The 115,343-nt window shown below is 39.7% G+C and carries 102 protein-coding genes and 1 other RNA gene (1 of these 103 running past the window's edge); 55 read left to right on the top strand and 48 right to left on the bottom strand.

Annotated features, from left to right (window positions below):
- Positions 1–72: the 5' end (the start) of a sigma-54-dependent transcriptional regulator gene (locus FRX97_RS07770; RefSeq protein WP_147014631.1), read on the bottom strand. 1,281 nt of this gene lie to the left of the window's left edge; only the first 72 of its 1,353 coding nucleotides appear in the window; its start codon is at positions 70–72; the stop codon falls past the left edge of the window.
- Entirely contained in the window at positions 56–2,665 is a 2,610-nt protein-coding gene (locus FRX97_RS07765; protein ID WP_147014630.1) for an ATP-binding protein, read from the bottom strand. The genes FRX97_RS07770 and FRX97_RS07765 overlap by 17 nt, the downstream gene beginning before the upstream one ends.
- A gap of 145 nt (positions 2,666–2,810) precedes the next feature.
- Here FRX97_RS07765 and FRX97_RS07760 point away from each other — a divergent pair, with 145 nt between their 5' ends.
- On the top strand, positions 2,811–3,401 hold the full coding sequence (locus tag FRX97_RS07760) for a YhgN family NAAT transporter (RefSeq protein WP_147014629.1): 591 nt from the start codon (positions 2,811–2,813) through the stop codon (positions 3,399–3,401).
- Positions 3,402–3,492: 91 nt separating this feature from the next.
- Here the strand turns inward: FRX97_RS07760 and dnaK are convergent, their stop codons facing one another.
- A complete protein-coding gene (dnaK, locus tag FRX97_RS07755; RefSeq protein ID WP_147014628.1) occupies positions 3,493–5,415 on the bottom strand; it encodes a molecular chaperone DnaK in 1,923 nt (640 codons plus the stop codon).
- A gap of 145 nt (positions 5,416–5,560) precedes the next feature.
- Positions 5,561–6,616 (bottom strand): DUF4249 family protein, encoded by a 1,056-nt coding sequence (locus FRX97_RS07750; RefSeq protein WP_147014627.1) that lies wholly within the window; start codon positions 6,614–6,616, stop codon positions 5,561–5,563.
- A 172-nt stretch (positions 6,617–6,788) separates the two neighbouring features.
- On the opposite strand from FRX97_RS07750, the gene panB reads away from it, so the two are divergent.
- From panB to FRX97_RS07735, 3 genes are read left to right on the top strand one after another with little or no spacing between them, the layout of a single operon-like run.
- Positions 6,789–7,604 (top strand): 3-methyl-2-oxobutanoate hydroxymethyltransferase, encoded by an 816-nt coding sequence (gene panB / locus FRX97_RS07745; RefSeq protein WP_147014626.1) that lies wholly within the window; start codon positions 6,789–6,791, stop codon positions 7,602–7,604.
- Between the two features lie 6 nt (positions 7,605–7,610).
- On the top strand, positions 7,611–8,288 hold the full coding sequence (locus FRX97_RS07740; RefSeq protein ID WP_147014625.1) for an RluA family pseudouridine synthase: 678 nt from the start codon (positions 7,611–7,613) through the stop codon (positions 8,286–8,288).
- Between the two features lie 20 nt (positions 8,289–8,308).
- Entirely contained in the window at positions 8,309–8,788 is a 480-nt protein-coding gene (locus FRX97_RS07735; RefSeq protein WP_147014624.1) for an Mpo1 family 2-hydroxy fatty acid dioxygenase, read from the top strand.
- On the opposite strand, the gene priA is transcribed toward FRX97_RS07735, so the two are convergent.
- A complete protein-coding gene (gene priA / locus FRX97_RS07730; RefSeq protein WP_170227075.1) occupies positions 8,785–11,241 on the bottom strand; it encodes a replication restart helicase PriA in 2,457 nt (818 codons plus the stop codon). The genes FRX97_RS07735 and priA overlap by 4 nt on opposite strands.
- A 105-nt stretch (positions 11,242–11,346) precedes the next feature.
- Here priA and FRX97_RS07725 point away from each other — a divergent pair, with 105 nt between their 5' ends.
- From FRX97_RS07725 to FRX97_RS07715, 3 genes are all read left to right on the top strand, one after another.
- Positions 11,347–12,084: a class I SAM-dependent methyltransferase gene (locus FRX97_RS07725; protein WP_147014622.1), complete on the top strand. Its 738-nt coding sequence runs from the start codon at positions 11,347–11,349 to the stop codon at positions 12,082–12,084.
- A gap of 2 nt (positions 12,085–12,086) precedes the next feature.
- Positions 12,087–12,797, top strand: coding sequence for a ZIP family metal transporter (locus tag FRX97_RS07720; RefSeq protein ID WP_170227074.1), 711 nt, complete (start codon positions 12,087–12,089; stop codon positions 12,795–12,797).
- A gap of 107 nt (positions 12,798–12,904) precedes the next feature.
- Positions 12,905–13,537, top strand: a complete 633-nt coding sequence (locus FRX97_RS07715; protein WP_147014620.1) for a peroxiredoxin — start codon at positions 12,905–12,907, stop codon at positions 13,535–13,537.
- Positions 13,538–13,610: 73 nt separating this feature from the next.
- Here the strand turns inward: FRX97_RS07715 and FRX97_RS07710 are convergent, their stop codons facing one another.
- From FRX97_RS07710 to mazG, 4 genes are all read right to left on the bottom strand, one after another.
- Positions 13,611–14,531, bottom strand: a complete 921-nt coding sequence (locus FRX97_RS07710; protein WP_147014619.1) for a hypothetical protein — start codon at positions 14,529–14,531, stop codon at positions 13,611–13,613.
- Between the two features lie 159 nt (positions 14,532–14,690).
- A complete protein-coding gene (locus tag FRX97_RS07705; protein WP_147014618.1) occupies positions 14,691–14,930 on the bottom strand; it encodes a DUF6952 family protein in 240 nt (79 codons plus the stop codon).
- A gap of 1 nt (position 14,931) precedes the next feature.
- On the bottom strand, positions 14,932–15,246 hold the full coding sequence (locus FRX97_RS07700; protein ID WP_147014617.1) for a thioredoxin family protein: 315 nt from the start codon (positions 15,244–15,246) through the stop codon (positions 14,932–14,934).
- 81 nt (positions 15,247–15,327) lie between these two features.
- Positions 15,328–16,095 carry a nucleoside triphosphate pyrophosphohydrolase gene (gene mazG, locus FRX97_RS07695; protein ID WP_147014731.1) on the bottom strand — a complete coding sequence of 256 codons (768 nt, stop codon included), beginning with the start codon at positions 16,093–16,095 and terminating at the stop codon, positions 15,328–15,330.
- A 104-nt stretch (positions 16,096–16,199) separates the two neighbouring features.
- Between mazG and FRX97_RS07690 the strand changes: the two genes are divergently transcribed.
- From FRX97_RS07690 to FRX97_RS07680, 3 genes are read left to right on the top strand one after another with little or no spacing between them, the layout of a single operon-like run.
- Positions 16,200–17,285 (top strand): acyloxyacyl hydrolase, encoded by a 1,086-nt coding sequence (locus FRX97_RS07690; protein ID WP_170227073.1) that lies wholly within the window; start codon positions 16,200–16,202, stop codon positions 17,283–17,285.
- Entirely contained in the window at positions 17,282–18,016 is a 735-nt protein-coding gene (locus FRX97_RS07685; protein ID WP_147014615.1) for a GIN domain-containing protein, read from the top strand. Before FRX97_RS07690 ends, FRX97_RS07685 begins: the two co-directional genes overlap by 4 nt.
- Positions 18,017–18,044: 28 nt before the next feature.
- A complete protein-coding gene (locus FRX97_RS07680) occupies positions 18,045–18,236 on the top strand; it encodes a membrane or secreted protein (RefSeq protein ID WP_147014614.1) in 192 nt (63 codons plus the stop codon).
- A gap of 345 nt (positions 18,237–18,581) precedes the next feature.
- On the opposite strand, the gene FRX97_RS07675 is transcribed toward FRX97_RS07680, so the two are convergent.
- From FRX97_RS07675 to FRX97_RS07635, 9 genes are all read right to left on the bottom strand, one after another.
- The gene (locus FRX97_RS07675) at positions 18,582–20,192 is read right to left on the bottom strand and encodes a T9SS type A sorting domain-containing protein (RefSeq protein ID WP_147014613.1); all 1,611 of its coding nucleotides are present in this window, start codon (positions 20,190–20,192) and stop codon (positions 18,582–18,584) included.
- Between the two features lies 1 nt (position 20,193).
- The gene (locus FRX97_RS07670; protein ID WP_147014612.1) at positions 20,194–23,892 is read right to left on the bottom strand and encodes a T9SS type A sorting domain-containing protein; all 3,699 of its coding nucleotides are present in this window, start codon (positions 23,890–23,892) and stop codon (positions 20,194–20,196) included.
- A 304-nt stretch (positions 23,893–24,196) separates the two neighbouring features.
- Positions 24,197–25,180: an FAD:protein FMN transferase gene (locus FRX97_RS07665; RefSeq protein WP_170227072.1), complete on the bottom strand. Its 984-nt coding sequence runs from the start codon at positions 25,178–25,180 to the stop codon at positions 24,197–24,199.
- Positions 25,164–26,456 (bottom strand): NADH:ubiquinone reductase (Na(+)-transporting) subunit F, encoded by a 1,293-nt coding sequence (nqrF, locus tag FRX97_RS07660; RefSeq protein WP_147014610.1) that lies wholly within the window; start codon positions 26,454–26,456, stop codon positions 25,164–25,166. The genes FRX97_RS07665 and nqrF overlap by 17 nt, the downstream gene beginning before the upstream one ends.
- An 18-nt stretch (positions 26,457–26,474) precedes the next feature.
- A complete protein-coding gene (nqrE, locus tag FRX97_RS07655) occupies positions 26,475–27,092 on the bottom strand; it encodes an NADH:ubiquinone reductase (Na(+)-transporting) subunit E (protein ID WP_147014609.1) in 618 nt (205 codons plus the stop codon).
- Between the two features lie 13 nt (positions 27,093–27,105).
- Complete coding sequence (locus FRX97_RS07650) at positions 27,106–27,789, bottom strand: NADH:ubiquinone reductase (Na(+)-transporting) subunit D (protein ID WP_147014608.1); 684 nt, start codon at positions 27,787–27,789, stop codon at positions 27,106–27,108.
- An 8-nt stretch (positions 27,790–27,797) separates the two neighbouring features.
- Positions 27,798–28,541, bottom strand: a complete 744-nt coding sequence (gene nqrC, locus FRX97_RS07645) for an NADH:ubiquinone reductase (Na(+)-transporting) subunit C (RefSeq protein WP_223266587.1) — start codon at positions 28,539–28,541, stop codon at positions 27,798–27,800.
- A gap of 6 nt (positions 28,542–28,547) precedes the next feature.
- Positions 28,548–29,726: an NADH:ubiquinone reductase (Na(+)-transporting) subunit B gene (locus tag FRX97_RS07640; protein ID WP_147014607.1), complete on the bottom strand. Its 1,179-nt coding sequence runs from the start codon at positions 29,724–29,726 to the stop codon at positions 28,548–28,550.
- 31 nt (positions 29,727–29,757) lie between these two features.
- A complete protein-coding gene (locus tag FRX97_RS07635; protein WP_147014606.1) occupies positions 29,758–31,131 on the bottom strand; it encodes a Na(+)-translocating NADH-quinone reductase subunit A in 1,374 nt (457 codons plus the stop codon).
- Positions 31,132–31,248: 117 nt separating this feature from the next.
- On the opposite strand from FRX97_RS07635, the gene FRX97_RS07630 reads away from it, so the two are divergent.
- The 5 genes from FRX97_RS07630 to FRX97_RS07610 all read left to right on the top strand — a co-directional run bounded on the left by FRX97_RS07630 (position 31,249) and on the right by FRX97_RS07610 (position 36,721).
- The gene (locus tag FRX97_RS07630; RefSeq protein ID WP_147014605.1) at positions 31,249–32,526 is read left to right on the top strand and encodes a type IX secretion system plug protein; all 1,278 of its coding nucleotides are present in this window, start codon (positions 31,249–31,251) and stop codon (positions 32,524–32,526) included.
- 7 nt (positions 32,527–32,533) lie between these two features.
- A complete protein-coding gene (apaG, locus tag FRX97_RS07625) occupies positions 32,534–32,920 on the top strand; it encodes a Co2+/Mg2+ efflux protein ApaG (RefSeq protein WP_147014604.1) in 387 nt (128 codons plus the stop codon).
- A 30-nt stretch (positions 32,921–32,950) separates the two neighbouring features.
- Complete coding sequence (pruA, locus tag FRX97_RS07620) at positions 32,951–34,576, top strand: L-glutamate gamma-semialdehyde dehydrogenase (RefSeq protein ID WP_147014603.1); 1,626 nt, start codon at positions 32,951–32,953, stop codon at positions 34,574–34,576.
- Positions 34,577–34,785: 209 nt separating this feature from the next.
- A complete protein-coding gene (locus FRX97_RS07615; RefSeq protein WP_147014602.1) occupies positions 34,786–35,298 on the top strand; it encodes a hypothetical protein in 513 nt (170 codons plus the stop codon).
- A gap of 682 nt (positions 35,299–35,980) precedes the next feature.
- Positions 35,981–36,721 (top strand): zinc-dependent peptidase, encoded by a 741-nt coding sequence (locus FRX97_RS07610; RefSeq protein WP_147014601.1) that lies wholly within the window; start codon positions 35,981–35,983, stop codon positions 36,719–36,721.
- A 107-nt stretch (positions 36,722–36,828) separates the two neighbouring features.
- Here FRX97_RS07610 and FRX97_RS07605 read toward each other — a convergent pair whose 3' ends face one another.
- Entirely contained in the window at positions 36,829–38,334 is a 1,506-nt protein-coding gene (locus FRX97_RS07605; RefSeq protein ID WP_147014600.1) for a T9SS type A sorting domain-containing protein, read from the bottom strand.
- A 3-nt stretch (positions 38,335–38,337) separates the two neighbouring features.
- A complete protein-coding gene (locus FRX97_RS07600) occupies positions 38,338–42,093 on the bottom strand; it encodes a T9SS type A sorting domain-containing protein (RefSeq protein ID WP_147014599.1) in 3,756 nt (1,251 codons plus the stop codon).
- A 415-nt stretch (positions 42,094–42,508) separates the two neighbouring features.
- Here FRX97_RS07600 and FRX97_RS07595 point away from each other — a divergent pair, with 415 nt between their 5' ends.
- Positions 42,509–42,829: an FtsB family cell division protein gene (locus FRX97_RS07595; protein ID WP_147014598.1), complete on the top strand. Its 321-nt coding sequence runs from the start codon at positions 42,509–42,511 to the stop codon at positions 42,827–42,829.
- On the opposite strand, the gene FRX97_RS07590 is transcribed toward FRX97_RS07595, so the two are convergent.
- Positions 42,826–44,127: an SGNH/GDSL hydrolase family protein gene (locus tag FRX97_RS07590; RefSeq protein WP_170227071.1), complete on the bottom strand. Its 1,302-nt coding sequence runs from the start codon at positions 44,125–44,127 to the stop codon at positions 42,826–42,828. The two genes, FRX97_RS07595 and FRX97_RS07590, sit on opposite strands and share 4 nt — an antisense overlap.
- Positions 44,117–45,349 (bottom strand): OmpP1/FadL family transporter, encoded by a 1,233-nt coding sequence (locus FRX97_RS07585; RefSeq protein ID WP_147014596.1) that lies wholly within the window; start codon positions 45,347–45,349, stop codon positions 44,117–44,119. The genes FRX97_RS07590 and FRX97_RS07585 overlap by 11 nt, the downstream gene beginning before the upstream one ends.
- A gap of 141 nt (positions 45,350–45,490) precedes the next feature.
- On the opposite strand from FRX97_RS07585, the gene FRX97_RS07580 reads away from it, so the two are divergent.
- The 3 genes from FRX97_RS07580 to FRX97_RS07570 all read left to right on the top strand — a co-directional run bounded on the left by FRX97_RS07580 (position 45,491) and on the right by FRX97_RS07570 (position 50,527).
- A complete protein-coding gene (locus FRX97_RS07580) occupies positions 45,491–46,795 on the top strand; it encodes a methylmalonyl-CoA mutase family protein (RefSeq protein ID WP_147014595.1) in 1,305 nt (434 codons plus the stop codon).
- Between the two features lie 44 nt (positions 46,796–46,839).
- The gene (scpA, locus tag FRX97_RS07575; protein WP_394348729.1) at positions 46,840–48,924 is read left to right on the top strand and encodes a methylmalonyl-CoA mutase; all 2,085 of its coding nucleotides are present in this window, start codon (positions 46,840–46,842) and stop codon (positions 48,922–48,924) included.
- A gap of 241 nt (positions 48,925–49,165) precedes the next feature.
- Positions 49,166–50,527, top strand: a complete 1,362-nt coding sequence (locus tag FRX97_RS07570; RefSeq protein ID WP_223266586.1) for a S8 family peptidase — start codon at positions 49,166–49,168, stop codon at positions 50,525–50,527.
- Between the two features lie 507 nt (positions 50,528–51,034).
- On the opposite strand, the gene FRX97_RS07565 is transcribed toward FRX97_RS07570, so the two are convergent.
- From FRX97_RS07565 to FRX97_RS07515, 11 genes are all read right to left on the bottom strand, one after another.
- The gene (locus FRX97_RS07565) at positions 51,035–52,762 is read right to left on the bottom strand and encodes an LVIVD repeat-containing protein (RefSeq protein ID WP_147014593.1); all 1,728 of its coding nucleotides are present in this window, start codon (positions 52,760–52,762) and stop codon (positions 51,035–51,037) included.
- Positions 52,763–53,065: 303 nt separating this feature from the next.
- Positions 53,066–55,177, bottom strand: coding sequence for a hypothetical protein (locus FRX97_RS07560; RefSeq protein ID WP_147014592.1), 2,112 nt, complete (start codon positions 55,175–55,177; stop codon positions 53,066–53,068).
- 189 nt (positions 55,178–55,366) lie between these two features.
- Positions 55,367–56,113: a tryptophan synthase subunit alpha gene (trpA, locus tag FRX97_RS07555; protein ID WP_147014591.1), complete on the bottom strand. Its 747-nt coding sequence runs from the start codon at positions 56,111–56,113 to the stop codon at positions 55,367–55,369.
- Complete coding sequence (gene trpB, locus FRX97_RS07550; RefSeq protein ID WP_223266585.1) at positions 56,103–57,332, bottom strand: tryptophan synthase subunit beta; 1,230 nt, start codon at positions 57,330–57,332, stop codon at positions 56,103–56,105. Before trpB ends, trpA begins: the two co-directional genes overlap by 11 nt.
- Positions 57,319–57,942 carry a phosphoribosylanthranilate isomerase gene (locus tag FRX97_RS07545; RefSeq protein ID WP_147014590.1) on the bottom strand — a complete coding sequence of 208 codons (624 nt, stop codon included), beginning with the start codon at positions 57,940–57,942 and terminating at the stop codon, positions 57,319–57,321. The genes trpB and FRX97_RS07545 overlap by 14 nt, the downstream gene beginning before the upstream one ends.
- Positions 57,939–58,673 carry an indole-3-glycerol phosphate synthase TrpC gene (locus FRX97_RS07540; protein ID WP_147014589.1) on the bottom strand — a complete coding sequence of 245 codons (735 nt, stop codon included), beginning with the start codon at positions 58,671–58,673 and terminating at the stop codon, positions 57,939–57,941. Before FRX97_RS07540 ends, FRX97_RS07545 begins: the two co-directional genes overlap by 4 nt.
- On the bottom strand, positions 58,673–59,668 hold the full coding sequence (trpD, locus tag FRX97_RS07535) for an anthranilate phosphoribosyltransferase (protein WP_147014588.1): 996 nt from the start codon (positions 59,666–59,668) through the stop codon (positions 58,673–58,675). The genes FRX97_RS07540 and trpD overlap by 1 nt, the downstream gene beginning before the upstream one ends.
- Before the next feature lie 10 nt (positions 59,669–59,678).
- Entirely contained in the window at positions 59,679–60,254 is a 576-nt protein-coding gene (locus FRX97_RS07530) for an anthranilate synthase component II (RefSeq protein WP_147014587.1), read from the bottom strand.
- Complete coding sequence (locus FRX97_RS07525) at positions 60,254–61,654, bottom strand: anthranilate synthase component I family protein (protein ID WP_147014586.1); 1,401 nt, start codon at positions 61,652–61,654, stop codon at positions 60,254–60,256. Before FRX97_RS07525 ends, FRX97_RS07530 begins: the two co-directional genes overlap by 1 nt.
- A gap of 309 nt (positions 61,655–61,963) precedes the next feature.
- Positions 61,964–63,118 carry an ABC transporter permease gene (locus tag FRX97_RS07520; protein ID WP_147014585.1) on the bottom strand — a complete coding sequence of 385 codons (1,155 nt, stop codon included), beginning with the start codon at positions 63,116–63,118 and terminating at the stop codon, positions 61,964–61,966.
- Position 63,119: 1 nt separating this feature from the next.
- Complete coding sequence (locus tag FRX97_RS07515) at positions 63,120–63,734, bottom strand: ATP-binding cassette domain-containing protein (protein WP_147014584.1); 615 nt, start codon at positions 63,732–63,734, stop codon at positions 63,120–63,122.
- A gap of 90 nt (positions 63,735–63,824) precedes the next feature.
- On the opposite strand from FRX97_RS07515, the gene FRX97_RS07510 reads away from it, so the two are divergent.
- The 4 genes from FRX97_RS07510 to meaB are packed head-to-tail and all read left to right on the top strand — an operon-like array spanning position 63,825 to position 67,620.
- Entirely contained in the window at positions 63,825–65,105 is a 1,281-nt protein-coding gene (locus tag FRX97_RS07510) for a DUF819 family protein (RefSeq protein WP_147014583.1), read from the top strand.
- Positions 65,106–65,108: 3 nt separating this feature from the next.
- Entirely contained in the window at positions 65,109–66,011 is a 903-nt protein-coding gene (locus FRX97_RS07505; RefSeq protein ID WP_147014582.1) for a histone deacetylase family protein, read from the top strand.
- Between the two features lies 1 nt (position 66,012).
- A complete protein-coding gene (locus FRX97_RS07500) occupies positions 66,013–66,576 on the top strand; it encodes a 5-formyltetrahydrofolate cyclo-ligase (protein WP_147014581.1) in 564 nt (187 codons plus the stop codon).
- On the top strand, positions 66,577–67,620 hold the full coding sequence (meaB, locus tag FRX97_RS07495) for a methylmalonyl Co-A mutase-associated GTPase MeaB (RefSeq protein ID WP_147014580.1): 1,044 nt from the start codon (positions 66,577–66,579) through the stop codon (positions 67,618–67,620).
- On the opposite strand, the gene FRX97_RS07490 is transcribed toward meaB, so the two are convergent.
- Positions 67,617–68,138, bottom strand: coding sequence for a DUF7935 family protein (locus FRX97_RS07490; RefSeq protein WP_147014579.1), 522 nt, complete (start codon positions 68,136–68,138; stop codon positions 67,617–67,619). The genes meaB and FRX97_RS07490 overlap by 4 nt on opposite strands.
- 85 nt (positions 68,139–68,223) lie before the next feature.
- On the opposite strand from FRX97_RS07490, the gene FRX97_RS07485 reads away from it, so the two are divergent.
- The 6 genes from FRX97_RS07485 to FRX97_RS07460 all read left to right on the top strand — a co-directional run bounded on the left by FRX97_RS07485 (position 68,224) and on the right by FRX97_RS07460 (position 75,572).
- Positions 68,224–69,420 (top strand): pyridoxal phosphate-dependent aminotransferase, encoded by a 1,197-nt coding sequence (locus FRX97_RS07485; protein ID WP_147014578.1) that lies wholly within the window; start codon positions 68,224–68,226, stop codon positions 69,418–69,420.
- 293 nt (positions 69,421–69,713) lie between these two features.
- Positions 69,714–70,715: a bifunctional heptose 7-phosphate kinase/heptose 1-phosphate adenyltransferase gene (locus tag FRX97_RS07480; RefSeq protein WP_223266584.1), complete on the top strand. Its 1,002-nt coding sequence runs from the start codon at positions 69,714–69,716 to the stop codon at positions 70,713–70,715.
- A complete protein-coding gene (locus tag FRX97_RS07475; protein ID WP_147014577.1) occupies positions 70,708–72,546 on the top strand; it encodes a TrkH family potassium uptake protein in 1,839 nt (612 codons plus the stop codon). The genes FRX97_RS07480 and FRX97_RS07475 overlap by 8 nt, the downstream gene beginning before the upstream one ends.
- A 2-nt stretch (positions 72,547–72,548) precedes the next feature.
- Positions 72,549–73,265, top strand: a complete 717-nt coding sequence (ubiE, locus tag FRX97_RS07470) for a bifunctional demethylmenaquinone methyltransferase/2-methoxy-6-polyprenyl-1,4-benzoquinol methylase UbiE (RefSeq protein ID WP_147014576.1) — start codon at positions 72,549–72,551, stop codon at positions 73,263–73,265.
- 28 nt (positions 73,266–73,293) lie between these two features.
- On the top strand, positions 73,294–74,031 hold the full coding sequence (gene porT / locus FRX97_RS07465; RefSeq protein WP_147014575.1) for a type IX secretion/gliding motility protein PorT/SprT: 738 nt from the start codon (positions 73,294–73,296) through the stop codon (positions 74,029–74,031).
- A 2-nt stretch (positions 74,032–74,033) separates the two neighbouring features.
- Positions 74,034–75,572 carry an NAD(P)/FAD-dependent oxidoreductase gene (locus tag FRX97_RS07460; protein ID WP_147014574.1) on the top strand — a complete coding sequence of 513 codons (1,539 nt, stop codon included), beginning with the start codon at positions 74,034–74,036 and terminating at the stop codon, positions 75,570–75,572.
- Here the strand turns inward: FRX97_RS07460 and FRX97_RS07455 are convergent.
- The gene (locus FRX97_RS07455; protein WP_170227070.1) at positions 75,555–76,295 is read right to left on the bottom strand and encodes an RNA methyltransferase; all 741 of its coding nucleotides are present in this window, start codon (positions 76,293–76,295) and stop codon (positions 75,555–75,557) included. The two genes, FRX97_RS07460 and FRX97_RS07455, sit on opposite strands and share 18 nt — an antisense overlap.
- 9 nt (positions 76,296–76,304) lie before the next feature.
- Between FRX97_RS07455 and tamL the strand changes: the two genes are divergently transcribed.
- The 7 genes from tamL (at position 76,305) to rpe (ending at position 85,070) form a co-directional block, all read left to right on the top strand.
- Positions 76,305–78,800, top strand: coding sequence for a translocation and assembly module lipoprotein TamL (gene tamL / locus FRX97_RS07450; protein ID WP_147014572.1), 2,496 nt, complete (start codon positions 76,305–76,307; stop codon positions 78,798–78,800).
- 60 nt (positions 78,801–78,860) lie between these two features.
- On the top strand, positions 78,861–79,919 hold the full coding sequence (locus tag FRX97_RS07445) for a class I fructose-bisphosphate aldolase (protein WP_147014571.1): 1,059 nt from the start codon (positions 78,861–78,863) through the stop codon (positions 79,917–79,919).
- 11 nt (positions 79,920–79,930) lie between these two features.
- Positions 79,931–80,776: an acetyl-CoA carboxylase, carboxyltransferase subunit beta gene (accD, locus tag FRX97_RS07440; protein WP_147014570.1), complete on the top strand. Its 846-nt coding sequence runs from the start codon at positions 79,931–79,933 to the stop codon at positions 80,774–80,776.
- Between the two features lie 59 nt (positions 80,777–80,835).
- Positions 80,836–81,105 carry a 30S ribosomal protein S15 gene (gene rpsO / locus FRX97_RS07435; RefSeq protein WP_147014569.1) on the top strand — a complete coding sequence of 90 codons (270 nt, stop codon included), beginning with the start codon at positions 80,836–80,838 and terminating at the stop codon, positions 81,103–81,105.
- A 107-nt stretch (positions 81,106–81,212) separates the two neighbouring features.
- Complete coding sequence (locus FRX97_RS07430; RefSeq protein ID WP_147014568.1) at positions 81,213–83,360, top strand: polyribonucleotide nucleotidyltransferase; 2,148 nt, start codon at positions 81,213–81,215, stop codon at positions 83,358–83,360.
- 113 nt (positions 83,361–83,473) lie between these two features.
- Complete coding sequence (locus FRX97_RS07425) at positions 83,474–84,343, top strand: sigma-70 family RNA polymerase sigma factor (protein ID WP_147014567.1); 870 nt, start codon at positions 83,474–83,476, stop codon at positions 84,341–84,343.
- A gap of 79 nt (positions 84,344–84,422) precedes the next feature.
- A complete protein-coding gene (gene rpe / locus FRX97_RS07420; protein WP_147014566.1) occupies positions 84,423–85,070 on the top strand; it encodes a ribulose-phosphate 3-epimerase in 648 nt (215 codons plus the stop codon).
- On the opposite strand, the gene FRX97_RS07415 is transcribed toward rpe, so the two are convergent.
- Positions 85,071–86,276: an NAD(P)-dependent oxidoreductase gene (locus FRX97_RS07415; protein WP_147014565.1), complete on the bottom strand. Its 1,206-nt coding sequence runs from the start codon at positions 86,274–86,276 to the stop codon at positions 85,071–85,073. It abuts the gene before it with no gap.
- 24 nt (positions 86,277–86,300) lie between these two features.
- The gene (locus FRX97_RS07410; protein ID WP_147014564.1) at positions 86,301–87,137 is read right to left on the bottom strand and encodes a fructosamine kinase family protein; all 837 of its coding nucleotides are present in this window, start codon (positions 87,135–87,137) and stop codon (positions 86,301–86,303) included.
- A gap of 54 nt (positions 87,138–87,191) precedes the next feature.
- Here FRX97_RS07410 and ssrA point away from each other — a divergent pair.
- Positions 87,192–87,593: a transfer-messenger RNA gene (ssrA, locus tag FRX97_RS07405) on the top strand.
- Between the two features lie 50 nt (positions 87,594–87,643).
- Here the strand turns inward: ssrA and FRX97_RS07400 are convergent.
- Both FRX97_RS07400 and FRX97_RS07395 read right to left on the bottom strand, forming a co-directional pair.
- On the bottom strand, positions 87,644–90,964 hold the full coding sequence (locus FRX97_RS07400; RefSeq protein WP_147014563.1) for a chemotaxis protein CheB: 3,321 nt from the start codon (positions 90,962–90,964) through the stop codon (positions 87,644–87,646).
- A 54-nt stretch (positions 90,965–91,018) separates the two neighbouring features.
- Entirely contained in the window at positions 91,019–91,294 is a 276-nt protein-coding gene (locus FRX97_RS07395) for a hypothetical protein (protein WP_147014562.1), read from the bottom strand.
- A 70-nt stretch (positions 91,295–91,364) separates the two neighbouring features.
- Here FRX97_RS07395 and murQ point away from each other — a divergent pair, with 70 nt between their 5' ends.
- Genes murQ through FRX97_RS07380 form a run of 3 tightly spaced genes read left to right on the top strand, consistent with a single transcriptional unit; the run spans position 91,365 to position 93,562 of the window.
- On the top strand, positions 91,365–92,171 hold the full coding sequence (gene murQ, locus FRX97_RS07390) for an N-acetylmuramic acid 6-phosphate etherase (protein WP_147014561.1): 807 nt from the start codon (positions 91,365–91,367) through the stop codon (positions 92,169–92,171).
- Positions 92,171–92,743 carry a hypothetical protein gene (locus FRX97_RS07385; protein ID WP_147014560.1) on the top strand — a complete coding sequence of 191 codons (573 nt, stop codon included), beginning with the start codon at positions 92,171–92,173 and terminating at the stop codon, positions 92,741–92,743. Before murQ ends, FRX97_RS07385 begins: the two co-directional genes overlap by 1 nt.
- Positions 92,744–93,562, top strand: coding sequence for a type 2 periplasmic-binding domain-containing protein (locus FRX97_RS07380; RefSeq protein WP_147014559.1), 819 nt, complete (start codon positions 92,744–92,746; stop codon positions 93,560–93,562).
- 4 nt (positions 93,563–93,566) lie between these two features.
- Here the strand turns inward: FRX97_RS07380 and FRX97_RS07375 are convergent, their stop codons facing one another.
- Positions 93,567–94,007: a PaaI family thioesterase gene (locus FRX97_RS07375; protein WP_147014558.1), complete on the bottom strand. Its 441-nt coding sequence runs from the start codon at positions 94,005–94,007 to the stop codon at positions 93,567–93,569.
- Positions 94,008–94,105: 98 nt separating this feature from the next.
- Here FRX97_RS07375 and FRX97_RS07370 point away from each other — a divergent pair, with 98 nt between their 5' ends.
- From FRX97_RS07370 to FRX97_RS07360, 3 genes are read left to right on the top strand one after another with little or no spacing between them, the layout of a single operon-like run.
- Entirely contained in the window at positions 94,106–95,767 is a 1,662-nt protein-coding gene (locus FRX97_RS07370; protein ID WP_147014557.1) for a hypothetical protein, read from the top strand.
- Between the two features lie 16 nt (positions 95,768–95,783).
- Positions 95,784–97,199 carry a PEGA domain-containing protein gene (locus tag FRX97_RS07365; RefSeq protein ID WP_147014556.1) on the top strand — a complete coding sequence of 472 codons (1,416 nt, stop codon included), beginning with the start codon at positions 95,784–95,786 and terminating at the stop codon, positions 97,197–97,199.
- 60 nt (positions 97,200–97,259) lie between these two features.
- The gene (locus tag FRX97_RS07360; RefSeq protein WP_147014555.1) at positions 97,260–98,003 is read left to right on the top strand and encodes a lysophospholipid acyltransferase family protein; all 744 of its coding nucleotides are present in this window, start codon (positions 97,260–97,262) and stop codon (positions 98,001–98,003) included.
- On the opposite strand, the gene FRX97_RS07355 is transcribed toward FRX97_RS07360, so the two are convergent.
- A complete protein-coding gene (locus tag FRX97_RS07355) occupies positions 97,993–98,586 on the bottom strand; it encodes a hypothetical protein (RefSeq protein WP_147014554.1) in 594 nt (197 codons plus the stop codon). The genes FRX97_RS07360 and FRX97_RS07355 overlap by 11 nt on opposite strands.
- Before the next feature lie 20 nt (positions 98,587–98,606).
- On the opposite strand from FRX97_RS07355, the gene FRX97_RS07350 reads away from it, so the two are divergent.
- The 3 genes from FRX97_RS07350 to FRX97_RS07340 are packed head-to-tail and all read left to right on the top strand — an operon-like array spanning position 98,607 to position 100,856.
- Positions 98,607–99,512 (top strand): Cbp1 family collagen-binding glycoprotein adhesin, encoded by a 906-nt coding sequence (locus FRX97_RS07350; RefSeq protein WP_170227069.1) that lies wholly within the window; start codon positions 98,607–98,609, stop codon positions 99,510–99,512.
- Between the two features lie 39 nt (positions 99,513–99,551).
- Positions 99,552–99,965, top strand: a complete 414-nt coding sequence (locus FRX97_RS07345) for a hypothetical protein (protein WP_147014552.1) — start codon at positions 99,552–99,554, stop codon at positions 99,963–99,965.
- Positions 99,966–100,856: an alpha/beta hydrolase gene (locus FRX97_RS07340; RefSeq protein ID WP_147014551.1), complete on the top strand. Its 891-nt coding sequence runs from the start codon at positions 99,966–99,968 to the stop codon at positions 100,854–100,856. It abuts the gene before it with no gap.
- Here the strand turns inward: FRX97_RS07340 and FRX97_RS07335 are convergent.
- From FRX97_RS07335 to FRX97_RS07325, 3 genes are read right to left on the bottom strand one after another with little or no spacing between them, the layout of a single operon-like run.
- Entirely contained in the window at positions 100,849–100,998 is a 150-nt protein-coding gene (locus FRX97_RS07335) for an Arc family DNA-binding protein (RefSeq protein ID WP_147014550.1), read from the bottom strand. The two genes, FRX97_RS07340 and FRX97_RS07335, sit on opposite strands and share 8 nt — an antisense overlap.
- A 9-nt stretch (positions 100,999–101,007) precedes the next feature.
- Complete coding sequence (locus FRX97_RS07330) at positions 101,008–101,874, bottom strand: SPFH domain-containing protein (RefSeq protein ID WP_147014549.1); 867 nt, start codon at positions 101,872–101,874, stop codon at positions 101,008–101,010.
- A 37-nt stretch (positions 101,875–101,911) separates the two neighbouring features.
- On the bottom strand, positions 101,912–102,814 hold the full coding sequence (locus tag FRX97_RS07325; RefSeq protein WP_147014548.1) for a hypothetical protein: 903 nt from the start codon (positions 102,812–102,814) through the stop codon (positions 101,912–101,914).
- A gap of 39 nt (positions 102,815–102,853) precedes the next feature.
- On the opposite strand from FRX97_RS07325, the gene FRX97_RS07320 reads away from it, so the two are divergent.
- The 6 genes from FRX97_RS07320 to FRX97_RS07295 all read left to right on the top strand — a co-directional run bounded on the left by FRX97_RS07320 (position 102,854) and on the right by FRX97_RS07295 (position 108,784).
- A complete protein-coding gene (locus FRX97_RS07320) occupies positions 102,854–104,116 on the top strand; it encodes a mechanosensitive ion channel family protein (protein ID WP_147014547.1) in 1,263 nt (420 codons plus the stop codon).
- 1 nt (position 104,117) lies between these two features.
- The gene (locus FRX97_RS07315; RefSeq protein ID WP_147014546.1) at positions 104,118–104,429 is read left to right on the top strand and encodes a hypothetical protein; all 312 of its coding nucleotides are present in this window, start codon (positions 104,118–104,120) and stop codon (positions 104,427–104,429) included.
- Positions 104,430–104,438: 9 nt separating this feature from the next.
- Positions 104,439–105,239 (top strand): TIGR00266 family protein, encoded by an 801-nt coding sequence (locus tag FRX97_RS07310; RefSeq protein ID WP_147014545.1) that lies wholly within the window; start codon positions 104,439–104,441, stop codon positions 105,237–105,239.
- Between the two features lie 54 nt (positions 105,240–105,293).
- Positions 105,294–106,643, top strand: coding sequence for a T9SS type A sorting domain-containing protein (locus tag FRX97_RS07305; protein WP_147014544.1), 1,350 nt, complete (start codon positions 105,294–105,296; stop codon positions 106,641–106,643).
- Between the two features lie 102 nt (positions 106,644–106,745).
- The gene (locus FRX97_RS07300) at positions 106,746–108,098 is read left to right on the top strand and encodes a T9SS type A sorting domain-containing protein (RefSeq protein WP_147014543.1); all 1,353 of its coding nucleotides are present in this window, start codon (positions 106,746–106,748) and stop codon (positions 108,096–108,098) included.
- A 98-nt stretch (positions 108,099–108,196) separates the two neighbouring features.
- On the top strand, positions 108,197–108,784 hold the full coding sequence (locus FRX97_RS07295; protein ID WP_223266583.1) for a 2OG-Fe(II) oxygenase: 588 nt from the start codon (positions 108,197–108,199) through the stop codon (positions 108,782–108,784).
- A 1-nt stretch (position 108,785) separates the two neighbouring features.
- On the opposite strand, the gene purT is transcribed toward FRX97_RS07295, so the two are convergent.
- Complete coding sequence (gene purT / locus FRX97_RS07290; RefSeq protein ID WP_147014542.1) at positions 108,786–109,952, bottom strand: formate-dependent phosphoribosylglycinamide formyltransferase; 1,167 nt, start codon at positions 109,950–109,952, stop codon at positions 108,786–108,788.
- A 67-nt stretch (positions 109,953–110,019) separates the two neighbouring features.
- On the opposite strand from purT, the gene FRX97_RS07285 reads away from it, so the two are divergent.
- Both FRX97_RS07285 and FRX97_RS07280 read left to right on the top strand, forming a co-directional pair.
- Complete coding sequence (locus FRX97_RS07285) at positions 110,020–110,904, top strand: RluA family pseudouridine synthase (protein ID WP_147014541.1); 885 nt, start codon at positions 110,020–110,022, stop codon at positions 110,902–110,904.
- On the top strand, positions 110,891–111,283 hold the full coding sequence (locus tag FRX97_RS07280; protein WP_147014540.1) for a response regulator: 393 nt from the start codon (positions 110,891–110,893) through the stop codon (positions 111,281–111,283). Before FRX97_RS07285 ends, FRX97_RS07280 begins: the two co-directional genes overlap by 14 nt.
- On the opposite strand, the gene FRX97_RS07275 is transcribed toward FRX97_RS07280, so the two are convergent.
- From FRX97_RS07275 to FRX97_RS07265, 3 genes are read right to left on the bottom strand one after another with little or no spacing between them, the layout of a single operon-like run.
- On the bottom strand, positions 111,280–111,711 hold the full coding sequence (locus FRX97_RS07275; protein WP_147014539.1) for a hypothetical protein: 432 nt from the start codon (positions 111,709–111,711) through the stop codon (positions 111,280–111,282). The two genes, FRX97_RS07280 and FRX97_RS07275, sit on opposite strands and share 4 nt — an antisense overlap.
- A 2-nt stretch (positions 111,712–111,713) precedes the next feature.
- The gene (locus FRX97_RS07270; protein WP_147014538.1) at positions 111,714–112,004 is read right to left on the bottom strand and encodes a hypothetical protein; all 291 of its coding nucleotides are present in this window, start codon (positions 112,002–112,004) and stop codon (positions 111,714–111,716) included.
- Positions 112,005–112,045: 41 nt separating this feature from the next.
- Positions 112,046–112,489, bottom strand: coding sequence for an Hsp20/alpha crystallin family protein (locus FRX97_RS07265; RefSeq protein WP_147014537.1), 444 nt, complete (start codon positions 112,487–112,489; stop codon positions 112,046–112,048).
- 285 nt (positions 112,490–112,774) lie between these two features.
- On the opposite strand from FRX97_RS07265, the gene FRX97_RS07260 reads away from it, so the two are divergent.
- Positions 112,775–115,021: an NADP-dependent isocitrate dehydrogenase gene (locus FRX97_RS07260; RefSeq protein ID WP_147014536.1), complete on the top strand. Its 2,247-nt coding sequence runs from the start codon at positions 112,775–112,777 to the stop codon at positions 115,019–115,021.
- The last annotated feature ends 322 nt before the right edge of the window (positions 115,022–115,343 follow it).

Raw genomic sequence — 115,343 nt, 5'->3', positions numbered from 1 at the left:
AATGCTGTGATTAATCAGCCTTCCAAACCAATCATCATCCTCAACTACAAACACTTTAATCTTCCTGCTCATTCTTTTCAGTTTCTTTATCTAATTCAATATCAATAAGATCTATCCCCCTCGCAATGGCAATTTTTGCTGCGGCCAATTTAGCTGAGATTACTTTTTTCTCACATCCAGCCGTAAACCCTTCGGTTTCCAAACCATCTAGAATTTCATACAAAGCATCCAAACCAAGGTGCTTACAACTAGGTTTAAATCTATGAGCCACCTCTGCCACTCTATTATAATCCTCGCTTTCAAACCCTTGCAGCATTTGTTGGAGCGAATTTTCGGCATTTTTTTTAAACTCTTCCAACATATTTATAACAAAGGTATGGTCTCCTCCAGAAGCACGGTATAACCCCTCTATATTTATACCTTCCTGCTCGGTTGTGGTAACCTCCGACTTAATGGCTGAGAATCCCAAAAATCCAAGTAATTCTGTTTCCTTAAATGGTTTTTTAACCACAAAAACATTAGGGTCTCCATCCACAAATCCTGTGTCATCATCAATTTCAGCCGCAGACAATAACACTGCTGGAACATGCCGGTAATGGTCGTAATCTGCCTTCAGTTCTTTTAAAACTTCCAGTCCAGTTTTGCCAGGCATCCGCTGATCTATAACCAGTGCATCGAACTTACTCTGTGCCGCCAATGCTATGGTTTCACTACCATTTGTTGCCGACTCATGAACGATGTTGTGCTTATCCAGAATGGCGCTTAATAATTTAATGTTGTACTCCTCATCATCGGCTATGAGCACCCTTAAATTTTTACCTTCTACAAAAACTTTCTTGGGAGGGGCTGAAATATTTTGATCTTCGGGTTTTAAAGCCTTTAATGTCATGGTAATGGTGGTACCCCACCCCACCTGACTTTCCAGCTTAATTTTACCCTCCATCAACTCCACCAATCTTTTGGTAATAGCCAAGCCTAAACCGGTTCCCTTAACCGACTTCCCGGTGGTGGTAACTTGCTCAAATTCGTTAAATATTTTCCCCTGCTCCTCTTTAGAGATTCCTATTCCCGTATCTATTACCGCAAAAGACAGTACGTAGTGCTGATCGATTTCTTCCTTCAGTCCAACCTTTAGGGTTACCGAGCCTTCATCTGTGAATTTTATTGCATTTCCCAATAAGTTTAAAAGACACTGTCTAATTCTAAACAAATCAGCCTTTACCAGGTCTGGTGTGTTTGGTTGGATAATTAAGGTCGACTCTAGTCCGGCCTCATTTGCCAGCGAAGAAACCATTAAGTGAATGCGCTCCAATTCTTGATGCAACGAAAAGGTACTGTGCTTAATTCTTATGGTATTAGAACTTAACTTGGTATAATCCAAAACTTCATTCACCACATCCAACAGGTGACCAGCGGCATTTTTAACAATGCCGAGTTGCTCAGTATCCTTACTCCCCGCACTACTACGCTCCATAATTTGGTCGGTAAAACCTAAAATGGCATTTAAGGGTGTACGCAATTCATGACTCATGTTGGCCAAGAAGCGAGATTTGGTTTTCGCTAATTCTTCGGCTTCTGCTTTGGCACTTCTAAGAGCTAGCAAATAAGCTTTATTTCGCTCTATATTTTTAATTACTACGTAGGCAGTTAAGCTGATTAGGAGAATTAGAAACAGAAGAATAACACCGATCCACTTGTTGGTGCTTTCAATCTCCGCCTCAGCAAAGGCAGTTTCGTTCGAAATGGCTGTTTTTTCTATTTCCTCAATCTTATTTCTTATCCGTAGGATATTCGCTTTTAGCCTTTTTTCCTGTTCATGAAGAAATAAAAACTGCTCTTTTACTTTGCTAAATCTCAACTCCTCTGCCCTGCCAATGGAAGCAATTTGAGACTTAATAGAATCTAACATTTCCTGTGAGCGAGTATTAGCCTGAGGCTTAGGCTCCGAAGTATTCTCCTTTGAGCTTAATTGTTCCTGCTTGCTTTCCTTTTTCTCTGGTTTTACCTCGGTATCAACTTCTGCTGTGGATTCATCTTCTTTCCCTAATAGCCAGTTAATAAATCCTCGCCTTTCTCTTTTTTCCTCAACCGCTTTTTCCTTTGGCGTCATAGCCGTATCCACAGAAGTTTCCAAATCTGGGGTGGCATCGCTATTTCCTTGTTCTTGCTCTACAGTAACTTTAGCTTTTATGGTTTCTAAATTGCTTGCTTGCTGTTCCAACTTAGATTTTAAGCTATTAAGAGCCGTTTCCACCCTGTCATCTTCTGGCGACAGATACCTTTTTTCGTAGATATCCATTAGTTTTCTTACGTCTTCATCCAGCCGATACAAATAGAAATTAAGAAGTGAATCTGAAGAAGGTTTATTGAGGATCTCGTTTAAATCGTAACGCAGATTATTTTGCTCCCGGTAGTAGCTTTCAACAAATTCTTCTTCCCCCGACAGGTAGAAATTTTGAAGCATCGATTCCACCTCAATAAGACCTGTGTTTATCTCTTCAAGCTTAAGTAAGTAGAAATTAGGTTGGATTTTGTCTTTTACCCGGTCAAGTACATTGGTGTATCTGCGATAAACATAGGATCCTGTAAAAATGAGCGAAGCCAGCATTACGAATAATGCTGCAAGGAGCCATATTTTTAAATTAGATCGGTCTGAAGGATACATAGGGGTTGTAAGATAATAAAATGAACTTGGAAGTTTTCCCAAAGAAATAAAACATGAAAACGACTTTTTCCACTAATAATTACGTGGTTGAGAAATAACGAAGAAGCCATTTGGAATAGCTACTTTTGCCGCCTAATTCAACAATATGGAAGCAACTATCTGGTCGTCAGCCGTTTTACTTTTCTTTTTGATGGATCCTTTAGGAAATATCCCCGTATTAATTTCAGTTTTAAAGGGAATAGACCCTAAGCGGCAGCGAAAAATTATCATTCGCGAGCTACTTATGGCCTTTGTTATCCTTAATATCTTCCTATTTGCTGGTAAACCGCTACTAGATTTCTTACAGCTAGATCAGGAATCGGTTAAAATATCGGGAGGAATTATTCTTTTGATTATTGGATTGAGAATGATATTCCCAAAACAGGATGGAGTTATGGGCTACACACCAGATGGTGAACCCTTTTTGGTTCCAATTGCCATTCCGCTTATTGCAGGACCATCGGTTTTGGCCATGTTAATTATTATGACGCAAAACGCCCCGGGGAAAATGTTTGATTGGTTCCTATCACTAAGTATTTCATGGATAGGGACCTCCATCATATTACTAACGGCTCCGGTCTTCTTAAAAATTTTGAAGAAGCGCGGATTGATTGCCTTAGAGCGATTAATGGGAATGATATTAGTAATGATGGCAGTACAAATGCTTAAAGAGGGAATTAAATTTTTAATGGGCTAGCGAAGTTGGAGACCAGCTCCAAGCCGTTTAAGTAAAATAAAAAGCCCGATTTGGAAGGACCAAATCGGGCTTTTTTATGAGTTATTGAAGATTACTTCTTCTCGTCGTTTACTTCTTCGAAATCTACATCAGAAACCTCTTCGTCTGCATTTTCGTTTGCTCCAGCTCCAGCGTCTGCTCCAGGCTGTGCGCCACCTTGAGCTTGTTGCTGCGCCTGATACATTTCTTGAGAAGCCGCTTGGAATACTTCATTCAGCTTGTTAGTAGCCGCTTCAATTCCAGCAATATCTTCTTTGTTTTCGTATGCTTTCTTAAGATCTGCTAAAGCATCCTCGATAGGCTTTTTCTTATCTTCTGGAAGTTTATCTCCAAACTCTTTAAGCTGTTTCTCCGTTTGGAAAATTAAGCTATCTGCTTGGTTTAACTTCTCGATATTTTCTTTAGCCTTCTTATCGGTTTCAGCGTTCGCCTCAGCTTCGCGCTTCATTTTCTCGATTTCATCTTGAGACAATCCTGAAGAAGCCTCAATTCTGATGCTTTGCTCTTTACCAGTGGCTTTATCCTTGGCTCCTACGTGAAGAATACCGTTCGCGTCGATATCAAAAGTTACTTCGATTTGAGGTACACCTCTTGGCGCTGGTGGAATTCCATCTAAGTGGAAACGACCGATAGTTCTGTTATCTTTCGCCATTGGACGCTCACCTTGCAACACATGAATTTCAACCGAAGGTTGATTATCAGATGCTGTAGAGAAAGTTTCCGACTTTTTAGTAGGGATGGTTGTGTTTGCCTCGATAAGCTTGGTCATTACACCTCCCATGGTTTCGATACCAAGTGAAAGTGGAGTAACATCTAGAAGAAGTACATCCTTAACCTCACCAGTTAATACTCCACCCTGTATAGCAGCTCCTAAAGCAACAACCTCATCTGGGTTAACCCCTTTAGATGGCTCTTTTCCGAAGAAAGATTTTACAGCTTCTTGGATCGCTGGAATACGAGTAGATCCTCCTACTAAAATTACCTCATCGATATCTGAAACGTTAAGATCTGCATTCTTAAGTGCAGTTCTACAAGGCTCGATAGTTCTTTTGATTAGCTCATCAGCTAATTGCTCGAACTTAGCTCTTGAAAGCGATTTTACTAAGTGTTTTGGGATACCATCAACCGGCATAATGTATGGCAGGTTGATTTCGGTAGAAGTGGTGCTAGAAAGCTCAATTTTAGCTTTTTCAGCAGCCTCTTTCAAACGCTGAAGTGCCATTGGGTCTTTTGAAAGATCCAATCCTCCATTTTCGTTTTTAAATTCTTCTACTAACCAGTCGATTATTACTTGGTCGAAATCGTCTCCACCAAGGTGTACATCACCATCGGTAGATTTTACTTCGAATACTCCGTCTCCTAATTCAAGGATAGAAACGTCGTGCGTACCACCACCACAGTCGAATACTACAATTTTAGCATCTTCTGTCTTTTTATCTAAACCATAAGCTAGTGATGCAGCTGTAGGTTCGTTAATGATACGTCTTACTTTTAATCCAGCAATTTCACCTGCCTCCTTAGTAGCCTGACGCTCACTATCGTTAAAGTAAGCTGGTACTGTAATAACAGCCTCAGTTACTTCTTGCCCAAGATAATCCTCAGCAGTCTTCTTCATTTTTTGAAGAATCATTGCAGAGATTTCTTGAGGCGTGTACATTCTGTCGTCGATTTTTACTCTTGGAGTATTGTTATCTCCTTTTTCAACAGAATAGGGCACTCTTGCTACCTCTTTACTACACTCATCAAAGGATTTACCCATAAATCTTTTGATAGAGTAGATGGTTTTATTTGGATTGGTAATTGCCTGACGCTTTGCCGGATCTCCAATTTTTCTTTCACCACCGTCTACAAAAGCAACGATAGATGGAGTGGTTCTTTTCCCTTCACTGTTGCTAATTACAACAGGCTCGTTCCCTTCCATTACCGCTACACAGGAGTTGGTGGTACCTAAGTCTATACCTATTACTTTGCTCATAACGATTGAATAATTTCTTTTTCGCGATTACTAATGCTGCGAAATCTTAGTCAATCATTATGCCATAAAGGTGTAAAATGAAGAATTGTCAAAATATCCCGACCTGAAATTAGTCGGTCTGACAGATTGTCAAAAATGCTTACGATTAGTCACAAGCGGCACTTGGATTGTCAGACAGTATGCTCTGTCTGTCAGTACAGAACTTCAATCCTGCTGTTTGCTCGCTAAAAATAATGGCCTTAACACTAAAATTGGAGAAATCTCGTGTTGCCTCTATGGTAGAAGCTCCTTCGAATATACCCAATCCAGTTTCTCCGTTATCTATATATACGTTGGTGTAGTTCAGGTTACTCTGACTTACTCCTCCCGTTCCACTGGTGGCTTGTTGGTATATAAACAACTCCTCTGCAACAGAGGTTAAAATTACAGTTCCGTTTCCAACCAAACGACTCTTTACGTTTGGATCTGGTTTTATCAATGCTGCCAATCGGCTTAAAAAACTAAGACCGTTTAAACGATATCTAATTTTATCGCCTCCGGATATATTTTGGGAAGGAAATTCACTCAAGTCCATTACCAATTCTTTTTCCTCGCTGGAACCATCCTGATAAAATTCGGTATACCTAAATACAAAACTCAACAGGTATAGTTTCCCCTTTGATGCTGTATTATAATCGAAAATAAGGTTGCCATAAAAGGGTTGATTTCCAGTGGTTATGTCATTATTAACCACCGAAAAAGTTGCAACGTTAACAAAACTTGGTTTAGATGGAATGGTTGCTTGGGCCATAACCTCGTTTCCAGCATGATCGAAAGACAGCCTGTATTCTGAATATTTATCTAACTCAGGGATTTGAAACTCGTAAGCAAAATTAGGCTCAGTAAAAAAATCACCTTCCTTTTTTGGAGCCAACTCCACCATATTCCCAGTGTAAGTAGCTCTCACCGAGCTCCCCGAAAGAGCTTCGAGTTTTACATTGGTTATTTGCGTATAACTACTATCAGGAATTTTGGCGTACTCTAGGTTATTTCCTTCTCCTCTGAAAGTACGAGTTATTCTAACGTAGTGCACACTATCCTTGCTGTTTAAAACCCCATAAACCACAGGTAAGTTGGGGTCGTCTGAGAATACATCGATTTCATCATCGCAGGCAAGAAAAATGAATGAAAGACAGAAAAATAAAAGTGCTCTTGTTTTCATAGGAGCTGCAAAGAAACAGCAATTATTGGAATTGGCTTGCAAGAAAATCTTAAAGCCTCACCCTACAAAATACTTGTGATTTTACTTATTTGAGCCCCTTTTATTGGGCAATTCAAAGTTTTTTGCCCGATTTAAAAAGTACTTTTACATTGCACACCCAAGCAAATAAGCTATGTCGGTACATAAAAACGTAAAAAGAATAACCACCCACGTATTACAGGAAATGAAGTTAAAAGGCGAAAAAATCGCCATGTTAACTGCTTACGATTACTCCATGGCGAAGATTATTGATGGTGCCGGAGTGGATGTAATTCTAGTTGGAGACTCTGCCAGTAATGTTATGGCAGGACACGAAACAACGCTTCCTATTACACTAGACCAAATGATATACCATGCCGCCTCTGTAGTTCGAGGTGTGAGTAAAGCACTGGTAGTAGTCGATCTTCCATTTGGGTCCTACCAAGGAAACTCAAAAGAAGCCCTTAATTCTTCTATCCGAATAATGAAGGAATCGGGCGCTCATACCGTTAAGCTAGAGGGTGGTAAAGAAATTTTAGAGTCCATTCACAGAATACTGTCTGCCGGAATTCCAGTAATGGGACACTTGGGACTAACTCCACAGTCTATATACAAATTTGGTACCTACACAGTAAGGGCTAAAGAAGAGGAGGAAGCAGAACGACTTATTGAGGATGCAAAAGCCTTGGAAGAAGTTGGATGCTACGCTATTGTACTTGAAAAAATTCCTGCCAAACTAGCCAAAAAGGTGGCGGAGACCGTAAAAATTCCTGTGATTGGAATTGGAGCCGGATCTGGAGTTGATGGACAAGTTTTAGTCTCTCATGATTTACTTGGAATTACCCAAGAGTTTAATCCCCGTTTTTTAAGACGCTACCATAACCTGGCCGATGAAATGCATGGCGCTATTTCTACTTATGTGGAAGATGTGCGATCTAAAGATTTTCCAAACGACAGGGAACAGTATTAAGACTAAATGGAGGTTTTATACGAAGACAACCACATCATTGCCATTAACAAAAAGGCAGGAGATTTGGTGCAGGGAGATAAAACGGGCGACACCCCACTTCCAGAGCGGGTAAAACAATACCTAAAGGATAAATACAACAAACCTGGCGAAGTTTTCTTGGGAGTAACCCACCGATTAGACCGCCCTACAACAGGTGTGGTTTTATTTGCACGCACCAGTAAAGCCTTAAGCAGGCTTAACGAAATGTTTAAAAAGCACGCTTACGAGAAAGTTTATTGGGCCGTGGTTGAGGGAAAGCTGCACCCCGAAGAGAACAAGCTCCAAGACTATTTAGTGAAGGACGAAAAAAGAAATAAATCGAGGGTTTGCGCAGCCGGAACTAAAGGGGCTAAAGAAGCAAAATTGAGTTATAAGCTCATCCAACATTTAGACAATTACAGTTGTGCAGAAGTGCTTTTAGAAACAGGCAGACATCATCAAATCCGATGTCAATTAAGTGCAAAAGGGTTTAGCATAAAAGGGGATGTTAAATACGGTGCGAGGCGAGCCAATAAGGATGGCTCCATTCATTTACATGCGAGATCTATAAAATTTATCCACCCTGTAAAAAAGGAAGAAATTACTATAATAGCCCCTCCACCAAGAGATGCAATTTGGGATAAGGTTATTCAGAAAACTAATTAATTTTAGAAAAACATCTAATCATGAAATCTGCTAACCAATGGTTTTCGGAATATGGAGAAAGCCACCAAAATGCCACCAACAAACTGATTCATTGGATTTGCGTTCCCAGCATATTCTTTAGTATAGTAGGATTACTGGCAGCAATTCCGCATAGCTTTTTAGACCAACTGGTATCTTCTCCTCTACAACCTTACATGCATTGGGGTACTGTGTTGATAATTATTGGGTCTATTTTTTATCTATTAATGTCCATCCCTTTGTTTATTGGAATGTTAGGCTTTTCAGCCTTGGTATTATGGTTGTGTGCCATTTTGGAAAGCAGCGGATTACCAATAGGTCTTACCAGTTTTATAATATTTGTTGTAGCATGGATTGGTCAATTTATTGGACATAAAATTGAGGGAAAAAAACCGTCCTTTTTTAAGGATGTTCAATTCTTACTAATTGGACCAGCGTGGTTGATGCACTTTATCTACAAGAAAATTGGCATACCCTATTAATAGGGATCTACATCTAGTATAACTCGAACAGACTTAAAAGCCTTAATCAGTTTCAATTCCTCGGATTTAGATTGAATTAAGGCTTTTGCTTTTACCAAATCTACCTTTCCATCAAGCTTAACCAAAATTTCCATACGGTATTTGTTCCTTACCCTTGCAATAGGTGGATATTCCGGTCCTAGAACTCGAGCACCTAAGAATACCCGCAATTGTTTCGCTAATTCTTTAGCCGCACCCTCCACCGTATGTTTATCTATGTGGCTAGCCGTTATATTTACAATTCTGCAATACGGAGGATACAAAAACTCCCTTCTATCCTGGGTTTCCTTTTGATAAACCAAATCTTGGTTACCGTTAACTATTGCTTGCAATAACCAATGTTCGGTATTGTAAGTTTGGATCAATACTTTTCCCGGCTTTTCTCTCCTACCCGCACGTCCTGCAACCTGCATCATAAGCTGGTAAGACCTCTCATTAGATCTAAAATCTGGAAAGCTCAACATCTGATCAGCACTCAAAATTCCGACTAATCCCACTCGATCAAAATCAAGCCCTTTGGTTACCATTTGGGTACCCACCAGAACATTGATCTTATTGGTTTCGAAATCGTGAATGATTTGTTGGTAAGCGTTTTTCCCTCGAGTGCTATCATAGTCCATCCTTCCAACCCTAGCATCCTTTAGTAGCATAGATAAATCTTCCTCAATTTTTTCGGTACCAAATCCTATCATTTTTAGACTTGGAGAACCGCAGGCTAAACATTTGGGTGGAGGATTTAGAAGGTAACCACAATAGTGGCAGCGTAAATTATGCTTGTATTTATGGTAGGTTAGCGTAATATCGCAGTTTTTACATTCCGGACACCAACCGCAGGTTGTGCAGAGCCACCTTGGAGAAAAACCTCGTCGATTCTGAAAAAGAATTACCTGTTCGCCGCCATTAATTGTATCTGAAATGGCATCGAGCAGGCGATCGCTAAACTCTCCTTGAATTTGCTGATCTCTTGTTGCCTTTTTCAAATCTACTAATTCTATGTTGGGCAGCACGGCTTTGCCAAAGCGCTCCAAAAGTGGAACGTAATGGAACTTACTTTTTTTGGCATTAAAATAAGATTCAATGGCAGGTGTGGCAGAACCCAATAACACCTTTGCATTATGCATTTTAGCCAGCATAATTGCCGAATCTCTAGCTTGATATCGCGGTGCTGGGTTTTGCTGCTTATAGCTTCCATCGTGCTCCTCATCAACAATAACTAAGCCCAGATTAGAAAAGGGCATAAGCATAGCTGAGCGGGCTCCAACTACTAACTTTACCTCTGTTCCATCTAAAAGTTTATACCAAATTTCAGCCCTTTCATTATTGGAAAACTTAGAGTGATACACCCTAAGTTGTTTTCCAAAATAGGCCTCTAAACGACCAGTTAACTGCCCCGTTAAGGCTATCTCTGGCACAAGGTAAAGTACCTGCTTCCCTTTTTTTAGGGTTTCTTCAATAAGTCGAATGTAAATTTCGGTTTTCCCAGAACCCGTTACCCCGTGTAATAAGGTTACTTTGTCCTGCTCGAAACCTTCTTTAATAGATTCCAACGCCCCATTTTGGGCGACGCTTAGGTTTAAAACTTTGCCATCGGCCTCATTTCCCTTAACCCGATCTACAGGGATGTATTCAATGTTCAATATCCCGCGTTTTTGCAGACTACTAATAGCAGCATTAAGAGAGTCGTCGGCGGAAATAATGGTCGACTTGGGGATTTTAGCCTGATGATTTCCACCCAGCAATTGGAGCACTTTCATTAAGGCATCTTGCTGTTTGGGAGCCCTTTTTAATAAATCAAAGGCCTCATTTAGCTGGGCATCACTTTTAAAATTTTCAGCAAGCGAAACAAAAGGTTTGGTTAACACTTTGTAGCGATCATGTACCTCCTCCTCTATCCCCACTACTTGTTTCTCCAACATTGATTTAACTAGTGGGTAAACAGATTTGCGTTGCAGCAAATCGGCAATATCGGCCAATGCCATTCTGTTATTTTCAATTAAGGCATCGAAAACCACACGTTCAGCATCGGTTAGTTTATCGTACACCCCTATACCTGCATCTATTGGTACCACAATGGTTTCGCTTGCCAAACGCAGGCTAGCTGGTAAAGATGCCAATAACAACTCCCCCGCATAACACAGATAATAATCGCAAATCCAATCCCAGAATTTCAATTGTAAATCTGTAACCACAGGATATTCATCAATTACAGCTTCAATGTATTTAGCTTGGTAGGCTTCGGGGGGATTTCCGTGGATTTTTCCAATGAGACCAGAGTAAATTTTAGATGCCCCAAAATTCACCAGCACCCGTTTACCTATCGCAACTTCATCATTACATTCGAATGGTACGCGGTAGGTATATAGTTTGGGGAGCGCAAGCGGAAGAATTACATCTACAAACCTGGTTTCTCGCATAGGGCTGGAAAGCTCATATTTTTTTGGCACAAAAACACATTTTAAGACGCTATTTTTTACACAGCCAAAACATAATTTTACTTTTGTCGGCGAATGGAAGTGGCAATGGAAGTATCGAAAAATTGGTTTGTTGAATGGTTCAACAGTCCATTTTATCATATCCTTTATAAGGATAGGAATAAAGATGAAGCGGGAAAGTTCATAGAAAACCTGATGGATTTCCTAAAGCTGGGGGAAGATGCAGAAATTGTTGATCTGGCTTGTGGTAAGGGCCGACACTCCGTAAAAATGAACCAACTCGGTTACCGAGTTTTGGGACTTGACCTTTCAGAGGAGAACATTGCGGAAGCCAAGAAAATGGAGAACGAAAAATTAAAATTCGATGTCCATGATATGCGATTGGTGTACCCGGATGTTGAGGCAGACTTGGTAACCAATTTCTTCACCAGTTTCGGCTACTTCTCCAACACAGCAGACAACCTCAAAACCCTTAATGCAGTTAGAAAAAACCTTAAGTATAAAGGGATATTGGTTATTGACTTCTTAAACGCTACCAAAGTGATTAAAAACTTGGTGGACGAAGAAGTGAAGGAAATTGATGGGATTACTTTTCACATCAACAGAACCGTGGAGCAAGGTTATATTATTAAAACCATAAGCTTCGAACACATGAATAAACCCTACACCTTCCACGAAAAGGTTCAGGCTTTAGAACTGGTGGATTTCGAATTTTTATTGAGTAATGCGGGGTTTGATTTAAGAAATACCTTCGGTAATTACGACCTTAAACCCTTCCGTAAGGATAGCTCCGAAAGACTTATTTTGGTAGCCCAAAAAAGATAGCCTTGCCAACAGCACAAATAGTTGTACTCCTTTTAGTTACGGTAATTCCAGGAATTATCATTCTAAACGGTTCCCTTAAGTCTCAAGGATGGATTAAACCCTTGCTTTCGCTTTCGGGTTCATTTTTATTGGCTTTATCCTTTTGTCACCTGTTACCAGAAGCCTATCACCACGAAGGAGCCACTGTGGGTGTCTTTGTGCTTTTAGGATTTTTTGCTCAGGTAATTTTAGAAAGTGTAACCAAAGGAGTTGAGCATGGACATTACCACAGTCACGGGCACTTTAGCAAGTACTTTCCACTATTGGTTATAGGTGGATTATCATTACACTCTATGCTAGAAGCCATGCCCATTGGTGGCCATAACCATGTAGGCTCGGGAAATACCTATTTAACTGGAATTGCACTTCATAAATTCCCCATTGCTTTAACCCTTGCATCCATCCTAAAGACCACACCTCTTAAAAATTATAGCAGATGGATTTGGTTTGGACTTTTCTGCCTTTCTGCCCCCATTGTTATAGTTGCACTGCATTTTTTCCCAGAGCAAATAATAAGCGAACGCTTTAGCAACCTTAGTTCGGCATTTGCAGTGGGTATTTTTCTTCATGTAAGTACCACCATACTATTCGAGGTGGAGGATGGGCACCGGTTAAAAGCTTCGAAATTCGCAGCAATAATATCAGGTTTGCTTATCTACTACTTCCTAGTATAGTTATCCTCTATATTCTTATCAGAAATTACAATTTGAAATGGGCTTAAAATCTCATTTCAAAGCGTACTTTTGTACCAGAAAATTAGTTTAAACATAAACCGAATAACATGGCAGTTCTAGTAGGACAAGAAGCACCAAAATTCACTGCATCTGCAGTAATAAACGGAGAAGAGATCGTAGATAACTTCTCATTAGATCAGTACAAGGGGAAGAAGTACGTAGTATTATTCTTCTATCCAAAGGATTTCACTTTTGTATGCCCAACCGAGTTACACGCTTTCCAAGCTAAACTTGCTGAGTTCGAATCTCGTGACACTGCTGTTGTTGCAGTTTCAACAGATACAGAGCAAAGCCACTGGGGATGGTTACAAGTACCGAAAGACAAAGGTGGAATAGAAGGTATTACTTACCCACTAGTTGCGGATACTAACAAAACCATTTCTACCAACTACGATGTTTTAGCAGGAGAATGGGATTACAACGAAGACGGTGAGATGATTGCTCACGGAGAAATGATCGCATACCGTGGTTTATTCCTTATCGACAAAGAAGGTGTTGTTCGTCACCAAGTTGTTAATGACCTTCCACTTGGAAGAAACGTTGAAGAAGCATTAAGAATGGTTGATTCTCTTCAGTACTTCGAAGAAAAAGGAGAAGTTTGTCCAGCAAACTGGAAAAAAGGTGAAGATGGATTAAATGCATCTCACGAAGGAATTGCAGATTACCTTGCAACTCACTAACCAAAATACTTTCAATAAAAAAAGACCGGCGAAATCGTCGGTCTTTTTTTTTACCTCCATACTGAGTATTCCACTACACCATTTCTAAATTATCCAGTATTTGAATAACCTCCTTTTTGGTGATGGTTCCAGCTTTGTCTAATACTGTATTAAATCTTCCGATTAACTTACCGGAATTAATTTCGTAAACGCTTATAATATCCTGTTTATCCTTTCCTCGGTACGGATAAATTAAAACTACCCCAACTTCTACAAAGCCCTGTTTGCTATTCTTAAAATATTTGGGCTCCACCAACAACACTTTTCGTTTGGTGTATTTTTTAAACTCATCTTCCTTGTTAATGGAGTTAGGTAAGTCTCCTTTATTAAAAACCAGAATGGGGTAATTTGCGGTTGCAATATTCTTTTGCGCCAAATCTTCTATGGTAGACTTTTTGTTTTCTACAATATCCTCGAGAAGGGTTTTAAAACAATGAAGCGTAAGTGCCAACTTGTTTTTCAATCCGATATTATAGGTATAACTTATAAGGGCATCCTCTATGCTTTGGGCTGTATCAGCAATGGTACCAGGTATATCTCTCCATAAATCGTAAGAGATAAGTGATCGCTGATAATGCGCTAATTCTCGATCCGCAGGCTTGCAGCTATTGAAATTTAGGTGAAAATTAAAATCACCCTTTTCATTCTTTCCAATCAGGGATTTATCAGGTGGATTCTGGGTAAAGTAAAAGGCTATATGAAAACCTTCCTTTTCGTATTCGGGATTATTGTCTTGATGCGGTATAAACTGCACCTCGCACATATCCCAAGTTTTGGTGAAAAACTTCTTGATGACAGCATTCAACTCCTTTGCTTCATCGTTGGCCTCCTTTAGTTCGAAAACTCGAATTTTCTCCCTACAAAGTTTCTTAACATCCCTTGGCTCTACGGTTACCCACTGGCAAAAGGATGAGATCCAGCCAATTAAAAAGAATGTGGTTAAAAAGTAGCGCATAAAAGAAGACACTTTACGTGACTACTAATTTCCACAAAAGAAGAGCGAAGCTGTCCGCCTCGCTCTTAAGTAATTAACAATCTCTTGTTAATCTTGTTAATAATTCACTCTAACACACTGTAATTTAACCAATTAGAGTTATCAACAGTATGTTAGTAACTACGAAATACTGTTTCTAACTCGCTGCGTATAATTGCGAAGAGCTTGTTTAGAATCTACCCCAGACTCCATCTCCTTTCTTATTTCTTTGGCAGCTATTATGTGCGTTAATTGCTCTCCTTCGTCTTCCCCCTCAATTTCTATTGGCAGAGACTGCTCGTTCATTAAGGCTTCTTCCGCCTGCTCAAGCGACTTTAAATCGTAATGCTCAACGGCTTTTTTTATGGCTGAAATTTTCATGCTACCCGAGTTTTTCCAACATTTTTACCACATACTCCTCCTTGCTGGTGGATGTTCCCTCAACAACTTCTCCGTTATCTACTACTGCAAAAAATGGAAGGTTATCTACCCCTACAAATTTTCTTGATTCTGGATTCTCCTCAGCATTAACCTCTAAAAACTCAATGCCACTAAAACGCTCATCGTTTGATAAACGCTTAAATTTTGGTGCAAAAAGTTTGCAGCTACCACACCAATCGGCGAAGTACTTTACAATTACTTTTTTACCCTCAAGCTGTGACTTGAAATTGCTATCATTTACTGCTATTACTGCCATGTCCTGTATTTTATTAGGCAAATTTACGCCTTAAAAACCTATAATCTAAATCTATAATATTTATAATATCATCAGGAAAACCTATTGAATCTTTTTAGCCTCTTCCCAATACTTGTCCATATCGGCAAGGTTCATGTCATCCCATTGCTTACCATCGGCCTTGCTTTTTTCTTCGAGGTAGTTAAATCGGCTGATAAACTTTTTATTGGTTCGCTCCAATGCCTCATCGGGGTTAATATTCTCGAACCTGGCATAGTTGATTAAAGAGAAAAGTAAATCACCAAATTCAGCTTCCCTTTTATCCTGGGTTTCGGCGGATTTAAACTCCTCCAATTCTTCCACTACTTTAGCCCACACTTGATCTTTTCTATCCCAATCGAATCCAACCCCACGAGCCTTTTCCTGAATTCTTGCAGCCTTAACCATGGATGGCAGGGAATTTGGAACTCCAGCCAAAACACCTTTACTCCCTTGCTTTAGCTTTAATTTTTCCCAGTTGGCTTTAACCTCTTCTTCATTTTCAACCTTTACATCTCCGTAGATATGTGGGTGCCTATCCACCAATTTATCGCAAACTCCGTTTAGGGCATCTGCTATATCAAATGCACCCTTCTCCGATGCGATCTTGGCATAAAAAACCATGTGAAGCATAATATCCCCAAGCTCCTTTTTTATTTCTTCAAGGTCTCCTTCTAAAATGGCATCACTCAATTCGTATATCTCCTCAATACTCAAGTGACGAAGGCTTTCTAGCGTTTGTTTTTTATCCCACGGGCATTGAGCTCTCAGCTCATCCATTATGGTTAACAACCTATCAAAAGCTTTTAATTGGGTATCGCGTGTATTCATCTTGGTTCTATTGGATTTCAAAGGTATTGGTTTAGACTTTCACGGCAGCATATCTCTGGAACAAAGCATGGCGCTAACCGCAATGAATGTATATTTTTACCACCATGTTAAAAGCACTGCTCGGCTTATTATTTGTAGTAACCCTGGGGATGAACGCACAAGCCCAGTGGGCGGAATTTAAGGTGGGAAGAGGATTTTTAATTCCCCATCGTACAGACATGGTTCACCTTCCTAAATCGGCGAATACTAAATTAAGTTTTACTGTCTGGGATTTAAAAGAAAGAAATTGGAAGAAGAGCTTCCACGGAGCTAAGATAGGCTACGAAGCTCATTTTATAGACCTAGGAAATAAAGAATTATTAGGCACGGCCTGGTCTTTCAATTATAAGGTAAGCCTTCCACTAAGTCGAAGAAAATACCCCTTAACCTTTATTCTGGGAGGTGGACCAGCATGGCTTACGAATAAATATCACGTAGAAAAAAACCCAAAAAACCTGGCGATTGGTTCCCACATAAACGCTTCGCTTTTTTTACAAATTCAAAAGAGCTTCGCTGTCGGCCCCCACCTTGTTTCGTTAGGTATAGATTTAAATCACTACAGCAATGCAGCCACAAGCAAACCAAACCTTGGTCTAAACATCCCTTCTTTTAATCTCGGATTTGTTCTAAATGGAAATACAGATAAGATAACACCAACAGAAAAATCTGTTAATGCCCATCACCCAGCAAGTTGGGCTATTACCGTTGATGGCGGCATAAAAGAACTCTCGATACTGGACCAGAATAAATATTTGGTAGGAAACATAGAACTGCGAAGAAATTTTAAAAGTGCAAGAAATATAAACTGGGAACTCGGTGTTCTCACTGGTTATAACCAATCTATTGGCGCTTACATTGAAAATGATTTTGACCTGGAATCTGGAAGGGTTAAAAGGCAGGTTAAAAACCCTAATATCCAATTCGGCCCATTTTTGGGTGGGAGGCTAAACTTCGGAAAAACCTCCCTTTTCTTTCATACCGGAATATATGCATACAGCAAGCAAAGAGAAATTAAAGCCATGTTTCACCGAACAGGAATTCAGCATATGATCAATGATAAAATTGGACTGACCATTTTAATGAAAACCCATGAGGCTAAAGCAGAACACCTCGGAATTGGTCTAACCTTAAATTTAGCGTCCACAAAATGAGAATTCACCTCTTTTTGATCCTGTGTTTATTTCTAATTTCCTGTAGCGACGAAGAAGGAAATTGTTTTAAATCGTACGGAGAACGGGTAGAAATGGTATCAGAAGTGGATGCATTCCACAGCATAAATCTATATGACAATTTACCCCTTAAAATTAGCGAAGGAATAAACTTTGAGATAACCATAAAACATGGTTCCAATCTCATAGACGGAATTGATTTTACCGTAAAAGACAGTGTTTTAACCCTGGACAATCTCAATAAATGCCGCTGGCTTAAGAACCAAGAAAACACACCCGAAATAAGCATAAGCTGCCCGCTTGACATTTTGAGGCGGATACAATGCTACGGTGTTGGAGATGTAAGCGTACTAGATACCATTCGAAGCAAGCAATTCTTTATCGATCATTGGGGATCGGTGGGAAATACTTCACTGTTATTTAGTGGAGAATCCCTTCACCTTAGCCACCATGCAGGGCCTGGATCTATCATTGCTCGAGGAAAAACATCGGTTTTATACGTGTATAACACCTCAACAGGATACACCGATGCGAGCCAGGTTGAATCTGGTTTTCTTTTTTGTACCAGCCGAACCAATAGAACTATAAATGCGGGGGCTAGTGTGAGAGCCGACTTGAAATTATATGGCAGCGGAGATGTAGAGCTGTGTCCAAGCCCCGCAGAGTTAAATTTGGTCGAGAAAGGAAGCGGTCGGGTAGTGTTATGCAAGTAAAGGCTATTAAAATTATTATCTTTGAACCATGAAATTGATACTTATAGCCATAGGAATGTTAGCATTAGCTTTTGCTGGAATTGCTATTAAAATCTGGGCTAAAAAAGGCGGAGAGTTCGCTGGAACTTGTGCCAGTCAAAGTCCTTTCTTAAACAAAGAAGGCGAAGCTTGTAGTTTGTGTGGCGCCAAGCCCGAGGAGCAGTGTAAAAACGACAAGTAGGTTGGTCACCGAGTGATCCCGCGGTGAGCGGGATTGTATCGAGGTGAACCACAGAGGTTCTCAGAGTTTTTTTTACTCACCACAGATTACACGGATTACCACAGATTGTTTTTTTCGATATTGCCTGAGAAAGCGTTTTCAATCAGATCGAGGGGATTTGTAAGCTTCATATTAAAAGACCAACAAATTTGTATCGAGGTTAACCACAAAGGATTCAAAGCATTTGGTTGCCGGATTTCGAGGTGCACCACGGAGGTAATTTTACCACAGATTACACTGATTAACACAGATTGTTTTTCTCCGAAGCGCGCTGTCCGAGCGTAGTCGAGGACAGCACCCCCCAACTCACTCTTTAATAAAACGAGCTACTTTTCCATCGCTGCGACGAATAAGGTAAACCCCATCACTAAGACCAGAAATATTAAGTTGGTTTTTTGCCTTGTAACGACCTAACAATTTTCCATCAGACTGAAAAAGCTCAAAATCTGATTTACCGTTTAGGTTTATTATATCGCTTTCACTAGGGTTTGGGAATATTATTATTGGATCTTCAGAATTAGCAAAAGTAGACCCCTGTGCTAGCTTACTCCATTTGCGAATAAAGATACTTGGTGGTTTTTCTCGAGAACCGGGGAAATAAAAATCACTTTTTTCAATATCGTAACCTGCATGTAATTCAAAATAGCTGGTGGACGAAATTTTCACAAAATTATTTTCACGGTTACAAAAAGGAAGATCATCTAAAGCCTCCATGTTTAAAATATTCCCCTGATGGTCAAATTCCACTTTTAATTGTTGATCATCGGATACTGTTAGATTAAACAAAGGGTATTCCCTTTTTATACCATAAAAATAACTAGTATAGGTATTTTCATTAAATCGACTACAAGTAGACCCGCCGTCCGATGCATGCGGAAATCCATCAGTGGAATCTCCAATGAATACCAACCTCTCTATAATTTGGGATTTCAGATTTATTCTGGCCCAAACCAAATCTAGCCAACCACCATTATAATTTTCAGGTTCATATCCTGATCCGTCCCAGGGTTCAAAACTTCCATCAACGAGTAATATACTATCGTTTTTTAGAAAATAATGATAAAAGGACATATTAAAGGTATTTCTTTTCGACAGCTCGATTAAAGAACTATCAGTAGCCTCTCCTTTTTCATTAAAGCTTAAAACCAATAACTCCTGTGAGACCTGAGTCTCAATTGATTCCTTTAATGTTTGCTCTAAAACTACAATATGACCATTACCATTTGGTTTTTCCTTTATCGTACTTACACTGGAATATTTATATCTAGTTGTGTCATCCCAACTCTCATTTTTTGTCATTATTCCATTAAGATCCAGTTCAAATACCCAGGGTTTTCTACCATATAAATAATAGGAATTCTGTGGTTCACCATCTAAAAATCTAGAATCTTGCTCGGCATAAACTTTTATGTGACCATTAGGCAATTCATATACCGTTAACATCTGATCATCGCCACTACTACCCAAACATCGATTCCACAAAACATTTAAATCCCTATCTAAGCGCGCTACAAATACGTCATAATAGAGTTGTTGCCCTTCAATTCCACCTATTTCATGGGTTTCAGAATAGCAATAAGAACAGGATCCAAATAACAACAGGTCTCCGTTACTTAAAACTTTCATTCTTAGTACCTCATCGCCACCAAAATCAACAACTTTTTCATTTAAGATAGACCCATTGGTATCTACTTCAAGAAAGTAACTATCTCGGATATAACCTTGGGGCGGCGGATCCGCTATTTGCCCATAAATTAAAATGCGATTTTCATCCAACTGAATCATGTTTACAGGCACTTCCTCTTCATGGGAGCCGTAAATTTTATTCCACTCCTCAAAAAGCGTATCCTGTTGGGCATTTGCTGTAAATACCCAAGACATAAATATCAGAATACTAAGAAATAATCGTCTAGACATTTTATTTTTTGATTATAGGCATGGACTTAATCTGTCCTTGTTCGGTTACCACCTTAATTAAATACGAAGATGGTTCCATATTGGATACATCCATATTTGTAACAGTTTTATCACCAACCTTTGTCTCGTTAACATGTTTGGTCATCACCAACTTACCATTTACATCAAATATATTTACAGTAAAATCTTCATTTAATCTCGTTCCAGAAACTACAACCCTTATAACATCAGATACAGGATTAGGGAAAACAGAAAAATACAACTCTCCTTTATCTTCTTCAGGTTGATTTCTTAATGAACTTGAATCAAGAAAGTTATCTCTATAAATTTCTGTCTTTTCGATGCCATCCTCAACTTCTGATTCTGAGCCCATATCTGCCAGAAATTTTGTTGGTGCACCACTATTTCTGTCAATTACAATCGAACCAGGCTCCTCTTCAAGAATGGTTATGGTATCAGATCTAGAAATGCAACCATGGGTAAAGCTTGCCTCCACAAAAAAGGAACCAGAATCATGTGGAATTAAATAAGACAAACTATCATTAGTCAATAGTGAGTCACCAGAATACCAAGTAAAGCTAGCATTTGAGAATTCACCGCTATTTGAAATGGTAATTACACCATCCGAGTTTACTAAAGCATAATCAAGTTTGGGAGCAGGGCAGTTAGCAGTTGTAAATAGTACAGAAGCCCCGCCCATACTTGATAACGTCGTACCAGCCATTGCGGAAGATTGTTTAAACTGAACCTCTACCGTATCCAAACCAAATTCAAGGGTATCGGACAAAAACAATAATCTAAAATTTTCGAATTCAAAAGGAAAAAACAACATACTATCCAGGAACCCTGCATTATTAGTAATTTCTAAAAGCCTTAATCTCTCTGATATATCTGGGATGCCACCAATTTGTTGGATGCCGGAGGACCGCATATTTCCTTGTTTCCACTTATCATAAATTGACCCATTGAGTTCCATAAAAACCCTTCCATAATCTAGAATAGTTTTTCCATTAGAGTTGCTTTGAAGGTTAAAATCTAATCTGTGAAAAGAAGTATCCGCTTTGGTATTGGAAAAATAAATTCTTCCACTAGACCTTAAATTCGAGGACGTAAAATCTGGTATTTCTATTTCATTACCTGCGTCATATTGAAAATCGTCGTTTATTAGGTTACCATTGGATGAAGCAGTTCCAGAAACGGAACCATTGTTGATAAAACGAACATTTTTATACGCGTAGGAATTATTATTAAACGCATTTTCATCATATTGATCCTGCTCTTGATAAGTCATCCCATAGGAATTAGAGGGATTTTCTGACCTTACTAGCCTTGCGGTTATACATATATGCGGATCGGGATCAATTGTTGGATCAATTCCGAATTCTGAAGGATCCCACTCATAAACAAAGGTTTCACTGCGACCAGCGGGTATATCTTTGTTTAAATAAATAGGTGTAATATTTATTCTATCACCCACAATTTTCCCATCGGATGGTCTTCTATTGTTTATCCACTGCAAAGGCCAAGGAGAACCAGGAGTGAATAAAGTCCAAAATAAATCTAAGCGGTATGTATTCTCTTTGTAGTAATAATCCTGTCCACCTTTTTTGTTATGGATAGTAACTCTTACCTTATTTCTACCCGTGGGACCATACCCCTCACGTTCAACATTGTTTGAAGTAAAGGTAGTATTGGTAATGCTTATATCGGGACTTTTCCATACTCCCTGCTTAGATCTTGGTTGGTTTTCACCTCCAGAATCTCCCTTTTCAAAATCCCGAATGTATAAGTCGTTATTATATTTAAACACCCCAACAGGAACTGAAGTGAATTTACAACTATTATCGTCCTCGTGTTCAAGATAGTAGTATTTATTATCAGGTGGTAGGGAGAACCGCTTATTGCTGAAGCTCATCATTTTTGTTGTATCAATATCAAAATCTCGAGTAGAATAAATATCAAATTTTCTGGAGTCCGTGTTCGCTAGGGCCTCATCCACTCCATCGTCAACATAATACACCTCAAAATCTATTGCCGTAGAATTATTGGTATAATAATTATGGAATAAATCCACTATAGATTTCGTACCCCCTTTTTGAATTCGATTATCAGACTTAGTATTGCCTCTTTTGTAGAATGGATAGGGCATAATTTGATAAGAGAACCACGCTGAACCTTTGTATTTAAAGTAATTAGCATCATAATCATCGCTAAAGCGATTTTCAGTCTTAAGACTATCCCAAGCGTATCTTGCTAATCCTTCAACCCTCGCTATTGAGTATTTTCTGCTAAGAAAAGTACCTATCCCTTCGGCAGGGGCATAATTTGTTTCTCTTTTATGGTCATAAAAATGTCCATTTTGTGCTGAAAGCAAGTTCGTAAAGTCATATTTTTTACGTATTACTTTTGATTGTTTGGCGAATAACTCATGAAGAATAAGATATGGCTCATCAAATCCTATTTTACTAGGATCGTTAGTATAATTAACAGCTAGAACTCTATCTGACCAATTGATAATATCCCCCGCCCAATCAAAATAAAGAGGAGGATATCCAGCACTATCGTTAAGAACATCATTTACATCTTTCGGGAAATATCCCTGATAAACATAAATTTGGTCAACTATGCTATTGTCTCCCGTTCTGAAGGCATACATTGCCTGTAAAATTGATTTGAAACTTGCTCTTTTCCGTCCTATTTTATCTACAAAACCGTTTTTAAAAACCTCATCTTGTCGTTTTTTTTCCCTGTTAGAATAATCAACTCCATTATTCGGATCAATGTGCCACCATTCGTACTCTGTAACTAAAAAAGGGACACTAAAACTTTTTCTGTAGTTGCCACCGGGTAGTGGGTTTTCCTCATCATCATCCCCGCCCGTTGTTGCTTCGGAAGGAACTTTTACATCATCGTTTACAACATTATCACGGGCATGTTTCACCCATGAATACATGCGAGATAAGGCATAAATTTCATGATTTATGGTGAGTTCTGCATCGGGTGTATTGGTCATTATATCTTGCAGAATTGGCCAACCATCAAATAATGTGTCACCTCCCAATGCCTCAATAATCTCTACCTTTGAAACTCTTGTATTACCACTCTCTAATTCGTTTAGATTTATTGCCGGCTCTTCGGTAGGATTCTCAGGGTCACCAGAGATAGGTGGTTCTGGTATTGGTGGCCCCGGAGGAGTTCCACCACCCTGGGAAAAACCATCTGAGGGTGCTTCATCGTAATTTCCTCCCTCAAATTCAGTGAATTCAGGTCCAAATGAAAGACCTACCCTTATATCAGGCCCAGCTCTTTGAATAAAATCTGCGAGTAAATCCTCATACTTGGATAGCAGATGAGAATTTTCGTATCTGAAAATTCCAGATGTGTTATATAGGATTAGATAATCAATCTGATTTTTTTCAGCATAAAAGAGCAAGGCATTTTCCTTATCGGGATTACCTAAAATAGAAAGGTCGAAGTCTGCCCTATCTTCGTTGTGGAAGATTACTGTACTTGGTGATTGCGATCCGTTATTTGTAAACCCATAACTGTAACGCATATTGTGGATGAAGTCATTAACATACATTCCACGATCCTCACCGCTTGGTGGGGAGCAAAGCCAATTAGTTTGAGCCTTAGAAAGGTCAATTTGAAAAAGAAAAATTAGAATAAGGGAAAACTTAAAGTAGTCTTTTAGTAACATAGGGGATTGGATTTGATAGGTATCAAATATTTAAATTTAATCCTAACTAAAAAAATAACCTGCAAAGACCACCTAAAATTAATCTAGGGTAAACAAATTGTTTACTCCTTTTTTAAACTAACGAATAACCTAGTAGGATTATGAGTACATTTTAAAAAATTACAAAGCTTCAAAATTAGACTAAAAAACAGATAAATGATAATAATCACCTTAATTACACAAAACCTAATTGACAAATAAAGGGTTTCATAAGTAACTTTATTTTCTAAACAAAGTTATTTCTTATCCACTTTTTCTTGGGGATCTACTGAAAAATAAACCCAATACTCTCTTCTTCCAAAAGCACCTTGCTTTCCTCTCCTAAAACCAAAGCAGCTGTGGCCCATGCATCGGCATAGGCGCAACTTTTATGCTTGATGGTTACACTTAGCACATTGTGTGATACCGGAGCAGCTGTTTTAGCATTAATAGCGTGACTGTACCTCTTACCGTCTTGCTCGTAATACTTTCTGTTGCTTCCGCTTGTAGCTACCGATATGTTTTTAATCTGTAGGGTATCAGAAAGAGTGCGTTCCGTGGTATTGTTTGGAGTCTCTATTCCTAAAACCCAAGGTAAATTGCCAGGTTTAGGTTCTCCCACTCGTACTTCGCCACCTAATTCTACGAAGTAGCTTTTAATGTTATTGCTTTCGAGAAACTCAGATATTAAATCGACTGCCATACCTTGAGCAACGGCGTTAAAATCTAACTGAGCACCTAGCGGCTTTTGTAGGGTAAATGATTTTCCGTCTTTCCAAGATGCCGACCAATTTTCAAATCCAACTAAAGCTTTCAGCGAGTCGATATTGGCTGTGCTGTCTATGCTAGGTTTCTGGTTGGGGCCAAATCCGTAGGTTTTAACCAAAGGGTAAATGCTCGGATCGAAAGCACCTTTAGATTTCTGATGCACTTCTTTACTTACCAACCATACTCGTTTCCAAAACCCACAAGAATCTTCAAGGGTGTAAATGGTGTCTGTTGACTGGTTAAGTTGGAAAATTTGCGAGCTAGCTTTATAGTTGGATAAGGCATGATCCATACGAAGCAGCATACTATCTATTCCGCTCTGCAGTTCGGATTTAGAGGCATTGCCGTAAAAGGAAATATTATAGGTAGTGCCTTGTGCATAGCCTCTTATTTCCTGCTTTTGATTTGTTAAATCTCCACAGGCCAGGCAAAGTAGAAAGCAAAAAAAAGCTCCTCCAATCGGAAGAGCTTTTTTGATTTTATGATTAACCTCCAAAGTCATCGAAGGATACATTTTCTTCTGGTACACCCCAGTCGTCGCACATTTTAAGTACCGCCTGGTTCATCATTGGCGGTCCACAGAAATAGAACTCTATTTCCTCAGGTGCGTCGTGTTTAGTAAGGTATTGATCGATTACCGCTTGGTGAACAAATCCAACGAATCCGTCTCCTTCATCCTCGGTGCTTTCCATTACCTTCCAATTATCTTCTTCTAAAGGCTCAGAAAGTACCATGTAGAATTTAAAATTCGGGAAATCTTTCTCTAGCGCTTTAAAGTGATCGATGTAGAAAAGCTCTCTTTTCGAACGTCCACCGTACCAATAAGTCACTTTTCTTCCGGTCTTAAGTGTACGGAATAAGTGATAAAGGTGAGAACGCATTGGTGCCATTCCAGCTCCACCACCGATATACAACATTTCAGCATCGGTTTCTTTAATAAAGAATTCACCGTAAGGACCAGAGATGGTTACTTTATCTCCAACTTTTCTTGAGAAGATGTAAGAAGAAGCGATACCTGGATTTACATCCATCCACTTGTTTCTTTCTCTATCCCATGGTGGAGTAGCGATACGCACGTTCAGCATAATCTCACGCCCTTCTGCTGGGTAACTAGCCATAGAGTACGCACGCTCTACAGGCTCGTTGTTTTTCATTACAAGTGGCCAAAGGTTAAACTTATCCCACTCTAACTTAAACTTATCAGGCTCTCCTGGATGCTCTTTCGGGTGAGCAGTAATATCAATATCCGAATAAGGAATTTCGCATTTAGGAATTTCAATTTGGATGTATCCACCCGCCTTGTAATCCATATCTTCTGGAATTTCTACTACGAACTCCTTGATAAAAGATGCTACGTTGTAGTTTCTAACAACTGTTGCTTCCCATTTCTTGATTCCAAATACCTCTTCTGGAACCTCAACTTTCATGTCGTTTTTAACCTTTACCTGACATCCTAAACGCCAGTTTTCGGCAATTTCCTTACGGGTAAAGTGAGGTTCTTCGGTTGGAAGAATAGCTCCACCACCTTCAGGAACTTGACATTTACATTGAACACAAGTTCCACCTCCACCACAGGCAGAAGGAAGGAATATTTTTGCGTTACCTAAGGTAGATAGTAGTGTACCACCAGCTGGCACTTCTACCTCGCGCTCTCCGTTAATTAAAAGCTTTACGTTTCCTGATGGCGATAATTTTGCTTTAGCATAAAGCAGGATACTCACCAATAGCAATACAACTATTAAGAAAACAACTATGGTTGTAATTAATGTTGGACCCATGAATACTATAATTCTTTATTAAAGTTCTATTCCCATAAAGCTCATGAAAGCTAATCCCATAAGCCCAGTTATTATAAAAGTAATACCCAGTCCTCTTAGTGGTGCTGGAACGTTTGAGTAACGGATTTTTTCTCTAATTGCTGCAATAGCAACAATTGCTAAAAACCAACCCACTCCAGATCCAAGTCCGAAAACTGTTGCCTCTGCAATTCCTGCATACTGACGCTCTTGCATAAACAATGATCCTCCAAGGATAGAACAGTTTACCGCAATAAGAGGTAAGAAAATACCAAGTGCGCCATATAATGCCGGAGCAAATTTTTCAATGATCATTTCCACTAATTGTACCATGGATGCAATTACGGCGATGAACATGATGAAGCTTAGGAAAGATAAGTCCACAGATGCGAACGACGGGTCTATCCATTCTAGCGCTCCTTCTTTAAGAACAAAGTTCTCTAACAAATAGTTTATCGGAACAGTAATTCCAAGTACGAAAATTACAGCTGCTCCAAGACCTACTGCAGTTTTAACAGTTTTAGAAACCGCTAGGTATGAACACATACCCAAGAAGTAGGCGAAAATCATGTTGTCGATAAAAATCGACTTTACAAATATGTTTACCAGATCTAACATTGCTTATATGTTCTTAGTTGGTTTCTACTAGTTTAGGATTTCTTGCACGCTGAACCCAGATGTACACTCCTACAATAATCAAAGCCATTGGAGGAAGAATCATCAAGTTGTTGTTCATGTACCCTAGATCGTAAAGACCGATTTTCTCGAATACTGGGTATCCCCAAATTTTTCCAGAACCAAATAGTTCGCGGAAAAACCCTACTACTACAAGGATAAGACCGTATCCCAAACCATTACCAATACCATCTAAAATAGAAGGCCAAGGCTTGTTACCTAGTGCAAATGCCTCTAGGCGTCCCATGATAATACAGTTGGTGATAATAAGTCCAACGAATACGGAGAGTTGCTTACTTACTTCGTAAACGTATGCCTTAAGTATTTGATCTACTAGAATTACCAGAGATGCAACAATTACTAATTGCACAATAATTCTAATTCGAGATGGAATTACATTTCTTAAAAGAGATACGATTAAGTTACCCAACACCATTACGGCAATCACCGAAATAGACATTACAAATGAGTTCTTAATCTGTACAGTTACCGCAAGTGCAGAACAAATACCAAGTACCTGAACCGTAATTGGGTTAGAATCGTTAAGCGGATCGGTTAATAGCTTCTTATTCTTTGCAGAAAATAGAGGCTCTGACTGTTTAGCCGGCGCTTCTTGAGTTTGTGTTGCTGTATCGCTCATGAGGCTTATTATCCTTGCTTATTAGAAAAATATGTGTTGTAAACTTTAAGGGTACGGTTTACCATTTCCTGAACCCCTACCGAAGTAATGGTTCCACCTGTGATACCGTCTACCGCATGCTTATCAGATGGATCGGAATTTCCTTTCACTACTTTGATTGCAGCGAAATCACCCGTTTCATCTTTAATCTCTTCCCCTTTAAACTGATCTTCGAAAAAAGATTCTTTAATCTCAGCTCCTAATCCAGGAGTTTCAGTTTTGTGGTCGAAAGAAGCACCGTAAATAGTTACTAAATCGTCTTTTAGAGATAAGTATCCCCAAATTGGTCCCCATAGTCCTTTTCCAACTAATGGAAGTACATAAAAGGTTTTACCATCCTTTTCGCAAACAAAAAGTGGGTAATTTCTTTCTTCTGGGTTATCAATCGATTTAAACTCCTTTTTAACGTCTACATTAAAAGCGTCTGTTTTCTCGGTTGGATTAATTTCTCCGGTTGTAGTGTTAACCACATTTCCGTTATAATCTAGAACCAGGCGTTCTTTAACATACTGACTAAACGCTTCAGGAGCCTCGTCCATAGAAACTTCTACCTGCACAGCAGCTAGAATGTCCTTCATTTTCTCGCGCTTAACGTTTTCGGTCTGTGGCTTTTTAAGTGCCATAGCTGCAGAAGCCAAAATTGCTCCTACTACAATCACCATAATAATGGCGAATCCAAAAGTAAATCCGTTGCTATTCTTATTGATGGCCATATCTAATTACGCGTTTGCAGTTTTTACTCTGGCAAGTCTTCTCTTAACGTTTGCCTGAATTACATAGTGATCAATCAATGGAGCCATTACGTTCATGAATAGAATCGCAAGGAATACTCCCTCTGGATATGCAGGGTTAAATACGCGAATCATAATCGAAAGGAAACCGATTAAGAAACCGTAGATAATTTTTCCTGTATTAGTTTGAGCAGCCGTAACCGGATCAGTAGCCATAAACACCATACCGAAAGCAAATCCTCCTAAACTTAAATGGTAAAGTGGAGAAAGTTGCATTAGCGTATTGTCTGCTGGAGCAACCCAGTTAAAGATTGAAGCCATTACAAATCCACCAACAAAGGCAGAAATCATAATTCTCCAAGATGCAATTCCAGTGAAAAGAAGAAGACCCGCTCCAATAAGACACATCAAGGTAGAGGTCTCTCCAATAGATCCAGGGATATACCCCATAAAGGCCTCCATTAGGCTATACTTTTCAGTAAAGCTTTCCATAGGCATTTTAGCAGCAGCGTCTCCTAGAGCAGTAGCCCCAGTAAATCCATCTACTGTAGATTTTCCTGCAGTGTTAATCCAAACTGCGTTACCCGACATTTTTGTTGGATATGCGAAGAATAAAAATGCACGTGCAGTAAGCGCAACGTTTAGGATGTTCATCCCCGTTCCACCAAATACCTCTTTACCGATAAGTACGGCGAACGCTGTTGCAATTGCAACCATCCATAAAGGCACGTCGATAGGTAAACAAAGTGGAATTAACATTCCCGAAACCAGGAATCCTTCTTGAATGGCATGACCTTTAATAACGCAGAAAATGAATTCCACTGCCAAACCAACTCCATAAGAAACCACCACTAAGGGAAGGATTCTGATGGCACCAAAAAGGAATTTATCCATGAAAGTTGCCGCTTCTCCAACAGCTAAAAAGTGTTGGTGACCTGCATTCCAAATTCCAAAAATTAAACATGGTACTAAAGCAAGAATTACCATCATCATGGTACGCTTTAGATCGATTGCATCGCGAATATGCGCACCCTTTCTTGGAGCGGTATGCCCCGGGGTGAATGCAAACGTAGCTAGGGCATCGAAAAACACCCAGTACTTTTCTAGCTTCCCGCCTTTATCAAATTTGGGTTGCTGTGCTTCTATAAACTTTCTAAGAGCTTTCACGCTACTTTAAATTTTAAGATTTCGTAATCTCTTACGCCATTTCGGCTCTAAGGTTCATAATTCCGTCCCTTACTATTTGTTGCGCCTCTATTTTAGAAGTACAAACAAACTCGCAAAGCGCAAAGTCTTCTGGTGCCACCTCGTAAATTCCAAGGTTCTCCATTAACTCAATATCATTTGCCAAAATAGCTTTGATCAAATGAACCGGATAAATATCAAATGGGAATACTTTCTCGTATTGTCCAGAAACTACAAAAGCACGCTCCTCACCGTTTAGATTGGTGTCTATGTCGTACTTTTTGTTTTTTCCAATTAACCAAGTTGGATATGCTTTAGAAGCAGAGAATCTGTTAAACCCTGGGCTTAACCACCCATCGGTAAGAACAAACTTAGGATCATTACCTTCTGGCAACACAGCTACTTGATTATCATAGTATCCAAGGAATCCTTCGGTAGAAACCATTTCTCCAGATAGTGGACTACCAGAAACAATTCTGTAGTCCCCCTGATCTTTAATGTTTCCGTCTAAGATTCCGTTTAATGGAGCTCCTACTACAGTTTTATAGTGCTTTGGAGCCTTAACTCCAGAACCAGCAACTGCAATTATCTTGGTAAGATCTACTTTCTTTTGGTTGAATAATCTACCGATAAACACCATTTCTTGAGGAGTGATAGTCCAAACTATTTCTCCTTTATTAATTGGGTCTATATGGTGGATTTGCACCCCAACGTTTCCTGCTGGATGTGGACCTGAAACCTTATGCACCTCAAGGTTAGGAGCTTTCAAGTTTTTGAAAGCCTCTCCGTAACCAGGCTCTGCCGATAACGACAAATGAACCTTTCCAGAGGTAAGTTTAGAAAGTACATCTAAACCGGTTTGCAAATCTTTTTCCTGTTCGAAAAGACAGAAATCCATATCGGCAGAAAGTGGATTGGTATCGAAACCACTAATAAAAATTGCCTTAGGTTCTGATTTTGGATCTGCAACTACCGCGTATGGTCTCTGGATAATAAAACTCCAAAGTCCAGACTCCTGAAGCACCTTCTTAAGGTCGTCTACAGAAGCAGTACCTATATTCGGCACTTCCATTTCGCGATAACGCGTTTCGGCATCGGCCAATACGCGAATTTCCAAAACTTTTCTTTTAGCACCACGGATAATTTCGGCTACCTCGCCACTAACGGGAGAAGGAAACTGGATCTCCGGACGATCCTTGTCGAAAAACAAAGCGTCTCCGGCAAGTACCTCCTGGCCTTCCTTAACCTTTAACTTAGGAGTTAAACCTGCAATATCGGTGGGTTTAAGCGCAACCACCTTGGGTTGCGGTGCTGTGGCGTAAATTTTCTCGGGTTGTCCCTCGAGATTTATATTTAGGCCCTTTTTAATTCTAACTGTTTTAGACATCCTTAACTGGTCAGGCTTATTTTCGGGAGCACAAAAATATAAATTTGTTGCTTCCAACAAGAAGATTCTTAACCCTTTAAGCAATTGGTTATAAATCAAACCCTTACAAGCATTGATATGCCAAAATTATCCGCCATCTTATTTATAATCTTTCTATCTAGCTGGATTCCATACAAAATCCACGCTAACCCAAATTCCGAAGTCCTCCAAAACCAAGTATTCAATCCCAACATCCAAACCGTTCTTTTTAACATTAAGGGAGTTCCTTTAAGCTATCCCTTTATACAACTTAATGCCCCTTCCCCACTTATTCTGCGATTCGACGAACTAGGGGATGCATCAACAGAATTATCCTACCGTATTATTCACTGCAATGCGAATTGGACAAAATCATCTCTAAAAGAGGGAGAATATGTACGTGGGTACCCCAAAGCGCCGATACAGAATTACGATTACAGCTTTAATACTCTTACTCCTTTTACCCATTACGAGCTTGAAATCCCAAACAAACAACTCGCCTTTACACGAAGTGGCAATTACGTGGTGGAAGTATTTAATACATACGATGATAAAGTGATATACCTACGTCAGCGCTTTGTGATTTATGAGGAAGCCGTTAAGGTGCAAGGCAAGGTTAAAATGCCCGATAGAATGTCGATCCGCGATGCATACCAAGAAGTCGATTTTTCGGTTTACGATCAAAATTTTCCATACGGAAATACACAAACCGAGGTACAGGCTACTATAGTGCAAAACGGAAATTGGAGCAACGCTAAATATGGACTCAAACCTCGTTTCTATCGCCCCGGAGAATTGGTTTTTGATGGAGACACCCTGAATGTTTTTCCAGGTGGAAATGAATATAGAATTTTCGATTTGCGTGACTTAAGCTATCAATCGGCTAGGGTATATATTTTGGATAAAGAGCAAAGCCCCTTCTTTGTGCAACTGTACCGGGATATATCTAGAATTGGCGAGGCCTACACCAGTTACGAAGACTTAAATGGCAACGCCTATATATACAACAATCAGGGAACCACGCCCCATTTAGACTCAGACTATTTGAATGTGCTTTTTAGCCTTAAAACCGATTACCCATACAACGAAGGACAACTTTTTATTGAAGGAAATTGGATGGGGGCTGCGCACCGCGAGCGATTTGAGCTTTCCTACAACCCCACTCGTAAGCACTACGAGACTACAGTCCCCATAAAACAAGGGTTTTACTCCTACCGTTACGTTTTAAAAGAAGAGGATGGAACAATTCAACCTTTTTTAGAAGGATCTTATTGGCAAACTGAAAATCAATACCATATATTCGTATACTTTCGTGGGATATCTGATGAAAGTAGTCGAGTAATCGGGTTCCAGCAACTGAATAGTGTGCTTAATTAGTAGGATTATGAATATTAAGGATAAATACAAGGTTAAAGTAAGCGTGCAAACGGCTTATCAGGCTGACCAGTCTAATCCTACCGCACCTTACTTTTTCTTTAGCTACACCATAGCCATAGAAAATCACCACAACAACCCCGTTAAGCTATTATCGCGTTTTTGGGAAATTTGGGATCCAGGTTCTGAAAATCACTTTGTAGAAGGAGAAGGCGTGGTTGGAAAACAACCAACGATAGAGCCTGGAGAGGATTTTCAATACTCATCTTTTTGTCATTTGCGCTCCCCATTCGGAAAAATGGAAGGTTACTATACCTTTGAGGACCAAATTACAGGGGAAACATTTTTTATAAGTGTTCCTGCGCTGTGGTTTCAATATCCAATTGGACTTAATTAAAAACAACCATAAAAAGTAAAAATCAATTTTATGTCTAACGCCTATTTTAGAGTACCAAAGGCTGTTAATGAACCTATTTACCAATACGAACCAGGTTCTACAGCAAGAGAAAAATTACAGGATACTTTAAAAGCCCTAAGATCTAAACAAGTTCACGTTCCCCTATACATTGGGTCGGAGGAAATAGAAACAGCCGATAAAAGGCCTATGTCCCCTCCTCACGATCATCAACATATCCTTGGTCATTACTCGTATGGAACCGGAGAGCACGTAAAAAAAGCCATAGACAGTGCGCTTGAAGCAAGAAAAAAATGGTCGAAAATGGCCTGGCAAGACAGAGCTGCGATCTTTTTAAAAGCGGCCGATTTAATCTCTGGACCGTACCGCTACGAAATGAATGCCGGTACCATGCTTGCTCAAAGTAAAAACTGCTTCCAGTCTGAAATTGATGCCGTTTGTGAATTGGCAGATTTCTTGCGTTTTAACGTGGAGTTCATGACTGAGATTTATGAGAAGCAGCCTATTTCTGCCCCTGGAACATGGAACAGATTAGAATATAGACCACTAGAGGGATTTGTTTTCGCAATTACTCCGTTCAACTTTACTGCTATCGCTGGTAACTTACCAATGTCTGCAGTGCTTATGGGGAATGTTTGCGTTTGGAAACCAGCAGAGTCGCAAATGTATTCTGCCAACCAGGTAATGCGCATTTTTAAAGAAGCTGGATTACCCGATGGAGTTATAAACATGGTTGTTGCAGACGGACCAGAAGTTGGAGACATCGTATTTAAACATCCAGAATTCTCTGGATTACACTTTACAGGATCTACCGCCGTGTTTAAGCACCTGTGGAAAGAAATTGGCAATAACATCGACATTTATAAGCAATACCCCAGAATAGTTGGTGAAACGGGTGGAAAAGACTTCGTTTTTGCACACCATACCGCTAAACCTGCACAAGTTGCTACTGGTTTAGCTAGAGGAGCTTTCGAATTCCAAGGTCAGAAATGTTCAGCCGCTTCTAGAGCATATATTCCTGACAACATCTGGCCAGAAGTTAAAGAAGAACTTGTTAAGCAGGTTAACAGCTTTAAAGTTGGACCAACCGAAGATTTCGGGAACTTCGTAAATGCCGTTATAGACAAGCGCGCCTTTGATAAAATCGCTTCTTACATCGATTTTGTAAAAGATTCTAAGGACGCCGAAATTATTGCAGGTGGAAACTACGACGATAGCAAAGGTTACTTTATAGAACCGACTGTTGTTGTAGCTAAAGACCCTAAATTCCGCACCATGTGCGAGGAAATCTTTGGACCGGTACTTACCATTTACGTTTATCCAAAAGACGAGTGGAAAGAGACCGTTAAAATCCTTAACGACACTTCGGAGTATGCGCTAACAGGTGCCATTTTCTCTCAAGACCGTTACGTTCTTTCTGAGCTTACTGATCTATTGGAGCAAAATGCAGGTAACTTCTACTTAAATGATAAGCCAACTGGAGCCGTTGTAGGACAGCAACCATTTGGAGGAGCTAGAGGATCTGGAACCAATGATAAAGCTGGTTTCTACCTAAACCTACTTCGCTGGACTTCGGTTAGAACATTGAAAGAAACCTTTGTTCCACCAACAGATTACAGATATCCATTTTTAGGATAATTTCTATCCAAATCGATTATAAAAGCTACTCTTCGGGGTAGCTTTTTTTGTTTTCCATCATTTTCAAAATGAAAATATTTTCCGAATTGAAAAGTAAATGCCGCTATTAAAAAAACTTACAAACACCTGTATAGCAGATACTTAACAAAAGTAACCAACACTATGGAATGGGTTTTGGAACAGCATAATCAAACCAAAACCCTAAAACAATGAAACGTACAATTAGAAACCTATTTTGTCTTTCTGCTTTTATCATTGGTTTGACCATTTCTCCCAATCTATTTGCTCAGCATAGTGGAGAATATCATACTGCCATTGGTTTAAGAGCAGGAGGAACCTCAGGATTAACCTTTAAACATTTTAGTAATAGTCACCGAGCTTTCGAAGGTATTTTGAGCTTTTGGAACCGTGGATTTGGACTAACTGGATTAATCGAGCATCACAGTCATACAGGTGCTCCAGGCCTTAAAGTTTACTACGGTGCTGGTGGTCACGTTGCCTTTTACAGTAGAGATGGATACTACCGAGACTACGACTGGTATTACCACGATTACGATAACGGAGTTAGCCTTGGTATTGATGGAATTGTAGGTTTGGAATATAAAATCCCTCCTATCCCAGTTGCCTTTAGTATAGACCTGAAACCCATGATAGACATTCATAGCTCTGGTTTAGTTGGATTTGGATTAGATCCGGGACTTGGAATCAAGGTCGCTTTCTAATAGAGATGACATTGTACATTGTTAAAGCCATTTCAGATTTCTGGAGTGGCTTTTTTTTCACCACGGTTTTTCACCACAGAGATACACCGAGGTTCACAGAGTTATTTTTCACCACAAAGGACACGAAGTTGCACAAAGTTTTTTTTGTGGTCTGAGGTAGTTGTCTCAGTCAAATCGAGTGAATTTGGATGCTTCAAATTAAAAGAAGCAAACAAATTTGTATCGAGATTCACCACAGTTTTTTTTATTTCTAAATCGGAGCGAGGGTTCGCCGAGCGCATCGACCCGCTAGACGTAGGGGTGTATCGAGGTGCACCACAGATTACGTAGATTAATATTTTGATTAGGGATGAGGGATTAAGGGAAAATCGGAAGCTTATAAATCAACGCAAATTATCCCTCTTTTCATCCTTTTTCTCGTTTAATAAAAAGTTTACAGGCTAATTAACCCGAGATTCACAGGCCAGAACGATTTATCCCTCATCCTTCATCCTTCATCTTCCCGAAACGTAGCTTTAAGATTAGTCCATCCGTTGCATCTAGGCCAAAACGATTTATCCTTCATCCATTCATCTCTTAATCTATGGTCCAATGCAAGCAAAGCGTATAGCATAAAGCATTTTGTTGAACTGATTAAAAAAGCATCCCTCTTACCAAAAAACCTTAGTTTCCGAACTCAAACATGAGACTGAAATACAAAATCCACCACTTTTTTACGAGTAAAAGAACTCTAGCGAACTGCCATAGAATGCTAAATAGATGGAATCCCTACTACGCAGGATTAAGCCCAGAGCTTCAAAAGGCGTTTCAGCTTAGGATCCTTCATTTCCAGAGAAATACGGTGTTTGAATGCGCACCTGGGCTTAACCTTACCAACCAAATGGAGCTCATTATTTCCGGTGGATTTGTACAGCTTACTTTTGGGTTTAAGAAGGATGTTTTAGATGTGTTTAACTACATCTATTTAGCAGCTAAGCCCTACTCCTACCGCCATATTGCAGGAAAATTTAAAGGGGATGTTAACCCACATAAACACCGTGTTACACTTACTTGGCCTTATGTAGAAAAAGGCTTTGTAATTCCCGACGACGGTTTAAACTTGGTGCTCCACGAATTTGCTCATTGCCTTTATTATGAAAATCAACTGGACGAAGGAATGGGACAGTTTTTGGACAACCAAGGAATGAAAGATTGGCATTTTTATGCAGCGAAAAAGCGCAAACGTATTTTAAACGGAGACCAAAGACTTTTTAGGACTTATGCCGCTAAAAACATGCTAGAAATGTTTGCCGTATCAGCCGAAGTCTTTTTTGAGCAGCCCAAACATTTCGCCAGAAAAGAACCAAGACTTTACGACAGCATGTGCAAGCTATATAACCAAGATCCAAGAAATTGGGAAAACCCGAGGTTGAAGGAGTTTTAAACCTGCCAAAAACTACAATAACTGCTCACTGGGCGGCCACAAAAAACCCCGACAACAACTTGCTGGGGTCTTTTTATTAGGTGAGGATAAAGTACTTCTTTAGTTGTCTACTCAACAACAATCCTAACCGTTGCTCCACTTTCGTATTTTAGTAAATAGGTACCGCTTTGCACATCCGAAATATCTAAAGCATCGCTTTGAACAAAAGATTTAAGGGTACGTCCTTGGATATCTAGCAAAGAATAATTGGCTTTAAGATTGGTATTTAAAATACCCGTATTGTTGGGGTTGGGGTAGGCGGAAGAACCTTGAAAACCTTCCTTATCCGATATGGAACTAACTGGGTTGTAACCTAATTTATAAATGTAAAAATCTGTTGGAATTTCATGATCAAATGGACCATAGTGTTCTGGGAAATTTTCTTTGGAACCATTAGCAGATAAAACTATTATTTCCTCCTCATCCGTAAGTAGAAAATCATAAAAGGAACCAGCTGTACCCCTACCCAGAGGGAAAATCTGATCAACAATATTTCCTGCGGTATCCACCTCCATAATCCAGGTATTAAATGGACTATTTTTACCTTGCAAATCCCCATCGGTTGACTTGCTTTTTCCCCCGAGAACTAAATTCCCATTTTCTCTACCATAAATATTGAAAAAACCGTCAAAATCCGAACCACCGTATGTTTTCTTATATGCTACGGTACCATCCTTGTAATTAATTTTAATTAACTCACCATTTGTCCCAGCTCCAAATCCCACTGGACCAGCTAGATAAAAATAATCACCGATTATTAACGAATTACTTGAAACTGTAGTTTGTTGAGACAGATCGGTAAATAGCAGTTGACTTAAATACTTGATTTTACCATTAACATTTATCTCTACGAAAACTAAAAATCTCTCAGCATTTTCGTTCTCCAAAAATGCGAAGTCTGAATCATTAGAATATGAATATATCGCCGCTATAACCGTTGAATCATCCAATTGATTAGCATATGCAACCCCATCATAATTACTCCCACCAATCGACATCTCCCACTCCAACAGCCCCTCATTATCCGTTTTCACAAACCATGCATCATACGAACCTTTTGATTGGGAGTATAAACTATCTGGATCATTACTGTCTTTATCTCCCAGTAACAAATAACCATTGGAATTTAAGTTCATAAACCTCATTAGATATTCATCCCCATAGGTTCCAAAACAGTTGGTTTTAATTGCCCCTGTGGAATCAAGAATGGTAAGATTAAAATCCTTAAAGTTTTTTTTAAAATTTTGTCTGCAAACACCTCTGTAACCAAATACATATTCTTTATTTGCTGATAAAACTAAGTCTTCAATCGTAACATTAGTACCTCCTGAGATTATCTCGTTACCAGTTTGATCAAAACCAAACCAATGGCCGTAATCTTCTCGATTTTGTCCTCCATTTACAAACCCACTGGCTGCATAATTTCCATTTCCTAAATCAAACAGTTTATCAGGATTATCCATATCTGCTGTACCGTAAATATTTTCCCATTGCTTATGTATTGGCAATTGAGAAAATACATCACTAGCCAATAACAGTACAGTTATTATGATTATGTATTTAGACGATTGCATGATTTACTCTTTTATTAATATTTTACTGTATTTCTCGGAGCCTCCCTCTATTACTAGGGTGTAAAAGCCGGATTCAAGTGAACTCACATCAATTTTATGCTTGTACAAATTAGATTCACTTAAATCTCTTTTTACCACCAGTTTCCCCGTCATATCAAACAACATCAACTTTGAAATTCCAAAGACTTGCTTTTTAAAAATGATTTCTAACGACTCTTTCATCGGGTTGGGGTAAGCGGACACTCCCAAAGAATTCTTCTCTGAAATATGTAACACCTTCCCATCAGCTCCACCTCCTCTATTTAATAAACTTGGTGATGGATTAGAGCTGTAATTCAACTCCATATCATCGGACTCTGCAATGCAACCGTTATCGTACCTTACCTTTACACTATAATTACCAGGGTGGGATAAATCTGGTCTAAAATTAGGTAACACCGCACCAACTATATCCTCCCCGTTCTTCACCCATTGAAAACTTGTTGCTAATTCAGCACCTACTGTATGTGCTGTTAGATTGACAATATCTCCAATTTGCACCTTCACAATTTCAGGTTTTGCACATTTAAGGTAATGCAAATTATAAACCTGCTCTCCGGTCAACTCGTTTTGTTGGCTCAGACTGTTTACTCGTTGCTGAATTTTAAATTTATAATATTCGTCCTCATTGGTTTCCTTGGCCAAAGCACTGTCCATGCGAAAGCCAATTTCAATATTTCTTAATTCTTCATGTTTCATATTTAAGCCACCTACCCAAGCATTGGCTGCGGTTAGCCTTATGGTGGTATGCAGGGTATCTATTGTTTGGTGCTCAGGTTCTTCTGCACCAAATTGAGTGGAAGGAATATGTCCACTAAGTGGAAATATTTCTACCCCAGCTCCTTGCATTCCAGAATTCACCCATTTAGTAAATAAATTTTGCCCAAGGTTAATTATAACGGCTCCATCATTATTTAATGAGTGGGTTCCAGAATCACTTTGTGTAAAGTTAAGCTGCAAACTAGCCTTCCCTCGGTAGTTAGCCACCTCTAAGTTAGTAGTCTGCCATCCCAAAAACCGGTGCAAAGAACCATTGCCAATGGTATCTACTTCCGCTTGATTTTTTCTCAGACTTAAGTCTCTGTTATCTTGATTTTCTCCTTTAGATTCTTTGTTTGAACCAAAATAAAATAACTTCCCACTTACGGTTATATCCAAAGTTTTATTGAGTGAAATTGCATTATTGGCAATAACATTATCCATAATGTTAGAGCTTTCTTCTGCTACCATACCATAAGGAGGGTTTTCCGATCGCTCAATTCTCGCGAGAAAATCAAAGTTATCATGGTACGTCAGAGACAGGAGTTTATACTGTAGTCCTGAGAAAGAAATCCCCCCGAACAAACCACTTAAAAACTCAATAGGCTCATCAAACACCTCTGGATCTGGGCCACCTTTCCATAAAATACTTATTACCGTATCTGTATTTGCTGAAATGGGAGGAATATAAACGGGAGCATGATTTATCCTGTCACCAACAAACTTCCCGCTAACCGGATTCCAAATCCAATTCCTTGGCCAAGGTTGGTCCGTACTCTTTTTAGCGAAGTATACACTCAACTTTTCACCTCCACGAGTGGGTTCATTTCCTTTATTGGTTAACCTAACGTGCACCCAATGATCTTCGCCTGGAATAGGGCGCGATGACTCCAACCCTCCCGCATTTGAAACATCCTCAATTTGGTTTACCCAAATGCTTGTCCAAAATCTTAAATTATTCTGGTTCGTCGGTGTTTGTAAAGGTTCACTTCCATCATCCAGCTCATAATCTTTTATGTACAATTCTTTATTCTGGAATTTCACCAGAACTGGAGCTGATGTAGTTATACAGCCATTGTTATCTGTAGTTTGCACATAATATATTGAATCCTTAACGGCTATCGGACCGCCATTTAATCCACTTGGATCATAGGTGTGAACCCTTGCCGATCTTGAACGATTATTGATTACATCTTTAGGATCCCATTCCCACGTTTGGCTGTTCTTCTTTAAATATTGTGTAACATACCTCCATTGGTAATCATGCCCATTTTGAAACCATTTATTCTGGTTACCAAAAGGAGCTCTTGCATTATTATAAATTTCTAGGGTATGCAACCCTTTTGCAGGGTCAGGAAAAAAATGCATGTATAAGTCTACCAATTCCCGGTTCCCGTAATGTGGGTTCTTTCTAAATTTTAGGGTATCAGATGAGGTAGTGTCATCACTGTAAATAATGTGTGGCATTATACTCCACATAAACCAATTAAAACCACCAAGTTTTATGTTATTTCCATCTCCAATAATCGTATCCCAAGAAGCTTTAAAATCACTTTGTATTTCCTGGATACTCTTGCCATTAGCATTTTTACCTTTACTTAAGAGATCGCCCACGTAATCACTATACTGTCCATCACCTGGTACATGATTAGGGTCATCCTCCTTCGGATAGAAATCTTCTTCTTTAATAAAATTGGAGGATTCTGTATAAAAAATCGGGAAAATATCGATGCTGTCCCCATTGTAAGAAGGATGCTCCACCTGGCTTTTAATCATAGACACCATCTTGCGATATGCCTCCATTCCATCAATATCCCACGGGGTTGTAGTCCATGCTGCGATATGCCAACGGTCTAACAAAGGGTTGGCTTGCGCGGCAAATTTGTAATACAATGCGGCTGTATCGTTGGGATTCCCGTCTATCTCATAAAACTTCTGGTAATAGTCTTCCTGATCATACGGAGCCTGATTGTTTCCCTCCAAACCAGGATACCACCAAGGTGATAAGTAAGACTCAACCCGAGCTATTTCTCCAGTATCTTTAAACACTTTTAAAGCCCTTAAATAGGGTAAAAATTTGTTGTCAAATCGCCATACTAGACTGTCCAGCACAGTTCTGTTGTACTCAATTAATTCCTGTGGCTTCGTTGGAAAGTCTTGTAACTCCTGGCCATCCGGTAACCACCATTCATATTCCGTACAAATGGCTTTGATTCCTAAATTCTTTAGGAGCCCAGAACAACCTCCAGATTTCTGGTTATTTCTAGATCTATAGGAATCTATTTCTTTATTAAAATCGCGTATGGCTATAACTGTACTTAATACTGGATTTATGGTTATTTCAGCATTAGGAAAACGATCGATTATGGGACTTATCACTTCCCACCCTTCCCATAACGTGTCGTTATCTAATTGTTCAACCAGCATTTGTTTGGAAACTCTACGTACATTCTCAACTTCCCGGTTACTCTTCAAGTCAGAACTGTAGTTATCAAAGTTTTCATTTAGCGCAAGGCCCACTTCAATTCCTAATTGGGATGCTTTACAAGTAAATTCGGCTAGCAAATCTCTATAAGCAGAATAAATGTGATTTTCTTTTGAAGTACCCTGGTCGAATATCCAACTGGTACCAAACATAATTAGATAGTTAATTTTATTTTTCTGAGCATACCATAAAAGCGCATGCTCCTTTTGGGGGTTTCCTAAAATACTACGGTTAAAATCGGCCCTTTTTCTATATCCGACCCAGTCAATGGACGTAGAGTCATTGTACAGGTTATAATTTGCATGGGTGTAATTGAATTGACTCGGCTCAATGAACCGCATAAAATCGTCTACGTACATCGCTTTATCTAGCCCCTGATTGTCGCAGGACGGATTATTCTGCCCTAGTACTGGCAGAGAGAGAGAGAGAGAGAGAGAGAGTAAGTATAAAATTGATTTTAAAAAAGGTAATTTCATTTTCCATGGGATTATTTGGGTTTGAATTACCTCGCTATTCTAATCCCTATAATTCTTTAATCGAAATTATCTGACATGTAATCCGAGTTAATATGCGGATTGTCATATTTTGAACTTTTAGATAAAAACCATCAATTTAAAGACTCAAGAAAGAAACCAAACCCTTATTCTCTCCTAAAAAATCTCTCTTGGTAAAGAATTTCCATAAGGATTTGGAACTAACGCAATTCAATACTCTTAAACTTCTTCGTAATATAAATGACCACTTAGCGCTGTATGACCACCGCGAGAATGTGAACCACAAAACAGGGTCTTAAACCTGTTTAGCTCTTTTAGTGAGCTATTAAAACCCCACTGTTAAATTCTAAATCCACCAGTACAATAATTCGCTTTATTTACGCGTATCTTTGGTACCATGAAAAAGGCGGAATTGCGCAAACACATAGAACGTATTCCCAACTGGATGGCCAATAAATACTTCGCCACGTTTTTTGTATTCGTACTATTTGTAGCTTTTTTCGACTCATACACCTTTGTAGACCTATACAAATGGCGCAGCGATTTAAGCAGACTGGAAGAAGAACGCAACTACTACCAAGACCGAATTGAGGAATTGGAATTAGATGAAAAAAATCTTTCTTCAGACATCAAAAACATAGAGAAATTCGCGAGGGAAAAGTACTTTATGAAAAAACCCAATGAGGAGATATTCCTAATCGTTCGCGATAAAAATTAAGGAAGGTTTACGCCCTCGAACTCATTTGGATTTAACATAGGTAACTTTACTCCATATTGCTCCTCCAAGACTTTTAACCACTCATTGGCAATTAACGCCGCACCTCTTTGGGTTGGAAATAATCCATCCATAGAGAAAAAGCCTCCGGTTACAAAGGTATAGTTGGTGTTTACCCCGTTCCACAAAATTCCCTTATCCTGAATTTGCCTGTACCACTGATTAAAATCTACAACGGGTATATTACGCTCCGCGGCTAACTCCTCAATTATATTATTGTAGATAGCGATATACTCCTTTATCACCCCAATTTCTTCCTCCAATAACACGTGAACGGAACCAAATGGAATCACCGATCCGTATCCTCCACATTTTATGGAGTCTATATCAACACTTAAAAGTATTCTCTCCTCTTCTTTTACATGCCGAGGTAAACCGAAGTCTTGTACGATAAAGTTATTTTCTCCCTCCTTAAAATTCACCTCAGGGTTAAATGCATACAAAACATTTAACTGGTCGGCCTGCTCCTGAGTTAACGTTAAAGCATTTCTTGGAATTAACTCAAAAAATGGAAAGTCGGTTATATCGGGAATATTGCCAATTAATCCTTTGGCCCCATTTACCATTAAACTGTCCAACAAATGACCTAGGTTTCTTCGAAATTGTACGTCGCTGGTTGGAAAATGAGCATCGGTTGTAACATAAATACCTCCACTTTCTGCCCACTTCAAAATATCATTTAGCCCCAACCAAACTGTAAAAAAGGTTGGGTTTTCCGCGGATACTCGCTCAAGAACCAACTGATTATCATCGTGTGCTACCCTAGACCAATAGGGATTAACCTGATGGTATCTTCTAGCCTCTAGATCACTTATTTTTAATTCTGGGATACCCAGATTATTTAAGCGCGCTCCTTGCCAACGCTCAAAATTTCTAGGATTTGACTCCCCTTCATAATCTACGATGGTTAATTCCTCAACATCGTTACAATCGTGTTTATAGCCCAATGCAACCCGGTTTCCAAAACCAACATCGTCGTACATAAAGGGACTAATAAATCGGTGATCACCAAAAAGGATAAACTGCGTGTTAAGAAGTGAAGGGTAAGAATTTAACTGACCGGAAAAGAAGAGTTCATTGTCCTGAAAGCCAGCGGTAATCTCGTCGCCAACTGCCACGTAATTAGAAAAATCGAGTTTACCCTCTTCAAACTCAAATGGCACTTCGGCTTCCTGAATATTTGGATCACAGGCTGTAAATAAAACCAGTGCTAATACTATTTTCCAAAAACTACAGTCCATATGAGAATCCAAAACAGTAAACAAATGCTCTACCCTTGTATTTACCACCAAAACCTGAGGGTTCGTGATAGGCCGTAATTTCGTCGGTTTCAGCCCATTGAAAAGCGGCATCAAAGGATATTTTCTTCTTTATCTTAAGGGTAAACCCCGCGTGGTATCCATTGCGATCCGAATCCGGTGTTTCTGGACCGTAAAATTGTTTGTTGGTGGGGGTTAAATCTCTGGAAAACCCTGCCCTTAGGGTTAGACTTTGACCAGCTTTCCGCAATACACCAAATCGAAAAGCTTCCGAATCTCTCCAATTTCTTCGCTCCGAAATATCATTGAGAACATCAGTATTTTCCTCAAAATCTATCTCTAATTTCTGGTAAACACTCCATCCCGTAAAATTAACTTCGCCCGTAAATGCCCATTTATCGTTGGGCTGAAGACTTAATCCTACCATAAAATTTGAGGGAGCGCTAATTTGCGAACTAAAATTCTGGTCGTACAACTGTTCGGATGCGGTTTCGGGAACGGTAAAATCTGCAAATCCGTTTTCAGCCTTAAACGTGTGTTGGGTTCTATAACTCATTCCAAACACAAAGCCTTTACTTAATTCTATTGAAGTACCTAGGTTAAAGCCAATAGCCCTTGAACTCGCCGTTAATAGAACACTTCCATACTCTCCTTCTGAGTCAGTTACAGGAATATCTCTCTTGTAATTTAAACTTCCAAATCCTGCCATAACTCCTATTCCAATGCTCCATGGACCTCTACCGTAGGAAATAGTGGGCTGAACATAAATTGCTCTTAGCGAAATATCGGTTACCACAAATCTCCCGGCCCAATTATCTTCCCATTTTAAAGATGATCCGTAGGGTGTGTAGGCCCCAATACCAAAGGCAAAACCCTTTCCTAATTTACGAGTGGCGTAAACGCTAAATGGCGTGGAAAGACCTCTTTGATTTCTATATTGTTGGTTGGTTGCTGGATTATAATGAACTATTCTACCATCCACCAAATTAACTCCGAAACTAATAGCTGTTTTGTTGGTACTAAACCCTAGCTGCGCTGGATTAAAAAATATTGCCGAGGGTCCTTGGTACAAACTGACCCCACAATGCCCCATTCCAGTTTGCTTTACACCCTGCAAATTGACCTGGTAGCCCCCTCCAAAAACCACATTGGACAGGGTTAACAAAACAATAATTAGACGATATGACAGAAAATTGGGGCGCATTTTCTGCAATTTTAGCCATATACATATCAGAATCAAATTTTAAAGGTCGATTTGATGAACTATTAGTTTAATTCTATAAGATTCTTAACCAAGTTCCTGTAATTTCTCCAGTCGTCCTATCTTGCAAAAAATTTTCAGAACATGGGTTTAAACAGTGCTGTTGAGGATTTCCCAAACTTTCCAAAGAGTATGTGGAGAGCTAAAGTGGAAAAAGAATTAAAAGGAAAAAAGTTCGAAGACCACCTGATATCACATTTTGTATCTGCCCCAGCTATTGATGCGTATCAAACTGCCGAGGATATTGAAAAGTTAACCATTGATCCCAAATTGGTACAATCCGCAGTTCAATTTTTTGCTTCGCAGAGCACCCAAAAAGGATATGAGATTTTTATTGACAAAGAGGAGGACGCCAATAAAAAAGCTCTGGTGGTTTTACAGCAAGGCGTTAGCTACCTACAATTTAAAAGTTCAAAAGACTGCATAGATTGGAATAAAGTTTTTAAGGATATAGATACTGGCTTACTGCAAATTTCGGTGGATTGTCATCCTAAAAACATTTTGGCCTGTATAGACGAAATGCCATTAAATTCTGGATGTAAACTTCAAATAGACCTATCTCCCTTTCACTCATCTTTTAACCTTAAAAAGCTAAGTGAGGAGTTCACCGAAGCGCAAGAAATAGCGAGAAACAAAGGAATTATCCTTCGCTACTTATTCGATTTTAATGGATTGGCCGGCACTGGGTGTAACTTCGAATTACAGCTGGCCGCCATGAGTTTGTTTTTCAAAGATTGGGTAGCTATTGCTGAAAAGAGTTCGGAAAGAGAGAATCTTATAAATGGCGTGCAATTTTCCTACGCAGCAAACCCAGAACTGTTTGCAGAAATTGCTAAACACAGAGCCCTTTGCTGTTTGTTTTCGAAAACGCTGCAGGAGTCGAATTTAGATTTAACCAAAATTTTCCCAGGAGGATTTCTTATTGCATACAATCAGCTCTTTAGAGGAACCAACGATGAAGAGGTAAATCTAATCCGTCTTTCTTCATTTGCTTTTGGAGCTTTCGCTTGCAACCCCGAAGCTGTTGTGTTGTGCGATTTTAAAACTGAGGAGAAAAACTTCATCCCTAGAGTAAGCGCCAATGTCGCCACCATTTTAGAGGAGGAATCTAAACTAGGACATTACGTTGACCCAACCGCAGGCAGTTACTACGTAGAAAAACTTACGCAGGAATTGGTTTTTGGTGCTATTGAAAAATCCAGGTCTTTTGTGTACTACGATTGGCACCAATTTGCACACAGCAAAAACTTTGTAAGCGAGGTAGATTTATGTTCCACCCAATTGAGAACTCTTTTTGAGACCAAAGAATTAGAAATGATAGGTGAAAACCTCTATCCCCCAGCGGGAAAAGAGGCGTACACCATTTTGGAAACTTTGAAACTGAAATAAACATGGCCGCATCGAAAAACAAAGCAAATTTTAACCTCGACGCGATGCCAAGTCGTGGGAAGGTAAAATCATTTGACGCCGCAGAAGGCATTGCTGTAGTATCAAAGTATACTGATAACGAGCGATTGGCTTTCTTAAAAAAATACGGTGCTGGTGAGGCTCCTTATTTAAGAGGGCCTTATGCCAGTATGTATGCGATCCGCCCGTGGACCATTCGCCAATACGCAGGTTTTAGTACCGCTCAAGAAAGTAATGCATTTTATAGAAGGAATTTAGCTGCAGGACAAAAGGGCTTATCCATTGCCTTTGATTTGGCTACCCATCGGGGTTATGATAGCGACAATCCAAGGGTAAAAGGAGATGTAGGGAAAGCTGGAGTTGCTATAGACTCCATTTTGGATATGCGCATCTTATTCGATCAAATTCCGCTGGATAAAATGTCGGTATCGATGACTATGAACGGAGCAGTAATTCCGATTATGGCTTTTTACATAGCAGCGGCGGCAGAACAAGGTGTAGCACCAGAACAATTGGCCGGAACCATACAAAACGACATTTTAAAGGAGTTTATGGTTAGAAACACCTATATCTATCCGCCTGCTCCCTCTATGCGCATAATTGCCGACATCTTTAAGTACACCTCGGAAAAAATGCCCCGATTTAACAGCATTAGTATCTCGGGTTACCACATGCAAGAGGCAGGCGCTACCAACGATCTTGAGTTGGCATATACCCTAGCCGATGGACTGCAATACATAAGAACCGGTTTAGATGCCGGATTAAGCATCGATGATTTCGCACCAAGACTTTCTTTTTTCTGGGCTATTGGAATGAATCCATACATGGAGATTGCTAAGATGCGTGCAGCTCGTGTTCTTTGGGCGGATATTGTAAAACAATTCAATCCAACCAATCCAAAATCCATGGCCTTGCGAACACATTGCCAGACATCGGGTTGGAGTTTAACAGAGCAGGACCCCTATAACAATGTTTGTAGAACAACCGTTGAAGCCATGGCAGCTGCATTTGGTGGAACTCAGTCGCTGCATACCAACGCTTTGGATGAGGCCATAGCACTGCCAACTGATTTCTCGGCGCGTATTGCTAGAAACACGCAATTATTTATTCAGCACGAAACGGGTATAACTAAATCTATTGACCCCTGGGGAGGAAGTTATTTAGTGGAGTCGTTAACCAAGGAGTTAATAGACAAAGCCAGAGTTCACATTAAGGAAATAGAGGAGCTAGGAGGAATGGCTAAAGCCATAGAAACTGGTTTGCCGAAAATGAGAATTGAGGAGGCTGCTGCCCGTAAACAAGGAAAAATAGACAGCTTACAGGATGTTATCGTAGGGGTTAATGCCTATCAAACAGAAGAGGAAGCCGACATTGAAATTTTAGAGGTAGATAACACCAAGGTAATTGCCGAGCAGAAAGAGAAGTTAGCCCAATTGCGCAACGAGAGAGATAGCGAAGCTACCCAAAAGGCATTGGATGCAATTTCCGAGGCGGCAAAATCTGGAAATGGTAATCTGTTGGAATTGGCGGTTGAAGCTGCAAAAGCAAAAGCTACACTGGGAGAAATTTCTTCGGCCATGGAAACAACTTTCGGAAGGTATAAGGCTACCATCAATAGCATTAGTGGAGTATATCAAGAGACTGTGAAAGAAGATAAAGATTTCAAAACAGCGAAAGAGCGTGTAAATAAATTCGAAAGTCTAGAGGGAAGAAGACCCAGAATTATGGTAGCCAAAATGGGACAAGACGGCCACGACCGCGGTGCCAAGGTGATATCTACTTCCTTCGCCGATATCGGTTTTGACGTGGATATTGGCCCCTTATTCCAAACCCCACAAGAAGTTGCGAAACAGGCATTAGAAAACGATGTACACATTGTTGGAGTGTCTTCTTTAGCAGCAGGGCACAAAACATTAGTTCCCGAATTAATTCAAGAATTAGAGAAACTTGGTAGACCCGAGATACTGGTTGTGGCTGGCGGAGTTATTCCGAGACAAGATTACGATTACTTGTACGATGCTGGAGTAGTTGGAATCTTTGGCCCAGGAACTAAAATTGCCAGTGCAGCAATAGAATTATTAGACATCCTAATAGAAGGAAAACAGAGCTAAAAAAGTCTCAATTTCTTTATCCTATAAAAACAACGACTGACCGAATCCTGAATTTAGTCAGTCGTTTTTTATTTACGCCTTATCGAAAACCCGCAAAAGTGTTGTACAGCATACTGTTCAGGCTAAATTGATAGTTATTGATGTAGCTTAGTTCATGGTTTGATTTCAAAGACATTCGTAATTCAATAGACACTTAACAAGAAATTTGATTAGACCCATTGTCTATGTTAAACCGATTGTTATGAAAAGATTACATCGCCCCATAATGGCTGTGGCTATTATAGGTATGGCAGCAATAGCCTGCCAGAAAGAATCTCCCAAAGATTTCACCAATGACATGAACCAAGTTCATGCCTTAGCAAATTCGAATGGTGAGAAAATTCCAAACGAATACATCATTGAGTTAAAGCAGTCTGGATTACCCCTACCAGGCTCGAACAACGCTAACCCCGAGGATATTAGAAAAAGCTTTAACACCATTACAAGTACCCTTGGTATAGAAGCAAAAATCAACCATGTTTATCACGCCTCCATTATTGGTGTTGCCGTAGAAATGTCTGAAAGTGCTGCAAAATTACTTGAAAATTCAGGGTTGGTTGAACGCGTAGAGCAAGACCAAATCGTATCTATCATTGATGGTGAAAAGCGCGCAAACAAGGGAAAATCGAAAGACCAATACAAAGTAACCGGAAAGGGTGGTAAAGGTAAAGGCGGAGGAGGAAGTGACCCAACTCCAGATGACGGAACAGGAGGAGGCAAACCCGGAAAAGGTGGTGGAAAGGATAAAGGAGGTTCCGATCCAGCTCCAGAGGAAGATCCAACACAAGAACCACCTGCACCTGAGCCCAATACACAAATTGTTCCTTGGGGAATTACTAGAAGCGGCGGATTTGGTGATGGTTCAGGGAAAACTGCATGGATATTAGATACTGGAATCGATTTAGACCATGATGATTTAAATGTTAGTAGCTCGAAATCTTCATACTTCACCACCAGTTCAGCCAATGATAATAACGGCCATGGAACTCATGTCGCTGGAATTGTTGGAGCCATTGACAATACTTTTGGAGTAGTGGGAATGGCTCAAAATGCGACTTTAGTTTCGGTTAAAGTTCTTGATGACAATGGTAATGGGTCTGTTTCGGACGTGATTGCAGGTATAGATTATGTAGCAGCAAACGGAAGGGTTGGTGATGTAGCTAACTTAAGTTTAGCTGGTCCTGCTTCAAGCAGTTTGGACAATGCCGTTATTGCAGCCGCACAAAAAGGCATATTCTTTACTATAGCTGCTGGAAATTACTCCGAAGACGTTTCAAACTACTCTCCTGCTCGAGCCAACGGAGCGAATGTTTTCACCATTTCTGCAATAAACAAAAATGATGTTTTTGCTTATTTCTCTAACTACGGTGCCGCTTGCGATTACACTTCTCCAGGTTACGAGATAACCTCAACATGGTCTAACAACAGCTATACCACTATTAGCGGAACCTCTATGTCAGCCCCACATGCTGCTGGAATTTTACTGTTAAATGGAAAAATAAACAGTACACAAAACTGCATAGGAGATCCAGATGGAAACAATGACCCTATAGCAATACGCTAGAGCTTAAATCTAGTTATCACTTTGGTTGGGAGGTCTATTACAGGCCTCCCTTTTTTTGTGCTATAAAGTTGGATGAAAGCAAAGAATCCAAAAATCGCTCTTTTCATTATGTGCAATGCAATCAATCCCATTGTATGTTTAAATTTCCAGAGCCAGTAAACCATCCAACATTAGTTGCTGGAATTGGGGAGATCAGAAATTTCTATACTACTTAATTGTTTATGCATTTAAGCTTGCTATGGTCCTCCACCAAGCACTACCCTTCCTAGGGTTAAACAATGTTGGAATTGCAGAAAGTGAACCCCTTGCTATCGCATTGCAGCATGAATTAGCGAACATAAAATAAGAAGGAAATATTCATCTCAATTGTAAAAATAAAATGTATGCGATACAAAGAAGGGGAGGCACCTTACGATACCTCCCCTTGTTGTTACGGGCCATGCATTTTCTATTTGATAGTCCCCACCGTCATTATTAAACTACATGTCCGTAGCCTGCTGTGGCAAGCTAACAACCCGTAACATTTACGTTTATATCTAAGGTTCTTCTATCTCCGGCGGAGTTGAGATAGCTTAACCATCCTGAGAGTCCATACTGGGCATTTTTTACATTTCCACTCATACCTAGTTGGAATCCGTATTTATATGCAATTGGTTTGTGTTGTAATTCTTTTGTCACTCCAGCATTATCCCCTAAACCAACTATTGTTGAAGGATTAGTTGGGCTTGGATCCATAATGTAATAGAACCAATCTTTGTGACTTCCTGGTATATGATCTGGACCAGCAACGTATGATCTACCTAAACTTGACCATTGAGTCCAGTTCTTTTTCTCAGCCAAATTTATGGTTAACTCCCATTTATCGTTAGGATTTTTAAGGCTCACGATAGTTCCGGTAATTTGCGCAGTTCCATCGCCGTTATCCACAAAAGACCCTGTTCCAGACTCCCATTTAAATGCCTGGTGAGCGGAGGTTGAAGGGTGGTAAAGTTCAAACCAAACGGAACGTTCAACCGCTCCATCTTGGATATGCTCTAAGGTACAAGTCTTCTCTACATTCTTAAGAATTCTAATACCCTGCAAACCTGAGGCTACAAAAATTACTTCGCCGTTGGTTGAAACGTGGTTAACTGAGCCGTTATCGGAAAATTTGTAAGAAGAGATTAATCGGTATGTACCAGTATTCTCGTCCAATATTAGCACACCATCACAACCGTAGGCTAAAATGGTATAATCTCCGAATTCAACAGCGGAAATAGCGATTCCATCTCCATCAACAAATTCGTATTCTCCGAGAATATTACCCGTATGACGGTCCACTTTAAGAAGCCCATCGTCACCCAGGTTAACTAATACGTAATCATCATAACATTCAATGGCGTTTTTTCCAACGGTAGTTACGTCGTAACCAGTTAACGGTACATTTAAAATAGGACCAGCTGTAAAACCAGAAGCACCATAAAATAATAATCTTGAGTCTGCTCCTTCACCGGCTAGTACACATAGATAATCTGCAGTTCCGTGTATGTATTTAGCATCGTTTACGTTGATGTCATCCACCAATGCCATAGTGATTGGATCTAAAATGAAACTTCCACCACCTACATCACCTGTTGAAACAAGCACACCTGCTGGATTATAACGTATACTATTTGCTGAATATGAAGGCAGAGCAACTTCAGTCATGGTGGTTGGAAGGCCTGAGCCATCCAAATCCCATCTTTGCGCCACTGCACCCTGAGTAATAGAAGTGCTATACAGGGAGGACAATACATCGCGGGCACCTGCTATGTAAAGTGCCCCACCTGCAATATCCAGGTTATGCAAATCCGTATCTGCAATAGTCATTTGGAAAATAAGCACTGGGTTGTTTGGATCAGTTACATCGAAGATATCCAACGCACCTCCATATCCCTCACCTACCTCGTGGTAAGTAACATATGCAAGATTGCCATCGAATTGAATATGTGTTGCAGCTAAGCCAACACCCCCTACAACAGGGGCAGCCACTTCTGCTACAACTTCTAAATCGATGGGTACAAAGCTTTTGTGTAAATCGCTCTGTAAATGACGACGAACCATGTCCATACGTTGACGTAACACAGTCCGATCTGTTTCTACTTGAATCCGCTCACTCTGAGTCTGAGGATCAGGGGAAAGATCCGATTTTGTACAGGAATCTAGCAATACCAATACCGATAATGCTAATCCTAAAAGTTTAATTGACGTTTTCATCTAGTTGGGACCATTTAGTTCGACTCAAATTTACGCCGCAAACCTTGATTTTACAGGGCTTTTGCCCTATCTCAACCTATCTTACGGCTAACATCATTTATACCGATGATATAAATCTTTAATTGACTATTTCCAGAATAAAAACCAACCAATCGGGAGTGATATCAAGGTAAAAATGCCCACAATTCAGACTCTTATTGCACCTAATTCGATTAGCCACAAAGGGACATCGATTAACAACGGACATAAAAAAAGTCGCCGTAGTGCTACGGCGACTTTTAAATCTATTATTTTAACAGTTTACTACTTCTCCTCACAAAGAATAACATCTAAGTTCCAGTCGGCTTTTCTAAGATCTCCATCTGGGTGTTCGTACCAGAACCATCCAGCCATTCCGTAGGCAGAGTTCTTATCATTTGCTCCACCTTCTCCAATCTGGAATCCCATTGAGTAATCTGATGGGCGAATAGTGATGTTTGAAATAAATCCGGCGTTATCACCCAATCCAACCATTTGTGATGTTTTAGTGGTATCAATGATATAGTAAGTCCAATCCTCGTGAGCTCCTGCCACATATCCTGCGCCTTGCTTAAAGGTTCTTCCTTTTGCAGACCACTCAGCCCAGGTAGACTTTTCAGCAAAGTACACCGTCATATCCCATCTATTATTGGGGTAGTTTGGAGAGTATATCTCACCGTATAAAACTGCTTTACCGTCAGGTAACTCTTTAAATACTCCAGCTCCACCCTCGAATCTAAATCCTCTATCAAATAATATTCCATTCACCAAAGAGAAATCATCTAACCATACAGCTTGGAAGAATGCGTAACCTGGATCTGCACCCTTAACAGTACATTCGGTAAGTTTTTGCACTACGACTGGATCTTCTTCACAAACCGAACCTTGACCATCTGTGTATGCTATAACCGTGAAAGGTCCATATGTGTTTCCTAGAATATTTTCTGAACAAGAGGTATGAATTTCAATCCATTGTCCATTATGATAAAACTTGGTTGCTGGACCTAAGCGGCCTTTAAAATCAAAACCAACAATAGTAAGCTCGTCTCCATTTTGAATGTTGGTAAAGTCACCAACAACAAGGTGGGTTTTTCTATCTTTAAACTGATAATTCACTCCAGAAGGCCCTTCGTAACGCACGGTAAAATTCTGCATCTTACCCTCGCATTGGCAGTCCCCAGTTGGTGGATTGTCATTATCATCATCGTCGTCATCGTCACCATCGCCTATATCAGGTAATCCAGAACAGGTATTATCATTTGCAAAGTATTCACCACAACCAGGACAATCACCGCTTTTGTTACAACCTGATTTTACCCAAACCCCCAGGATGTCTCCAGTTCTAGTTACTGACATTAGATTTCCTATGATTAGGTTATCCAATTTAACATCTTCGTTTCCAGCTCCTGCAGGCGCAAAGTCAAGAACAACGTTACTTAGGTCCTTAGACGAAACAATGGTTACATCATTACATCCATCGAATTCTACTTCAATTTCGGGCTCACAAGAACCTTTACTACCCTTGTTTCCCTTCTTCTTACTTTTCTTTTTTCCCTTACACTTTAAGTAAGATTCAGAACCCTCCGCTTGAAGAATATTAACATCTCCATTAGCTTCGGTTAACAACACATAGGTTTCACCTGCGTTAATGCTTTGATAGGTTCCCGAAATAGATCCAGGATTCGATGATTTTGCAGTTTGAGAAACAAACTTTAGTTTATCAATTTCGATTGTCAAGTTCATTGACTTGTATTTCGCGCTATTTTCACCTGTTGAAACACCTGCAAAGGCGTTTACTGCAGTACTAATGGCTTCACCATTTTCCTTTCCTATGGATAGCGTTTGCTCTTCACGGTTAAAATCTGAAAGACTAGCTGAACTTAAGCTTCTTAGTGAAACTTTCTCTGAGAACAGATTTCCTTCAAAAGGAATTTCTATAACAGCATTTCCGGCCTCACTATTGCCCATTAGGTTAAGAGAGCCTGTTTCCGTGTAGGCTGCCTCAATGATCCAGTCTTTGATGGTAATAGAAGAGATTAACTCAGGTATTACCTCATCAGATAAATCAATTAAGTCTACCGAAGATTTAATTTCCGCTCCCTTGTAATTTCTTACTACAAAAAGATTAGAACCATCTACCAGCATAAATTGAGAGGTTACCTTTCCTTGAAGTTCAGAAGAAGGTGATGCTTTTGCCACATGCATCCAAAGCATATCTTGCTCTGCCGCTGCGCCGTCCGTAGTAATATCCTCAACAGTTTCTTGGAATCTTTCGCCTAGAACTTCTGAGCTGTTTTCTACATTAAATGCTTTGAGTTGATTTTTTGCCTGTTTAAGGTCTTTCTGACATCCTACAAATGCCACTGCCAGACCCGCAATTAATAATAACTTTTTCATGATGTGGGGTGTGTTTTTCTGATTATACCCCCAAACGTATAGACAGTATTTCTTTATCTAAAGCGTTGTAACTCATCTCAAAGTCTATTCTATCTCAAGTCATTTTTCATGCAAAATCTCCCTGATGGATATCAAAACTATTCGCTAAAAATCCATACTTAGGTCATAAAAAAGCCTCACAATTAACCCTTAAACCAACTCCTGCATAAATCGATTTATTGCTTTTTTAGGACTATCTAACTCCTTATCGTCCAACCTTCGAATCATTTCCGAACCTATTATTCCACCATCGAAAAAGGTGGATGCATAGGTAATGTCTTCCTTTGATTTTATACCAAACCCTAAATAGGTTTCAGTTTTTAAGTCCATAGCCCTTAGCCTTTTAAAAAAGGCTTCGTTATCGGAAAGACTTAGTTTTTTACCGGTAGTGGCATTGCTACTCAGCACATAAATGAAGCCCAAATTAGCTTGATCCAAGACCTCAATATAGGTACTACTACTCGCAGGTGATATTAAAAAAACGGGCTTAATATTATAGGTGTTAAAAAGAGCCTGATAATGCTTTTGGTAGTAATTAAAAGGCAAATCGGGTAGGATAACCCCAGTAACACCTGCAGTTTGCGCCTGAGATAAAAAGTTCTCCACCCCATAGCTCAAAACGGAATTTAGGTACCCCATTAGGTATAAATCGGGGTGATCCGTACGCTCTAATTTAAACTGCTTTAAATCCTCAAAAATCTTATCCAAGTTAACCCCAAGTTCCAATGCCTGTTTAGAGCTTTCCTGAATGACAGGCCCGTCGGCAAGTGGATCACTAAAAGGGATACCCACTTCAATAAATTTCACCTTTGCATCCGCCAAAGCATGAAGAATCTCTAGAGTAGATTCTGGTCTGGGATAACCCGCCGTAAAGTAAATGCCCAATTTATTTTTCATGCTCCTGATCCTTTAAAAATTCTTGATAGGTTCTCATGTCTTTGTCCCCTCTTCCTGATAGGCAGATAACTACAAGGTCGTCGCGTTTTAACTCCATTTGGTTAAGCACTGCAAAGGCATGCGCCGATTCCAAAGCTGGGATTATACCTTCTAACCGTGACACTTCAAGTGCCGCATTTAGCGCTTGCTCATCGGTTACTGCCTGGAAATTCACACGAGAGCTGTTGGCCCAGTGAGCGTATGCTGGTCCAATCCCTGGATAATCCAGGCCTGCAGAAATACTATGAGGTTCAATTATCTGACCGTATTGATCTTGCATCATCAAGGTCATAGAACCATGAATTACGCCCTGTGTACCCTTTGCTACCGTAGCAGCTGTCATTCCGGTATCCACGCCATGCCCTGCGGCTTCAACAGCTATGAGCTCTACATTTTCATTTTCAAGAAAATGATAAAAGGCTCCTGCGGCATTGCTTCCACCACCTACACAAGCTATTACCTTATCTGGATGTTCTCTTTGTTCGCTCTCGACTAATTGCACTTTTATTTCGGAGGAAATGATGCTCTGAAACCTCGCCACCAAATCGGGGTAAGGATGCGGTCCAACAACAGAACCAATTATATAATGCGTTTCATCGGGATGATTTATCCAATCGCGTATAGCCTCATTCGTTGCATCTTTTAGCGTTTTAGAGCCGCTTTTTGCTGGCCTTACTTCAGCACCCAACATTTTCATACGAGCAACATTGGGCGCCTGACGATCTATATCCTTCTCCCCCATGTACACAATACAATCTAATCCTCTCAAAGCGCATACCGTAGCCGTTGCAACACCGTGCTGGCCTGCCCCAGTTTCGGCAATTATCCTTTTTTTACCGAGCGCTTCGGCAAGTAAAATCTGACCAATGGTGTTGTTTATTTTGTGTGCTCCTGTATGGTTAAGATCTTCCCTTTTCAGGTAAATTTTTGCACTGTATTTTTCGCTTAATCGCTTGGCGTAAAATAATGGACTTGGTCTTCCTACATAATCCTTAAGTAGTCCAACCCATTCCTTTTTAAAGGATTCTGAATCCATTATTTTCAAATAGGCCTCCTGGAGCTCCTCTATGTTTTTCCGAAGCATTTCGGGTATGAAGGCTCCCCCGAAGTCGCCGTAAAACCCTTCGCTATTAACTTGATACTTATTTGTATAGCCTAATGGCAAATCATGCATTTTCATCAATTGCAGATTTCAGTTTTATTAATGCATCTATATTTTTCAAACCCGGCTCAATTTCAAAGCCAGAGTTAACATCCAACCCTACACAAAAAGGGTGCTTTTGGGCATATTCTATGGCTTCAACTTGGTTTTCTGGAGCTATTCCCCCACTTAAAAAGAAAGGCTTTTCCAATGCGTAATTATTAAGTCTGGACCAGTCGAATCGGACACCATTACCACCAGGTAATTTCCCCGCGGTATCAAAAAGAAAGTAATCTACATAGGGTTCAAATCCTCGTAATTGCTCTAACCTCAAATTCCCTTTTTCAACCCGAATGGCTTTGAATAGTTCCACTCCAAGCCCCTTTATTTCCGCACAAAAATCTTGGGATTCTCTCCCGTGCAGCTGAACGGCATCCAATCCCAGCTGATTAATCTTGGCCCCAATGGTTTCTTGAGAGGCATCTACAAAAACACCTACTTTTTTCCCCTTTGTTTGCGGAAGATGTTGCGCATTATTGAATCGACTGGACGGCCCCCAAAATATAAAGCCCAAATAATCAGGATTTAACCCATCTACCTCAGTGATGTTATTTCGTAAACCACAGACTTTAAGCTTTAAACTTTTCATTGCAATCCTCCCTGCATAAACGCCTCCCCAATTAGGAAAGCACTATAGCCCAATCCAAAAAGCTCATCCACCTCGGTCTTTGATTTAATGGCACTTTCGGCTACTTTAATCGTATGGCTCGGTAGTTGGGGATATATTTTCAGAAACTTGGATTTATCAGTTTCCAGCGTTTTCAGGTTTCTACTGTTTACACCCAACCAAACTGTGTTTTCTGGAATCTTGGAAAGTTCGTCTTCCTCATGGATTTCAACCAAAGGAGTTAAACCAAGCTCAAGGGAGAGATCGAATAAATCAGCCATTTGCTGTTTTTCCAAACTTGCTGCAATTAACAATACCATATCCGCCCCAATAGCCTTAGACTCGTGGATTTGATAGGAGTCTACTATGAAATCCTTGCGCAGAATCGGAACCTCACATTTAGTTCTCGCACTTATTAAATCTGCATTACTTCCTCCAAAATAATTGGTTTCGGTTAGGACAGATATGGCACTACAACCAAGACTTTGATACTCCCTTACTTTTTGGGATAAATCTGCATGGAGGTTAATATCTGGGTTGGATGGAGACCTTCTTTTAAATTCGGTAATAATAAATGGCTTTCCGTTGGTTTTAGGCTCAATACTTTTTCTGTTGTAAAAAGCTTCATCCTTTAATTGAGCCAGAGAAACCCTTTGCTTTGTTGCAACAAGCGCTTCCTTCTTATCTGCAACTATTTTTTCTAGAACGGTCATTATTGAGATAGCTCTTTTAATTTTTCGAATCTAGATATAGCCTTGCCGCTTTCTATACTTTCCATTGAGAGCGAATAGGCATCTTCCCAACTTACATTAGGGTAATAAGTTTTTATTGCCGCACCAGCATTACATGCAACTACTGCCTTCTGGGCCTCGGTACAGCTGTTATTTAAAACATCCATAAAGATCTTTGCAGCGTCCTCAACGGAATCACCAGCATGTAACTCCTCCTCGGCTAAATTTCGGCCAATAAGTTCCGACGGATTGAACATTCCCTCGCTTTGGTTACCCAAAAATTTCACTGGGCCCGTCCCAGAAATCTCATCATAACCATCTAAGGCATGCAGCACCATAAACGACTTGCCCGCATTTTGGAAAATGTATTGGTAATTCCTGGCCACTTCTAAATTAAATACTCCAACCAGTTGTTTCTTTGGGAAGGCTGGATTTACCATGGGTCCAAGTATATTAAAGAAGGTTTTAACACCAAGGCTTTTTCTTACTCCTGCTACATTTTTCAGGGCGGGGTGAAATTTGGGAGCATGTAAAAAGCAAATCCCAGCTTTATCCAATTGCTCTTGTAATTTGTTTGGATCTGCGGTAAAAGTTATGCCAAGATGCTCCAAAACATTGGAGGAACCAGACACCGAACTCACTCCATAATTTCCGTGTTTGGTCACAGGAATACCAGCTCCAGCCGCAACAAAGGAGGAAAGTGTGGATATGTTAAAAGTATTTTTCCCATCTCCCCCCGTACCACATAAGTCTATACAGTCTCCTTGGTTTAAATCTACCCGAACGCAGAGTTCCAAAAGCGCTTCCCTAAAACCCTCTAATTCGTGGATATCCATTGGACGCATCATCATTGCTGCAACAAAGGCAGCCATTTGGATCTCGTTGGCCTCTCCGCTTGCCATGTGTTCCATGGCGCTTTTTGCTTCTTCCTTGGTAAGAAATTGGTGTTGAAATACCTTTTGTAAATATAATTTCATGGCTTGAGTCTTAATTGTTACCAACAGCTTCCATCCAGTTTGCCAAAAGCTGCTTTCCTTGTGGAGTTAAAATGGATTCGGGATGATACTGTAATCCCCAAATTGGTAAAGACCTATGTTTTAAGGACATGATAGTTCCTGAATCGACTTCTGTAGAGGTTAATTCTAGTTCGGAAGGAAGATCTCCCTTTACTTCCCAACTATGGTACCTACCTACTGAAATCTGCTCTGGAAGGTTTTTGTAAATAGGATCTTGCCCCAAAATTTTTATGTCGGAACTAGTCCCATGGTAAACGGTGCTCAAATTGTTTAGTTTACCCCCAAAAACTTCGGCTATAGCTTGCATACCCAAACAGATCCCCAACATGGGCTTGGATTTTGAATAGTAAGAAATACACTCCTTCAAAATACCTGCATCTTTCGGTAGTCCAGGCCCTGGAGAAAAAACAAAAGCATCAAATGCATCCATTTCCTTAAGACCAATTTTATCGTTGCGTACCACGGTTACATTAGCCCCCAAATCCACCAAATAGTGCTCTAGGTTGTACGTAAATGAATCGTAATTGTCGAGTAATAAAATTTTCATTACCTAAAATTTCGGTTAGCAATATCAATAGCCTTCTCGATAGCCCCCACTTTATGGTATACTTCGGCCAACTCTCCCTCCTCGGTACTGGCATCCACTACTCCAGCCCCTGCTCTATATATTAACTTGTTCGATCTGCACACTGCGGATCTAATAAAAATAGCTTGGTTAATACTTCCATCAAGTCCAATAAACCCAACAGTTCCTCCATACAATCCCCTTGGCTTTTGTTCCAAATCTCGAATAATTTCCATCGCCCGATATTTAGGCGCACCAGAAAGTGTTCCTGCAGGAAATGAAGCTCCGAGAATTTCAAGAGGACTATTTCCAGCCTTTGCTTTTCCAATAACCTTACTTACCAGATGGATAACATGAGAGTAGTAATGAATTTCTCTATAACTCTCTACCTCAACCTGGTTAGCAACTTTAGAAAGGTCATTTCTTGCCAAATCAACCAACATAGTATGTTCGGCATTTTCTTTGGGATCCTCACTTAGTTTTTTGGCTAATTCGCGATCCAGATCGTCATTCCCCGAACGCTTTATCGTTCCCGCAATAGGAGATATAACCAAATTACCACCCTCACTTTTTATTTGCGCCTCGGGCGAAGCTCCTAGGAATTTGAAATGAGCTAAATCGAAGTAAAACATGTAGGGCGAAGGGTTAACCGCACGCAATGCCCGATAAAGATTAAACTCATCACCCTGGTAGTCCCTTTGGAATTCTCTCGACAATACAACCTGAAAAACATCGCCCTTTTTACAGAATTCCTTGCCTTTGCTTACCGCATTTTTAAATGCCGACTCGGTATTATTGCAGCTTCTTTCTTCGCTGATATTCAACCGATAGCTTGGATATGTTTTTATGGATAATAGCTCCTCAATTTCAATGAGATTATGACTATCATCCTCACTAAAACAATAAATTCTAGCGGTGTTAGAAAAGTGATTTATCTCTAAGACATTCTTAAAAAGCGTGTAATGCAACAGCGGCTCAGACTGTTCCTCGCTGGGCGAAAAATCTATATCCTCGAACAAAGAAACGCCCTCGAAACTGAGCATTCCGAAAAAACCGTTTTTGAATTGGAGCTCGTTTGCATTCTCCACCGCAAAGGATTCAAAACAGGTATCCACCTTATTAATAAGCTCCTTTTTTGATAAGTCTTTAACCTTCTCTATTTGCTTCAACAAAAAGTTTTGATAGTTGAAACTCAAATCGGTATCCACCCAAACAGTTGCTATGGGATTAAAACATATATAACTCGTGGCGTTTTCCTGGCTATGACGATCGGCACTTTCCAATAAATAACTATTGGGAAAAATGTCTCTCAGTTTAAGGTACGCACTCACCGGAGTGTATGTATCTGCAATTAGTTCTTTGTAAAATGCTTTTAGTTTCATGCCTATAGAAAATAAAAAAGCGGATTGTTGTGAACAATCCGCTTTAAGGTAAAATTAAGGTTTCACAACAGTTCAATCACCGTCGTGTCCACCAAATGATATTTACCTTTGTGTAATCCATAATCCCGAGGCAAATATAATTCTAAATCTATACCCTCAAAATTATTTTCTAAAAATTTTCAGTATCAAAATCAAGTAAATACAATATTATATACCGCTAATTACAAGGTTAACCATTTACGAATTTATAAGGCCTGTTAAGTAGTGGGCAATAATTTTACTAATCCTAAAGGCTGCCATCGATAATTTTTATTTCAATTCGCGCTGAATAATTTTCCTAATCGGAAGAACTAGGTATTTTACCGTTGGAATAAATCCTGCCACAATACAACAGAGTAAAAGATTAATCGCCGCTAAAAGCAATACCGATAAATCGGGTAAAGAGTTTAACCCAACACCATAACTGGTTTTGATCCAACTCCCTATGAAATAAATTAACCCAGCGTAGGCAATTAACCCCAACCCATACCCAATTACTAGGAGAACGACGTTTTCTGCTAAGAATAATCCAATAACCCTTGACTTATTAAATCCTCTAAAAAACAGGAGAGCGAAATCTCTTTGTACATCTCTTAAACGAGCCATAATTGCAGCCAATAATGCCAATCCGCAAACCACAAAAAACAAATAACTTAATGCGTTGAGAATCTCGTACGCACCAGCGCTTAACTTTTTAAGTCGGTCTACCTCTATACTTGGTAGCGCGGCTTGAAGATTGCTATTATTATTAATAATACGTGGTAACTGAAGCTTTGCCAGGGGTGTTTTGGTACTTATTAAAAGAGAAGTGTATTCTCTTGGTGCATTGGGATGCATTCCATAAATCGTTTCCATGGAGGTAAAAAATCCGATATCCCTCGGGCAGTTGCAAGAGGGAAGAGTTGCTTTGACCACAAACTCATCTTCGTGCTCTTTTCCATTATCGCTTCCATGATGCGCATGTAATTTATCTCCAGGCTCTATGGCCAATTGGGCAGCTGCAGTATTCCCAACCAACAACTCGTAGGTTTTGAGTCCTCCAATGTGCAAGTCGGGAAAAAACTCGGAAGCCGTCCCTTCCAATCCCACCAATTTATATCCTTTAATTTGATCCCCAAATCCCATTTTTAGCACATTTTGCACCATGGGGTTTGCTATAATTTTTTCACTTTCTCCTACTGAAATATTGCCGGTTGGATTATCTATAAGAAAAAGAGAGGACAAAACTAGTTGAAGCGGACTCCCCTTCGCTCCTACCACCAAATCCACCCCAGAGACAGATTTATTTAGGTGCTCATCTGATTTTACAATTAACTCTCGGGATAGGGAAAAAAGAACTACTGCAAAACTTGCAAATAAAACCACCAGTATACCCGACCATTTATTACGGATAATTTGTAGTTGTATGTACTTAAAACCTCGCACGCTACAGCTCTATTGAATTTGAATAACCTCGAACCCTGTTATCATGCGAAACCATGACTACAACTGGATTAAATTTACTTTGATATAATTTCAGCAACTGCATAAAACCCTCCACGTTGTCATCGTCTAAACTGGCGGTGGGTTCATCGAGGAGTAGCAGTCTATGCGCATTGGCAAATACCGATATAATTTGTGCTCGCATTGCTTGTCCAAGAGACAATTCATCTGGATACTTATTCAGTTCTTTTTCCATTTTAAAAATGGTAATCATCTCTGCTATCCATTCGCGATCCTCCGACGTTTTCAACTTCCAGTTATCCAATCCGAAGGAAAAATTAATGGGCATGTTTTTGAGTAACAATGGAGTTTGGGCTACATACCCTAATTTTCCAGATTTAAATAGGGGCTTTTTATAGTCGGAATAAGCTCTTCCCGCAAAAAATATATCTCCCGAATAGCCGGTAATCAACCCTGCTAATAGCTGTAATAAAGTGCTTTTACCAGACCCAGAAGGACCGTTTACCCGCAAAATTTCCCCGTTGCTTACCATAAATTCTGGGTACTGAATTACCCTTTCTTTTGCATACGAATATTTTAATCCTCGAATTTCTAGCATTAAAATTCCTTTGGGCGAATATAGTAGAATCTAAATGGCATAAACGGGTTGAATAGTATGCTTACATTAGCCCTCAAAAATTTTAAGATAATGCCACTTTTTACCAACGACGCTATTGTTTTAGGAATTTTAATGGGATTACTCGGTTTGGTTTTTTACACATCGAGTTCGAAAAACCCTTTTTGGCAGAAGTTCTACAAGGTAATTCCAGCTCTTTTACTTTGCTATTTTCTCCCCGCCATTTTTAATAGCCTTGGCATTATATCTGGGGAGGAATCGAACTTGTATTTTGTTGCCAGTAGATATCTTTTACCAGCAGCCCTTATTTTACTTTGCATAGCCATAGATCTAAAATCTATAATAAACCTGGGCCCAAAGGCCTTAATAATGTTCTTTACCGCAACCTTGGGTATCGTAATTGGAGGTCCTATAGCTCTTGCCATAGTTGGTAGTTTTGCCCCAGAGGCAGTAGGCGGTGAAGGTGCCAATGCAATTTGGAGAGGTCTCGCCACTGTTGCGGGCAGCTGGATTGGTGGAGGAGCAAATCAAACCGCCATGAAAGAGATTTATGGCGCAAGCGACACCCTGTTTTCTGCCATGATAGTGGTAGATGTTTTTGTGGCCAACCTTTGGATGGCTTTCCTTTTATACGGAGCTGGAAAAAGTGACGCCATTGATAAAAAATTAAAGGCCGATAATTCTGCAATTGCAGAGCTGAAGAAAAAAGTAGAAGACTACCAGGCTCAGATAACCAAAACCCCTACCACGGGTAATATCATGATATTATTTGCCTTGGTATTTATAGGCGTTGGGCTTTCGCATTGGTTTTCTGATTTGGTAGCACCCGGGCTCGATGCATTTATCAGCAATAAAATTGCAGGAAACCCAGATTCGGGATGGAAGTTTCTAACATCGCTGGGCTCTGGATTCTTCTGGATTGTGGTAATTGCCACCACCGTTGGAGTCGCGTTTTCCTTTACACCCATTAGAAAAATGGAAGGGTATGGCGCAAGCAAATACGGAAGTATCTTCATTTACATATTGGTAGCCACCATTGGTATGAAAATGGACATTGGTGAGCTTATTTCTCAGTGGCAGGTATTTAAATTTTTAATTCTAGTTGGATTAATCTGGATGCTTATTCATGTATCCATCCTTTTAGGGGTAGCCAAACTTGTGAAAGCACCATTCTTCTTCGTAGCTATTGGCTCACAAGCCAATGTGGGTGGAGCCGCTTCTGCACCAGTAGTTGCATCTGCATTTGCACCCGCTTTGGCACCGGTTGGGGTTTTACTTGCAGTTTTGGGCTATGCTTTGGGAACATTTGGCGCAATTCTTTGTGCTACTTTGTTACAAACCGTTGCACTGTAAATCATGCTAAAGATTGCATACCACGACTGTTATGCACACCCGCTTCCCGAGGGACATCGTTTCCCAATGGAGAAGTACACCCTTTTACCTCAACAGCTACTTCATGAAGGCACCCTTGAGGAGGATAATTTTTTTGAGCCTCATCCCGCCGAAGATGGCATTCTCGGGTTAACTCATGCGGAAGATTACATAGAAAAACTTAACAAGCTACAGCTAGATCGAAAAGAAATAAGAAGAACAGGATTTCCCCTTAGCAAAGAACTAATTGCACGCGAAAAGACCATAATGCAAGGAACTATTATGGCCGCAGAATATAGCTTACAGCATGGAATTGCTATGAATATAGCAGGAGGCACCCATCATGCCTACAGCAATCTTGGAGAAGGATTTTGCTTGTTAAATGACAATGCAATTGCAGCCAACTATTTGCTCCACACAAATAAAGCTAGACGAATACTAATCGTTGACCTGGATGTACATCAAGGAAATGGTACTGCCGAAATATTTCAAGATTCCGAGAAGGTTTTCACTTTTTCTATGCATGGAAAAAACAATTTCCCATTGCGAAAAGAAAATTCCGACCTAGACATCCCACTAGAAGATGGTATGGGTGATGAGGAGTATTTAGATATATTGAAATACAACTTGCCCAAACTTATAAACCAGCATAAACCCGACTTCATATTTTATCAATGCGGAGTGGATATATTGGCTTCAGACAAATTGGGCCGGCTGTCCTTAAGCATAGATGGTTGCAAAGAACGCGATCGCTTTGTTTTAGAATCCTGCCATGAAAAAGGAATTCCAATAACCTGTTCTATGGGAGGTGGATATTCTGAGGAGATCAGAGTAATTATCGAAGCCCACGCTAATACCTACCGTTTAGCACAAGACATTTTTTTCTAGAATGGATAAACAAGAGCTGCGAAAAAAATACAAGAAGTTAAGGCTGGAACTAACGGAGAAAGACCACCAATTTTTTTCAAGAGGAATAGAGAATAATCTCTTACCCCTAATGGCTAATTTTAACGTAGTACACACCTTTCTTCCTATTGCCAAACTCAAGGAGTTCGACACATTTAAGCTCATTGAAAACCCAAAATTAAATCACATTCAATGGTTCACTTCCATTGTTAATGAGCTTGGTGGTCTTGAACATGTGGACGTTTGGCCCAAAATGGAGTATGTTTTAGACAGCTGGAGCATTCCCATTCCCTTAACCAAGAAAGAAGCAGACCTACCTAAGGTGGAACTAGTACTTGTTCCGCTGCTTTGCATTGATAAAAATGGTAATAGAATAGGATACGGCAAGGGCTACTACGACGGTTTTTTGTCTACGCTTTCTCCTACTACTCAATTTTGCGGCATCTCTTTTTTTGACCCCATTGAGGAAAGCATAAACACCGAAGCACATGATATTCCACTCCACATGTGTGTTACTCCTAACCAGATTATTAATTTTAAAAATTAGATGGAGAAAAGATTATCGGCAAGGGAAAAGGCTATTGCCAAGCTAAAAAAAAGCAATAGCTCGGATTTAAACCCCAGTGAACTGGTTAAAAAATTGGTGGCTGGAGATTTAAATACCCTGTCTACAGCAATTACCCTTGTTGAGAGCAAGCTCGATAAACACAAAAAAATCGCACTAGAAGTTTTGGATCGCTGCATTCCGCATGCCGGAAATGCAAAACGAATTGGTATTACTGGGGTACCCGGAGTTGGTAAAAGCTCCTTTTTAGAGGCTTTTGGGATGTATTTGGTAGAACAATATCAATTGAAGATTGCGGTGCTTGCCATCGACCCTTCTAGTGTTAGTTCTGGAGGAAGCATTCTCGGGGACAAAACGAGAATGGAGGAACTAAGTATGCATCCAAATGTATTCATACGCCCCTCTCCTACTTCTAATAGCCTTGGTGGTGTAGCGCGTAAAACACGAGAAGCTCTTTTGCTCTGCGAGGCAGCTGGCTACGATGTGATTTTTATTGAAACGGTGGGAGTCGGTCAAAGCGAAACCACCGTTAAAAATTTGGTGGATTTTTTCCTACTACTCATGCTCTCTGGAGCGGGTGACGAACTGCAGGGCATTAAGCGAGGAATAATGGAGATGGCCGATGCCCTGGTAATAACGAAAGCAGATGGAGATAACAAAAACCAAGCGCTAAAAGCTGCCCGATCCTACAAAAGTGCTATGCATCTTCTCCCACCTCATCCATATAATTGGACCCCCAAAGTGGACACCTGTTCCTCGAAGGAAAAGGAAGGGTTGGACCGGGTTTGGAACATTGTCTCAGATTATTTCGATACAGCAACCAACAAAGAATTTCTCCAACACCTGCGAGCAAAACAGAATATAACTTGGTTTGAGCAAAGCTTGGATGACATACTTAAGGAAGAAATTCTTTCCAATGGAGAGATTAAGTCTAAGTATCTCGACTATAAAACCCAGGTTGAAAAGGGTGAAAAATTACCTCACATTGCAGCTCAAGAGCTGGTAAAAACCATTCTAAAAAACTAAAACTGCTTATTCATCTCCTGCCGTAAAAGGGTAATAGCCTTATCCACCGCGTCGTACTCTTCGCTGCCAGCAAGCTGAATGATCAACTGGGAATATTTTGCCGCATTTTCACCCTCTTGTACTTTTTCGGAGGCTAAATTCATAATCATCACGGTTTGCTCTCTAGCCTTTTTAACCAGTTGCCAAGCCTGTGGCGACACATAAAGCTGTTGGGAGATATTGTGGTCGAATTCGGTACGAATATGCTTTAACATTTCTCGCTGCAAAGCTTGAGCACTCACCCCTGGCGTATTTACCCGTAAAACCAAATTATTTAAACGAATGCGCTCAAGCAGTATTACCAAGCGCTCGTATGCTTGAAGACGAACTGGTTGGATAGCTTGCTTGGCACTAACCTTCCATTTTATCTGTTCAATTTCCTTTTTCGAGTCGGCCACCCGTTTAACGAGAATCAAAGCGGCCCCTGCTATAATTAAACAAGGAAGTGTTATTGCAATTATCAGTACCCAGCTATCCATAATCAATAAATTATCCCGCCGAAATTAGCGAATGCCGCGAAACTAGCACTCCCTTTTTTTTAGCTTTGCCCAAAGTCCCAAAATAATGAGTAAAACATCTGAATTTCTTAATAGAATTAGTGAATCGGAAACTCTTGCTGCTGCGAGAATTGCTAGAGAATTAAAGCAAAGTGGCAAAGATGTAATTGCTTTAAATATTGGGGAGCCCGATTTTAATACACCGGATTTTATTAAGGATGCAGCCAAAAAGGCAATTGATGATAATTACTCGAAATATCCACCCGTAAATGGATACTTAGAATTGCGGGAAACCATTTCGAAGAAATTTAAGCGCGACAATAAATTAGATTACCACCCAGACAACATATTGGTTTCAACTGGCGCTAAACACAGCCTGGTTAACGCCATTTTAGCAGTGGTGGAAAAAGGTGATGAGGTTATCCTTTTCACTCCATATTGGGTTAGCTACAGAGCAATGGTAGAATTGGCTGGTGCCAAGGTTGTTGAAGCTGCAGCTGGCGTAGATCAGGACTACAAAGTTACCCCTTCCATCCTAGAAAATGCCATTTCCGATAAAACCAAAATGCTAATCTTTTCCTCACCTTGTAACCCAACTGGATCGGTGTATAGCGAAAAGGAACTAAGGGCAATAGCTAAGGTGCTAGAAAAACACCCAAATATTTTGGTAATCTCCGATGAAATTTATGAACACATAAACTTTGTGGGACAGCATTTTAGCATTGGGCAATGCTCAGAAATTGCGGACCGTGTAATTACAGTGAACGGAGTATCTAAATCCTTCGCCATGACGGGTTACAGAATAGGCTACATGGGCGGACCTACCTGGGTAATTAAAGCAGCCACTAAACTTCAAGGCCAGTTTACATCTGGTGCAAATGGCATTGCGCAAATAGCGGCTAAAGCGGCACTAGAAGCTCCAGCGAGTAGTGTTCACTATATGCGCGACGATTTCGAAAAAAGAAAATCTCTGGTACTCGAAAAACTAAATGAAATACCTGGGCTTAAGGTTAACAATCCAGATGGAGCATTTTACGTATTCCCCGAGGTAAAAGAGCTTTTTGGTAAAAAGACCAAAGACGGTCAGGTTATTGCTAATGCCGGCGATTTCTGTCAGGCCTTGTTAGAAGACCAATATGTAAGCGTAGTGAGTGGATCGGCTTTTGGTGCGCCCAACTGCTTCCGAATTTCTTATGCAACGGCCGAGTCGGATCTGATAAAAGCTCTGGACAGAATGAAGGCTTTTGTTTTGAGTCTGGATTAAACAAAGCACCTTATCTGGCAAAACCTGCCATTTACCACCGTACTAAGACAGCTTTATCGGTGAATTAATTTTTTCGCCTTGCAATCTCCTACCTTTTCACTCAGTGTCCAATTAAGACTATAACCTTTTTTAGTTAGTCAGTTAGTAAGCCTTACTCTTGGCTAGACTGGATGGAGATGCTTATCAAAAAATAGGCATCTCCATTTTTTATTTAGCCTTAAAAGCAATTAAAGCATGCTTTCCGAGTAGGGTAAATCAAAGTAGCTATCTTTGCCCAAATTTCAGACTTAGCATTGCCTACTCAAGCTCAAATCGAAAATTGGTTTCAACGATTTAACGACCAACACATCGTGGTAATTGGAGACGTTATGGTTGATGCCTACATCTGGGGAAAAGTGAGTCGGATTAGCCCTGAAGCTCCGGTTCCAATAATCAATATTACCAAAAGGGAAGAACGCCCAGGTGGAGCAGCTAATGTTGCTTTAAACCTTAACGCCCTTGGGGCAAGTACCCATATAATTGCCAATGTGGGTGAGGATATCGCCGGAGATTCCTTTATTTCCCTATTGGATCAACAAGGAATTTATACCGAAGGAATTATAAGATCCAAAAACAGACCCACTACAGTAAAGACTCGGATTATTTCCCAAGGGCAGCAAATGTTAAGAGTGGATGAAGAATCGACAAAGTACATTTCGCAGCAAGAGGCCGAAACCTTGGTAAATCAATTTAAAGCGACCATTGCTAAGTACCCAATAAAAGCATTAGTTCTAGAAGACTACAATAAAGGACTATTATCGGAGTGGGCCATTTCTAAGTTAATTGAGGTTGCCAACGAGAATAAAATACCCGTAACTGTAGATCCAAAAAAGGACAATTTCTTCGCCTACAAAAACGCTACGCTTTTCAAACCTAACTTTAAGGAATTAGTGGAGGGACTTAAAGAAGAGATAGATGTGAGCTCCGAAGATAGTGTTCACCACGCCTTGGAATCTTTAATAGCCCGGATGAATATTAAATCTGCAATGGTAACCCTCTCCGAGCATGGAGTACAGTGTTTCGCTGATGATTACACTGGGAGAATCCCTGCGCACAAAAGAGAAATATCCGATGTTTCGGGTGCGGGTGACACCGTTATTGCTGTAGCCACCCTTTGCTTGGCAGCCAAACTCCCCTCTGTAATAATGTGCGAACTATCTAACCTTGCAGGTGGATTGGTTTGTGAGGAAGTGGGTGTAGTTCCAATTAAAAAAGACAAACTTTTAAAAGAGGCGATAAGAGTGCTTAATGCATAATTCCATTGACAAATTACGTGAGCGAATTAACATTGTAATCTTTGGTGTAAAGGACAATACCCTTCGCACGCTTAGAGCAGTTTCTCTTTTAGTTTCCTTTTCGGCTATCGCACTGGTAATCTATTACTACGGCTTTCCACTAGATACCGAAACTGACAAATTGATATTCAACCTTATTGAAATCACTTTTGGATTTTACATCTTCCACTACTTTGCTAGGCTTTTCTTCGATTTTCACCCGCGGGAATTTCTAAATCAAAACAAGTTTGAGGGAACCATAGTTGCCTTGCTGTTAATAGAGGGAATTGCCAAAAATTTCTTCGATGTATTAATCCTCGAACAACTGTTTTTAAGTCTCGGCTTTAAGGGCTTTGCCGATTTCTCCACTGTCTTTATCCAGGTATACCTTCTTACGGCAGCTTTGGTTGATGTTTCGCGGAGAACCAACCTTACCAGTACTAAAACAAAGCTACATCCCTCTACTATTTTTATTGCGGTGTTCTTGTTCCTCATCTTGGCTGGCACGGCACTTCTTATGCTTCCCGAAATGACCATTCAAGAAGGTAGCATGAGCTTTTTGGATGCTTGTTTCACCTCGGCTTCCGCAGCATGTGTAACGGGATTGGTTATATATGATACAGCCGAATTTTTCACATTTAAGGGGCAATTTGTACTTATGATCCTCATTAAACTGGGTGGTATTAACATTATCGCATTTGCAACCTTTACCGCTTTGTTTCAAAAATTGGGCTTTGGTGTAAAGCAACATGAGGTTATTGAGGATTTTATGAGCAAGGAATCCTTATTAAGCTCCAAAGGGCTATTCGGGAAACTAGTATTAGCCTCGGTGGCCATTGAGGTTATTGGTGCGCTTTGCTTATTCTTTACTTGGGATAAAGCCACCCCTTTCAACTCCTTTAACGATAAAGTATTTCATTCAATATTCCATTCCATTTCTGCATTTAATAATGCAGGGTTTTCAACCTTTACAGGGGGATTATATGCTCCTGTTTTAAAGAGCTCGTACATCATGCACATCGTGTTGGGCTTACTAATTTTTATAGGGACCATGGGTGTTACAACCATCCTGGAATTATTTTCTATTAAGGAGATGCGGAAAAGACTAGAATTTCCGTGGAAAAAACTTTCGATTGTTACCAAGGTAAACCTATACATGTCCTTTACCCTACTTATTTCGGGTGCCTTAATCTTTTGGTGGCTAGAAAAAGACGGGGTTTTAGCTGGACAAAATGGTACAGAATCCTTAATTACCTCATTTTTCTCATCGGTAACTACGCGTTCGGCTGGATTCAACACCATTGACTTTAACGCTCTATCACTTCCCGCCCTGCTATTGGTGCTTATTTTAATGTTTATTGGTGCAGCACCAGCATCTACTGGTGGAGGTATTAAAACAACAACCTTTTTCGTGCTTATTTCTTCTACATATGCCACCCTAACTGGGCGACATACGATAGAGTTTTCAAAGCGGACTATTCCGAATGAATCGGTAAACAAGGCCTATTCTGTTGTGCTATTTGCGGCAGGTGCTATTATCGTTAGTACCTTTTTCCTGACCATCACTGAGAGTGAAGCGTTGGCAAACGGGACTATGAGCTTTTCTCAATTGTTTTTTGAGGAAATTTCTGCGTTTTCTACCGTGGGACTATCTATGGGGGCAACTCCAAATCTTTCGGAAGCAGGAAAAACTATTATTATACTCAATATGTTTGTTGGTAGGATAGGAACGCTAACCATTGCGTATTTATTTACCAAAAATCTATCCACCTTAAAATACAGATACCCAGAAGCCAATTTATTGATAGGATAACCATGGTAACACCTTATAAATCAGACAATTCTAAAAAAGCGCAGGTAGCAGATATGTTTAATAACATCGCTGCCAAATACGATTTTCTAAATCATTTTTTCTCTTTGGGAATAGATCATTTATGGAGAAGGAAAGCCATTAAAATGATAGCCCCGTACAAGCCGAAAAAAATTGTGGATTTCGCAACTGGAACAGGTGATTTTGCAATTGCTAGCTTAAAGCTTAGCCCAGAAAAAGTTGTGGGTGTAGATATTTCAGAAGGCATGCTTTCTTTTGGAAACAAGAAAATTGAGAAAAGAAATCTTCAAAGTAAGGTAACCTTGAAGTATGGAGATGCCGAAAATCTCCCTTTCAAAGACGGAGAATTTGATGCCTTTACGGTTGGATTTGGTGTTAGGAATTACGAAAACCTAGAAAAAGGATTAACCGAGATGAAACGCGTTCTAAGACCGGGAGGAGTTGGGGCTATTTTAGAATTTTCAAAGCCGAAAATGTTCCCGCTAAAACAACTTTACTTCGCCTATTTTAAGTGGGTAATGCCTCTTCTGGGAAAATGGTTTTCTAAAGACTCCTCTGCCTACACATATCTACCAGAGTCTGTTATGGCGTTTCCAGAAGGAAAAGATTTTGAAAATATTTGTGTTAAAGTAGGATTTAAGCATCTAAGAACCAAGCCGGTAACCGGTGGAATTGCTTCTATCTATTTAGTTCAAAAATAAAGGCCAAACTCTATCGTTAGGTTAAGCAATGCTAAGAGGATATTCACTTTTCGTAATTCTATTGCTTACTGCCCTCAGCGGTTTCAGTCAGTATGGCGAGTCGTTTAAAAAGCCGCGTTATGTGGCCGAAAACCTTCCCTACTTCGATACCAGAGTATACCATTTCGGATTCATTATTGGGGTTAATGGATCGACTTTTAGAATGGATAGAGTACCCCAAACCAATTTTAACGACAGCCTCATTTCGCTTAATAACCAACCCATGCCTGGGTTTAACTTAGGTATTGTAACCACCTATGCCTTTACCAAAAACTTTAGAATTCGATTTGTTCCTTCCCTTTCCTTCCAAGACAGAAAACTAGTTTATCAGTTTAGAAACAAGGCGGGAAACATTGCAACCTTTGAAAAAATAACGGAGTCGACCTTCATTGAATTACCCGTGTATTTGAAATTTAGAACGGATCGAATTGGGAATGCGGCACCCTATATAATAGCCGGAGCGAAATACATGATAGATATGTCGCATAAAACCGAAGATCCCAGTTCTAACGATAGAGATATCCTAATAAAGCTCGAAAAATTCCAAACCGCAGCCGAGTTTGGAGGTGGATTCGATTTCTTCCTACCCTATTTTAAATTTGGTATAGAGCTGAAAATGGCGGTTGGACTTGAAGATTACTTAATGCAGGATAACACACGTTTTTCCACACCAATCCAAAAATTATTCCCAACTTCTTACTTCCTTACATTTACCTTTGAAGGATAATTATGGCCGAAATTATTAACCTCAGCTACCCTGCTTACTTATTAGAAAATGTCGACAACCTGGAGGATTGGTTACAAAAAAAGTTTCCCAACCAACATATACGCCCCCTTAAGGTAAGTTTAGACGCAAGGAAAAAACCGATTAAGTATAATATTAGGGCAGAAATAAGCAGAGAACCGCTGCACCCGGAAATTAACTGCATACAAGCCAAAGAGGTTAATAAAGATGCAATTAGAGTTCTTATTGTTGGATTTGGCCCCGCAGGAATGTTTGCCGCTCTCAAATGCCTAGAATTGGGATTAAAACCCGTTATCATTGAGCGCGGAAAAAATGTAAAAGAAAGAAGACGCGATTTAGCCGCAATAACCAAACACCACGAAATCAACCCCGATTCTAACTACTGCTTTGGTGAAGGCGGCGCCGGAACCTATTCAGACGGGAAATTGTACACGCGTTCGGGAAAACAAAAAGACATACATAGAATTTTTTCCACTCTAGTAAATTACGGGGCTCCCAAAGAAATTATTTACCAAGCCCACCCCCATATTGGCACAAATAAACTCCCTGGATTGGTAGAGAAAATCCGGGAAGACATTATTAATAAAGGGGGCGAAGTTCATTTTAACACCAAGTTTTTGGGACTGGAACTGGAAGACAACAAAATAGTTGGAATTAACACTTCAAAGGGATCTTTCAAATCAAACACAGTAATTCTAGCCACTGGACATTCGGCGCGGGACATCTATTATCACTTATATGAAAAACTAATAGAGATAAGCCCTAAACCTTTTGCTGTTGGATTTAGGATAGAGCACCCGCAAAGCTTTATAAACGAACGACAATACAAGGGAGAAACCAATATTGGACTCCCCCCTGCTGCATACTCTCTGGTTGCAAACAAGGGAGAGTCAGGAATTTTTTCCTTCTGCATGTGTCCAGGTGGAATTATTGCACCCTGCGCCACTGAACCTGGCGAAATTGTAACCAATGGATGGTCTCCCTCTAAGAGAAACAACCCTTTAGCCAATGCGGGTATAGTTACTCAGGTTTCTATTGAAGAACTTGAAAAATTGGGGTATTCAGGACCATTGGCAGCTCTGGAATTCCAAAAAAGTATAGAAAAAAAGGCAGGTGATTGGGCCAATGGTAGCCAAGCTGCCCCTGCTCAAATGGCAAACGACTTTATAAAAGGAAAAAAGAGTGAGCACCTTAAAGAAACTAGCTACATCCCAGGAGTTTATTCCGCGGATTTTAACAAGCTGTATCCAAAGGCCATTGCAGAGCGATTAAAATTTGGTTTAAAAACATTCGAAAAGAAAATGCCCGGTTTTTTGAGGGAAAACCCTATGCTTGTAGGGCCTGAAACCAGAACTTCTGCTCCAGTTCGTATCCCAAGAGGCAAGGATTTGATACACCCTGGAGTTAAGGGTCTGATACCTTGTGGAGAGGGCGCCGGATACGCGGGTGGAATTGCATCAGCAGCAATGGATGGTGAGCGCTGCGCTAATGCTGCATTCCACTATTTAACGGAAAATATGTGAGCAAATAATTCCAGTAGCCACTCCTACATTTAGGCTTTCGGCCTTACCAAATCTAGGAATTGTAACAGACTCCCCAAGGTTCTGGAATAATTCCCCAACCCCATGCGATTCGCTACCCATCAATAAAATTCCTTGTGAAGGAAAAGAGGTTTTAAAAACGGATTCGCCTTCCATTTCTGCTTTAAAGACGATCCTTTCATCCTCTTTAAGCCAGGATTCTATTTCACCATTTCCTCGGTAACTTGGCACTACCCTGGCCAAACTTCCCATGGTAGATTGCACCACTTTTATATTAAAACAATCAGCAGTTTCAAGGGTACACACTACCTGATTAATTCCAAACCAATCGGCTATTCTTATAATACTACCTACGTTTCCAGGATCACTAACTCCATCTAAAACCAAAGTCCACCCTTCCTTAATAATTGGAGGAGTATCAGGAATATGAATCAAACAAATTATCCCTGGACTGGTCTTGAGTTGGCTGTGTTTTGCGATGTCCTTTTCTGAATGAATGGATTTAGAAAACCCTTCCAGCCAATGTCCATTTTTAGCAAATTCCTCCTCGCTTATGTATACATGGGAAATGGCCTTTGGATTGTGATCAACAAATTCTTTTAACAATTTCCTACCCTCAGCTATAAAAAGCCCCTCCGTTTTTCTATACTTTTTTAAAGAAAGTCGCTTTATTAATTTACTTTGCTGCAAAGAAATTGTTGTCATACTGTATTCTTGATTCAAGCCGGAAAAATACATAGAATAAATGGCCTAAAAGCTACATGGTGGCTGCTGCTTATTTCGGTATTTGCAGTTTCAGTTGGTTGTAAATCCACCCGAAGACTGGGAGAAAACGAATATCTGCTTAAAAAGAACAAGCTTGAAATCGCTGGAAAACCCGATATCGACAGTGATGAGCTAAAGGATTTAATCCGGCAAAAACCCAACCGAAAGACTTTTCTTATCTGGTCTATGCACCTTAGACTTTACAATCTAGGGTTGGGTAAAAATCAAGAGGGTAAATTCAAATCTTGGCTTCGAAGAATAGGCGAAAAACCTGTTATTTACGACTCCACCGAAACGGCTAAAACCGTTGAACAAATGGAGCGCTTTCTATTCCAACACGGATATTTTAAGGGAACGGTTAAAGACAGCATCATATACAACAACCAACAAGATCCCAAAAACTTTTTTAGCTTTTTAAATCCCCTGAGAAATAAGAAAAAGGTGATTTTAAAATATAGGGTAGAGCCCGAGGAACCCTATATAGTTGCTAGTTTAAATTACAATTTTCTAGATCCTAGATTGGAAAACATTTTTAAGAAGTCTACGATAAAATGGATCCCGATTGAGGGTGAAAAATACGATTATAAGAAGCTCGACGACCTTCGAAAACAAATCGCCACTTGCTTTCAAAATCAAGGCTTTTTCGACTTTAAAAAGAACTACATAAAATTTAGGGTGGACAGTGCTTTTGGTGACCATACAGTTCATATCAATGCAAGAATCCTCAACCCCGTAAAAACAGAACCCAATGGAGAAAAGGTAGATCAAGTTCATACCCGCTACCGAATAGACAAAATCTATATCTATCCCAATTACAACATTTTCCAGACCAACTCATTCTCGGATACCATACGCCTGGAAAAGTCATCAATAATTTACAACAAACCCCTTAGGATAAACCCCAAACTTCTTCCAACCAAAGTCTTTATAAACAAGGGCTTATACATAGCTCAAGATATCACGGACACCTATAAAAGTCTAAATGATATGGGGTTATATAGGTCGGTAAATATCGATTTCGAATACCAGCAACCCCAGACAAATAATGAGAACGAACTTCTGGATGCATACATCTACCTCAACCCTTTAAAGCGACACACTTTTTCGGTTGAAACGCGTTTGGAAACCAGAGCCTACTCGGGGCAGAACGACGAAAATCAGAATGTCACAAACTTCAACTTCGGAGTTAATGGAAGTGTATCGCTTTCGCGGATAAATGCCTTTAAAAATGGCGAGACACTTAGATTGTCCTTATCTGGGGGACTTGAACCATTTTTCTTAAGTGATAGTACCAATACCGATAACTTCTTTAACACGGTGGAGTTCGGCCCGAGATTACAACTTACCTTTCCGAGGTTTTTACTACCCATTTCTCAAAGCAAGTTTGCTAAATCTAATCGCCCTCAAACCCAGGTAACAGCCACATACAATCTTTTAAAAAACGACGACTTTTTTAGACGAGCCACCAAATTAACCTTTGGATACTTTTGGCTGGAAACACCTCAAAAACTACATCGAGTAACCCCAATAGATATTTCTTTTGTTAATGCCCAATTAAGCAATTCGCTCCAAGATCGTCTTGATGCGCTTAACAACCCATTCTTAAATAACACCTATAGCGATCAGGTAATCCTAGCTTCTTCCTACATTTTCACCTATCGACAGATTAAATCCAAGAACAGTAACCACGGGTGGTATAACAGAGTAAAGGTTGAAGGAGCGGGTAATACATTTAGAGGTCTTGCGGGATTATTTAACGATAACCATCGCAAAGCGAGCACCTACCAATTATTTGGAATTACTTATGCCCAATATTTATCGGTAGAAAATGATTTTAGATACTACCACTACAACCGCTTTGATCAAACCTTAGCAACTCGATTATTTATTGGGGCTGCCAAGCCACTTGAAAACCTAGATGCCTTACCTTTTGAAAAGAGTTTTTTCGCTGGGGGTAGTAATGGTATCCGTGCGTGGCAGGCGAGAACCTTAGGGCCAGGAAGTTACCTGGATACCAATTCCTTTTCTGGCTTCCTAAATAGAATTGGAGAAATAAAAATCGAAGGAAATGTGGAGTACCGATTCGATTTGGTTTCATTTTTAGAAGCCGCCATTTTCCTAGATGCGGGTAATATTTGGGTATTTAAGGAACGAGCAAACAGAGAAGGTACGGAGTTTGACACTCGATTCTATAACGACCTAGCCATAGGAACAGGCTTTGGTTTGCGTTTGGATTTCGATTTTTTCATCATCCGCTTCGATTTAGGTTATCCACTTCGCGATCCAACTTTGCCTGAAAACGAACGTTGGTTTTACCAAGAAAAAACCAAGTATAACAGTATCGTTCAACGGTTTAACCAAAGAAACAACCTGTCGGGTGATAATGCCATTAGAGGATACCGAAGTAATTTAAACTTCAATATCGGTATTGGTTATCCATTCTAATCAATTCTGTTGGCATATTTTTATAGTTTTGTCGCGTTTAAGAAATTGACAATCCTCGGTATGGCTTTGAGCAAAATAGAAAGTCTTTTAGGTGATAACGCAGAAGCGTTATTAAACCACACTTGTACAACGATTGATAAAAGCATGTTACACCTTCCTGGACCTGATTTTACAGACAGGATATTCATGCAGACCAATAGAAACAATCGCGTTTTAGCAAATCTTCAACGCATCTACAGTCATGGTAGGTTAGCAAATACTGGTTATGTATCCATTTTACCTGTAGATCAAGGAATTGAGCATTCAGGTGGAGCATCTTTTGCACCTAACCCAATATATTTCGACCCAGAAAATATTGTAAAGCTTGCTATCGAGGGAGGATGTAACGCTGTAGCTTCTACTTACGGAGCGCTTGCTTCATGCTCTAGAAAGTATGCTCATAAGATCCCATTCATTGTAAAGATTAATCACAATGAGTTATTAAGCTACCCTAACAGCTTCGACCAAATTATGTTTGGATCTATTGAAGAAGCTTACAACATGGGTGCTGCTGCGGTTGGTGCTACTATATATTTTGGATCTGAAGAATCTTCGAGACAAATAATTGAGGTTGCCGAGGCGTTTGAAAGAGCTCACGAATTAGGTATGGCTACCATTCTTTGGTGTTACCTAAGAAATAGCGACTTCAAAAAAGACGGAGTAGATTACCATACGGCAACAGATATCACTGCTCAAGCGAATCACCTTGGTGTTACCATTCAGGCGGATATCATTAAGCAAAAACTTCCAACCCTTAACGGTGGATACAACGCTATTAAATTCGGGAAAACGCATAAAGCAGTTTACGATAAACTTACAAGCGACAATCCAATTGATTTATGCAGATACCAAGTAGCAAACTGTTACATGGGACGTGCAGGATTGATTAACTCGGGTGGAGCATCTGCAGGATCTACTGACTTAGCCGAAGCAGTTACCACAGCAGTTATTAACAAACGTGCCGGTGGTCAGGGGCTTATTTCTGGAAGAAAAGCTTTCCAGAAGCCAATGAACGAAGGAATTGAAATTCTAAATGCCATTCAAGATGTGTATCTTGAACCTGGAATAACCGTTGCTTAAAACAACATTTTATGGGTTGGTTTAAAAGAATTAAAAGAGGAATTACCACATCTACCACCGAGAAGAAGGAAACCCCTGAAGGACTGTGGTGGAAATGTAAAGAGTGTAGTCATGTGGTTTCTTCTGAGGATCACGGTAAAAACAAACACGTATGTGAATCTTGTGGTTACCACGATCGCCTAGACGCAATCGGTTATTTCGACTTATTATTTGATAACGGAGATTTCACCGAGTTTAATGCAGAAATCACTTCAGCAGACCCACTTAACTTCGAGGACACCAAAAAATATACCGATAGAATCCAGGCTACAATTAAAAAAACTGGGTTAAAGGATGCTGTAAGAACCGCACACGGTAAAATTGAACAAAGCGACGCTGTTGTTGCAGCAATGGATTTTAAATTCATTGGGGGATCGATGGGATCTGTGGTAGGAGAAAAAATTTCCCTCGCCATAGACAAAGCCATTGAGTTAAATGCACCTTTCATTATGATATCAAAGTCGGGGGGTGCACGAATGATGGAAGCTGGATTTTCGCTAATGCAAATGGCAAAAACCAGTGCCAAGCTTACACTGCTTGCTAAGGCGCAACTACCATACATTTCGGTATTAACAAACCCAACTACAGGAGGTGTTACTGCTTCATTTGCAATGCTTGGAGACATTAACATTGCCGAACCAAAAGCACTAATCGGATTTGCGGGACCAAGGGTTGTAAAGGAAACAATTGGTAAAGATTTACCAGAAGGCTTCCAAACTTCAGAATTTTTGTTGGAGCACGGATTCCTTGATTTTATTGTATCCAGAGACGACTTAAAGGAAAAACTTGCACAGCAAATTCGCTTTTTCCAAGGATAATAAGAAAATTAGATTACCTTTGCGGGCCTAATACATAACATTCACGAAATAGTTTTGGCATGTATCTAACTACAGAAGTAAAACAAGAAATTTTTAAAGAACACGGTAAGTCTGAGAAAGATACCGGTTCAACTGAAGGGCAAATCGCTCTATTCACACACAGAATTAAGCACCTAACAGGTCACCTTAAGAACAACAAAAAGGACTTTAGAACTCAAAAAGCTCTTTTAGATTTAGTAGGTAAGAGAAGATCTTTACTAGATTACCTTAAGAAAAAAGACATTCAGCGTTATCGTGCAATTATTGCTAAATTGGGCATCAGAAAATAAGCTTGATTAAGGAATTACATATAATTTTATAACAAAAAGGGGCATCGAATTGGTTTGCCCCTTTTTGTGTTACATACACATATATACACAGAGAAAAAAATAAGTAAATGAAGCCTACCGGATTTTCGAAAACCGTAGAGATGCCAAATGGCAAACCGGTTACAATTGAAACAGGAATTTTAGCAAAACAAGCAGACGGATCCATCGTACTTCGTTGTGGAGATACCATGCTACTTGCTACAGTTGTAGCTAACAAAGAAGCAAAAGAGGATGTTGATTTCCTTCCATTAACCGTTGATTACCGCGAAAAATTTTCTGCTGCCGGTAGATTCCCTGGTGGATTCTTTAAGCGTGAAGCTAAGCCTTCAGATGCAGAAGTATTAGTATCTAGATTAATAGATAGAGCTTTAAGACCAATGTTTCCTAGTGATTTCCACGCGGAAACTCAGGTAATGGTAAGCCTTTTATCATACGATCCTACTGTAAGCCCAGATAGCCTTGCTGGTTTTGCGGCATCAGCTGCAATTTCAGTTTCTGATATTCCTTTCCACGGTCCTATTTCTGAAGTAAAAGTTGGAAGAGTTAATGGTGAGTTTATCATTAACCCATCTGATGAACAATTGGAAAACTCAGACATCGACATGATTATTGCTGGTTCAAAAGACAGCATTACCATGGTGGAAGGTGAGATGCTTGAAATTTCTGAAGCAGAAATGCTTGAGGCAATTAAGGCCGCTCACAAAGTAATTATTGATCAATGTATCGCTCAGGAAGAATTAGCAAAGGAAGTTCCTAACGCCTTCCCTAAAAGAGAGTACAACCACGAAAAGTCGAACCCAGAACTTTTCGAAGCAATTCGCAACTTTTGCTACGATAAGGTAAAAGAGGTAGCAGCTTCAGGAATTGCTATCAAAGAAGAGCGCAAGAGAAGATTCACCGAAATTAGAGAAGCTTTCCTTGAAACGCTTTCAGATGAGGAAAAAGCTGAAAATGCATTCCTTTTAAAACAATACTTCGGTAAGGTTGAGAAAGAAGGTGTAAGAGATGTTGTTCTTGAAGAAAGAAAGCGTCTTGATGGAAGAAAGCTTGATGAAATTAGACCTATTTGGTGTGAAGTAGATTACCTACCAGGAACTCACGGTTCTGCTGTGTTTACTCGTGGAGAAACTCAATCCTTAACTTCGTTAACACTTGGTTCTAAATTAGACGAACAATCGATTGATACCGTAATTAAAACGGGATCTGACCGTTTCCTTCTTCACTACAACTTCCCTGCTTTTTCAACAGGTGAAGCTAGACCTAACAGAGGTCCTGGACGTAGAGAAATTGGACATGGTAACCTAGCCATGCGTGCTCTTAAAAACATGGTTCCAGGTGGTAACGACAATCCATATACCATCCGTTTAGTTTCTGATATTTTAGAATCTAATGGTTCTTCTTCTATGGCTACTGTATGTGCTGGAACCCTAGCATTAATGGACGGTGGTGTTAAGATGAAAAACCCAGTTTCTGGTATCGCAATGGGTCTTATTACCAATAAAGATGGAAGTAAATACGCCGTTCTTAGCGATATTCTTGGAGATGAGGATCACCTAGGAGATATGGACTTTAAAGTATGTGGTACTACGAAAGGAATCACTGCTTGTCAGATGGATATTAAAATTGAAGGTCTTAACTACCAAATTTTAGAAGATGCTCTTGAGCAGTCTAAAGCAGGAAGACTTCATATCCTTAATGAACTCCTTAAAACAATCGACCAACCAAGAGAAGATTATAAGGAGCATGCTCCAAGAATCGTAAGCTTCGAAATTCCTAAGGAAAATATAGGTGCTGTTATTGGACCAGGTGGTAAGATTATCCAGGAAATTCAAAATGAATCTGGTGCTACCGTTGTTATCGAAGAAGTAAACAACAAAGGATTAGTGCAGGTTGTTTCTAACAACAAGGAGAGCATGGATAAAGCAGTGAACAAGATCAAGAGCATTGCTATTCCACGTGTAATTGAAGTTGGAGAGACATTTAAAGGAAAAGTTAAAGCCATCATGCCTTACGGTGCATTCGTGGAATTAGTTCCAGGAACAGATGGATTACTTCATATCTCAGAAATTGCTTGGGAGAAAATTGAAAATGTAAAAGACGTTTTCAATGAAAACGACCAGGTAGAAGTTAAAGTTTTAGGGAAAGATCCTAAGTCTGGAAAGCTTAAACTTTCTAGAAAGGTATTACTTCCTAAACCTGAGAAGAAGGAAGCGTAACAAGATTGCTATTATTCCGTTATTGATAGGGCGCTAATTCCCAAGCGCCCTTTCCAAACCCAAATAATAACTTTTGCTAGGCCTTTGGCCTTAAACAAATTAAATACCCTTAAATGAGGCAGCTGAAAATTGTAAAACAGGTAACCAATCGCGAAACGGCGTCTTTGGATAAATACCTTCAGGAAATTGGTAAAGTTGAGTTAATTACTGCAGAAGAAGAAGTAGAATTAGCTCGTAGAATTAAGAAAGGTGACCAGGCGGCCCTCGAAAAACTTACCAAAGCCAACTTGCGATTTGTTGTTTCGGTTTCTAAGCAGTATCAAAATCAAGGTTTAACACTTCCTGACCTTATCAACGAAGGGAACCTGGGACTCATTAAAGCCGCTCAACGTTTCGATGAAACTCGTGGATTTAAATTTATTTCTTACGCTGTTTGGTGGATTCGTCAATCTATCCTTCAAGCTTTAGCTGAGCAATCTAGAATTGTTCGTCTTCCTCTTAATAAGATTGGATCTATTAACAAGGTGAATAAAGCATTCTCAGAGCTAGAGCAAAAATATGAGAGAGCTCCAACTCCAGCAGAACTTGCCGAGATTCTTGACATGTCTGTAGATGAGGTTAAGCAATCGCTTAGAAATGCAGGAAGACACGTTTCTATGGACGCGCCTCTTAAGGATGGCGATGACTCCAGCTCTAACATGTACGACGTTCTTAGCAGTGCAGAAAGTCCTAGCCCAGAGCAAGAACTTATGCACGATTCTTTGCGAAAAGAGATAGATAGGGCTCTATCTACCCTTACTGCAAGAGAAGCTGATGTTATTCGTCTTTACTTCGGATTAAGCGGACAGCACCCAATGACCTTAGAGGAAATTGGAGAGAAATTCGATCTTACTCGCGAACGTGTTAGACAGATTAAAGAAAAGGCAATTAGAAGATTGAAACATACTTCTAGAAGCAAAATACTTAAGTCTTACCTCGGGTAAGAAATTTCCGAGTAGAATTAAAAGCCCAAAGGATTCTTTGGGCTTTTTTTGTTTGTACCTTTGTCAAAAATTATTTGCCATGCCAATTATTGCTCCATCATTACTCGCTGCTGATTTTGCCAACCTATCAAACGCAATTGATATCGTTGAAAATTCTCAAGCAGACTGGTATCATCTGGATGTAATGGATGGCGTGTTTGTCCCCAATATCTCCTTTGGGTTGCCGGTAATTTCATCTCTACAAAAGCACAAGAAAAAAGTTTTCGATGTACACCTTATGATCGTTCAGCCCGAACGTTATATCAAGGATTTTAAAAACGTAGGTACAGATATTCTAACTGTTCATTATGAGGCTTCCACCCACCTGCATAGAACAATTGGAGCTATAAAGGAGGAAGGAATGAAAGCGGGAGTGGCATTAAATCCTCACACACCTGTAAGCCTGCTTAAGGATACGCTAGCAGATATTGATTTAGTTTGTTTAATGAGTGTGAACCCTGGTTTTGGCGGACAGAAATTTATTGAACACACCTACAATAAGATCTCCGAACTAAAACGAATGGCACAGGAGGTAAACCCCAATCTATTTATAGAAATTGATGGCGGTGTCGGTTTAGGAAATGCGAAACAATTAGTAGACGCTGGAGCCAATGTGCTGGTGGCAGGAAGCTCAGTTTTTGGAGCTCAGGACCCTATAGCAACAGTGGCTGCTCTTAAAAACGTTTAGTTAGGAATTAACCCAATCTTCTAGGTACGCAAATTGAGGTGTTAGATTACCATCCAGTGTGGTTTGAGTAGCACGTTCAATTATTCCCTCATTATCTCCTTCAAAAAGATGAGGTAGCACATTGTTCATCAACTCCGCTCCAAAGTCTTCACTGGCATCCCTTGGTAATTCACACGGTAAATTATCAACGGCCATCACACCGATGGCATTCTGATCATTAAAATCAACTTCAGATTCTGTCCTTGGATCATATCCATAAAGAGGGTCTGAGATAGTTGAAGGCCGTAATGTTGACGCCACAGCACAGTCAATGTCACAAGATATATCCGCAACAACTTTCACATTAAAATCTGCGGATTTGGCATCCTCCCTGGAGAATATAAATGGACTTCTATTATCCCAATAATGACAAGCAATATACATGTCAGACACCTTAGCAAATCGCATGAAATTACTCTGATAGCCAACCGGATACCTGTAAAAATCCTCCGCAGTGAAATCATTTCCGTCCTCTCTTCTATTGTAATCTGTTACAAGAAGCTGAGCAAATACAGGGTGATCGAAAGTTTCATTTATAATAGCATCTGGTTCTACTTGCCTGATACCAATTTCTTCAAGTATCTCAATTGCTCCTTTCGCTACCCTACCAGCACCGGTTAAAACCATTTTAAATTTTGCATCAAGCTTCACATTTTTAAGCTCGCGCTCCAATTCTTTCCGGTCTGCACATTCATGGGCTCTTTTTAGCTCGTAATTCCCAGTTCTTACACCCCAGGCGTAAAAAGCATTATAAGCCCCTACAATTCCTGCGTAACGACCAAACCCGAGTAATCTTCTACCGCCTTCTGCTGTGACAACTTCATAATCTATCAGGCGAATTTTCTTATCGAGCAGAGCCTTAAGCAATCCTTTATTATACTCTTGCTTTTTAAAGGTGTGTGAAAAAAAGAAGTAGGTTTTATTAGGGATTAACTGATTTACAGGCACTTCCTTAACCCCTAGTAATACATCGCAGTCGCTACAATCATCTACAACCCTAACCCCTGCGCTTGTGTATTCATCATCAGAAAAGGCTCTAATTGGGCTGCTTTGAACAACGATCTCGACCTTAGGCCAAATTTCCTGAATTTGCCAACATTGTCTAGGAGAAAGTGGCACCCTTCTATCTGGGGGTGTTTTCCCCTCTCTAATCACACCTAATTTCATAGTAAGAAACTGTAGCGTACAAACTTAAACATATGCGCTTATTACTCGCATAACTTTACGATAATATCCCGAACCAAAAAGTAATAAATGGATAAGTAAAGGATATAGCTGAAACAGAGGTACCCGTTCCTGCCAATTTGCATCTAAAGGCTGGTTATACAGGTATGCATCATAAAATTCCTGGTCAAATCCTCCAAAGAGTTGAGTCATCGCCAAATCCATTTCTCTATAGCCATACTGTACCGCAGGATCATAAAAATATACTTCCTCATTATGGCAACCAATATTTCCAGACCACAGATCACCATGAATTAAAGTAGGTGATTCTGAAGGTAGTATCCCCTCCAGTTTCCCAATTAACCGTTCTGCCAACTTTAAATCATTTTGGGAAATCAAGCCTTGATTTTTGCATTTTTCGAAAAGCGGTTTCAACCTATATTCTTGAAGAAATTTGGCACCGCTTTCAACTCGGTCATTAAGCTGCTGCACACTGCCCATGTAGTTATGGTGCTCCCACCCAAAAAAATTTGATTGAATACTATGGAGAATGGCCAATTGCTCGCCAGCTTTTTTTTGAGAGCTTTTATTCAGAGCTTGGATATTGAGGTATTCCAAAATCAAATAAGCTTTCCCAACCGCAATTACTTGTGGAACCCTCACGACCTGAGATAAAGCTTGTAACCCATCGGCTTCTTTTGCAAAAAAGTCTCCAGGGGTATTTTCGTTTAGTTTGATAAAATAATTCCCCCTGTTTGTGGAAACTTTAAAGGCATTATTTATGGAACCACCACCAACAAATTGGATGTTTTCTACTGATCCCAGACCGTTATTCTTTAAAATTTGTTGTAAAAGCTCCTGCATAGTTACTTCCTTGCCCTAAGGTGCTAACTAATCCATATCTTTGCAAGTAATCTTGGGGTCGACTGGTTTTGACTACAAGAGAGATGATACAGTAAGCATGCCGAGCTTTGTTTGTTGGCTCGTAAATATCAACTTTCAACGCTTTAAATGGCGAAAACAACTATGCTCTCGCAGCATAATCTGTCTAAGACGATTATAGCTTAATCCTAGCCCGAAGTACAGTACGGCAGGACGAGAATCCCATCAACATTCTGTCTACCGGTGTTGATATACGGGGTTTCATTCAGGTGGAATAGTTGGCAAGAATTCTGGACTTGTCAGTGAAACCTAACAGAATAAGCTTAAAGTAGGCCGCAGTTAGTCAGCTTTAAGTCGAAAATTAAGTAACTGCTAAGCATGTAGAAAGCTCTATTGTTCCTTGTTTGGACGAGGGTTCGAATCCCTCCGGCTCCACAAAAAAAGCCCGTTCAATAATTGAACGGGCTTTTTTATTTCCTTTTTACATCCTATTTATATCTCTTTAGATCGTTAATGGGGAGAGTGATAATAAATTTGGTACCCGAATTCTCTTCACTTTCAAAGGTAACTGCACCCTCCATAGATTCTACCATAGAACGAACTAGATACAAGCCGATTCCCTTTCCATCTCCCTTGGATGTTAATCTAGAGAATGCGGTAAATGCCGAATCTACGTATTTCATATCCATTCCAATGCCATTATCAGTAATGGTTAGCTCCATGAAATCTTCATTGAGCTTTTTAGATGTTATATCTATTAAAAGAGGTACTACCTCCTGGCGATATTTTATTGCATTTCCCACGAGGTTTTTAAGGATACTGTAGTAGTAACGCTTAATTCCGAATGCCTGAGTAACCTTTAGGTTTTTCTTAAACTTCCCTTTATACGAGTTCAACTCATCTTTATATTCTTCAAAGATGTCAGAAACCACCTTTTCTAAATCCACCTTTTCAAATTCGGAAGACAAATCTTTTTGGTAGGATATCACTTCAATTAAGCCATCAAGCGTGGAAATTATCCGATTAACATTAGATCGTAATCTTCGTATAACCTCATCGTCCTCAGAAAATTCTTGTTTCTTAATATGGATATCTAATAAACCCTTCATATTAATAACAGGCCCTCTTAGATCGTGCGTTGCAACGTAAGCCACTTGCTCTAACTCACTATTACTACGCTGTAATTTTTTAGTTTGGGATCTTAATTCTGTTTCTGCTGTTTTTAATCGATCGGTATTAACAAAAGTAATTACCACCCCGTCTATTTTATTTTCCGAACTACGATATGGCACCATGCGCATTAAAAAGTTCGAATTATTCTTGGTTAGAACATCAATTTCCACAGGTTCTAATTTTTTTAAAACCTCATTAGAAAGGGTTTCAATTTCTACGTCCACCAATTTGGTTTTTAAATCAGATATCGGTCTTCCTATATCGTTTTCACTCAGGTTAATTATCTCTGCAACTGCATCGGTAAATTTCCTGATGTTAAGGTATCTATCAAGGAAAATGGTTCCAATTTCTGTACTCTGAATAAGGTTATTAAGGTCATCATTAATTTCAACCATTTCGGTAACCTTAACTTGGAATTCAGTGTTAACGGAGTAGAGCTCTTCATTTACACTCTGGAGCTCCTCATTTGTACTTTGCAGCTCCTCGTTCGAAGCAATCAACTCTTCATTAGTCGCTTGGAGCTCTTCATTTGATGTTTCAAGCTCTTCAATGGTATTTTGAAGAAATTCCTGCGTTTCTTTAAGTTCTTCCTCTAACTGAAGTATTCTTACATGTTGGTCCTTGTCCAAGTCCATCCCCGCGAAATCAATTTGATCCATTGGGATTTCTGTATCAGCCTCAAAGATAATACCAGTATATGGCGATTTAATTCCTTCTTGATGGTTTTCAACTGGAAAAGCGCTAATCTTTAACTTTTTTCGCTCCTCTCCTTTTTGAAAATTCACGTTATTAAAAACCACTCTTTCCTTGGCTTTCTTAACGTTTACTATTAAAGTATTAATTGGAAGGTATAGAGAATCTGGAACCATCTTAAAAATATTAAGATGAAACTGCTTTTTAGGAAAGTGCAAGTAATCCTCTACATCACCAAATACATGTACGATGTCATTTTCAGAATTTACAATTACTGTTGGAGGTAAAACCTCATCAATAATTTGATCCTTTATCCTATCAATAATTCTTGGTTCCTCCACTCGAGTTCTACCTCCCCCATAAGCCGTTAATTTTCCATTACTAGAAACCTCATTGGTAATTCTGGAAACTCCCGATTTAGGGGTGTTTGACAAATAAAACTTGGTTCTATTGTTACTAACCTTCCTGTATAATCTAAAGTTGGTGTTTATGGTTTCGAAGTTGTTCTCCTTTGAAAAGGGGGCTTCACTAAGCCCGAGAAACAGGCGCCCACCTGGCACTAATGAAAAATGTAGGTAACCAAGAACCTTTTGTTGAAGCTCTGCTTTAAAATAAATTAAAAGGTTTCTACACGAAACAAAGTGAATATTGTTAAAAGGGGGATCTTTTATGATGTTATGGACCGCAAAAACAATTAGGTCTCTCAGAGTCGACTTCACCTGGTAGGATTGGTCATCTAGCTTGTTAAAATATTTATTCACATATTCCTTTGGGAGCGATTCAATTTCCTCAATGGCGTACCTTCCTTTGGAAGCATAACTTACACTGGGAGCGTGCACATCCGTGGCAAATATTTTAATCGACTTTCCAGGGTGGAATTTATCTAAGTATCTTTTGAAAATAATAGCTAAAGAATATGCTTCTTGCCCCCTACTGCATCCAACAACCCAAACCCTTAATTGATCAGAATCTTCAAAATCGGCGATGGTAGCAGGAAGTACAAACTCCTCCAAATATGCAAAGGCCTCTGGATCTCTGCAAAATGCAGTTACGTTAATTAAAAAATCATTCCCAAGATTTTTTGCTTCCTGCGGGTGAGCTTGAAGGTAGCTCATGTAATCCCGCATTTTAGAAAAACTCATGGCCTTCATTCTTCGCTCTATCCTTCTGAGAATGGTATTCTTTTTATACAATGTGAAATCTAGGTCAAAATGTTTATTGACCGAGGCCAAAATCATATTGACAACAACTTCTGGACCTGCAGAATCCATTATCTCGTCATCCTCAAAATCCTCAGAAACTCCGTCTAAATAATTTGCTATTTCTTTGGCAATGTCCTCAGGTGGGCAAATTTTATCAACCAATCCCGTTGATATTGCACTGCTAGGCATTCCATTAAAACTGGCTGTTTCTTCATCCTGAGCAACTACAAATCCTCCTTTTTGTTTTATCTGTTCAATCCCTAGGGTTCCATCAGAACCAGACCCCGATAAAATCACCGCAATGGCCTTCTCCCCTTGATCGTTTGCAAGACTTACCAAAAAACTATTTATTGGATAATGCACAGACTTATCCTGCTGCCTTACAACGGTTTTTAATACTCCCTCTTCTACCCTAATTACCGTAGATGGCTGAGCGACATACACTTTCCCTCTTTCCAGTTGCTGTCCATCTTCAATAGGAACAATCTCCATTTCTGTATGCCTCCTCAATAATTCTGGCATTAAACTTTTATAGTCTGGACTTAAATGCTGAATAATTACAAAAGCTGTGTTCCTTTCAGATAAGGAACCAATGTTATCAATAAAGCTGTATATGGCTTGCAATCCCCCTGCTGAGGCTCCAATTGCAACAATTTGAAGAACATCCTCCTCTGGAGATTTTGGAGTTTTTGATTTATTGTTTTTTGGGGATGACTTTACTTCTGATTTGGCATTTTTCATAATTACAACCACCGGCTAGATTATACAGAGGAGGGAACCCTTAAAAAAGATTAATCAATCATCCAAATATAAAACATCCTTTGAATGAAAGCCTGCGAAATAACAAATTCCTCCGACCAATGCTAAGATCCATAGGTAATCATCAATGGGCATAGGAGGTGGAGGCGGTCCATTTTTTAATCCATCCTTACCAGATCTAGCTTTTTTTTTCTCAAATAGTTCACCTTCTTCAGCAAAGGGCAGCTTATCATCAAAGGGTTGTGCGAGTACATTAGAAGCGATAAAAAAAACAACTAGCACCGTTACTAGGGCAGTGTGGTAGGATTTCATGGTAGGTTTTTACCAATAAGTTAACCAAAATTCAAATACCCTAGGCGAAGAATCCTTTTACTTTTGCAGCATGAAAAAAGTAACCGAGTCGGACTCGCTATACAATGACATCCACCAATTTTCCTCTATAGAAATTGTTTCGGCAATGAACCAAGAGGATGCTAAGGTTGCTATAGCTGTGGAAGAAGCCATTCCCAGCATTGTCAGCTTAATTGACGCTGCTTTTGAAAAGCTTAAATTAGGGGGAAGACTATTTTATATTGGAGCTGGAACCAGCGGGCGTTTAGGCGTTGTTGATGCCTCTGAATGCCCACCTACCTTTGGAGTTTCGCCAGAATTGGTACAGGGCCTTATTGCTGGCGGGGATGGCGCCATGCGAAAAGCAGTTGAGGGCGCGGAAGATAGTCCTGAACTAGCCAAAACCGATCTGAAAGGAAAATCATTTTCCGAACGAGATTTCCTAGTGGGAATAGCTGCTTCGGGAACAACCCCGTATGTTATAGGAGGATTGAATTATGCTAAAGATATAGGTGCTGGATATGGATGTATAACTTGCAATCCTGGCGCCCCTATCATTAGTGCTTCTGCAAATCCTATAGTGGTTAACTGTGGTCCAGAGTTCATTACCGGATCCACCCGACTAAAAGCAGGAACCGCCACTAAAATGGTACTGAACATGATTAGCACCGCCCTATTGGTAAAACTCGGTCATGTACAGGGAAATAAAATGGTAGACATGCAACTGAGCAACGAAAAGTTGGTAGATAGAGGGACCCGTATGGTTATGGCTCAATTAAATATTTCTTACGACGAAGCAAAGACGCAACTTTTGAAACACGGAAGCGTTCGAAAAGCAGTAAATGCACATAAAAATTAATGCACACCCTTGAACCTTTTTACCGTTGGCGCTCTTTTTACGTTGCCAGCGAAGATGTAAATAGCCCCTTTTATCAGCGCGAATATTCAGAGTTTGAATTTACGCATGCCATCTACGACCACGTAATCCATCCGCAATGGGACGAAATTGGATCGCCCACCCTATTTATGAAATTGATTTATGCAGATTACATGGATGGGTATGCGGTTATAGAGCTTATTGGAGAATGGAACGACTGTATCCACAATGATATAATGATTCTGAAAAGAGACATCATTGATGAGTTGATGAACGCCGGATTATCTAAGTTTATCCTAATTGGTGAGAACGTACTAAATTTTCATTCTTCGGATGACTGCTACTATGAAGAATGGTTTGAGGATGTTGAGGATTTGGGTGGTTGGATAGCTCTTATCAACTTCAGGGAACACGTTATCCAGGAGTTTAGCTCTGCTAACATCGACCATTATTTTGTTTGTGGAGGCAAATTAGACGATCTAAGTTGGAGAACTTTAAGTCCCGAAAAATTCTGCAGTAATATTGAAAAATACGTTCAAAAACGATTGGCATAAATGAAATTGACCATAACGGGAGTTCCTGAACACTTTAATTACCCTATCGTAAGTGCTTTAGAGCAAAATCCGAATTTTAAAAACATCAGTTGGACTTACAGCTCTGGAGGTACAGGACAAATGTTAGCAAAATTAGAATCCGGTGAAGTCGATGCTGCATTACTGCTAACCGACGGCTTTATTAAATCTCAAGAGAGCAAGGAGTCTGCCCCGTTTTTTATTGACTTTTATATAGGTAGCCCGCTAGTTTGGGGGATACACACCCACGGCGATTCAGAACTCCCACAATTGCCAAATACCGTCTCATTGCCCGTTTTAATTTCGAGGTTCAATTCGGGATCGCATCTGATGTACAAGCTATTATGCCATCAACAGAACTGGGAGGAAAAGGCGAACTACAAGGTAATTGGCAACCTAGATGGTGCTTTAGAAGAGTCAAAAAGCAAAGAAGATTTTTTATTTCTCTGGGAAAAATTCACCACGCAGCCCTATGTTACAACGGGTAATTTTAAGAGAATTGGTGAAATCCCTACCCCCTGGCCTGCTTTTGTTTTAGCTGTCAGCCCCCGCATTGCAAAAAAAGAAGTTAAAGAAACCTTAACCGATTTATTACTAAAAGCTAAAGAGATTGCAGCTGCTCCAGGTTGTTTAGAAAAATTTATGACCTTCTCTAAATTACCAGCCGAACTAATTGAGCCCTGGTATCGAAACACCAGATGGTGTGGCGTTTCAAATGGAATTGAAGAATTGAAAAAAGCTGCCGCTATCTTAAAAGAAATCGGAACAATTGAGGACATCCCCAATTTCAAAGTTCTTTAGAATATTAATCCATGTATTCTGACACGGCACTTTTCGATGCAGGATAAGCATTAAAAGTTCCCGTACCCATTGCCACTTTTTCCCCTTTTTGATTGTGGATTACTGCGCTAGCCAGAATAATTCTGTTTCCGCGATATTCCACCTCCCCTATGCCTTCTAGTTCATCATTGAGGAAAATAGGTCGGATATATTGAATTTTAAACTCAACCGTAGCAACCAATTCATTTCTTTCTGCAGAAACAGACAGGGCAGAAACCCCAAGAATAGCGTCCATAAAACCTGCTACTGCCCCACCGTGGGCAACCCCCGGAGAACTTAAATGATCACTTTGAACCTTCCAATAGTAATGAATCACTCCTGGTCTCTTAACTTCGTAATGCATACCATTTGTGATTCCAAACTGATTTACTTGGTTGTAGATTTTAAGAATCTTAGGAAGTTCCATAATTATTTATTCAAAAGGTTTTCGTTCTATTGGTTAACGTTCAATCAGAAAGTTCGTTTTATATTGCAAGGTTAAAACAAACGACTCAGATTATTACCATGAGATATATTTCCGGGGCATTACTTTTTTCTGTTTGCATTGGGCTGTTTACAAGCTGTGCAACCCTTATTTACGGCACGAAAAGCCCAATATATATAAGTTCTACACCCAAGGAAATACCTGTATATGTTAACGATAAATACACTGGTGAAACACCAATGGTATTAAATCAACCCTACTCGTTTTCTAAGAAAATAGTTACCCTTAAGCTTTCGGAAAGTGATAAAGACCAATTTAATTTCATTGTTGAGAAAAAATTCCGTCCAATTTCGCTGATTGGCGCTCCCCTAATTATCCCTTTTGCTGTAGATCTCGTAACGGGGTCAGCTTTTGCCCACAACTCCTACTCCGTCTATTATAATTTTAATGACCAAAATAACAATTCCGCTTGGCCCTTTCAGATTGAGATTAAGAGTAAAGCTATCAAAATAGACCCTTTAAATTTTGCTGAAAATGGAACGGAAAAAAGAGGAATACTAAAGTCGAATTTTAAAACCTTCCCCGAATACGAGGAGAAGTTTGGATATGCTCTTACTGGAGTTTATGAGTCTTCGGACCCAGAATTTGTGTTGAACTACGCAGAACTCAACTCCAAGGAATACAAAAAAATAGCTGCAACAGAGGTGAAGTCATATACTGCCTACAGCAATAACTTTCACAGCTTTGGCGATTTACTTCCAGGAAACCAACTCATTCCCATTAGCTTTAAAAAAATAGAAGTTTCTAAGATTGATAGACTAGAGAAATCTGGAAAAAACGAGAAGAAAGATATACCGAAGAAAAGTAATAAGGTAAAGTTACTACCTAAGCTAGAGCAATTCTGGCCTGTTTTAACTTCTATGGGAGATAAACAGGTTTTGTTTCAGGCCTACCCTATAAATCAAAACTCCGAATTCTCATATAACTTAAAAGAAGAATTCTTCTCGTTGGATTACCTATTTGTTTTTGTCTTAGCAGATAAAAACCAAGCCATAGAGCTTTCTCCCGGTGAGTTAATGCAAAACATTTCGCTTTTTACCACCAATCCCTACCTAATTGAGTTGTGTAAAAACAGCAAAACAGACCTGGATCTGCAAAAGGCTTTAAACAAAGAAAACCATCACCTTTCCAACATTTTAGCCTTTGAATGGGCCCAGAAAAGTGGGACTCCATTTTTTGAAACCCTTCCTGGCAAACAAAAAACTACTAAAGAAAAAGAGGTTAAACCAAGAAAAGGTGACCCGGGCATAGTTGCCGATAACAATAGAGCGGCAGAAGAAAACAAAGAAAATCTCGATAAATATTCATCGAAAATTCAGTCTACCGATGCAGAACAAAGAAGTGAAGCCGATAAATATTATGGACCTGGTGCTCCTTGGTATTTAAGAGGAATGCTTAAACCTGAATACCGAGAGAGTGCAAAGGAATTGGGGCTAAAAGAGGAAGAAATCTACAACCCAAACAAAGCGCCAATAGATTCTACTAAATGGTTACGAGAACAAGGGTTTGAGCTCGTTCCACCAGATGTTAGTAAATTTAAGCCTGGAATAGATCCTGGCTACATAGATCCAAACGACCCGCGAAAGAAACCACACGAAACGGAAGGAACCCCTTGGTATCTGCAAAAGCCCGACAAGAAAAAGAACCAGCCGAACTCCCCCTCCCCAAAGGGAAAAAGCTGATAAAATATAGTGCTCCATGGTCCCCAAACTTTTAAAGTACGCCCTTATTTTCTGGTGCTGTGTAAGCACGTATGCCTATGGGCAAAGTTCTCCCGGGATTTTCATCCAAACAAGTCCGGAAGGCGCCAAAATTGAATCAAAAGGCAACTACGTAGGAGACACTCCTTTGCTTGTTAAGTATGATGATCTTAGAAAGGGCAAAATTGTGATTTCCAAAGAAGGTTACGATGAAGTGCGTATTCCTAAGGTAACTTCAAACAGTATATCGTTTCGCTTAAAACCTAAATCGGGATACAATAGAAACCCTGTAAAAAGTAGGTTTATAGCCGTATTTGAAACGGACACGCTTTACATAGACCCCTTCGAGTTAACCGATGCATCACGGTCTTTCAATTGCTTCGATGTTAACATGAATTACCAGGTTCTTGGAGCCTACACTACCATTTCGGCAAATAAAATTTATGGGTGCGGGTTAAAATATATTGCTCGCTACAATATGGCCGATCCTGTTTTTGCAAATTACCTTAACAGGGAGGAAATGCCCTTTGCCGTACAACAAATTCAAGTTGATGTACGAGATATTGCGCGCTCATTCCAAAAAAAATCAAAGAAACCCGTAGGACTTGGCCGATACGATTTTCAACAAATGTGGTATGTCTTGGCTGAAAATGGGAACAAAAAATTATTACTTCTCCCTACCGAATCTCCAATGGAAGAGAGTCGCAAATTCCAGCCCGAATTCTCTGGAAATATTCCACCAGCCCTTTATTATGGCAACCTTCTTTTTATGGAAGACAGTAGCTTAACCCTAATTAAAAACGATAATTTCCCTGCTCTAATACCTGAATTTTCTAACAACAGTACCCTAATGAATTCTGCGGGGCAGTTAGAAACCTTGGAGGCATTTTTTATGGCCTTAGAGGAAGACGAATATCTGATAGGCGAAATATTTACCGAGACATGGGGAAATAAGGCAACCAAATCGGGAAGAGACGAAAATAAAATTGAAGCCATATTGGCAGAAAGAAATATCCAGCGTTTGAGTATTGGAGGAGAGCAAGATTTACAAATAGATACCGCAGAAGCAGCGTACTTCTTTCAAATTAATCCAGAACGTCCTGCCTCCTCAACTGTTATCAAAGGCGAAAAAGCTACAACTGTTCAGCTCGACAAACCTTGGTATTTAAGATTTGATAGTAGTGCCACCACTTATCCAACCAAAACTATAGCCAAAGAAGATCAACTTTATTTTATACCCGAAGAAGGCATATTAAGAAAGGAGCAAAGCAAAGAAACCTGGTACTTAAAAAATGTGGATAATGAAGGACCAGATATGCTTGATCATAGCAAACAGAAATTCGAAAACAAGATTATTCGCCAGCCAAAAAATTACGGTAACGACAAGGAGTGGTACCTCCGTTCGCCGAATTGATTTAAAATCTGCTTTGTATAATATTGCATTTACCTTTTCTTCGCGGCACAATTGAGTTTTATGCTTAAAAAAGATCCTTTTGGATATTATTTCTTTTTAAAGAGGTTTTTGATTCTAACTCTTGGCACCCTTACTTGGTTTAGATACCGAGTGTACAATAAAGTAGATATTTCCGGAATGGAAGAGTTGGAAAAACTCTCAGAAAAAGGAGTTCTTTTTGTAGCCAATCACCAAACTTACTTTGCAGAGACCATCCTACTTTACCATGTGTTTTCGGCACATAAGAATGGAATCCGAAATAAACTACCTCTCCCATGGTACCTACTTAACCCCAAGGTGAGATTATATTTTGTTGCAGCGCTAGAAACCATGAAGGCAGGCTTTATTCCCAAGCTTTTTGCCTACGCCGGATCTATTTCAATTAAACGCACATGGAGAGAAGCTGGAAAAAACATTAACCGAAAGGTTGATCTTAAGGACATTTCAAATATTGGTACGGCCTTAGATTTTGGATGGGTAATTACCTTTCCTCAGGGGACTACTACCCCTTTTGTACCTGGGAGAAGAGGAACAGCACATATAATTAAAAAGTACAATCCTGTTGTTGTTCCGGTGGTGGTTGATGGATTTAGAAGGGCCTTTGACAAAAAAGGATTATTCCTTAAAAAGACCAATACCACTCTAAAAGTCACTTTCAAAGAGCCACTTCAGTTTTCTGAAAATGAAAATGCGGAGGAAATCATTGATAAAATAATGCAGGCCATAGAGCAACGCCCCATCCCTCCAGCTGTTGCTAATTTATAATCTGATATTTTAATCCGTACTCGTATTTGGTTTCTTGCTTTTTACCGAGTTTAACCCGTTTAAACCCAAATGCCTCTAGAATATCCAATAATGGAATTGGGCTTTTTTCCTTGACAAAAAAGTTAATGGAGCCATAGCCATTAATTGCTTTGCTATTAATCACTCGACGCAAAACCCAATGGATTTGCTTTAGGTCAAATCCCCCCTGCGAATGCACTTCTTTAATTACCAGTTTGGATTTTTTCTTTTGCATCACCACCGCAACCAAAAGATTTTCGCCTTTTTGAGATTGAGCTATAAGACAATCTTTTCCATCCCAATTTTTATTTAGTACCGATTTAACTTCTTGCTGGACGGAATCAAAATCCGCTATAGAAAAAACTACTGGAACCTTTATATCCTTCTTAGGCTTCATGCCCCGTTTTTCGAATTTGGCTTTTGCCTTTTTCTTCCTTTTAAACTGAACCCAAAGAAAAACACCAACAGAAATAAGGGCTAGGGCTATTCCCGCTATCCAGTACTTAGTTAATAGACGAGCTCTCTCCTCCCAACTTAAAACTTGTAAAATAATTCCTAGTAACACGAATAATGATAATTTTACGAGTGACTAAAGTAAGTAAACCCAATAGAAACCAAATAACTGCCATGCAAAAGACATTGCTTAAGCCACTAACTTTAATTTTAGTTGTATTAATCTCCTTTACCGCTTGTAACCAGGCTGAAGTTGCACGATTACAATCTGAGAATGCTGAACTTAAAGGCGAATTAGAAGAAATGGAATTCGTTTCCGCCCAAAAAGATTCAACCATTACCGATTTTTTCAAAGACTTAAATGAAATTGAAAGCAATTTGGTGGAGATTAAAAAGAAAGAGCAGGGACTGGTAAACAAAAAGTTTGATGGAGAAATTTCATCGGGGCAGAAGGATAAAATCATTTCCGACATTAAATCCATTAACGAATTGCTGTCTGAGAACAAACAAAAAATTAAAGGTTTAAGTGCAAAGCTTAAGAAGGCAAACATAAATATTGAGCAATTCGAACAAATGATTGCCTCAATGGAAGCTACAATAGATCAAAAATCTGTTGAAATTGATGAGCTCCGCACTCGCCTGGCTAATGCAAATGATGCCCTTGCAGCTTTAAACGATCTGTACATTGAGAGTGTAATGGAAGCCGAAGCAAAACAAGAGGAACTAAACAAAGCATATTATGCTTTTGGAACCTATAAAGAGCTTAGAGATAACGAAGTACTCACCAAGGAGGGCGGAGTTATAGGTTTAGGTTCAACTAAAACACTACGCGACGATTTTAACAGAGGATATTTTAAAGAAATAGATATTTCACAAACCAGCACGATAAAATTGTTTTCCGATAAGGCCAAAATTGTAACCAACCATCCAAGCAACAGCTACAGCTTGGAATTAAAAGACAATCAATACCTTCTTAAAATTAAGGAGCCAAAATTGTTTTGGTCATCGTCTAAATATCTCGTGGTTATAACTGGATAACCACAGAACCTCTAATAATAAGCATCCCAAGCCTTCATCATGGACAAATTCACCTATCCCCAAAAAGTATTACTAGCATGGGGTGAGGCCATTGTTGGCAACGAAAAAATTGCCAAGTGGCTTGTGGAAAATGGTTACCGCGAGTTGGTTATTTTTTCCATGGCACTAAAACATGATGAAAAAGCCAGAGAATGGCTCATGAAATCTGGATTCCAGCATTTAAGAGCCGTGGTAGATGGATCCGAGGGACAAAAAAGAGCTATAGACTGGCTGGTAAAAAACAATTTTGAGGCTCTAGCTAATGTTGCCCTGGCAGGGGATGGAAAGAAAGAGGGCTTTCTTTGGTTAAAAAAGAATAGGCAAGTTGAATTAATCCACGTAGCATTGAAAATCAAAGAAGTAAAAGATTTCATTGAAGACAGAAACACCGACCCACATAAATTTGGTTACTAAATGAATGCATCTTCCGCGCCATCCAAAGTTCCTTTTAAGTATAGGATGTTAAGAACATGCATGCCCATCCTAGAGAAATTTAGCCCCACCCTTATTGGTAAAATAGGTGCTAGAATGTTTTTAACTCCGCTAAGATTTCCCATACCTGAGAAAGAAGAACATCTGCGCTCATTGGCAGAGCAAAGCCATTTTAAAAGTGGGAATACAGATGTATACGGATATATATGGGGAAAGGAGAATAATGGCAAGAAAATACTCCTTATGCATGGATGGGCCTCGCGAGCAAGCCACTTTACCAGTTTAATTGAAACAGCAGTAGAAAATGGCGACACTGTATATGCTATAGACGCTCCAGGTCATGGTCAATCGCAGGGAAAACAATCAGATGTAATTCAATTTGCACAGGCTATATTAGATTGGGAACAACGGGTTGGAAAGTTTGATATTGGTATAGGGCATTCCATGGGAGGAACGGCGTTGTTGTATGCCATGACAAGAGGTTTAAGCCTCCAACACCTTTGTTTGTTGGCGGTACCTGCTGTTGAAAGTGAAATTATAAAGGTGTACTGCGACAAGCTTAACATTAGTGAAGCCGCTGGGCAACGTATCATAAACACCCTTGAAAAGAGGTTTCAAGCCCCTTTTAAAAAATATACTGCCAGTTACTTAGCAGAATCCATTTCTCCTCAGAGTGTGGCGCTATTTTTCGATAGGAATGACAAAGAAGTTTCGGAGAAAAATGCACAAGTATTGCACGATAAATTAACTCAATCGAAGCTCTTTTGGGTAGAAAGCTACGGGCACGCGAAAATGTTAGGCGATAACATATTGGCTAAACAAATACTCGATAATGCACGCGAGAGCGTAAAGGAAATGGAAGAACTCATTTAGTTCTTCCATGATCTTTTAGTGCTTTTGCAATAATCCACTCCATTTGCCCATTTACGCTGCGAAATTCATCTGCAGCCCATTTCTCTAGCTTGTCGTAGGTTTCTTGGTCTATACGTAGTACAAAGCTCTTTTTCTTAGGCATAGATGGATATTACTTATACAGGGTTCCTGTGTTTACTACAGGGGTTGCATCCTTGTCGCCGCAAAGAACAACCATTAGATTACTCACCATGGCAGCACGTTTTTCTTCATCAAGCTGTACCAATTCTTTTTTACTCAACTGGTCTAAGGCCATTTCAACCATTCCCACTGCACCTTCAACAATTTTCAATCGGGCTGCAACAATTGCAGTAGCTTGTTGCCTTTTAAGCATGCTTTGGGCTATTTCTTCGGCATAAGCTAGGTAACCAATTCTTGCTTCTAACACTTCTATCCCAGCGATTGCCAAACGCTCCGAAAGCTCCTCTTCCAAGGACTCGTTCACTTCATCCATCCCAGATCTCAGGGTAATTTCCTTTTCATCATCGTCGAAGTTATCATAGGCGTATTTACCAGCGAGTTTACGAACGGCGGCATCACTCTGCACCCGTACGAAATTCTCGTAGTTGTCCACCTCGAATGCAGCCTTAAAAGTTTCCCTTACCCTCCAAACTAAAATAACGCTGATGAGTATGGGGTTGCCCAGTAAGTCGTTAACCTTCACTCGCTCTGAGTCAAAATTCCTGGCTCGTAGAGATATCTTTTTACTCTTATACAATGGGTTGTAGAAAAAGAACCCGTTTTGTCGGATGGTTCCTACATACTTTCCAAAAAAGGTGAGCACCGCAGAACCGTTTGGATTGATGATGGCAAACCCATTGATGGAAATCAGGGCAAGAGGCAGACAGAGTAAGTACCATAAAAATGATTTCTCATTGCCTCCACTCGCTCCAAATACCAATACGGGAATTATTAATAAACATAGAATGACGGCAATTCCCAATAAACCGCTTTTCGGCTTTATCTCTTTTTCTAGCATTTTGATATTATTTTGATATCAATATGCAAAGAATTTTTCAATTTTCAAAAAATCGTAACCCCATTTGTATGCGCAGCTCCTCAAACTCAGGGCTATTTTTATTCCAGTATTCCAACCATTTAGCAGACTGTAACTCAAAGGCACTGCTTCTATTTTCAAGTACTTTTCCATCCTGTAAATAATCTATGCTCCACCCTAAAATTGGGTACGGTGCTTTATCCTCAATGCGCCAGGTAAAATGGAAATTTTCAGATTTCAAGGAATAGGTAGCTTCTTTATCCTTACGAATCCATTCAGCAAAAACCGTTTCCGTAAAAAATCCTCTATGTAAATAGCGATACTGATCTAACCCGAGAGCCAAAGTAACATCACCTGTTGGGAGTATATCGGGATTCATGCGCAGCAAGGCAAAAACCTCGTCCCAAAATAAATCTGCCTCTATAAAGAATCTTCCTTGTTGTTCTTTCTCAAAATAAGAGAACAGAGATAGGTCCATTTTACCCGATGATCTATTAGCCTGTGTAAAGGTTTGACCACACCAATCTTGAACCGAACTGGTAATTTTTGCCACCGGAAAACGCTGCTCGGTATTAATTGGGGTAAAGGAGGAAGTCATTACGCTATAATCATAAACCCCTGTATTAAACCGGTTTACCAGGTTACATTTAAGAACGGGATAGTCATTACCATCTTCAGCATCAGATTTCACCTGCACCCTACTATCAAAGGGCTCAGAAACGGTAATTAAAATTGCGCGGGCATCTCTTTGATAGCCGTAACGACTTTGCTTTCCCTCGTAATAAGCCAGCTCGGCCTTACCCTGATACCAAAATTTTGGAAAGCCAGGCGAAGCTTGGGTTTGAGGTTGATACACCCTTAGCGAATTCGAATTACAACCCACCAAAAACAAAAGGCTTAAAAAAATTACAAATGTTCTCATGATTTCACTTATTTCGTGTTGTCCATAAAAGGATATGCAATGAAAAAATACTTAGACCTAGCCGAGCATTGGCTTAACAATCACCTTGGGTTAACGGGAGACAACTTAATGTACACCCGATTAGGGATTTGGCTTTTAGTCGTAGGTATCGTTTGCCTTATCATTCAACAAGCTACCAAAAAAATCATCCAAAATGGGTTGGCAAAATTGGTTGCAAGAACCAGTACCAATTGGGATGACATTTTCTACAAACGAAAAACCTTTTCCTGGTTGTCTAACATAATTCCAGCTTTACTGTTTCAGGCATTAGTTGGATTTATTTTTAAGGACTTTCCCTCCTGGCATCATCATGTTTACGATATAACCTCTGCTTATATCATTTTTGTAGTGGTTGCTACCCTAAACTCGGTAATCTCCGCAATAAAGGAGATTATGGAAGATTCGGACAACTTTAAAGACAAACCCATAGACTCCTATATACAACTAGGAAGAATTATACTCTTTTTTATAGGCGGAATTCTAATTATCTCTACCCTTTTAGGGAAATCTCCATTTGTATTTCTAGGAGCAATGGGAGCATTATCTGCAGTGCTCCTTCTAATATTTAAGGATACCATTCTGGGCTTTGTTGCCTCCATACACATCTCTGTAAACGACATGGTACGGGTTGGAGATTGGGTAAGCATGGAAAAATACGGTGCAGATGGAGACGTCCTAGAAATTAATCTGGCGACGGTTAAGGTTAAAAACTGGGATTTAACCATAACCACCATACCAACCTACGCTTTTGTTTCAGACTCTTTTAAAAACTGGAGGGGAATGACTGAAGGAGGTGGAAGAAGAATCAAACGCTCCGTTTATATAGATAAAACCTCCATACATCACGTTTCCAATGAGCAAATAGAAAAATTTAAGGAGATTAAACTACTGAATGAATTCCTAGATAATAGACTTAAGGAAATAGAGGATTACAATAAAGAACGAGGGATAGATATATCCAATGGAGTAAACGGCAGAAGAATGACCAATATTGGAGTTTTTCGTTATTATGTGGAGTTTTATTTAAAACAACATCCTCAAATAAATACCGATATGACCTGTATGGTTAGACAACTACAGGCAACTCCAAATGGATTACCACTAGAAGTTTATGCGTTTTGCAAAGACAAGAGGTGGGTAGAGTTTGAAGCGATTTCGGCGGATATTTTTGATCATATATTCTCGGTGGCAAAACATTTTGAAATTCGCTTTTTCCAAAATCCTTCTGGAAATGATTTTAAAGCAATAATGAACAAGCAATAATATGGCCGATAGACTTTCAGCAGCACTTGCCTACCTTACAGTAATTGGTTGGGTAATAAGCTTACTAATTCACAAATCGAGACCTAAATACTTTATTAATTTCCATCTAAAAAACGCCCTGTTTTTACATGGTACAGCCTTTGCAATGAGCTTTTTAATGCGCTTTGCCAATAGCCTAGGCATATTGTTATCCTTAATTGGATTGGCTATGATGGTTTATTATGTTATTGGATTAATAAACGCCCTTATGGGATCTGAACAACCACTACCTTTTATAGGAAATTGGATTCAAGAGAAATTACCCAACTTTTAAAACAACTTTATGTATTTAAACGCACATGAAATAGACTTTGAAATTCTTGGAGAAGAACTTCAGTCGGTAGAAATAGAATTGGATCCACAGGAAACGGTAATTGCCGAGGCTGGAGCATTTATGTACATGGATAATGGCATTGCCATGAACACCCTATTTGGAGATGGATCTCGCCAAGATCAGGGCATTTTAAACAAGTTATTCTCTGCGGGAAAAAGAATCTTAACCGGGGAGAGTCTTTTTATGACTGCGTTTACCAATACAGACTACGGGAAAAGAAAAGTAGCCTTTGCGGCGCCCTACCCTGGGAAAATCATCCCCTTAGATCTTGCCCAATACAATCAGAAAATCATTTGCCAAAAAGATGCTTTTTTATGCGCAGCTAAAGGTGTTTCGGTTGGAATTGCTTTCCAAAAAAGATTGGGAGTTGGTCTTTTTGGTGGCGAAGGATTTATTATGCAAAAGCTCGAAGGCGACGGGATGACCTTTGTGCATGCTGGTGGTAATATTGTAAAGCGTGTATTAGGGCCAGGCGATACCCTAAAAGTAGATACAGGCTGCCTTGTTGCCTTTACTTCGGATGTTGACTACGACATCCAGTTTGTGGGTGGAATAAAAAACACATTGTTTGGTGGTGAAGGTGTATTCTTTGCTCAACTGAGAGGACCTGGCACAGTATGGATGCAATCGCTTCCCTTTAGCCGTTTGGCGGATAAGATAATTTCTAGTGCGCCCAAAATGGGAGGACGTAGAAAAGGAGAAGGCAGCATATTAGGCGGATTAGGAGACTGGTTAGACGGCGATAATTAATCGGTTAATAAACCTGAATAAAAAAAGCTCGTCATTAACATTTAACCCGCCAGAATGGTAAAATACACCCTCTCGTATTGCATTGTCTTTTTTGCTTTTGGATTTAGCAAATCGATTAATGCTCAGGAGTTATCTTCCAAAAGTCTAGAAGAAAATTTCAGAAAATTAAACCGCAAAAGCCTAGTTTATAAAAGCAGTAAAAGTCCAAGAAAATCCAATCGGCTTGCATTGGATAGCATGTGCATAAAAGAAGTAGAATCGGGCCAAGTGGTGTATACAGACATCTTTAAGTACGAATACGATTTAGTCTTAAAAACGCTTTTTAAAAAAAGCAGATACTACCAGGAGCCCGGAAATAGTGGCTACTATGGCTACTTTGAAAAAAGCTTCGATGAGAGCGGGAATTTAATTCGGCAGCAAGATTATGAAATGGAAGGTGGAAAATTGAAACTTAAACACCAAGACATCTTCCTCTACAAAAACAACAGATTACTCGAAACGTTGAATTATCAATATATCGGAGATGCAGATACCACCACCTTTCACACCTACCACTACTATATAAATGGTGTAAATAAAACGGACTCCGTATACTCGAGATATACAATTGCCGAAGGCGAATGGTATTTTGAGGGTGGCTGGTTGTACACACACACTCATTCTGGCCTATTGTCCACCAAGCGTTTCTTTCCTTCTTGGAACCCCGGCTTTGCAGACCATTATACAAGATTTACCTATGATAGCCTCGACAACCTGATTGAGGCAAAGCGAATAATCTGGGATGGCTCAAATTATATAGAGGAATGGAAAACAGAGTACACGCGAAACGAAAGGGGACACATTAAAACTGCAACCGATTATTCTGAGGGTATTAAGGAATCAATTTTTGAAACCAAGTACAATGTAAATGGCTTTTTGAGTGGCATTAACATTTATGAAATAGATGCTTCTGGAGATCCAAGAAAAACTTCTCGGTACGACCTTATTGACTCCGAGGAAATTGATTACGACCAATTACTGGTGGAAGAAGAAGAATACTTTCTAGCCGACTATAACCCTGGCAGAATTAATCGAGCTGATTACATGAGAATAGAAGAAACAGGCTTGTCCACAAAAGTTGGCGAATTAAATTTTTTCTGGAATGACAAAACTGTTGGTGTCAATGAGAAATCTACCCTCGATTTTACCATTTACCCCAACCCGAGTTCTGATTTCATAAGTATTAATATGGATAACAATTCGGTTGTAGAATACGCCATTACCGATGCCACAGGAAGAATGTATAAATCAGGTAGAATTCCAGTTGGACACAAAATTGACATCGGAGGTTTAGCCAAGGGGGTATATCAATTGCGAATTGACCAAGGCTATAAAAAAGGCTCCCTTTCGTTTTTGAAAAAATAAACAAAGAGACCATTCTCAGAATACTAAAAAGCTACTTTTAGCATAAACCAGAACAAACCAATAGAAACCTCGAACGTCTTCGAGGAACATAATCCCAACAAAATGAAAAACTTAACCCTATGGGCTAGCACTGCCCTTTTTGCTTTTGTAGCAAGCACATCTATTTCTGCACAGGAAATATCGGCGCAGAACCTTAAGGAAAACTTTAAAAAGTTAAACCGTAAAGGCCTAATAAAAAACGGTAACAAAAGCCCAAGAAAAGCTTCCCGACTTGCTTTAGACAGTATGTACTTCAACGAGGTGGAACTGGGACAAGTAACTTACTCGGATATCGTAACCTATGAATACGATTTAACCCACAAAGAAGTATCTAAATCCGCCGGATATTCCGAAGAATTAGGATCGAGAGAATACTACGGTTTTTACGAAAACACCTTCGATGTTAATGGCAATATTGTCCACTATAAAGATTTCGACTTTGATAACGGTGTTTTATCATTAGGGAATGAAGAAATCTACACCTTTGAGAATAATCTTCTAATAAAAACTGAATCCAATACCTATTGGGAAACCGACACCAATTCTAGCCGGACATTCCATTTTTATGTTGAAGGAAAGAATGCTTTAGACTCAGTTTTCACGTTATATGGAGATGGCAAATGGTATTTTACATCGAAATGGACCTATGAATACAGCCTCTCGGGGAAGATGACTAAGGCAAACTATTTTGATGATTCTAACAATGGTGCCAACCCTAACTATTACGATGGTTATATTTATGATGGCAACGACTGGTTAATTGAAGAAAACAACCATCATCACGATAACTCCAACCCGGGTAATTATACCGAAAATTGGAAAACAGTCTATACTCGGAATGTCAAGGGGAATATCCTAACCTCTAGTGATTATTACGAGGGCGCATTAGAATTTATTTTCGAAGCAGAGTATAGCAATAATGATTTTATTAATGGCATTAACTTGTACAATGTTGACTCAACGGGAAAAGCTACCAAATACGGCAGATACGACTTTATAGATGCAATGGAAATGCCTTACGAACAACTGCTGGTTGATGAATGGGACTATTTACCTATGGATTTTAACCCTGGCAGAATAAACCACATCGATTTCTTGATGATAGACTCACTGGGACTAGAAAACAAAGTGGGAGAATTAAGATTTTATTGGAGCAGTAAAACTGTAGGTATTAGCGAAATACCAACAATTGATTTTACCATTTCACCCAATCCGAGCTCCGATTTCATAAGTGTCAATTTAGAAAACAATTCCACCATGGATTACACCATTACAGATGTTGCTGGAAGAATTTTGAAATCGGGCAGAATTCCGGCGGGATATCAAATTGATATCCAGAGATTAAAAACTGGGACTTACCATTTAAATGTTGCAGTTAGCAACGGAAAAGGAAGTACCACTTTTATCAAACAATAATAAAACTCTCAACTTTTAATAAAGCTCCTTCGGGAGCTTTTTTTTATCCATGCAATTCAGTTTTGGAGTATTTTCGCGCGCGCCAAATTTCAAACTGATTGGAAAACCCTGTTTATGAAGACATTATCGACCAGCTTGCAGTGCAAGACTACGCGATAAGTCATACCCTTATGGACGAGAAACTACTTTCTCGTTTACGAAATCATCTCATCAGACTTAGAAATGCTGGAGAGTTAAGAGATGCAGGAATAGGTAATAAAACCAATTTCGAAGTAAACATGGAGATTAGGTCGGATCAGATAAAATGGATCAACCAGCTAGAATGCAACGCGCTTGAACAACAATTTTTCGACGCAGTACAAGACTTTAGCAACTACTTAAATCGGACCTGTTTCACAGGAATTAAGAATTGGGAGTTTCACTATGCCAACTACCGCAAGGGCAGCTTTTTCAAACGCCATTTCGATCGTTTTAAAAACGACAATGGTCGCAAATTTTCCATAGTGTGTTATCTCAATAAAAAATGGGTTCTTGGAAATGGAGGGGAACTAGTTTTGCACCTAGACAAAGAAGTAGTGGTAGAACCGAAGTTTGGAACTGTGGTGGTATTTAATTCGGCCCTTGTGGAACACGAAGTAAAAATCGCGCACAAGAACCGAATTTCTATTACGGGTTGGCTAAAGTAGCTTACTGAACTTTAACTTTTGATGCTGCTTTGGCACCTGTATCACGCAAGACTTTAACATCAGAATCAACGGGTCCATTAACCAATACGACACCCATTCTACGGTACGGACGGGTATTTGGCTTCCCAAATAATCGAATGTCCAGATTAGCTTGATCTAGCGCTTCGCTCACCCCTTTGAAGGTGGGTGTTTTAGTAGAAGTACCCATTGCCAGAATTACCGAAGAAACTCCAGCTTTTTCAAGCGTAACCTCGTGAATTGGCAGGCCTAAAATAGCTCGTGCATGCAATTCGAACTCACTAAGATTTTGCGTTCCAGCAAGGGTTACCATTCCGGTATCATGAGGTCTTGGTGATAATTCCGAAAAATAAACACCATCATTTGCGATAAAGAACTCTACCCCCCAAATACCTGCTCCTTCAAGAGCCTGAGTGATTTTATCTGCCATTTCGCAAGATGCTTTAAAGTCTTCATCTGAAATAGCGCAGGGCTGCCAACTTTCCTGGTAATCTCCTCTCTCCTGTCTGTGGCCAATGGGTGGACAAAACAAGGTCGCTCCATTTTTTTGAGTTACCGTGAGCAGTGTTATTTCAGTATGAAAATCAACAAAAGCCTCAATAATAACTTCCTTTACATCCCCCCTACTGCCTTCCATTGCGGCGTTCCAAGCATTTTCAATATCCACCTGCGACTTTAACACCGATTGCCCTTTTCCACTCGAAGACATTAATGGTTTTACCACACAGGGAAACCCTATTTCATTAACCGCATTTTTAAAGTCGGATAAATTATTAGCATACAAATACTTGGCTGTTCTTAATCCAAGCTCCTTGGCGGCTAGGTCTCGAATTAACTTTCTATTCATAGTAAAATTGGCTGCCTTGGCACTGGGAACAACCGTTATTCCTTCTTTTTCAAAATCATAAAACTTTTCGGTTCTAATGCTCTCCACTTCGGGAACCACCAATTTGGGCTGATGTTTGGCAACCACCCTAGCTAAAGCTTCTCCATCGAGCATATCAAACACTTCGTATTCATCTGCCACCTGCATAGCAGGTGCACCTTTGTACGAGTCGCATGCAACCACGTATTGCCCTAGTCTTTTTAAAGAGATGACCAATTCTTTTCCTAATTCACCAGATCCAAGAAGTAATATTTTATCCACCATTGTTATTGCTTTGTATTAGGACAAACCTAATTTTTTATCGTTTAAAAAAGGATATTGCGAGCCCAAAATGGATGTTAAAGAAGAACATATTGTACCTCAAATTCCTGCTCCTATTCGCTTAAGTGATTACGGTGGAGGGATTTTCGTCTCCATCCCCTCGCGCAAAGGCGTTAAAAAGGCCATAGAAAAAGGTTGGGTTCTAATAAATGGAGAGAATGCCAAAACAGGGGATTGGGTTAATGAAGGAGACCAAATTTGCTTGATAAGAACCGTTAAAAACAAACCGGATAATGTACGCCTTAAGTACCCTGTGGTGTTTGAAGATGAGTTTCTGGCCATTGTAAATAAACCTCCTGGAGTATTGGTAAGCGGCAATAGAAAATGGACCTTAGAAAACAGTTTTTCCAATACACTGCGAAAAAGTACGCAGTATGATGCGTTGGATTATCCAGAACCCATACACCGATTAGACTACCCTACCACCGGAGCCTTGTTGGTTGGGAAAACTGCCAGTGCGGTTATAGCGTTAAACCAACTTTTTGCTCAACGAAAAATCTACAAATCGTATTTAGCTGTTTGCATAGGCATACCTCCAAGTACATTTGAACTAAATTCAATCATAGAGGGCAAATCTAGTTTTGCAATGGGTGAAACCATTGCCTCGGTTCCATCACCAAGATTTGGAAATCTCAGTTTGTTACGATTGCACTTAGGAACTGGAAGAAGGCATCAGCTGAGAATACAATTAAATGAATTGGGTTTTCCCATTTTGGGGGATGATAAATATTTCAACGATAAGGACTTAATTTTAAGGGGTAAAGGACTTTACCTACATTCGTATAAGCTGCATTTTAATCATCCGATAAAAGGATTAGAATTAGCACTAACAGCAAAGGCTCCGAGAAAATTCTTTTCTATATTCGGAGCAGAATTTTACCATGGCAGAGTTTGAAAGTAGCGCTATATTGCTAATAGACGACGATGATACGTCGAACTTCTATAACAAGTTTATCCTGGAAGAAGCCCAAATCGTAGATAAAATTTATTCCACGGAGACCGCCGACGACGGTTTGGATTTGCTCAAAAAACTTGATTTCCCACCAAGGTTAATACTTATTGACCTTAATATGCCCTTTAAAGACGGCTGGGATTTTATGGAGGATTATTTAAAGCTTGGAATCGAAAAACAAAGTCCTAAATTGTTTTTCTTATCCAGCTCCATTTTACCAGCCGACAAAGAAAAGGCAAACGATCATCCTAGAGTGGATGGATTTATCTCCAAACCCCTGGATATAGACTTTATCAAACGCCAAATTTCTGCGGTGGTTTAAATCTGTTTGGTTTTATTTCTTTTTCCGGGTGGGATTTCATGGCGGCACATTTCATCCATCCACCTTCTATGAAGACTATCAGATCTTTGAATAAAGTCTTTCAAGAATTGATCTTGTCTATCGAAAAAGTCTTGAAATATATTTGGCATGTGAAATTCTGGTGATCCAAAAAAAAGTTGCGTATCCAAGCCCATTTTATTCCATCCAAATGACCGGAATAGGCTATCCACATTCTGAAAATCTCCCTCCCATTTTTGATGAGAACTAAAGAAATAGGTGGAGTCGTAGGAAATTAAATTTCCGTTTTCATCATACTTTTTATTTACAGACCAAGACCCCTTTGGATTTTCGGGATTAGTATTGGTTTGTTCTTGCCCCTTGCATGACCATACTATAAATGAGAGCAATAAAAAGACTAGATTTTTCATGGCTAACGAATTTTAATAGTTCGCTTTCTTCCACTTAATCTTTTCTTTAAATCTTTTACCCATTCCCCAAATGAACCTCCTCGCTTTATGCTAATTGATTTATTTGCTGGGACAAGTAAAACATGAGACTCGTAGGTAAAAAACCCCATATCAAAAGGATTAAATAGGTGTTTGTATGCCCTATGAGTTGAGTAAACTCTCCAACTGCGATAGGCATTCGAAGATGACCTAGATGAATTGCTTGGATTCATCCAATCTCTAAACCTTTGAACCAGTTTTTTCAACTTTTTCATAACTCAAAAATTTTATAAGTGCCCCCGAGGGGGCACTATAATTACTTGATAGCAATTTGACGCATTGGTTTAGTCAGCTCCGCTTTTTTGGGAAGACTTACCTTTAATAAACCATCTTGGTAACTTGCTTCAATATTGCTTTCATCGATGGTCTCGGGAAGAGTAAAGCTTCTTTTAAAGGAGCTGTAATTGAATTCACGTCTTGTGAACTTCTCAGGGTTCTCATTGCTGGAAGAGCTATTTCGCTCTTCTTTAATTTCGGCTGATAGGGTTAGAAGACGGTCGTCGAGATCTATTTTTAAGTCTTCTTTAGCGTATCCAGGTGCTGCCAATTCAAGCATAAACCCTTTTTCGTTCTCCCTAATGTTTACTGCCGGAACTGATAAAGCTCCATCAGACACTCCGTTAGTAATAGGCCAGTCTTCATTTAACAAGCTGCTAAAAAAATCTGGCAATAGTCCGTTGTTTCTTTTTACGATAGTCATAATTCTTGATTTTTAATTGGTTTTCAATTTCATTCAACCATTCCACAACAAGCTGTTTGCCAGATAGTTAGCCCAGACATTTTTTCATGCTCTATTTTTAAAATCTGTTAATCGAAATGTCATTTCATCCAAGTAAAATGCAATTTTGACAATCTGGATAACTGCCATAAGACAAAGATTCAGTCGATTCATCCACAATGTTTTTTGGGTAAAATGCTATGTCGAGGAAATCGCTAATTTTGCAAGCCAAATCGAACAGAAAATTTTAACTATAAAAACGCCATTATGAGTAATAGCAAGGGTAAAATTCACTACACCATCACCGATGAAGCTCCATTTTTAGCAACGCATTCTCTTCTTCCAATTATTGAAGCTTATGCGGCAACAGCTGGAGTTGAAGTAGAAACTAAAGACATTTCCCTTGCGGCTCGTATAATTTCTCAATTTCCAGAGTACTTAACCGAGGAGCAAAAAGTTCCGGATACCCTTGCCGAATTAGGGAAAATGGTAAAAACTCCAGAGGCGAACATTATTAAATTACCTAACATCAGTGCTTCCATTCCTCAGCTTACTAATGCAATTAAGGAATTGCAAAGCCAGGGGTATAAACTACCTGATTACCCATTTGAGCCAAAGGATGACAAAGAAAAAGACATTCAAGCTCGTTACGATAAGGTAAAAGGATCGGCTGTAAACCCTGTTCTAAGAGAAGGAAACTCTGATCGTCGTGCGCCAAGAGCGGTTAAGGAATATGCCAAAAAGAACCCACACAGAATGGGTGCTTGGAGTAAAGACTCCAAAACTTATGTTGCCAGCATGTCGGGTGGTGACTTTTATGGATCTGAGAAATCAACCACCATTAAAGAAGCAGGATCTGTTCGCATAGAGCTAAAAACCTTAGATGGAAAAACCGAGGTTCTAAAACCAGAAGTGAAGCTACAGGCAGGTGAAATTATCGATGCTGCGGTAATGAGTAAGGCAGCACTAAGAGCTTTTTTAAAGCAATGTAAGGAGGACGCAAAAGCAAAAGGTATACTATATTCTGTTCACCTTAAGGCGACCATGATGAAGGTGTCTGACCCCATTCTTTTTGGTAATGCCGTTAGCACCTATTTCGAGGATGTATTTGCTAAGCACAATAGCACCTTCGAAAGCTTAGGAGTAAACCCTAACAACGGTCTAGGAGATCTTTATGCAAAACTTGACGAGTTAGACGGAAATAAAAAAGAGGAAATTATTGCCGATATGGAAGCTGCTCTAGGGGCTGGTCCAGATATCGCTATGGTTAACTCTGATAAAGGAATTACCAACCTTCACGTTCCTTCAGATGTTATTATCGACGCATCGATGCCAGCAATGATTAGAACTTCTGGGCAGATGTGGAACAAAGAAGGGAAACAGCAAGACTGCGTTGCTATCATTCCAGACCGTAGTTATGCTGGTGTATATAGTGAAACCATTAATTTCTGTAAAGAACATGGAGCCTTTGATCCAACCACTATGGGATCTGTCTCTAACGTTGGTTTAATGGCTCAAAAGGCAGAGGAGTATGGGTCTCATGATAAAACTTTCCAAATCCCTTCTGCAGGTAAAGTTGCGGTAATTGACAATAATGGAAATACCCTACTAGAGCACGACGTAGAAGCTGGTGACATTTGGAGAATGTGCCAGGTAAAAGATGCTCCAGTTAAAGACTGGGTAAAGCTTGCAGTAAACAGAGCAAAAGCCACTGGAAACCCTGCGATTTTCTGGTTGGATAAAAACAGAGCTCACGATGCACAGCTTATTGAAAAAGTAAATACTTACCTAAAAGATTACGATACAACTGGATTAGAAATTCACATCCTTTCTCCTGTTGAAGCAACCCGTTTTTCATTAGAAAGAGTGAAGGTTGGAAAAGATACCATTTCGGTTACAGGAAACGTATTAAGAGATTATTTAACTGACCTATTCCCTATTTTAGAATTAGGAACCAGTGCTAAGATGTTATCTATCGTTCCATTGATGAATGGCGGTGGATTATTCGAAACTGGGGCTGGAGGATCTGCTCCTAAGCACGTTGAACAATTTGTTGAAGAAAATCACCTAAGATGGGATTCATTGGGTGAGTTTTTAGCCCTAGCTGTTTCACTTGAGCATCTTGCTGAGAATCACAACAACGAAAAGGCTAAAATTTTAGCAGACACCCTTGATACAGCAACTGGAAAACTTTTAGATAACGGAAAATCTCCATCAAGAAAAGTTAAGGAGTTGGATAATAGAGGAAGTCATTTCTACCTGGCAATGTACTGGGCAGAAGCATTGGCAACTCAAAATGCAGACAAACAGCTACAAGAAATCTTCACTCCGATTGCTGCGGCTATGGAAGCTAGCGAGGAAACAATAGTTAACGAACTTAACGAGGTACAAGGAGTTTCTGTGGAAATTAAGGGGTACTACCATCCAGATAGAAGCATAGTTTCTGAAAAAATGAGACCATCTAATACCCTAAACAGCATTCTTGCTGGAATTACGGCAGCAGTTAACTCTTAAAAAAGGGCACCAAGTATAAATTTTAAAGGCGATCTCGAGGGGTCGCCTTTTTTGCTTATTGGCGAATTGGCTAATTAGCACGCCCGATGCCTTGGTTTTTTCGTTGTTATCGAAGAGTGTGGTCACCGAGTGATCCCGCAGTGAGCGGGATCCCGTAAGCCATATTCGAATTCAGGAAAAACCCTTCATCAATTTATTGTCTTGTCCTGAAATAGGTTGACACAAAATCAACCAAAATGAGACAATTAACGCGTTACTCAGAAGCCTTCAAAAGGCAAGTCATCAAGGAGTACTTAACCACAGATCTTACTACGGAAGAAAT

The organism is Luteibaculum oceani, assembly GCF_007995015.1.
Classification (GTDB): domain Bacteria; phylum Bacteroidota; class Bacteroidia; order Flavobacteriales_D; family Luteibaculaceae; genus Luteibaculum; species Luteibaculum oceani.
Note: the sequence above shows the minus strand (reverse complement) of the source record. Positions and strands in the feature narration are given on the sequence as shown.

What these genes read in the sequence shown, in the direction of transcription:
- FRX97_RS07690 (WP_170227073.1), top strand. Translation starts at nt 16,200, where the DNA reads ATGTTAAAAGCACTGCTCGGCTTATTATTTGTAGTAACCCTGGGGATG.
- nqrC (WP_223266587.1), bottom strand. Translation starts at nt 28,541, where the DNA reads ATGGCCATCAATAAGAATAGCAACGGATTTACTTTTGGATTCGCCATT.
- FRX97_RS07565 (WP_147014593.1), bottom strand. Translation starts at nt 52,762, where the DNA reads ATGAAAACGTCAATTAAACTTTTAGGATTAGCATTATCGGTATTGGTA.
- trpA (WP_147014591.1), bottom strand. Translation starts at nt 56,113, where the DNA reads ATGAAAAATAAATTGGGCATTTACTTTACGGCGGGTTATCCCAGACCA.
- FRX97_RS07455 (WP_170227070.1), bottom strand. Translation starts at nt 76,295, where the DNA reads ATGACAACAATTTCTTTGCAGCAAAGTAAATTAATAAAGCGACTTTCT.
- dnaK (WP_147014628.1), bottom strand. Translation starts at nt 5,415, where the DNA reads ATGAGCAAAGTAATAGGTATAGACTTAGGTACCACCAACTCCTGTGTA.
- FRX97_RS07675 (WP_147014613.1), bottom strand. Translation starts at nt 20,192, where the DNA reads ATGTCTAGACGATTATTTCTTAGTATTCTGATATTTATGTCTTGGGTA.
- FRX97_RS07545 (WP_147014590.1), bottom strand. Translation starts at nt 57,942, where the DNA reads ATGAAAAGTTTAAAGCTTAAAGTCTGTGGTTTACGAAATAACATCACT.
- FRX97_RS07260 (WP_147014536.1), top strand. Translation starts at nt 112,775, where the DNA reads ATGAGTAATAGCAAGGGTAAAATTCACTACACCATCACCGATGAAGCT.
- FRX97_RS07665 (WP_170227072.1), bottom strand. Translation starts at nt 25,180, where the DNA reads ATGACTTTGGAGGTTAATCATAAAATCAAAAAAGCTCTTCCGATTGGA.
- FRX97_RS07705 (WP_147014618.1), bottom strand. Translation starts at nt 14,930, where the DNA reads ATGAAAATTTCAGCCATAAAAAAAGCCGTTGAGCATTACGATTTAAAG.
- FRX97_RS07475 (WP_147014577.1), top strand. Translation starts at nt 70,708, where the DNA reads ATGCATAATTCCATTGACAAATTACGTGAGCGAATTAACATTGTAATC.
- trpD (WP_147014588.1), bottom strand. Translation starts at nt 59,668, where the DNA reads ATGAAATTATATTTACAAAAGGTATTTCAACACCAATTTCTTACCAAG.
- FRX97_RS07530 (WP_147014587.1), bottom strand. Translation starts at nt 60,254, where the DNA reads ATGAAAATTTTATTACTCGACAATTACGATTCATTTACGTACAACCTA.
- FRX97_RS07750 (WP_147014627.1), bottom strand. Translation starts at nt 6,616, where the DNA reads ATGAAAACAAGAGCACTTTTATTTTTCTGTCTTTCATTCATTTTTCTT.
- FRX97_RS07300 (WP_147014543.1), top strand. Translation starts at nt 106,746, where the DNA reads ATGAAAAACTTAACCCTATGGGCTAGCACTGCCCTTTTTGCTTTTGTA.
- FRX97_RS07275 (WP_147014539.1), bottom strand. Translation starts at nt 111,711, where the DNA reads ATGAAAAATCTAGTCTTTTTATTGCTCTCATTTATAGTATGGTCATGC.
- FRX97_RS07735 (WP_147014624.1), top strand. Translation starts at nt 8,309, where the DNA reads ATGAAATCTGCTAACCAATGGTTTTCGGAATATGGAGAAAGCCACCAA.
- FRX97_RS07670 (WP_147014612.1), bottom strand. Translation starts at nt 23,892, where the DNA reads ATGTTACTAAAAGACTACTTTAAGTTTTCCCTTATTCTAATTTTTCTT.
- FRX97_RS07760 (WP_147014629.1), top strand. Translation starts at nt 2,811, where the DNA reads ATGGAAGCAACTATCTGGTCGTCAGCCGTTTTACTTTTCTTTTTGATG.
- FRX97_RS07685 (WP_147014615.1), top strand. Translation starts at nt 17,282, where the DNA reads ATGAGAATTCACCTCTTTTTGATCCTGTGTTTATTTCTAATTTCCTGT.
- FRX97_RS07600 (WP_147014599.1), bottom strand. Translation starts at nt 42,093, where the DNA reads ATGAAATTACCTTTTTTAAAATCAATTTTATACTTACTCTCTCTCTCT.
- accD (WP_147014570.1), top strand. Translation starts at nt 79,931, where the DNA reads ATGGGTTGGTTTAAAAGAATTAAAAGAGGAATTACCACATCTACCACC.
- FRX97_RS07605 (WP_147014600.1), bottom strand. Translation starts at nt 38,334, where the DNA reads ATGCAATCGTCTAAATACATAATCATAATAACTGTACTGTTATTGGCT.
- FRX97_RS07360 (WP_147014555.1), top strand. Translation starts at nt 97,260, where the DNA reads ATGCTTAAAAAAGATCCTTTTGGATATTATTTCTTTTTAAAGAGGTTT.
- FRX97_RS07590 (WP_170227071.1), bottom strand. Translation starts at nt 44,127, where the DNA reads ATGGACTGTAGTTTTTGGAAAATAGTATTAGCACTGGTTTTATTTACA.
- FRX97_RS07340 (WP_147014551.1), top strand. Translation starts at nt 99,966, where the DNA reads ATGAATGCATCTTCCGCGCCATCCAAAGTTCCTTTTAAGTATAGGATG.
- FRX97_RS07385 (WP_147014560.1), top strand. Translation starts at nt 92,171, where the DNA reads ATGCACACCCTTGAACCTTTTTACCGTTGGCGCTCTTTTTACGTTGCC.
- FRX97_RS07580 (WP_147014595.1), top strand. Translation starts at nt 45,491, where the DNA reads ATGGGTTTAAACAGTGCTGTTGAGGATTTCCCAAACTTTCCAAAGAGT.
- FRX97_RS07320 (WP_147014547.1), top strand. Translation starts at nt 102,854, where the DNA reads ATGAAAAAATACTTAGACCTAGCCGAGCATTGGCTTAACAATCACCTT.
- FRX97_RS07285 (WP_147014541.1), top strand. Translation starts at nt 110,020, where the DNA reads ATGGATGTTAAAGAAGAACATATTGTACCTCAAATTCCTGCTCCTATT.
- rpsO (WP_147014569.1), top strand. Translation starts at nt 80,836, where the DNA reads ATGTATCTAACTACAGAAGTAAAACAAGAAATTTTTAAAGAACACGGT.
- FRX97_RS07345 (WP_147014552.1), top strand. Translation starts at nt 99,552, where the DNA reads ATGGACAAATTCACCTATCCCCAAAAAGTATTACTAGCATGGGGTGAG.
- FRX97_RS07415 (WP_147014565.1), bottom strand. Translation starts at nt 86,276, where the DNA reads ATGAAATTAGGTGTGATTAGAGAGGGGAAAACACCCCCAGATAGAAGG.
- FRX97_RS07485 (WP_147014578.1), top strand. Translation starts at nt 68,224, where the DNA reads ATGAGTAAAACATCTGAATTTCTTAATAGAATTAGTGAATCGGAAACT.
- FRX97_RS07635 (WP_147014606.1), bottom strand. Translation starts at nt 31,131, where the DNA reads ATGTCTAAAACAGTTAGAATTAAAAAGGGCCTAAATATAAATCTCGAG.
- FRX97_RS07560 (WP_147014592.1), bottom strand. Translation starts at nt 55,177, where the DNA reads ATGAAAAAGTTATTATTAATTGCGGGTCTGGCAGTGGCATTTGTAGGA.
- FRX97_RS07325 (WP_147014548.1), bottom strand. Translation starts at nt 102,814, where the DNA reads ATGAGAACATTTGTAATTTTTTTAAGCCTTTTGTTTTTGGTGGGTTGT.
- FRX97_RS07510 (WP_147014583.1), top strand. Translation starts at nt 63,825, where the DNA reads ATGCCACTTTTTACCAACGACGCTATTGTTTTAGGAATTTTAATGGGA.
- FRX97_RS07595 (WP_147014598.1), top strand. Translation starts at nt 42,509, where the DNA reads ATGAAAAAGGCGGAATTGCGCAAACACATAGAACGTATTCCCAACTGG.
- ubiE (WP_147014576.1), top strand. Translation starts at nt 72,549, where the DNA reads ATGGTAACACCTTATAAATCAGACAATTCTAAAAAAGCGCAGGTAGCA.
- apaG (WP_147014604.1), top strand. Translation starts at nt 32,534, where the DNA reads ATGAATATTAAGGATAAATACAAGGTTAAAGTAAGCGTGCAAACGGCT.
- FRX97_RS07280 (WP_147014540.1), top strand. Translation starts at nt 110,891, where the DNA reads ATGGCAGAGTTTGAAAGTAGCGCTATATTGCTAATAGACGACGATGAT.
- meaB (WP_147014580.1), top strand. Translation starts at nt 66,577, where the DNA reads ATGGAGAAAAGATTATCGGCAAGGGAAAAGGCTATTGCCAAGCTAAAA.
- FRX97_RS07265 (WP_147014537.1), bottom strand. Translation starts at nt 112,489, where the DNA reads ATGACTATCGTAAAAAGAAACAACGGACTATTGCCAGATTTTTTTAGC.
- FRX97_RS07740 (WP_147014625.1), top strand. Translation starts at nt 7,611, where the DNA reads ATGGAGGTTTTATACGAAGACAACCACATCATTGCCATTAACAAAAAG.
- FRX97_RS07540 (WP_147014589.1), bottom strand. Translation starts at nt 58,673, where the DNA reads ATGACCGTTCTAGAAAAAATAGTTGCAGATAAGAAGGAAGCGCTTGTT.
- rpe (WP_147014566.1), top strand. Translation starts at nt 84,423, where the DNA reads ATGCCAATTATTGCTCCATCATTACTCGCTGCTGATTTTGCCAACCTA.
- pruA (WP_147014603.1), top strand. Translation starts at nt 32,951, where the DNA reads ATGTCTAACGCCTATTTTAGAGTACCAAAGGCTGTTAATGAACCTATT.
- FRX97_RS07445 (WP_147014571.1), top strand. Translation starts at nt 78,861, where the DNA reads ATGGCTTTGAGCAAAATAGAAAGTCTTTTAGGTGATAACGCAGAAGCG.
- FRX97_RS07680 (WP_147014614.1), top strand. Translation starts at nt 18,045, where the DNA reads ATGAAATTGATACTTATAGCCATAGGAATGTTAGCATTAGCTTTTGCT.
- trpB (WP_223266585.1), bottom strand. Translation starts at nt 57,332, where the DNA reads ATGAAAATGCATGATTTGCCATTAGGCTATACAAATAAGTATCAAGTT.
- murQ (WP_147014561.1), top strand. Translation starts at nt 91,365, where the DNA reads ATGAAAAAAGTAACCGAGTCGGACTCGCTATACAATGACATCCACCAA.
- FRX97_RS07330 (WP_147014549.1), bottom strand. Translation starts at nt 101,874, where the DNA reads ATGCTAGAAAAAGAGATAAAGCCGAAAAGCGGTTTATTGGGAATTGCC.
- nqrE (WP_147014609.1), bottom strand. Translation starts at nt 27,092, where the DNA reads ATGTTAGATCTGGTAAACATATTTGTAAAGTCGATTTTTATCGACAAC.
- FRX97_RS07430 (WP_147014568.1), top strand. Translation starts at nt 81,213, where the DNA reads ATGAAGCCTACCGGATTTTCGAAAACCGTAGAGATGCCAAATGGCAAA.
- FRX97_RS07515 (WP_147014584.1), bottom strand. Translation starts at nt 63,734, where the DNA reads ATGCTAGAAATTCGAGGATTAAAATATTCGTATGCAAAAGAAAGGGTA.
- FRX97_RS07765 (WP_147014630.1), bottom strand. Translation starts at nt 2,665, where the DNA reads ATGTATCCTTCAGACCGATCTAATTTAAAAATATGGCTCCTTGCAGCA.
- panB (WP_147014626.1), top strand. Translation starts at nt 6,789, where the DNA reads ATGTCGGTACATAAAAACGTAAAAAGAATAACCACCCACGTATTACAG.
- FRX97_RS07270 (WP_147014538.1), bottom strand. Translation starts at nt 112,004, where the DNA reads ATGAAAAAGTTGAAAAAACTGGTTCAAAGGTTTAGAGATTGGATGAAT.
- FRX97_RS07615 (WP_147014602.1), top strand. Translation starts at nt 34,786, where the DNA reads ATGAAACGTACAATTAGAAACCTATTTTGTCTTTCTGCTTTTATCATT.
- FRX97_RS07315 (WP_147014546.1), top strand. Translation starts at nt 104,118, where the DNA reads ATGGCCGATAGACTTTCAGCAGCACTTGCCTACCTTACAGTAATTGGT.
- FRX97_RS07370 (WP_147014557.1), top strand. Translation starts at nt 94,106, where the DNA reads ATGAGATATATTTCCGGGGCATTACTTTTTTCTGTTTGCATTGGGCTG.
- FRX97_RS07395 (WP_147014562.1), bottom strand. Translation starts at nt 91,294, where the DNA reads ATGAAATCCTACCACACTGCCCTAGTAACGGTGCTAGTTGTTTTTTTT.
- FRX97_RS07305 (WP_147014544.1), top strand. Translation starts at nt 105,294, where the DNA reads ATGGTAAAATACACCCTCTCGTATTGCATTGTCTTTTTTGCTTTTGGA.
- FRX97_RS07585 (WP_147014596.1), bottom strand. Translation starts at nt 45,349, where the DNA reads ATGCGCCCCAATTTTCTGTCATATCGTCTAATTATTGTTTTGTTAACC.
- FRX97_RS07460 (WP_147014574.1), top strand. Translation starts at nt 74,034, where the DNA reads ATGGCCGAAATTATTAACCTCAGCTACCCTGCTTACTTATTAGAAAAT.
- FRX97_RS07610 (WP_147014601.1), top strand. Translation starts at nt 35,981, where the DNA reads ATGAGACTGAAATACAAAATCCACCACTTTTTTACGAGTAAAAGAACT.
- FRX97_RS07725 (WP_147014622.1), top strand. Translation starts at nt 11,347, where the DNA reads ATGGAAGTATCGAAAAATTGGTTTGTTGAATGGTTCAACAGTCCATTT.
- FRX97_RS07380 (WP_147014559.1), top strand. Translation starts at nt 92,744, where the DNA reads ATGAAATTGACCATAACGGGAGTTCCTGAACACTTTAATTACCCTATC.
- FRX97_RS07715 (WP_147014620.1), top strand. Translation starts at nt 12,905, where the DNA reads ATGGCAGTTCTAGTAGGACAAGAAGCACCAAAATTCACTGCATCTGCA.
- FRX97_RS07335 (WP_147014550.1), bottom strand. Translation starts at nt 100,998, where the DNA reads ATGCCTAAGAAAAAGAGCTTTGTACTACGTATAGACCAAGAAACCTAC.
- FRX97_RS07505 (WP_147014582.1), top strand. Translation starts at nt 65,109, where the DNA reads ATGCTAAAGATTGCATACCACGACTGTTATGCACACCCGCTTCCCGAG.
- FRX97_RS07490 (WP_147014579.1), bottom strand. Translation starts at nt 68,138, where the DNA reads ATGGATAGCTGGGTACTGATAATTGCAATAACACTTCCTTGTTTAATT.
- FRX97_RS07410 (WP_147014564.1), bottom strand. Translation starts at nt 87,137, where the DNA reads ATGCAGGAGCTTTTACAACAAATTTTAAAGAATAACGGTCTGGGATCA.
- FRX97_RS07310 (WP_147014545.1), top strand. Translation starts at nt 104,439, where the DNA reads ATGTATTTAAACGCACATGAAATAGACTTTGAAATTCTTGGAGAAGAA.
- purT (WP_147014542.1), bottom strand. Translation starts at nt 109,952, where the DNA reads ATGGTGGATAAAATATTACTTCTTGGATCTGGTGAATTAGGAAAAGAA.
- FRX97_RS07570 (WP_223266586.1), top strand. Translation starts at nt 49,166, where the DNA reads ATGAAAAGATTACATCGCCCCATAATGGCTGTGGCTATTATAGGTATG.
- FRX97_RS07365 (WP_147014556.1), top strand. Translation starts at nt 95,784, where the DNA reads ATGGTCCCCAAACTTTTAAAGTACGCCCTTATTTTCTGGTGCTGTGTA.
- porT (WP_147014575.1), top strand. Translation starts at nt 73,294, where the DNA reads ATGCTAAGAGGATATTCACTTTTCGTAATTCTATTGCTTACTGCCCTC.
- FRX97_RS07375 (WP_147014558.1), bottom strand. Translation starts at nt 94,007, where the DNA reads ATGGAACTTCCTAAGATTCTTAAAATCTACAACCAAGTAAATCAGTTT.
- FRX97_RS07525 (WP_147014586.1), bottom strand. Translation starts at nt 61,654, where the DNA reads ATGAAACTAAAAGCATTTTACAAAGAACTAATTGCAGATACATACACT.
- priA (WP_170227075.1), bottom strand. Translation starts at nt 11,241, where the DNA reads ATGCGAGAAACCAGGTTTGTAGATGTAATTCTTCCGCTTGCGCTCCCC.
- scpA (WP_394348729.1), top strand. Translation starts at nt 46,840, where the DNA reads ATGCCAAGTCGTGGGAAGGTAAAATCATTTGACGCCGCAGAAGGCATT.
- mazG (WP_147014731.1), bottom strand. Translation starts at nt 16,095, where the DNA reads ATGAATACACGCGATACCCAATTAAAAGCTTTTGATAGGTTGTTAACC.
- FRX97_RS07650 (WP_147014608.1), bottom strand. Translation starts at nt 27,789, where the DNA reads ATGAGCGATACAGCAACACAAACTCAAGAAGCGCCGGCTAAACAGTCA.
- FRX97_RS07500 (WP_147014581.1), top strand. Translation starts at nt 66,013, where the DNA reads ATGGATAAACAAGAGCTGCGAAAAAAATACAAGAAGTTAAGGCTGGAA.
- FRX97_RS07700 (WP_147014617.1), bottom strand. Translation starts at nt 15,246, where the DNA reads ATGGCAGTAATAGCAGTAAATGATAGCAATTTCAAGTCACAGCTTGAG.
- FRX97_RS07400 (WP_147014563.1), bottom strand. Translation starts at nt 90,964, where the DNA reads ATGAAAAATGCCAAATCAGAAGTAAAGTCATCCCCAAAAAACAATAAA.
- nqrF (WP_147014610.1), bottom strand. Translation starts at nt 26,456, where the DNA reads ATGGGTCCAACATTAATTACAACCATAGTTGTTTTCTTAATAGTTGTA.
- FRX97_RS07710 (WP_147014619.1), bottom strand. Translation starts at nt 14,531, where the DNA reads ATGCGCTACTTTTTAACCACATTCTTTTTAATTGGCTGGATCTCATCC.
- FRX97_RS07630 (WP_147014605.1), top strand. Translation starts at nt 31,249, where the DNA reads ATGCCAAAATTATCCGCCATCTTATTTATAATCTTTCTATCTAGCTGG.
- FRX97_RS07425 (WP_147014567.1), top strand. Translation starts at nt 83,474, where the DNA reads ATGAGGCAGCTGAAAATTGTAAAACAGGTAACCAATCGCGAAACGGCG.